Here is a 115,343-nt window from a genome sequence, read left to right on the forward strand (position 1 = left end):
TCGTCAACGGACCCGGCCAAAAGGCATCCATTAAAACCGCTGCCTGATCAGGAATTTCTTTTACAAAAGAATGAATCTGCTCACGATTTGCAATATGCACGATCAACGGGTTATCCCCAGGTCTTCCTTTTGCTTCAAATATTTTCAAGACGGCTTCATCGCTTTCTGCGTTGCCGCCGAGGCCATAAACCGTTTCTGTCGGAAACGCTACTACTTCATTTTGCTTCAATTTTTGTGCAGCTTCGATGATTTGTGGATATGTTTTTAAATTATCCACATTCTTATCCACTGTCCACATTTGTGTTTGCATGTACATCCACCTTTTACTTCTCGCTAAACTAGTATATTTCTATGAAAGTATAAAAGAAGAATTAGACGAACACAAGTTTTTATCCACAAATTGTGTATAATTTTAACGAAACCGTGGATAACTTTGTGGACTAATCCACAATTTACAGAATTATTTTCATAATTGCGGAGTTATCCACAGTTAGAACTTGTTTTAAATGGCTTTTTTCAAGAAGAGAATCCGGAAGCTCTGATTGGTTAACCAGCTCAAAACCAAGGCTGCTGAAAAAGGAAACGGCACTCATCTTGTTAGTAACGAGGTAAAGCTCGTCCAAATCCTGGTTTTTCGCAGTAAGGAATGCTCTTTTAAACAGAAGCATCAAATCTGGCTGGCCAATTTGTGGGGACACGACAAATGAACGGAGCAAGCCTGCTTTATCCACTGGCTCTACCCCAAGGCATGCCTTCAGCTCCCCGTCCCGGTTTTCCATCAGCGAAAAATTTTTGATTGAGTCATTCAAACCTTCAGGGCTAACTCCTGCCTCTTTTAAAAAGGCCTCCAACTTTGGTATATCCTCTTGATTCGCACTTCTGATTTTCCATGTCATATTATTCACCTCAAAAATAAGATTCTACTAAATGAATATGATAGAAGATAAAAAGTAGAACCTAATTCCTGATAGAAAAAGAAAACACGGCAGCCTTCATTAAATGAAAGCTGCCGTGCATCTTTTAGATCCTGGCTTCTAAGCCATATTATTTGTTATTGTTGTTGCGGGCATTGCCGCCTTTTTCACCGATTTCTTCATAGAAGCTCCGGTCATGATTTTCAGAAGTCGCTTCTCCGCCTTTGCGGCCGATCTCCTGATAGAAGTTCTTGTCGTGGCTTTCAGATGTTGATTCGCCACCTTTTTTTCCGATTTCCTGGTAGAATTCGCTGTCATGGCTCTCGGCAGTAGCCTCTCCGCCTTTGCGGCCAATTTCCTGATAGAAATCTTGATCGTGATTGTTGGAAGTTGCTTCGCCGCCTTTACGGCCGATTTCCTGATAGAAATCGCTGCCATGGTTTTGGCTTGTAGCTTCGCCGCCCATGCGTCCTCGTTCTTCACGTGACATCTTATCATTGTTATTGTTTTTAGCCATTTTACTCATCCTCCTTGAAATCTAAGTTTTGATGTTACACTACCTTGAATATCCGGAATCTCCTAACCTAAAACTAGTATCAGGGGAATGTAATATGCTTGTTTGAAAAATGTAATATATTTGGAAATTCAGACAGTCATTTTTCCTTCTTTACCAAGTATTTCTTAAGAGAAGCTAGCTAATGTTTCCTAGCTACTCATAGTGAAAAATTCATAAGTGAGTGATTTAAGTCACTATCCTGCCTGTTTTATATGGTTATAATAAAATTAATTCAATTGAAAACCTTTCTCAAAAAGGGGGAACGGCATGGAAATAAAAACAATATACGAAAAGATCGGCGGAGACGAATCAATCCGCAGGATAGTTGATACTTTCTATCCTAAGGTGTATGAAAATGAGGAGCTCAGCCCTTTGTTCGAAGGTGATATGGATGAAATCAAGCGGAAGCAATGGATGTTCCTCACCCAGCTGACCGGCGGAGGCGCGCTTTACAGCGACGAATTTGGACCTCCTAATATGAGGGTGAGACATATGCTATTCGATATCACACCGGTGCGCGCCCAGGCATGGCTGAAGCTAATGCACGAAACACTTACGGAAACAGGTTTAATCGAAACTGAGGGTGGAAAGGCCCTGTTCGAGCGTTTGAGCCAGATTGCACCCATTATGATTAACAGACAATAAGGAGGAATTTATGATGGAAAAACAGTCATTAACACAATACCAGGAATTTAGCGAGGAACGTTTTACTAAGAGGATTGTCTTCAAAAAAGGGGAAAGCACAGTGTTCCTGTTGAACTTCATGCCAGGCCAGGAGCTGCCAAAGCACACACATCCAGGTACAGAAGTGTTTATTCTTACGATGCAGGGAGAAGGCACTTTTACGATTGACGGTGAAGAAGTGGTGGCAGCTGCGAATGAAACAGTACATGTGAGCGGAACAGAAGAGCTTGCCTATAAAAACACTGGAACAGAGCCAGTCACACTTTATGTGATGCTCAACAAGATTCCAGATGAGAGATTTGCACAGAATATTTAATCGCAGCGTATTAATGGCTAACAACTCGAAAGAAGGTCAATCATGAGCGGAATATCCTCAGTTGGTCGAATTATTCGATAAAGTGGTCGAATTAATTCAAAATGTGGTTGAATTATTTAAAAATCCGCCAGAATAATTTAAAATGTGGTCGAATTATTTTTAAATTCGCCAATAAAACTCAAGTTCCACGCTAAAAACAGCCCCCGCAACCTACGCAGGGGCTATTTTTATCCAAATATTCTATTCCAAATCTCAACGAGGAAGAATGTTACCTCCACTTCTTCTTCTTCGCTGCCTTCATAGACAGTTTTTTTGCCTTTTTTGCTCTTATTCTCCTCTACTTCCTCGTCTTCAGCATCAGCCTTTACATCGCCTTTGTCGTCGTTTTCGTCGAAGCCTTCGCTTGTTGCTTCTCCGTTTGAAAAATCCAGGAAGCATAGTGGCGGGTAGAGGACGCACCACCAGTTTGCGCCTTTTCCTTCACCAATCGTGATGAGGATTGCTTCGTACTCGCCTGCCGGATAAAGTAATTGACCATATAACTTAGTAGGAAACTGGACTTTGTCAAACTCAGTTTTTACAGAATGATTTGAACCTCCTGCTGCGATAACTCTTTCAGCGATTGCCTGGATTTCTGGAAGCTTGGATTTGATGACTTCCCGAGCAGCCTCGATTGAAGTCAGTTCCTGCACCCATTTCGTGATTTCTTTGTTCACTTCGTCGCGGATTTGACGTTTGATATTCTGGTCTTTCTCGAGATCGCTGTCAGCAAGAATCCTTAGGCGGATCGCCTCGTTAGGGATGACCAATGCTTCCTTCGCTGTCACTTCATTTTTTGGTGTATATAAACTTAAAATGGTACCTGCACATAATAAGAGTATGTATAAAATAGCCGCTGATTTTTTCATCATCATCTTTCGCACCGTCCCTTCACTAGTCACAGTGTGGACAGATTGATAGATTCTTAAACTAGTAATTTTGAAAAAAAATTGGACTCCCTTTTTTAGGAGTCCATTTCCGCAAACACCATCCGGTCCTTGCCATTAATATCAAAAACAACTTCTACCTTGGCATGCGGGAAGGTTTTTTCCAGAAGCGCACGTACTGCTTCGCCCTGGCCAGCGCCGATTTCAAAGCCGACCAATGCCTTCTCCTTCAATACCAGTGGAAGTTCCTCCATGAACCGGCGATACAGGTCCAGTCCATCTTCGCCTGCAAAAAGAGCCATATGAGGCTCATGTTCCGTCACGATATCGGACATCCATTCCTGGTCAGCAACCGGGATATATGGCGGGTTCGAGATGACGGCATCAACCTTTTTCCCCTGTAAAATGAGCGGCTGCAGGAGATCTCCATGTAAAAATTCGATTTCCGCGTCAAGTTCGCTTGCATTTTTCCGCGCCACCTCGAGGGCATCGTCAGATAAATCGGTAGCTGTTACCTTCATTTCTGGTTTTTCCAACTTTAAGGTAACCGATATAGCCCCACTCCCGGTGCCGACATCGACAAGGTTAGTTTGACCATTCTCCCCAAAAAGCTTTTCCAGACGCTGAAGCGTTCCATAAACAAGCTCCTCCGTCTCCGGCCGGGGAATCAGCACATGCTCATTCACAAGGAAGCGGCGGCCGTAAAACTCCTCTGAGCCAATGATATATTGAATCGGCTCGCCAGCCGCATGTCTTTTTACAGCAGCCTGAAACTCGGTCCACACTTCCCCATCAAGCTCGTCACGCATCATCGCGAGCATTGACGTTCGGGACAGTCCGGAATAGTGCCGCAGCAAAAGTTCACCGGCGAACTCCTCACGTTTATGTTCTTTTAAAAAAGAAGAAGCCCAATTGAGGGCTTCAAATATTTTCACATTAGTCATTGTTCGCACTCTCAAGTCTTTGAGATTGGTCTTCCATAATTAGCGCTTCGATGATCTCATCCATCTTGCCCTGAAGGATCTGGTCAAGCTTCTGGATTGTCAGGCCGATACGGTGGTCGGTCACGCGGTTTTGCGGGAAGTTGTACGTACGGATCCGCTCGGAGCGATCCCCGGTACCTACAGCTGACTTACGGACCTGGTCATACTCTGCCTGTGCTTCCTGCTGGAACTTGTCATAGACGCGGGCACGAAGTACCTTCATCGCCTTGTCTTTGTTTTTATGCTGAGATTTTTCATCCTGGCATGATACGACGATTCCAGTTGGGATATGCGTCAGACGTACAGCTGACATTGTCGTGTTAACAGACTGTCCGCCGGCGCCGCTCGATGCGAAGGCATCAAAGCGGATGTCTTTGTCATGCAGCTCGATTTCCACTTCTTCTGCTTCCGGAAGACATGCAACCGTCGCTGTTGAAGTATGGATACGTCCGCCTGATTCCGTTTCAGGAACACGCTGTACGCGGTGCGCACCGTTTTCGAACTTCATTTTGGAATAAGCACCATTCCCATTGATCATGAAAATGATTTCCTTGAAGCCGCCTACGCCAGTCGTGCTGGCATCGATGACTTCAGTCTTCCAGCCCTGTGATTCAGCATAACGGCTGTACATCCTGTAAAGGTCACCTGCGAATAGCGCAGCTTCATCGCCGCCTGCAGCGCCGCGGATTTCCATAATAACGTTTTTGTCATCGTTAGGATCTTTAGGGATAAGCAGAAGCTTGATACGAGCTTCAAGCTCCTCAATGCGCGGTTCTAGCTCGGAGATTTCTTCCTTGACCATTTCACGCATGTCAGCATCGAGCTTATCCTCGAGCATCGCTTTCGCATCTGTCAGCTGCTCTTTAACTTCCTTATATTCGCGATAAGCCATGACAGTATCCTGGATGTCAGACTGCTCCTTTGAATACTCGCGGAGCTTTTTGGAATCATTGACAACTTCCGGGTCACTCAATAGCTCATTCAATCTTTCATAACGATCCTCAACTGCTTGAAGACGATCAAACACGGACACTCACCTCTATTTTTATAGCCTTGAAAATTGGATTATAAATTTATTCTTGCCTGTGTATTTCCGCAACAGGTCCGATAGTTCAACATAGCATAACATTCTAATTATAGTATAGGTGACACCCTCAGTCAAAGCCATTGTGAATGGAAAAGCGGAAGCGGTCCTATACATTTATCTTATGTATAACGAAAAAGCTTGAACGCCTTGTACAGGCATCAGAAAAAGCATGCCCTAGTTTCGAGCATGCTGTGGCGCTGCTAAAAAATTATTCAATATCAACATTAATATCGTAGCGCGGCAATGCTTTAGACAGCTTTTCCTGCAATGTCTTTTGGGCATTTTCACGATCTTTTCTGGTTACGCGCCCTTGAAGTTGTGCGGTTACGTTCATTTCGCCGCCGTTAATCCAGATGGAACCCGGTTCATAGCCAGCATCAGAAATGACGTCCTTCGCTTTTTGCACATCCTGTGAAAAACTATGGTGGTTTTCATTATCTGTATTCAGCAAATTCGGATTCTGGTCGGTCATTGTCATGCCGTCATCCTGGTCCCTCGTGAAATTCGGGCCATCTCCTTCGCGAACACCGTCATGATCCCTATTCAGGTCCACGCCAGCCTGGTCTTCATCCTTGTCATAGACTGAATCTGTATTATCCTGGCCACATCCTGAAACCATAACTATCGCAAGCACAAACAACATGAGTAATTTTTTCAAATTATGGCACCTCCCGCTGTTAGGTTGCCCCAAATAGCTGCTGAAATGCATTGAAACAGTATTTGTTGAGCTTCTAAATCAACATTTTTCAAGAAAAATCAGCAACTGGAAAAATTATTCTCTTGCTCAGCCCCTACAATTGCACGTTCAAGAGTAATAATTGACGTTAGGAAGCATTAATTGCACCGTCCATTGTCATAATTGCACCATTACATAACTTAATTGCACTTTCACCCAATATCAGGGAATTTCAACAAAAAATCCCCCCGCACCCGGGAGGATTCATCATTATGTTAAGCTTTCAGTCGTTTTCTCGATCTTAAGCTCGTTTGGTGATTTTGGAACTTCATGATGGTGTCTGCATCGTGGTTCGTACGATTCGGACGCACCAACGAGAATGACTGGATCATCATAAGAGGCTGGCTTGCCGTTGATCAAACGCTGTGTTCGGCTAGATGGCGAACCACACACCGCACACACAGCCTGAAGCTTGGTCACAATTTCTGCAACAGCCATCAACGCAGGCATCTGGCCAAATGGCTCTCCGCGGAAATCCTGGTCAAGTCCGGCAACGATGACGCGGTAGCCGCTGTCTGCAAGATGCTGGATCACCTGCAGGATTTCATTGTCAAAAAATTGCACTTCATCAATGGCAATGACATCAATTTCAGGGTTAATATGCTTGAAAATATCAATAGAGTTGGCAACGGGCTTTGCAGTAACTGCAGTTCCGTTATGTGATACAACCGATTCTTCGCTGTAGCGGTTATCAATCGCAGGCTTGAATACAGCAATTTTTTGCTTGGCAAATTGAGTTCTGCGCACGCGGCGGATCAGTTCTTCGGATTTACCCGAAAACATGCTGCCGCAGATCAATTCGATCCAACCGCTTTGTTTCATAACGTACATGGTCGGCCTCTCCTTCCTCGCGGGACAAAAATTAAATAGTACAAGCGCTTTGGTAAGACCTTAAAAGCGCTGCCCTACAATAAGCTTTTTTCGTATTTTTACGGCTTCTTCATGCCATAAAGGTACGAAAAAAGCCTGGTTAAAAGTTCGACACTTTTTTCAGCTTTTTCCATTATAACAAAAAAAGATGCTGAATCCAGACACATTAATAAAGTTCACAAAAATAAATTTATGTACCCAAAATACAGGCAATTTTTTTAAAAAATGCAAAATAAAAAACAGGCAAGTCACAAAGCTTCTTGCCTGTTTGGTCGTTTCTTATAATACTATTACTGGTTGTTTTTAAGACCGTATTTCTTGTTGAAGCGGTCAACACGTCCGCCAGCTTCAGCAAACTTCTGACGTCCAGTATAGAATGGGTGGCACTCAGAGCAAGTTTCAACGCGAATCTCGTTCTTTACAGAACCAGTTTCGAATTCGTTTCCGCATGCGCAAGTCACCTTAACTGTTTTGTAGTTTGGATGAATTCCTGATTTCATTCTTTTCATCTCCTTCCGCCCTGAATCATATCCGAAACAGAGTTATAATCAACGGTTATACCGTTATTGGAAAAACACACTGCACTCATTATAACAAGTCCATCTGTATATTTCAAGTTAGTTTTTACGACCATAATTTGGAATTAAGAACGCTTGTGATTGCTCTTCATTTCCTCGCCAAGAACAGAGAAGAAGTCTTCATTTGACTTGGACAGTCTTAGCTTGCGCAGGAATTTTTCCGCGAAATCCGGTGAATCTGACATTGATTTGCGGATTGCCCACAGCTTGTCCAGGTGGTCTTTCGGAATAAGAAGTTCTTCTTTACGCGTTCCGGATCTGCGAATGTCAATCGCAGGGAAGATTCTTCTTTCTGCAAGTGAACGGTCAAGGTGAAGTTCCATGTTTCCAGTTCCCTTGAACTCTTCATAGATGACATCATCCATACGTGAGCCTGTATCAACAAGCGCAGTCGCAAGAATCGTCAAGCTTCCGCCTTCTTCGATATTACGGGCAGCACCGAAAAAGCGCTTCGGACGGTGGAATGCCGCAGGGTCAATACCACCAGACAATGTACGTCCGCTTGGCGGGATGACAAGGTTATAGGCACGAGCAAGACGAGTAATGCTGTCCATCAGGATGATGACATCACGCTTGTGCTCAACAAGGCGCATCGCGCGCTCAAGCACAAGCTCAGCAACCTTGATGTGGTTTTCAGGCACTTCATCAAATGTTGAGCTGACAACATCTCCGGCAACGGAACGTTCGATATCTGTTACCTCTTCGGGACGTTCATCGATCAGCAGCACAATCAGTTCTGCTTCAGGATGATTCGTTGTGATGCTGTTGGCGATTTCTTTTAGTAGCATGGTCTTACCAGCCTTTGGCGGTGCGACAATCAAGCCACGCTGACCGAAGCCGACAGGAGCGATAACATCCATGATCCTTGTTGATACATGTTTATGGGTTGTCTCCAGTTTCATCATGCGGTCAGGATATAACGGAGTCAATCCCGGGAAGTGAACCCTTTCCTTCGCCGATTCAGGGTCATCACCATTGACGGCCTCTACCTGGAGCAAACCGAAGTAACGTTCGTTTTCTTTAGGAGGACGGACCTTACCCGATACTTTATCCCCATTCCTTAAATCGAAACGGCGGATCTGCGAAGCCGAGATATAGATATCCTCAGAGCTTGGCGAGTAATTGATTGGGCGCAGGAAACCAAAGCCTTCAGACTGGATGATTTCCAGGACACCTTCCATGAAAAAATAACCCTGTTGTTCCGCACGAGCTTTAAGAATGGCAAAAATAAGTTCTTTTTTCGATAATTTGCTGTAGTAAGAGACTTTATATTCCTTTGCCAGTTCATAAAGCTCTTTTAATTTCATATTTTCTAAGCTTGAAATATTTACTTCCATAATGTCACCACGCCTTAAAATATTTCGATTTCCCCCATAAAAAATGTATTAAGAATATCAGCGTATGGATGGAAAAAGAAGAAATGAGTTTCCTTTGAAGGTTGTAAGAAGGAATTAATGAAGGTATACAACTGATTTGTGTCTGATCTAAATCAACAAGATTATTAAAACAATTTTCATTTTACCCTTAAATAGGAAAAATAATCAATCATTTTATTTATTAGCTCCCTTTACCTACAGAATGCGGTGAAGGGAGCTTGTTTGTAAGGGTTCGCAGTCATTTTTATAAAAAATATGATTATTTCATTACCAGATGCGGCTTTTTCTTCAGGCTGTGCTGTCCTTCAATGAAGCGGACTGTGCCTGATTTTGCACGCATGACGACTGAATGGGTTGAGCCGTAAGAGCCTTTGAACTGGACTCCTTTAAGCAGCTCGCCATCGGTTACGCCTGTTGCAGCGAAAATTGCATCGTCGCCGCGGACGAAATCTTCCATAAGAAGGACTTTATTGACATCGATGCCCATTTTTTTGCAGCGCTCGAGTTCTGCGTCATTTTGAGGAAGCAATCTACCCTGGATTTCGCCGCCGAGGCTTTTCAGAGCTACCGCTGCGATGACACCCTCAGGTGCTCCGCCTGAACCAAACAGGATATCCACGCCGGTAGTATCAAATGCCGTGTTGATTGCGCCGGCTACATCGCCGTCATTGATCAATTTGATCCTTGCACCTGCTTCACGAAGCTGGGCAATGATATGTTCATGGCGAGGACGGTTCAATACCGTAGCCACTACATCTTCAATATCCTTGTTCTTCGCTTTTGCTACAGCCTTCAGATTATCAAGAACGGAAGCATTGATATCGACCATTCCTACAGCTTCAGGACCTACCGCAAGTTTATCCATGTACATGTCCGGTGCGTGAAGCAGGTTACCGTTATCTGCCACAGCAAGGACTGCAAGGGCATTCCAGCCGCCAGATGCGACAATGTTCGTTCCTTCCAAAGGATCGACAGCGACATCCAAACGCGGTCCATAGCCTGTCCCAAGCTTTTCACCGATATACAGCATCGGCGCTTCGTCCATTTCCCCTTCACCGATAACGACTGTACCTTTCATCGGGATGGTGTCAAACACATCTCTCATTGCCGACGTTGCAGCATCGTCAGCTTCGTCTTTTTTACCGCGTCCCATCCAGCGAGCTGAAGCAAGTGCAGCCGCTTCTGTCACGCGAACAAGCTCCATCGTTAAGCTACGTTCCATATGATCATCCCCTAATCATGAAAGGGGCTAATGTCTACCGAAAAGTTATATTCTCAATCCCTTCCTATTCAGTCCTTTGCATAAATCAGCCTTCTCCTCGTTAGCCGATTTATGTATCCGGAACTGCTTAGGAAGCGAGACTTCGATGCTGCCATAGTTTGGCGGCTCGATAGTTAAATGAGTTATACTATTTTACGATTTCGATAAGCATTAGCACCACTATTTGTATTGTACAGCTCTATTGTACTATACTTTTTATGATTTTTTCACTTCTTCTTGCTCTTCAGATGTCATATCTTCACGCCAAATTGTGGCACCTAGTCCATTTAGCTTTTCAACAATATGGCTGTAGCCCCGGTCGATATGGTCGACACCAGTAATTTCGGTGACACCTTCCGCCATCAGTCCAGCAATGACAAGTGCAGCTCCGGCGCGTAGGTCACTAGCCTTTACTTTAGCTCCCTGCAGCTTGACAGGACCGCTGATGATTGCCGATCTGCCTTCGACTTTAATATTGGCATTCATTCTTCTAAGCTCGTCGATATGCTTGAAGCGGGCGCCATAAATCGTATCTGTCACGACACTGGATCCCTCTGCCCTTGTCAGCAGCGCTGTGAATGGCTGCTGCAGATCGGTTGGAAAACCAGGGTAAACAAGCGTCTTAATATCGATTGCTTTATATCGCTCAGTTGGTGCAACATAAATTTGCTCGTCACTTGCTTCAATATGGGCACCCATTTCCTTCAGCTTGGCCACAAGTGACTCAATATGCTGAGGAATGACGTTATCAATTGTTACACCTTCACCAATGGCAGCACCAAGAATCAGGTACGTCCCTGCTTCGATGCGGTCAGGGATGATCGTGTGACGGCAGCCGTGAAGCTCGTCGACGCCATCGATACGGATAACATCTGTACCTGCGCCTTTGATTTTCGCTCCCATATTTGTGAGCAAGGTCGCTACATCAATGATTTCCGGCTCTTTTGCCGCATTTTCTATGATTGTGCGCCCTTTTGCACGGACAGCGGCAAGCATGATGTTGATTGTTGCTCCAACGCTTACGACGTCAAGATAAATCCTGGCCCCGCGAAGCTCATCGGCTCGCAGGTAAATCGCGCCTTGTTCGTTGGTCACGCTTGCGCCAAGCGCTTCGAATCCTTTTATATGCTGGTCGATCGGCCTTGGGCCCAAATGGCAGCCGCCCGGCAGTCCGATGACAGCCTTTTTGAAACGGCCCAGCATTGCTCCCATTAAATAGTATGAAGCTCGCAGCTTTTTCACTTTTCCATTCGGCAAAGGCATGGAAATCATGGAAGACGGATCTACCGTCATTTCATTGTTCGAGAATTCAACAGAACCGCCGATCTCCTCCATTAAGTCCTTGAGCATATGAACGTCGGAAATATCCGGCAAACCTTCAATGGTCACAGGCGATTCAGCTAAAATCGTTGCTGGGATCAAGGCCACTGCGCTGTTTTTCGCACCGCTGACCCGAACAGTCCCTTTTAAAGGATAGCCGCCTGCAATCTTAAGCTTTTCCATTTTTGACTCCCTTCTAAGCCGTGATGTATTAAGGTCAAGCTGGAGTTGCAAACAATTACAGCTAAGACCGATATAGGCTCTACTTAGATTTAAATTACCGAAATCGATAAGGAACATTTTTCCATTAAAAATACTCAGATTCCGGGAGTTTTCTATTCCTTTAGTTTACACGATATTCCCAATTTTAAGTAATAAAATGCAAAAAAGTTTAAATTGGGTAAAACTTCCTAATGGAGATGGTCTCAGTTTTCCGAGACCATCTCTGTGTAAACCAGTTAGGTGATCCGATTTCCACGGAGCATCTGAAATTTTAAAGCCATAATTTAAAATAAATGACTTTTCGAAATCAGTCGTTGATTTCCGTTCCAGGCGCTTCGCTTTCCGCGGGCAGCTCGGGGAGCCTCCTCGGTGCTGACGCACCTGTGGGGTCTCCCCTGACCTGTACATCCCGCAGGAGTCTGCGCGCCTTCCACTCCAATCAACTGGACTTAATTCATTATTTTGCTTTTCCCATTTTAAAAAAAAGGAAAAACTACTGTCCGCGTGATTCCCAGTCTTTTAGGAATGCTTCGATTCCTTTGTCTGTTAGTGGGTGGTTGAACATTTGCTGGATGACTTTGTATGGTACGGTTGCGATGTGTGCTCCTCTTAGTGCTGCGTCTGTTACGTGCTGTGGATGGCGTATGGACGCGGCGATGATTTCTGTGTCGATTCCGTGGATTGTGAAGATTTCGGCAATCGTTGAAATCAGGTCGAGTCCGTTATGGCCGATGTCATCCAAGCGGCCCAGGAATGGGGAAACGTATGTAGCTCCTGCTCTGGCTGCAAGTAAAGCCTGGTTTGCGCTGAAGACCAATGTTACATTCGTCTTGATTCCCTCTTTTGAGAATACTGAAACGGCCTTCAATCCTTCTGGGGTCATCGGAACTTTGATCGTGATGTTTGGAGCGATTGCAGCAAGCTCTTTCCCTTCTTTGATCATGCCTTCTGCATCTAGTGCGATGACTTCCGCGCTGACAGAACCAGGAACTAATTCAGTGATTTCCTTCAAGCGATCTTCAAACTTTACATTCTTCTCTTTTGCTACAAGCGATGGGTTTGTTGTGACACCGGATAAAATCCCAAGAGTGTATGCCTCGCGAATTTCTTCCATATTGGCAGTATCGATAAAAAACTTCATTTGTAAACGCCTCCAGTCGACAAAATTTTCAGTCTGATATAAATGGACAAAAACCGCCTTATTGTAAGGCGGTTTTAATTATAACAAAATTTTAATGCTATTACGCTTTATTAGAAGAACCAAATTCGCGCATTTTGCCGATTACAGTTTCCTTAATCGCGTCGCGAGCTGGTCCTAGGTATTTACGTGGATCATATTCTTCAGGCTTTGCAGCAAGAGTTTCACGAACTGCTTTAGCAGAAGCGATTTGATTTTCAGTGTTAACGTTGATTTTAGCAGTTCCAAACGAGATGGATTTCTGGATATCTTTTGTTGGGATTCCAGTTCCGCCGTGCAATACTAATGGTACGCCAGCAGTCTTGTTGATTTCTTCCATTTCCTTGAAACCAAGGTTTGGTTCGCCTTTGTAAGGGCCGTGTACAGAACCAAGTGCAGGAGCCAGGCAGTCGATGCCAGTGCGCTGAACAAGTTCTTCACACTCTTTAGGGTCAGCATAGATAACGCCATCAGCAACAACGTCATCTTCCTGTCCGCCAACTACTCCCAATTCAGCTTCAACAGAAACACCTTTTGAATGAGCGTATTCTACCACTTTTGAAGTGATTTCAACGTTCTCTTCGAAAGGACCGTGTGAAGCATCAATCATAACAGATGTGAAACCTGCATCGATTGCTTCTTTACACTTATCGAAGCTTGAACCATGGTCTAAGTGAATTGCGACAGGAACTGTTGTTTTGTAGTCCTCCATCAATCCCTCTACCATTTTTACTACTGTTTTGAAGCCGCCCATGTAGCGTGCAGCGCCTTCGGAAACACCAAGGATAACTGGCGATTTTTCAGCTTCTGCAGCCTGAAGGATCGCTTGAGTAAATTCAAGGTTATTTAAGTTAAATTGCCCAACAGCGTAGCCTTCCGCATTCGCTTTTTTCAGCATTTCAGTCATTGAAACTAAAGGCATATTTTTTCCTCCTTCGTTATGATCAATTTTCATTTTGACAATGCTACCATTTTAAAGGTTTTCCTTCTCTGCTTTTGATTATGTACCCGAGATGGCATTCATCAAAACGAATGATCCTGTGGAATTCATAAGTATCATACCAAAAGAAAATCAGAATTACCATTGTTCAAGCCTTGTTTTTGAAAGTGTCATAAAAATGCTATAAAGCAAGCGTTACCAATAATCTCACTAGTCTGTAAACTCCGTTTTTACCCACTTTTTAAAAGGAAATGCCCTCCGAAAATTCGAGAGGACATTTCTATGTAAGCTTTTTTAATTAGGCTGTTTTCGTACCGATTGTTATTAAAATCTTAAAGCCGATTTTAACGTAATATATACCCATTTTGCAGGTCGGTATGAAGTTTGCATGCTCTTTTCTCATATAAAGTGTCAACTTTACGAAGGACTATAGGTAATCAATCCAATTTTGTATTCAATAGCAACAATGTTTGAGAAAAGAGCCTTTAATTAAGAAACGGTTTGCGAATATTTTTTAACTGCTGCGCGGATGTCATCAATATCAAATGGTTTTGCGAAGTGGGTCAGCGCACCCAGATCCATGGCTTCCTGAATCATATCAAGCTCGCCGTAAGCGGTCATGATGATGACGCGGATATCAGGATCGATTACTTTCATTCTTTTTAAAATTTCAATTCCATCCATACCAGGGATCTTCATGTCCAAAAGAACTAGATCTGGTGGATGCTTTTTAACGATATCCAGGGCCTGGACGCCATTTGCAGCTTGATACGTTTGATAACCTTCTTTTTGCAGCACTTCATTAAGTAGAATTCTGATGCCAAACTGGTCGTCTACAATTAGTATTTTTTCTTTCATGCCGCCTCTTCCCCCTAATAAATGTAGTATATTGTTAAATATGCTTATCCAGGAAATGGTTTCGTCTTATCCCCATTTACACAATTCGTTAAAAAGCTTGAAATTCCTCCCATATTTTCAAACTTATTTTTCGACATATGCTTTTTCATTTCCATTGTAGTACTTTATAATCAGTATTGGCAAAAACGGAGGTGCTGTTATGTTAAAAATGTTTTCGACACAGCTGACAGGTTTGTTCAACAGACTTCAGGAAAAAGAAGAATTTTCGATCGAGGACGGAGCGCGGTTGCTTGCACAGGCTTCAGCTGGCGAGGGAACTGTTTATATTTTCGGTACGAAGGAGATGCAGGCTGTAGCCCTTGAAGCGGTTTATGGTGAGGAACCATTGCAATCTGCGGCGATTTTCACAGAGGATGTCGAGCTTGAGGCTGCTGACCGAGTTTTGGTTGTAAGCCGTTTTGCAGATGACGAAGAGGCTGTCGGAGCAGCGCGCGATTTGCAGGAAAAAGGGATTCCATTCGTGGCTATCTCTACGGTTCGCGGTGAAAATGAAGCCGCAGGCCTGAATACTCTGGCTGACGTACACATCGATTTAAGATTGAAAAAAGGACTTCTGCCTGATGAAATGGGCAACAGAGTCGGCTATCCTACTTCCATCGTCGCATTATACATTTACTTCGGCTTGAAATTCACGATTGAGGAAATTTTAGAGGAGTATTAACTGAGGGTTTTGACCCACTGGCTCTATTAAAATTTATATAAACGCAAAAAAGCCGATGATTTTTCACCGGCTTTTTGCTATTTTCCCGCCTATTACTTACTTGACTTGATTGATGCTTCAATAAAGTCCCTGAATAATGGCTGCGGGCGTGTTGGTCTTGATGTGAATTCCGGGTGGAACTGAGATGCAAGGAACCATGGGTGATCTTTAAGCTCGATGATTTCCACCAAACGGCCATCCGGGCTTGTCCCAGAGAAGATGAATCCTTCTTTTTCCATCGCCTGGCGGTATTCATTGTTAAACTCGTAACGATGACGGTGGCGCTCATAGATCAAATCGTCGTTGTAAGCAGCGAAGGCTTTTGTATCTTCACCAAGCTTACATGGATACAGTCCAAGACGTAGAGTTCCGCCTAGATCTTCGATATCCTTCTGTTCTGGAAGAAGGTCGATGATCGGGTATGGCGTGCTTGGCATGATTTCCGCAGAGTGAGCGTCTTTCAAGCCAAGGACGTGGCGTGCAAATTCAACAGATGCAAGCTGCATGCCTAGGCAAATACCAAAGAACGGCACTTTGTTCTCACGAGCGTATTTGGTCGCAAGGATCTTCCCTTCGATACCACGGTCGCCAAAGCCTCCAGGAACAAGGATTCCGTCAGCGTCATTCAGCAACTCAACGACGTTTTCTGCTGTTACTTCCTCAGAGTTGACCCACTTGATTTCGATATCACTGTCAAATGCGTATCCAGCATGCTTCAATGATTCAACTACTGAAATGTAAGCGTCTTGAAGTTCAACATATTTACCAACAAGGGCAATTCTCGTTTTACCTGAAAGATGCGTTACTTTCTCAACTAGCGCATTCCACTCAGTCATGTCCGCTTCGCCACAATCAAGCTTGAAGTGGTCGCATACAAGCTGGTCCATCTTCTGATCCTGCAAGGCAAGAGGGATAGAATATAAAGTATCCGCATCTGCCGCTTCAATTACCGCATCCTTATCGATGTCACAGAAAAGAGCAATCTTGTCTTTCATGTCCTGTGAAATCGGCATTTCGGTACGAAGAACGATGATGTTTGGCTGGATACCAAGACTGCGAAGTTCTTTTACGCTGTGCTGAGTTGGCTTCGTCTTCATTTCACCAGCCGCCTTGATATAAGGAACTAACGTACAGTGGATATACATGACATTGTCACGGCCAACATCGTTCTTGATCTGGCGGATTGCTTCAAGGAAAGGCAATGATTCGATGTCCCCTACTGTACCGCCGATTTCTGTGATGACAACGTCTGCGCCTGTTTCTTTTCCAGCACGGAAAACGCGGTCTTTGATTTCATTCGTGATATGCGGGATAACCTGCACAGTTCCGCCCAAGTAGTCACCGCGGCGTTCTTTTTTCAAGACAGTCGAGTAGATTTTTCCTGTCGTCACGTTTGAGTACTTGTTAAGGTTAATATCGATGAAACGCTCGTAGTGGCCAAGGTCCAGATCCGTTTCAGCACCATCGTCAGTAACGAATACTTCACCATGCTGGTAAGGGCTCATTGTCCCAGGGTCCACGTTGATGTATGGATCGAATTTCTGGATTGTTACGTTCATACCCCTGTTCTTCAGCAATCTTCCAAGAGATGCTGCCGTAATCCCCTTACCTAATGACGAAACTACGCCGCCTGTTACAAAAATATACTTTGCCATTTGTGTAATCCCCCTCATCAAACAGTTTGTACAATATGTACCTGTTTAATTGATTTATTAATAAATTTTTCAACCTTTTCATTCGGCCCGCAAGCCAATTTAACCGGGGGTTTTCAACAATCTGCACAAAATAAAAAAAACGCCCCGCATACATAGTATGGGGAGCGTTTTGTAGCTGTTTTACATAATCGTCCTTTTTTAAGGAGCCCAAAAAGTATTCTACAGCCGGCCCTGGTAAAAGTCAAGCTGTTAATTACAGTTCTTCGTCCTCGTCAGCATCTTCGTCTTCAAGTGGAAGATCTTCTTCTTCGTCTTCTAATAACTCTTCTTCGTCCTCGAAGTCATCAGTGTCTTCAAGATCCTCATCGAAGTCTTCATCATCATCATCATCGTCATCGTCGAGAGCATCATCGTCATCATCTTCATCAAATTCATCGATGTCATCATCGAAGTCAAGATCTTCCTCATCGATTTCATCGAATCCGTCAAGATCGAGGTCATCCTCATCGACAGCCTTCTTGCCTTTCTTCTTCTTAGGCTTGACTGTCGTCACATTATCTTCTTCGATTTGGTCAACAGGATACCAAACGCGCAGTCCCCAGCGGCTTTCACTCTGGGACATGAAACGTCCATCTATGTTTATATCTGTATAGAATTGAACCATTTTTTCGGTTACTACAGCCTCGTCCAATTTAAGAGTCTTCTTGATTTCAGCCATCAGCTCTTGGAACGTGATCGCTTGCTTCTTTTCTTTTAAAATTTCATAGGCAACTTCAATCAGTGACATTTCTTGAAGCTCTTCTTTTGAGTAATGTTTTAAACTCAATTTTCGCACTTCCTTTCTCTATTCCAGGCCTTACCCGGCCTTGCGTCCGAAAACAAGGAAAATATCCCAGAATGCATATTCTACATTATAAACAAATTCTAAACCTTTATGCCAGTTTTATCTGTGCTTTTCTCACCTTTTTTCACTTTCATTATCCGCTTTCCTGCTGCCAGTCCTTTTTCTCTTTTTAAGCTGGGAAAAAGCCAGGAAAAAGAAAACAATCGAAAGAATGAAAAAAGATATTGCCCCAAGCTGACGCTGGTAAAGATAATACATGGCTGCAGCTGCCATAACAGCCCCTGCCGTTAATAACACCGATCTCACAAATTTCACATCCTGAAGTAGGTCGTATGTATTAGCTGATATCTAGATTATATAAGATTATTTGGTAAAAGATATGAAAAATTCTTTAAAAGTTGTTTTTTGAACCAAATGTTATCTTATATTCGTGCTCGCTTCATAGAAGCTGGAGCTATTAATGATTATTAATAGGCTAATGCTAGTTTACGAAAAGAGCATAACAAAATGCAAGATGGCTTATAGTTTTCCTACAAGCCACCTTGCCCAATCTAGATCCTTTGCAAAAAGCTCTAATGCCACGTCCTACCTTTATACACCATCGCTTTTGTTTTTAAACAATACTGCTTTCTTTTTTGTTAAGTTTAATAAGTTGATTTCCACTCCAGGACGCTTCGCTTTCCGCGGGGCGTGCGGTGAGCCTCCTCAGCGCTATAGCGCCTGCGGGGTCTCACCTTCACGCTGCTCCCGCAGGAGTCTCGCACCCTTCCGTTCCAATCAACTTATTTATCAATAATTCCTTTTCAAACCATAATCTTTTTGAAGCAGTCTTAATCTAAAGTTGCTGTTTCCACTATAGCCAATTTTTGACCATTAGCTTTTTTCTTTACATATTCCTGCGGAACTGGCCGCCAACTTCATATAGTGCCCTTGTGATTTGTCCGAGGCTTGCGTATTTAACCGTCTCCATCAATTCAGCGAAGATGTTGCCGCCGCTGACTGCTGCCTCTTTCAGTCGGTCGAGTGCTGCTTCGGATTGATCCTTGTTTTTGCCTTTGAAGGATTCAAGGTTACGGATTTGGGTTTCTTTTTCTTCTTTCGTCGCACGTGCAAGCTCCATCTTGTCGATTTCTTCCTCGGATGGAGGATTTGGATTCAGGTATGTGTTCACACCGATGATCGGCAGCTCTCCTGAATGCTTCTTCATCTCGTAGTACATCGACTCATCCTGGATTTTCCCGCGCTGGTACTGTGTTTCCATTGCACCAAGCACGCCGCCGCGGTCATTGATCCGTTCAAATTCCTGAAGGACTGCTTCCTCTACCAGATCAGTCAATTCTTCAATGATGAAGGCGCCCTGGAGCGGATTTTCGTTTTTCGTCAATCCATGCTCCTTCGTGATGATCATCTGGATGGCCATTGCGCGGCGAACAGATTCTTCCGTCGGCGTTGTGATCGCTTCGTCATAAGCATTTGTATGAAGCGAGTTGCAGTTATCGTGCAATGCCATCAAAGCCTGAAGCGTCGTACGGATGTCGTTGAAGTCGATTTCCTGTGCGTGCAGTGAACGTCCAGATGTCTGGATATGATACTTCAGCTTCTGGCTTCGCTCATTTGCGCCGTACTTGTTCTTCATGACAGTCGCCCAGATACGGCGGGCAACACGACCGATCACGGAATACTCAGGATCGAGGCCGTTTGAGAAGAAGAAGCTCAGGTTTGGCGCAAAATCATCGATGTTCATGCCTCTGCTCAAATAGTATTCAACATACGTGAAGCCATTTGAAAGCGTGAAGGCCAGCTGGGAAATCGGGTTCGCTCCTGCCTCGGCAATATGATAGCCGGAAATCGAAACAGAATAATAGTTTCGAACCTTCTCGTCGATAAAATATTGCTGGATATCGCCCATCATTCTTAGCGCGAATTCAGTAGAGAAGATACAAGTATTCTGTCCCTGGTCTTCTTTTAAGATATCTGCCTGGACAGTTCCGCGTACTGTCTGTAGTGTCATTTCCTTCACTTGTGCAAATTCTTCTTCATTCAGTTTGCGGCCAAGCTCTTGTTCTTTCTTTTCTACCTGCTGTTCAACTGCCGTGTTCATGAACATTGCCAGGATGATTGGTGCCGGTCCGTTGATTGTCATCGACACAGATGTTGATGGATGGCAAAGGTCAAAGCCTGCATACAGCTTTTTCATGTCATCAAGCGAACAAACGCTGACGCCGCTCTCGCCGACCTTACCGTAAATATCTGGACGGTAATCAGGATCCTCACCGTATAATGTAACGGAGTCAAAAGCCGTGCTCAAACGCTTAGCAGTGTCGTCTTTGGACAAGTAATGGAAGCGGCGATTCGTTCGTTCCGGTGTCCCTTCACCAGCAAACTGGCGCTTTGGATCCTCACCTTCGCGCTTGAACGGGAAAACGCCCGCTGTATACGGGAAACTTCCTGGTACGTTCTCAAGGTATACCCAGCGCAAAATCTCGCCGTAATCCTTGTACTTTGGCAATGCCACTTTAGGGATGCTCAAACCTGAAAGACTCTTCGTTCTTAGCTCAGTGACAATTTCCTTATCGCGGATTTTCGTCACGAACTGGTCAGCACTGTACTTTTTCTTCAAGGCTTCCCAGTTTTCGATGATATGTTTCGATTCTGGCGTCAGCTTCTTCTCTACTTCTTCCTTCAGCACCTGAAGAGAAGATAGCACTTCGCTGTTTGTTTCACGTTCTTTAACCACCTCGATTGTTCCTTCCAACTGGAACAATCTGCGCGCGAGGTCTGCCTGCTCCGCAGCAAGCTTATGGTAGCCGCGGACTGTTTCGGAGATCTCACGCAGGTAATAGCGGCGGTCATTCGGGATGATGACATTCTGTTTTTCAACTACTGCATTAGTAGAGAAAGATGTCGTCCAATCCGTCCCTGCTTTTTCATTGATCTTATTGACCAATGCCGCAAATAACGCGTTTGTGCCCGGGTCATTGAACTGGCTGGCGATCGTGCCGTAGACAGGCATTTCGTCCAATTCTTTGTCCCAGAACAGATGGCTGCGCTGATACTGCTTTTGCACCTGGCGCTTTGCATCCTCAGAGCCTTTGCGTTCGAATTTATTGATGACGATCAGGTCTGCATAATCAATCATGTCGATTTTTTCAAGCTGTGACGGCGCTCCGAATTCGCTCGTCATCACATACATCGAAACATCGCACACGTCGGTGATTCCTGCATTGCCCTGTCCAATCCCGCTTGTTTCGACGATGACCAAATCAAAGCCTGCAGCTTTTACAACATCGATCGCATCTTTAATTGCCAGCGATAATTCTGACCTGGATTGTCTTGTCGCAAGGCTGCGCATATAAACGCGCGGAGAGAAAATCGCGTTCATGCGGATGCGGTCGCCGAGAAGTGCGCCGCCTGTTTTCTGTTTAGTAGGGTCGACTGATAAAATCGCTACCCGCTTTTCTGGAATCTCATTGATGAATCTTCTGATCAATTCATCGGTCAATGAGCTTTTTCCCGCTCCCCCTGTACCAGTGATACCGACAACCGGAACGGATTTTGACAACGTCTTTACTTTTTCCATCAGTGTTTCAACAGCAGCTGCTGTTTCTTTTTCCGAACCGACATGCTGCTCGGCAAGCGTGATTAGCTTAGCAACGGCATTCGGGTCTCCAGCCTCAAGCTTTTCGATCTCCTCGACGCCTTCTGGAGTTACGGTTGGGAAATCACATTCCTTGATCATCTGCTCGATCATGCCGTTAAGGCCATATTTTCTGCCGTCTTCTGGAGAAAAAATCCTCGCAATTCCGTATTCATGAAGCTCTTTTATTTCCCGAGGAATGATAACACCGCCGCCACCGCCATAAATGCGGATATGGGAAGCGCCTTTTTCCTTCAGCAAGTCATACATATACTTAAAATATTCAACGTGCCCGCCCTGATAGGAAGAGATCGCAATTCCCTGTGCATCCTCCTGGATCGCGGCATTGACGACCTCCTCAACGGAGCGGTTGTGTCCAAGGTGGATGACCTCGCCACCCATTGCCTGGATAATCCTGCGCATTATATTGATTGAGGCATCATGGCCGTCAAACAAGCTTGAAGCTGTCACAAAGCGAATATGGTTCTTTGGCTTATATGTTTCCTGCATACTCATTTTGTTCCCCCTGTTCCTAATTTCATTTCCGACCCCTTGATCCCCTTAAAAAGCAGTTCGGTCTGAAGCTCTGTATACTCTTCGAGAGTATACAGTTTTTGCAGCGCCCAGCGGCGGAATCCCCACATCTGTCCCTGGACGAAAATATCATGGGCAATGATTTTTACATGTTTTTCATCCAGATCAAGCTCGCCGTTTTCGACGCAGCGCTGGATGACATCCTCAAACATCCCCACCATTTCAATCTCTTTTTTCAGCACGTAAGGAAGGGCATCCTTCGTTAACGACTTTACCTCCTGATACATGACGAGCACTTCGTCCTGAAGGTCATCCATGACCTTGAAGTAATTCGCAATCCCTACCTTCAGGCTCTCAAGCGTTCCCTGATTGGTGTCGAGATTTTCCTGAAGGCGGTCGCGAACCTCGTCATAGATGCTGTCACAGACAAGATAAAGCACATCTTCCTTCGTGCGGATATATTCATAAAGGGTGCCGATGCTAAAGCCTGAAGCCCGGGCAATCTCTCTGGTCGTCGTACGGTGGAAGCCCTTCTGCTTGAAAAGGGTAACGGCTCCTTTAATCATCTGGTCGCGCCTTTTTTTCACAAGTCGCTCATCTTTTACCGACGCCTGCACTTCTCGCTTTTTCATCAACATCTACCCGCCTTGTTATTTCGTCAGCATCCTGGAGATAACAAGACGCTGGATTTCCTGTGTTCCTTCATAGATTTGCGTGATTTTCGCGTCGCGCATGAAGCGTTCAACCGGATAATCCTTCGTGTATCCGTAGCCGCCGAATACCTGTACAGCTTCAGTTGTGACCTTCATCGCTGTGTCACCGGCAAACAATTTCGACATCGCCGACTCCTTGCCGTATGGAAGACCTTCAGACTCAAGCCATGCCGCCTGGTAGGTTAATAGTCTTGAAGCCTCAACAGATGTAGCCATATCAGCCAGTTTGAAGCCAATACCCTGGTTCGCTGCGATTGGCTTGCCAAATTGCTGACGTTCTTTCGCGTAATCGACAGCTGCATCAAGAGCACCCTGTGCGATTCCGACAGCCTGTGCCGCGATTCCATTACGGCCACCATCAAGCGTCATCATTGCGATTTTGAAACCATCGCCGACTTCACCTAGGATATTTTCCTTTGGCACGCGGCAATCTTCAAAAATGATTTCCGTTGTAGGAGATGAACGGATGCCCAGCTTTTTCTCCTTCTTTCCGACAGAGAATCCTGGGAAATTGCTTTCAACGATGAACGCAGTCGTTCCTTTATGCTTGCTAGATGGATCTGTCAACGCGAACACCACATAAACGTCTGCAACGCCTCCGTTTGTTATGAAGATTTTTGAACCGTTCAATACATAATGGTCTCCATCTTCCTTGGCAGTCGTTCTCATCGCACCAGCATCCGAACCGCTTCCTGGCTCAGTCAGGCCGTATGCGCCGATGCTTTTTCCTTCAGCCATTGGACGCAAGTATTTTTGCTTCTGCTCTTCGTTTCCGAACTTGTAGATCGGCCAGCCAGCAAGTGATGTGTGTGCTGACAGCATTACGCCAGTGGACGCACAAACACGGGATAATTCCTCAACCGCGATGCAGTATGCAAGATAGTCGGAGCCAATTCCGCCGTACTCTTCCGGCCATGGAATACCAGTCAGGCCAAGCTCAGCCATCTTGTCAAAAATTTCGCGGTCAAAGCGCTCCTCTTCATCACGCTCTGCAGCTGTCGGAGCCACTTCATTCCTCGCAAAATCACGGACCATTTTTCGGATCATTTCATGTTCTTCGGATAATCGAAAATTCATTTTTGTTTCCTCCGTTACTGTTTAATTGGATTATTTAGTTTGAAGTTACATCCATCTTGTGTGTAGATTGATGATTGGTTTAAAAACCTGGAAACAGATAGTTTTATTGACAGCTTTCCGGCTTCCGATGCCAAACTTGTCACGATTCCGGGTTTTTCTTGACAACTTTTCGGCTTCCACAGCCAAACCTGTCACGATTCCGCGCTTTTCATGACAACTTTTCTGCTTCCTCTGCCCAACCTGTCATGATTCCGGGTTTTTCTTGACAGCTTTTCGGCTTCCACACCCTAACCTGTCACGATTCCAGGCTTGTCTTGACAGCTTTTCTGCTTCCATTGCCTAAGCTGTCATAATTACGAGCTTTTCTTGACAGCTTTTCGGATTTCACTGCCTAACCTGTCACGATTCCGGGCTTTTCTTGACAACTTTTCTGCTTCCACAGCTCAACCTGTCATAATTACGAGCTTTTCTTGACAGCTTTTCTGCGTTCACAGCCAAACCTGTCATGATTCCGGGCTTTTCTTGACAGCTTTTCGGCTTCCACAGCTCAACATGTCATAATTAAAGGGCTTATAACTGCTTGCTAATAACAATCTTCTGAATCTCGCTTGTTCCTTCATAAATCTCGGTTACTTTGGCGTCGCGGAAGTAGCGTTCGACTGGGTATTCTTTTGTATAGCCGTAGCCGCCGAATACCTGGATGGCTTCTGTGGTGACTTCGACTGCTGTGCGTGATGTGAAAAGCTTTGCCATCGAGGCTTCAATTCCGCATTTTTGACCCTCTGAGCGTAACTGAGCAGCGCGATAGATTAATAGTTTTGCAGCTTCGACGGATGTTGCCATGTCTGCCAGCTTGAATCCGACGCCTTGCTGGGCAGCGATTGGCTTGCCGAACTGGACTCTTTCTTTTGCGTAGTCAGTCGCCGCTTCCAATGCAGCTTCTGCAATACCGAGAGCCTGAGCAGCGATGCCGATGCGTCCGGAGTCAAGATTGCTCATGGCGATTTTGAACCCTTCGCCTTCCTGGCCAAGCAAGTTTTCTTCTGGCACCTTCATGTCTTCAAATGTCAGCTGGACTGTGCGTGAGCCGTAAAGTCCCATTTTGTGCTCATCCTTGCCAACGATGAAGCCCGGTGTGTCTTTTTCAACGATAAAAGCGGAAACGCCTTTTGGACCTGCTTCGGGATTAGTAGAAGCGAATACAATATACACGTCTGCTTCGCCGCCGTTCGTGATGAACACCTTCGAGCCGTTCAACACATAGTGTCCATCTTTCTTGACCGCCCTTGTTTTCAGGCCTGCAGCATCAGAGCCGGCACTTGGTTCTGTCAGACAGAATGCGCCGAGGTATTCGCCTGCAGCCAGCTTAGGAACATATTTCTTCTTTTGTTCTTCCGTACCAAAATACAAGATCGGATTCGTTCCGACTGAAGTATGGACAGATAGGATGACGCCAACTGTGGCGCTGACCTTTGATATTTCATGGATCGCGATGATGTAGGAGATGAAATCCATCTCCGATCCGCCATACTTTTCGGGAACCGGTATTCCCATCAGGCCAAGCTCGCCCATCTTCTTTAAAATCTCCCTCGGGAACTCGCCCTCTTCCATTTTTTCAACAAATGGTGCTATTTCGGTTTGTGCGAAATCTCGCACCATTTTGCGCATCATTTCCTGCTCTTCTGTAAATCTCAGATTCATTCTTAACCCTCCCCACGTCCAGACAAAAATTTTTGTAAGGACGGATTCACGAAAAATAATTACTCGTATGTGTAGAAACCGCGGCCTGATTTTTTGCCTAACCAGCCTGCTTTTACGTATTTCCTTAATAGTGGGCAAGGGCGGTATTTGTCATCGCCAAAGCCTTCGTGAAGTGTTTCCATAATGTAGAGGCAAGTATCAAGGCCAATGAAGTCTGCTAGAGTCAGCGGTCCCATTGGGTGGTTCATGCCTAACTTCATAACATCGTCGATCGCTTCCTTGGTTGCTACTCCCTCGTACAAGGTGTAGATTGCTTCATTGATCATCGGCATCAAAATGCGGTTAGAAACGAAGCCAGGGAAGTCGTTCACTTCAACAGGGACTTTTTCCAATGTTTTTGTGATGTCTTCGATTGTTTGATAAACTTCATCTGCAGTCGCCAGACCGCGGATGATTTCGACGAGCTTCATGACCGGCACCGGATTCATGAAGTGCATGCCAATGACTTTTTCCGGACGCTTTGTCGCTGCAGCGATTTCGGTGATCGGTAATGATGATGTATTGGAAGCAAGGATTGCATGTTCAGGTGCAATTTCATCAAGCTGGGCAAAGATTTTTGCCTTGATGTCCATATTTTCAACCGCTGCTTCAATGATAAGGTCTGCATTTTTGGCATCCTGCAGGTCTGAAGAGGCAGTAATTCTTCCGACAATCACATCAAGCTGTTCAGCTGTCATTCGCCCTTTGTCTACCTGACGGCCGAGGTTTTTCTTGATGCCTGAAAGACCACGTTCAACAAATTCTGGCTTCAGGTCATTCAAAAACACATCGTATCCTGCCTGGGCACATACCTGGGCAATACCTGAACCCATTTGTCCTGCACCAATTACCATGATTTTTTTCACACTCATTCTATCTCCTCCTATAAAAATCATCTCAACGGAGGACAATTTTCCATTGCCCTCTCGCCAATTATTCTTATTGCTTCGGTACCTCAATCATCACTGCGTCTCCCTGGCCTCCGCCCGAGCAGATCGCCGCAATGCCGACCCCGCCGCCGCGGCGCTTCAGTTCATGCATCAAAGTAAGGATGATGCGTGCCCCACTTGCTCCGATAGGATGGCCAAGGGCCACCGCACCGCCGTTCACATTGACCTTTTCCGGATCAAGGTTCGCAATGCGTCCACTCGTCAATGCGACTGCAGCAAAGGCTTCGTTGATTTCAAAAAGATCGATTTCTTCCAGCGACTTGCCGGTCTTTTTCAATAACTCATTGATGACAATTCCAGGTGTCTTCGGGAAGTCCTTCGCTTCTGTTGCGATGGCTGCATGCCCAAGGATGACTGCCTGCGGTGTCCTGCCTTCACGCTGTGCTCGCTCTTCGCTCATCAGCACGAGGGCCGCCGCGCCGTCATTGATTCCTGGTGCATTACCTGCAGTAATCGTGCCATCTGAGTTGAAAACTGGACCTAACTTAGCTAGCTTTTCAACTGATGTATCCTTCCTTGGTGCTTCATCATGCTGGACCAAGATTGGGTCGCCCTTTCGCTGCGGCACTTCAACCGGAACGATTTCCTCAGCAAGCTTGCCTGATTCTATCGCTTCAATTGCCTTCTGGTGACTGCGATATGACCACTCATCCTGCTCGTCGCGGCTGATTTCATATTCTTTCGCAACGTCATTTCCGTAAGTGCCCATGTGAACTCCCTTGAAGCTGCAAGTCAGTCCATCATGGATCATCAAATCCTTCACCTGGCCGTCTCCCATTCTGAAGCCCCAGCGTGCTTTCGGAAGAATATATGGTGCGTTGCTCATCGACTCCATTCCGCCGGCAACAATCACTTCCTCGTCTCCAGCGCGAATGATCTGATCTCCAAGCGTCAAGCTGCGCATGCCTGATGCACAAACCTTATTGATTGTTTCCGTTTTTACTTCCCACGGGATTCCAGCTTCTCTTGCAGCCTGGCGTGAAGGGAGCTGTCCCTGGCCTCCCTGCAATACTGTGCCAAGAATGACCTCACCGATTTCTTCTGGCTTTACTTCCGCGCGTGCCATTGCTTCTTTTACGGCGATTCCCCCAAGCTGGCTCGCCGTGAATCCGCTCAAAGCTCCGCCAAGCTTGCCAAATGGTGTTCTAGCTCCTGCTAAAATGACTGTCTTCCCCATTGTCATCTCTCCCTTTCAATCTATTAATTTTGGAAAATGAAAAATAAATTTCAGTCCAGTCTTTTTTGATTGACTGAACGCTCGCTCGAAACTGGTCCTAAAAAATAAGCAAGCAATTGATTCTGTGAGGTTCTAAGGTGGTTTCTTGCTGAAGGTTAATGTAAGCGCTTTATTATATTATTCATTTTACTTTAAAAATAGTAGAAATTGAAACACTTTGCTAAAAATTCTGTCTTATATCGAATTTTTACTGTGAGTCAACTTCTACTATTCATGTTTTAATTATTATTTTTCCCTCTAAATAAGGCTGTTGATTTCCGTTCCAGGCGCTTCGCTTTCCGCGGGTGGCTCGGGGAGCCTCCTCGTCGTTTCACTCCTGCGGGGTCTCCCCTGACCCATGCTCCCGCAGGACATTGATTTAGCTTCCTCGAACCTGCCCACGCACGATGGAAATGCGTTAGCATTTTCGGAGGAGTCTACGCGCCTTCCACTCCAATCAACTGGCTTTAAAAATCAAAATTGCGCTACATCCATGCAAACAAACTCGTTCATAAATGAAAACCACTTAAAACCTTAAGAAACAAGCGGTTTGATTTCACCGAAAACGGATTTTTCAAGTAGTTCTGCTACGTCTAGAGTATCGACGTTTTCTTCTACTTCCTTCGCTTTTGTTCCATCGGAGAGCATTGTCAGGCAGTATGGGCATCCGGAACTGATGACGGATGGATTCACAGCAAGTGCCTGTTCTGTACGGGATACATTGATTCTGTGACCTGTTTCTTCTTCCATCCACATCAAGCCGCCGCCAGCGCCACAGCACATTGCTGTATCACGGTTACGTTCCATTTCCTTCAGATCCACACCTGGGATCGCCTTGAGGATATCACGCGGTGCGTCATATACTTCGTTATAGCGTCCAAGGTAGCAGGAATCATGGAAAGTGATCGTTTCGTTCACTGCATGCTTCGGAACCAGCTTTCCTTCTTTCACTAATTGTGCAAGCAGCTCAGTATGGTGGTAAACCTCGCCCTCAAAGCCGAAATCAGGATATTCGTTCTTAAAGATATTGTATGCGTGAGGGTCAATCGTCACGATCTTCTTCACTTCATTTTTCTCGAATTCTTCGATATTCTTTGTTGCAAGCTCCTGGAATAGGAACTCGTTACCAAGGCGGCGTGGTGTATCGCCGGAGTTCTTCTCCTTGTTTCCAAGAATCGCGAACTTGACTCCTGCTTCGTTCAATAACTTAGCAAACGAAAGGGCGATCTTCTGGCTGCGGTTGTCAAATGAACCCATCGCACCAACCCAGAATAAGTATTCGAATTCTTCGTCTGCCTTTTTCATTTCTTTTACCGTAGGAATGACTACATCATCGCGAAGCTCGCGCCAGTTTTCTTTTTCCTTACGGTTCAAGCCCCAAGGGTTGCCCTGGCGCTCGATATTCGTCATCGCGCGCTGTGCGTCAGCGTCCATCTTACCTTCAGTCAATACAAGATAACGACGGAGGTCGATGATTTTGTCAACGTGTTCGTTCATAACCGGACACTGGTCTTCACAGTTTCGGCAAGTTGTACATGCCCAGATTTCTTCTTCTGTGATGACGTCGCCGATCATGCTTGGGCTGTAAGCAAGGCCTGCTGCAGCTTCATTTGCACCCTGACCTGCTGCTGCCAATGCAATCTGGTTGCCCTTTGTGTTAGAAAAAGCAAATGTCGGAACCCAAGGCTGCTTGGAAGTGACAGCGGCACCGTGAAGCGTCAAATGGTCACGCAGCTTGACGATCAAGTCCATTGGCGACAGCATTTTCCCAGTGCCTGTTGCTGGACACATATTCGTACAGCGTCCGCATTCTACACAAGCATAGAAGTCAATCATCTGCTCGTAATTGAAATCAGTGATTTTACCGGCACCGAATGTTTCCTGTGTTTCATCTTCAAAATCGATCTTTGTAATCTTTCCGGGTGAATCAACCCTTGTTAAATAAACATTGGCTGGACCGGCGATCAAGTGAGCATGCTTGGACTGCGGTACGTATACCAGGAACGCAAGCAAGAACAGCAAATGAATCCACCATGCGATATAGAAAATCGTGATGGCAGCTGCCTGAGGAATTCCGCTGAATGCTGCCGCAATAAGTGATGCGACCGGTTCAGTCCATGTTCCTTCATGGCCGTGCCAGATCATGCTCATACCGTTTCCGAGCAATACAGAAAGCATCAATCCGCCTATGAACAGCAATACGAGCCCGTTCTTGAAGCCGCGCTTCAGACGGACAAGCTTTTCAACATAACGGCGGTAAAAAGCCCATACTACCGCTACAAGAATTGTAAGCGTAACGAGCTCCTGAAAAAACGTGAAACCTGGATATAAAGGGCCTAATGGCAAATGCGAGCCAGGCTTGATTCCTTTCCAGATAAAATCAATTGCCCCAAACTGGACAAGAAGAAATCCATAGAAAAACATAACGTGGATCGCACCGCTTTTCTTGTCCTTCAAAAGCCTTTTCTGGCCAAATACATGGACAAGGATTCTTCTCCAGCGATCCTTGATATCATCATCAAACTCTGATTTCTTGCCGAGCTTGATGTACTCGATTCTCGTCTTTACCACGTATACAAACAAGCTGACAGCGTAAGCGGTTACAAGTAAGAACGCGATAAGATTAATCCATAGCAGACCGTTCATAAAATCATTTACCCCTTTCGATGCTGATTTTTGGACGAAAATTTTTAACCAAACAAATTTTCTGAATATACCTTTAACTACATTATATAATGAATGAGCATTCAGTCAACTCATTTCCTTTCATTTCTGAAAATTGTTTACACTTCCTCTTTTACAGGAACTTAACATATATGAAGCAATTTCGGCAAAAATAAAAGAAATACTTTCAAGGGAGCCGAATTGCTATGAATTTTGGATGGATTTTGATTGCAATAATAGCAGGGCTGGTCCTATGGCTCTACGCAGACTTCACGCTTGGCAGGAAAAAGCATCTGGCAAGTGCCAAAACAAATACGTTGCCAGTCCGGAAAAGCAACCTTGCCATTTTTGCGGAAGGTCCTAAATTGTTCGATGACCTTTTTTCGGAACTAAAAAATGCAAAGCAGCACATTCATATTTTGTTTTACATCGTCCAGGATGATAAAATCAGCCAGGAATTTCTCACTATTTTAAAAGAAAAAGTTAAAGCCGGGGTCGAGGTCCGCCTTATGGTTGATTGGGTGGGCAGCGGGCTAAAGCGCAAAACAATAAACTCGCTGAAGGCTGCTGGAGTGGAGTTCGCCTATTCCCAAATGCCCAAATTGCCTTTCCTGTTTTATTCTTCTCAGGTGCGGAATCACCGGAAGATCACCGTAATTGATGGACAGATCGCTTATCTCGGCGGCTTCAATATCGGCGAAGAATATAACAATCATGATCCGAAACTGTCTCCTTGGCGTGATTACCATCTGAAAATGACGGGTGAAGGAGTCACTGATCTGCAGTCAGAGTTCCTTGAGGATTGGCATGCAGCGGCAAAAGTCAATCTGCTGCAAAACATAGTCTACTTCCCTGCTCTTGAAAAAGGAGCAATTCAGCATCAGATCGTTCCTACTGAAGGCATCCTGCTTGAGGAAATGATGTCTGACCTGATTAGCAATGCAAAGACCTCTATTTTCATCGGGACACCGTACTTCATCCCGAGTAAAAGGGTTTTCAATTTATTAAGGGATGCGATCACAAGAGGTGTATCAGTTACGGTGCTTGTCCCGCTCGTTTCCGACCATGTACTTGTCAAAGAAGCATCACATCCATATCTGAGGACTCTGATCAAAGATGGAGCCGAAATCTACCAGTATTTAAATGGCTTTTACCATGCAAAGGTCCTGCTAGTGGATGATGAGGTTTGTGACGTTGGCACCGCCAATTTCGATAAAAGAAGCATGTTCTTGAATTATGAATTGAACTGCCTGATTTATGATGTTGCTTTTATAAAAAAAGTTAAAAGGATTTTGACAGAAGATATCCTGAACTCAAGGAAGGCTGCATTGGATGATTTCAACCGTGCGCTGCTGAAGGAAAAAGCAGCGAGTACAATATCCTACTTTTTGTAAAAGAACCGGCATCCAGGCATTGAAGGAGTGTACCTATGATTATTCGGTTGGGCTATGTATCCACCGCCATCAGCCTGTGGGATGCATCTCCCTCCAAGGCACTTACATTCGCTCGTTACAGTCAGCTGCCAAAGGAAGAACGGCATGAAAAGTTGCTTTCCGTAACCTACCAGAACCTGGTGAACACAGAAAGAATGATACACTACAATATCGCCCATAATATTCCCTTGTATCGCTTTTCAAGCTCGATTGCGCCGTTGGCAACCCATCCGGAGGTTAAATGGGATTATGTCACTCCGTTTCGGGATAAATGGCTTGAGATAGGCGCATTAGTGAAAAAGCATGGGGTGAGGACGAGTTTTCATCCGAACCAGTTCACCTTGTTCACATCTCCAAGGGAAGAAGTAACTGCAAATGCGATTCTTGATATGGAATACCATTATGGCATGCTGAAAGCAATGGGACTGGAAATGGAAGCAATCATCAATATCCATATTGGCGGAGCATACGGAAACAAAGAAGAAACAATTTTGCGCTTCCATGAAAACTTCGCCAAGCTGCCAGCGTATATCAAAAAAATCACCACGCTTGAAAATGATGATAAAACGTACAATGCAGAAGAAACACTGACAGCATGCTTGAAAGAGGATGTGCCATTCATGTTCGATTATCATCACCATATGGCTAATCTTTGTGAGGGTTCCCTGGAAAAGTTACTTCCCGCCGGCTTCGCAACCTGGGAACGAACTGGCCTGAAGCCTAAAATCCATATCTCCTCCCCTAAATCGGAAAAAGCATATCGATCACATTCGGATTATGTTGACTCAGAATTCATCCTGCCATTGATTGGTATACTGCGCGGCATCGGCCAGGATGTCGATTTCATGATCGAAGCGAAAGAGAAAGACAAAGCAGCGCTCAAGCTGGTTGAGGATTTGGCTAAAATACGGGGAGTTAAACGGATTGGCGGAGCTGTTTTGGAGTGGAAGACATAAAATAGCATGTTTTTTTATGAAAAAAATTTGACTTTATAGCGGGGAACTCATTTTTATAGCGGAAATCTTGATTTTATAGCGGAAAAAACTTTTTATAGCGAGAATTTGAATATTATAGCGAAACTCAACTTTTTATAGCGACTTTCTAATTTTTATAGCGAATTGGAAATTCCGCTTGATTTTTTCCAATTCCAAAAAGAGACCCAACCATCTTCGGCTGGGTCTCACTATTTTCAACTTACATCTTCTCCGGAGCAGATACTCCAATTATTTCAAGTGCATTCTTCAATGTGATCTGCGCAGTTTTGATCAGTGACAGGCGGGCCACTGTTCTTTCTTTATTGTCCAGATCCAATACTTTCTCAGCGTTGTAGAAGCTGTGGAATACGGATGCCAGTTCGAAAATGTAGTTAGAGATTCGATGCGGCATGCGCTTCTGTGCTGCTTCGGCAACGGCCAGCGGGAATTCGCCTAGCTTTTTCAGCAGGTCGATTTCCTTCTCGGACTGGATGTGCTTGAAATCTGCCTCGATGTCAAAAATCAAACCTTGCTCTGCTGCAGAACGCAGGATGCTGTTAATACGAGCATGTGCATACTGTGCGTAGAATACTGGGTTTTCATTGGACTGAGATACGGCCAAATCAAGGTCGAAGTCCATATGAGTGTCCGCGCTTCTCATCGCGAAGAAGTAACGAACTGCATCCAGGCCAACTTCATCAATCAGGTCACGCATTGTGACGGCCTTACCTGTACGCTTGCTCATCTTCATCTTCTCGCCATTCTTGTACAAATGGACGAGCTGGATGATTTCAACTTCAAGTGCATCCCGGCTATAGCCTAACGCCTCGATCGCTGCCTTCATACGAGGGATATAACCGTGGTGGTCCGCTCCCCAGATGTTGATCAGCTTTTCAAAACCGCGCTCAAGCTTGTCCTTATGGTAAGCAATATCCGGCAGTAGGTACGTGTAAGAGCCATCCTGCTTGATCAGCACGCGATCCTTGTCATCGCCAAGCTCTGATGAACGGAACCAAGTCGCGCCGTCCTCTTCATAGATATGGCCATTCGATCGCAGTGCATCAAGTGCCACGTCGATTTTCCCGTTTTGATATAGAGAAGTTTCTGAGTACCAAACATCGAACTTAACACGGAAGTTCTCAAGGTCTTGCTTCAGCTTTTCCATTTCGTATTTCAAGCCGTACTCACGGAAAGCGTCGAAACGTTCCTGATCAGGAACATTCACATACTTATCTCCGTACTCTTCAGCCAGGGTTTTCCCGATCCCGATGATATCCGCACCATGGTAGCCGTCCTCAGGCATCGGCTTGTCCATGCCAAGCGCCTGGAAGTAACGTGCCTCAACAGAAAGAGCCAAATTGTTAATCTGGTTTCCAGCGTCGTTGATGTAGTACTCTCGAGATACATCGTATCCAGCCTTAGCAAGCACATTGCACAGTGAATCACCGACAGCCGCGCCGCGCGCATGGCCAAGGTGAAGGTCGCCAGTCGGGTTGGCAGAAACGAACTCGACCTGGATCTTCTGTCCGTTTCCTACATTCGATGCACCATAATTGTCGCCTGCTTCAATGATTGCCGGAATCAAGTCCGTCAAATAACTGTTATCCATGTAAAAATTGATGAAGCCTGGTCCGGCGATTTCAATTTTCTCGATGGATGCTTTGCTTTTATCGAAGTTCTCGATCAGCTGCTCTGCAATCTGGCGAGGTGCTTTCTTCGCAACGCGCGCAAGCTGCATCGCCATATTCGTGGAGTAATCCCCGTGCGCTTTTTCCTTAGGCGTCTCTAAAATAACGGCCGGAATTTGCGCTTCCTCAGCTAGACCAGCTTTGATGATCGCCTGCTTGATTTCTTCCTTCAGCTTCAATTGAACCTGTTCAACTATATTCATTTGCCTTCCTCCTTATAATTGATCGTCAAATGGTATGTACCTGCAGTCGCGCCCTGTATTGCCATATCGTACAGCAAGTCCACATGGCCCTCCTGCTTTGTCTCGTTAAAATCAGTATCGAGCCGCTTCGTGAGCGCAGAAGTCTCGAGCAGCCCATATTGGGTCTGATAATTACCCGGAGTTTTTTTATTCAGCAGAAAAAGAAGCCTCATCTTGATCGCACCGCTGCGCAAAATCAGCACTTCATCCCCAGATATTTTTACCGTCGTATGGACATCCCCTTCCTCCATCACTTCATCATATTGGAGGTAAGAGCTGTTTGCCTTTTTATAGTATCGGCCAAAAGTGGTCAATTCAAAAGTTTCCTTCTCTTTGCCACTGTAAATCGCCGTTTTTACCGTCACCTTGACAGGAATCTGATCAGCGGGTTTACTAGACACCGTTAACACGCCCTTTTCTTGTCCAGCTTCAGCGCTTTGTCGATTATGACCAAGTCGCCTGTGCTTTTCTATCTTCATTATAACTTTATAAGTATAAATATTCTCCTTTGAAAGTGCAAGGAGCGCAGAGGGAATTGCCATATGAATCAGGAGGGAAATTCAGGTATACAAGTATAGGGTTAGTCCCCCTCTAAACCGGGTATTGATTATCAAAACCTTTTAAGGAGGTGGCATACATGAAAATCGAAGTTAAATGCGAAGTAGAAAACTGCAAATATTGGGCCGAAGGCGATCAATGTGTTGCCGATTCAATCCTTGTAGTAGCGAATACAGGAAAACAAGCACTAAATGAACGCGAAACCATTTGTGATACATTCGAAAAGATGTAATTAAGAGACTGGATAGCGCTGCTGTCCAGTTTTTTCATTCAGAATTGAATTATTCCGCGAAAATTTCAGTTGTTTCCATGAAAAAGTGGTTGGAATCAACGATAATCCATTAATTTTGCGAAATCGATTACTAGTTTTCCATTACAACTTAAAGATTCCGCGAAAATCTTAGTTTATTCCGCGAAAAACCCTTTGGATTCCGCGATATCCCACCTTAATTCCGCGAATTTCAGGCTTAATTCCGCGAACTGGAAATTATCCGCGATTTTTTCCAATTAGAAAAGGAGAAGCAATCTGCTCCTCCTCCAAAAAACCCCTAATTAGAAAAACAGCATTCCTGCCGAAATAACGATACCCGAAACAATCAGTGTCAATACACAGTATCCCATGATATCCTTTGCTTTCAGTCCGGCAATCGCCAGTGCAGGCAATGCCCAGAATGGCTGGATCAGGTTGGTCCACGCGTCGCCCCAGGCAACGGCCATCGCTGTTTTCGGGATGGATACTCCAAGGGTCTGGGCTGCTTCAAGCATGACTGGTGCCTGGACCGCCCACTGTCCTCCACCTGATGGAACGAAGAAGTTGACCAAACCCGCACTCAGGAAGGCGAAGAATGGGAATGTGAATTCATTCGAGATCGATACGAAACCTTCCGACATAACTGCAGCCAGTCCAGATGCTGTCATCATCCCCATGATTCCCGCGTAAAAGGGGAATTGGATGATGATTCCGCTTGCCCCTTTTACCGCGTTCACGACCGCCTCAAGGAAACGCTTTGGCGTGCCATGGAACAGGATACCGAGGAACAAGAACAGGAAGTTGACGATATCAAGATTCAGCTTAAATCCATTTGTAGCAAAATAGTAAAATAGAAACACAAGTCCAAAAATGCCGGTCAACAAGGAAACAATCCTGCTGTTCTCAAGCTTTTCGGCAGGCGTCATTGCTCCCTGCTCGAGGGCGGCAGCCTGTACGTCATTTTCCAGCAATACAGGATCGACCGTCACTGTTTGATCCTTCGACGGCATCATCAGGCGGTTAACAACTGGCAATACGAGAAGCAAGATTAAGATAATGAGTAGATTGAAGCCGGCAAAAATCGTCTGATCTGTCGAGATGATGCCAATCAAATCCTGCGAGAAGTGGCCTTTTGTCGCGATTGTCAGTGGAATTGAACCGGAAATACCGCCATGCCATACGATGAATCCAGCGTAAGCGCTTGCAATTAACAGCCTGTAATCCACGTTCTTAACCTTTTTCGCTAGTTCCTTCGCAAATAACGCTCCAATGACCAACCCAAATCCCCAGTTAATCAAGCTTGCAATCATGGAAACGACAGTGACAATGACGATCGCTTGCCCTGGAGATTTCGCAAGTGAAGCAAGTGCTCCCAGACCCTTTTTAAATACATTGCTGCTCGCCAGCACATGACCTGTAACCAGGACAAGCACCATCTGCATCGAGAACGTCAGCAATCCCCAGAATCCTCCGCCCCAATGCTGAACCATCTGGTACGGACCGCTGTCGGTAAAAATAAGCCCTAATCCAAATACAACAAAAGTTAAGATGATGACAAATAGAAACGGATCAGGCAAATAACGCTGCATGATGCGGTTGAAAAAAGAAACCAACATTTTCATCCTTTTTACCTCCTTTTTATTAGTTACTTACATAATCATTATATCTTCTATACTATTCAGAATTTTCCTTCCTATGAAAGTAACTATTAGTAACAGGTCGTTATTTTTTTGCATAAAGGCGTTTTCGTTAAGATTGTTGTTAAAATCCTAAAGCCGATTTTAACGTAATATATGCCCATTTTGCAGGTCGGTATTTTTCTCATAAGAAGCGTCATCTTTATAAAGGAATATAGGTAGTTCACTCCAATTTTGTATTCAATAGCAACAAAGTTTGAGAAAAGAGCCTACATAAAAAATCGCCCCCTTTTAAAAAGGGAGCGAAAGCGAAAACTAATTTTATTTTACAAAACCAAGCAGCATTTCACGGATGATTTTGCTTGCTGTGTTTGCTGTCATTTCGGATGTATCATAGATTGGCGCGACTTCGACAAGGTCTGCTCCGACTACGTTCACGCCTGAGTTTGCGATTGCATGGATTGATGCAAGCAACTCCTTGGAGGTGATGCCGCCAGCGTCGACTGTTCCTGTTCCAGGTGCATGTGCAGGATCAAGTACATCAATGTCGATCGTCACATATACCGGACGGCCAGCAAGCTTAGGCAATACTTCCTTTAAAGGCTCGAGAACCTCAAACTTGGAAATATGCATGCCCACTTCCTTCGCCCACTGGAATTCTTCTTTCATTCCAGAACGGATTCCGAATGAATAGACATTTTTCGGTCCGATGTGCTCGGCAATCTTGCGGATTGGCGTTGAGTGGGACAATGGCTCGCCTTCATAGTGTTCACGCAGGTCTGTATGGGCGTCAAAGTGGATGATGGCAAGGTCCTCATATTTTTTCGCAACTGCCTTCATGACCGGCCATGATACCAGGTGCTCGCCGCCCATTCCAAGCGGGAATTTCTCTTCCGCCAAAAGCTTGTCCACGTATTCCTCGATCAAATCAAGGCTTTTCTGGGCATTCCCGAATGGCAGCGGAATATCTCCTGCATCGAAATAGTTAAGATCCGCCATCTCGCGATCAAGATAAGGGCTGTACTCTTCAAGGCCGATGGATACCTCACGGATACGGGTTGGGCCAAAACGTGAACCCGGACGGTAGCTGACTGTCCAGTCCATTGGCATACCGTAAAGTACTGCCTTGCTTTCTTCAAAATTAGAATGGCTGCCGATAAACACATTACCTGAATATGCTTCATCAAAACGCATTCCCAACACCTCTTTCAATTTTTTTTTACAGTAAAACGGCCCCCGGATTTACCGGGAAGCCGAATAAAGATTGTGCTAAATTATTTTACAAGATCGCCAACGAATTTAGGTAATACGAAAGCTGCTTTGTGAAGCTCTTTCGTGTAGTACTTTGTTTCGATATCGTGGAAGCGGTCTTCGCTTACTTCAAGCGGGTCATGCTTCTTTGACCCAAGTGTGAATGCCCACATTCCGCTTGGGTATGTTGGGATGTTTGCAATGTAAAGGCGTGTGATCGGGAAGATTTCCTTAACATCCTTCTGTACATTGCGGATAAGGTCAGCCTTGAACCATGGGTTGTCAGACTGGGCAACGAAAATCCCGTCTTCCTTCAACGCTTTTGAGATTCCAGCGTAGAAGCCTTTTGTAAACAGGTTTACTGCCGGTCCAACTGGTTCAGTAGAGTCAACCATGATGACATCGTACTGGTTTTCGCTTTCTGCGATATGCATGAAGCCGTCGCCAACCTGAACATCAACGCGAGGGTCATCTAACTTGCCTGCGATTTCTGGCAGATATTTCTTAGAGTACTCGATGACCTTACCATCGATATCAACAAGAGTCGCCTTTTTCACGCCAGGGTGCTTAAGCACTTCGCGGATCACGCCTCCATCGCCGCCTCCAACAACTAGTACATGCTCAGGATTCGGGTGAGTGAACAACGGAATATGCGCAACCATCTCGTGGTAAACGAACTCATCTTTAACAGAAGTCATAACCATGTCGTCAAGAAGAAGCATATTGCCCCACTCTTCTGTCTCCACCATATCAAGCTTCTGGAATTCTGTCTGTTCTGTATGTAACGTCTTGTTCACTTTCATTGTAATACCAAAGTTCTCTGTCTGTTTTTCTGTAAACCAAAGACCCATTAATATCCTTCCTTTCGGCAAAAAAATTTCCGTTATGATGCGGCGAATTTCAGGCAATGGACTGATGAACTGTCCAAATTTATATAGTGCAAGCATGACGCTCTCATATTATTTTTTATGTTTCCCCAACATCACAAATACAAACATCAGAAAAAGTATAGTTGAATCTAGCAAAAATGCAAGCAAAATTTAATGATCTTTGATTCTATGTTTAAAATCTGGTGTTTTTTTTCATACTGATAATATCTATCTTTTTTAGGAGGAAGCATTATGGAGCTGATGACAGACCAGCGGTTTCGCAAGACGATTAAATATTTGCGTGCTTTGATTTTCTTCGGGCTTGCAGGACTTGCTTTGGCGACTGTACTCTACTTTTCCCTGATTGGGTATGCGAAGCTCCAGGGTCCGCCTCCTCTGGCCGTGCCGCAATCGACTTTGTTTTTCTCGGATGATGGAACGGTGATCGGCGAAAGTCACTCCGGCCAGAAACGCTATTGGGTTGCGCTCAAGGATATATCGCCTCATTTGATTAATGCGACGATTTCTATAGAGGATAAAACCTTTTTTAGCCATAACGGGTTTGATTATAAGCGAATTGCCGGTGCTGCGCTTGCTGACTTGAAGGCGATGGCCAAGGTTCAGGGGGCGAGCACGATCACTCAGCAATATGCAAGGAATCTTTATCTGGAACATGATAAGACTTGGAAACGGAAAGCGACAGAAGCGCTTTACACTTTGCGGCTTGAGATGAATTATTCCAAGGATGAGATCCTCGAAGGCTATCTAAATACGATTTATTATGGCAATGGTGCATACGGCATCCAGGCAGCAAGCCGTTATTATTTTGGCAAGGAGGCGAAGGAATTATCCCTGGCGGAAGCTTCCATGCTGGCGGGAATCCCTAAAGGTCCCAGCATCTACTCGCCTTTCGCTTCCATGGAAAAAGCAAAGCAGCGACAGCGCACCATTTTAAGTACGATGAAGACAAACGGCTATATCACTGAACTTGCCGCGCAAAAAGCGAGCATTGAAAAACTGAAGCTTGTCGGAGAGCATCAGCATTCACGGATTGGAGCGGCTCCTTACTTCCAGGACGCTGTACAGAATGCGCTCAAAAACTCATTGAATTTCGATGACCGGACCATTTCGCTCGGCGGACTGAGAGTTTATACAACTCTTAATCTTGACCAGCAGGAAATCGCCGAAAAATCCATAAGCAAAATGATTGCTTCAGATTCAGAAATCCAGGCAGGCTTCGTGGCGATGAACCCGAAGAATGGGCAAGTGTTGGCGCTTGTCGGTGGCAGGAATTATGAGGAGAGTCCGTTCAACCGTGCTGTGCAGGCTGTCAGGCAGCCAGGTTCGACAATGAAACCGATCCTGTATTATGCGGCACTCGAGAATGGCTTCACCCCATCTTCCACAATGAAAAGCCAGCTGACGACGTTCATGTTCGATGATGGACGTTCAGAATATACGCCGCATAATTTTAACAATAAATATGCGGAAGATGACATTACGATGGCGCAGGCTTTGGCGTTGTCGGATAATGTATACGCCGTGAAAACCCATCTGTTCCTGGGGGAAGAAACTCTCGTTGAAACAGCTAAACGTTTTGGAATCAAGTCGGATATGGACAATGTCCCATCGCTAGCCCTTGGCACCTCCGGGGTCAGGGTAATTGATATGGCCAATGCCTACAGTATTTTAGCGAATGGCGGCAAAAAAGTAGATCCCGTGCTGATCAAGAAGGTCGAAAACCATAAAGGCGAAGTGATTTACGAGTATAAGGCTGAAAAAGAAGAAGTATTGAAGCCGGAACTCGCCTCGGTGATGACCCATATGCTGACAGGCATTTTTGATAAAAAGCTTAATGGCTATTCTTCTGTTACAGGAAGCACGCTGATTAAAAAGATGACTCGGCCGTACGCGGCTAAGTCGGGGACGACCGAAACGGACAGCTGGATGATCGGCTATACCCCTCAGCTCGTTTCGGCTGTTTGGACAGGGTACGATAAAGGCAAGCCCATTGAACTGACAGTGGAGAAATCTTATGCGAAGAATATCTGGCTCGATTTTATGGAAAAAGCACTTGATGATGAGCCTGCTAAAAAATTCAAGGCAGCGAAAGGTACTGTTGCCGTCTATGTTGACCCTGCCAGTGGCAAGCTCGCTTCTGACGGATGTCCGGTAAAAAGACTGACATTATTCGCTGCAGGTACAGAGCCTACTGAATACTGCACCGATCATTTGGATCATGAAGAGCATAAGGAAGAAAAGCCTAGGAAGGAAAAGGAAAAGAAGCCTTGGTACAAGCGGATTTTCGGGTTGTAGAGGATTCTCTATAACATACTTCGTCAACAACAATTATCTCACTATAATAACCTTTTCAAAAGAAAAACCCCGGAAGCAAGCCTCCGGGGTTTTTCTCGTCCTAGCATAAAATGTGTTTTACGCTGATATCAGTTTACTTTTTTTATTGCATTTGAGCAAGCCAGATATTGTCACTTGCTGTTAAATGTCACAATTTAGACAAATTATTAGGAGAATTATCCAAATATATTAATTTGCTAATAAATCGCTCTTCAGCTTGTCTTCAGAACGCTCCCACATTCCTGGATCATGATTTTTCAGGAAATCAGCTAGGATCTGTTTTGATTTTTCATCCATATGGTCCACAATGATATGGCGCTTGATAGACTTATCAAGACGGTTCACATGTTCAGGCAGCAATTTGTAGCCGCGGCGGATTTCGCGGTTGACGGTCATTTCACAAGCTGTGACACCTGCATAATAAGGACCTTCTTCCTTCCTGTCAATCGTCACCCAGACTACCCAATATGGCTTTCCACCAGGCACTTCATTTCGGTCAGGGAGAAACTTGATTCCTTTCTCAACAGCACTGCGCGCGTGCATCGCACCAACTTCTACAGCTGCCTCGCCCGCATCCACGTCAATGATGACCGGCGAAACATTATCAAGTGTGAGAACACCTTTTCCAAAGCCCTTATGTCCGTCCATCGGGTCATTTTTGATAATATTGAAGCCAATATTCTTGCCCTTTTTTTCTTCCATGTTGGAAACCTCCTTAAAATGTATCAGAAAAATAGATTGTATATTCCATCAGTCACAGCCGGAATCAAATAGTAGAAAATTGGCTGGATTGTATATTGGTCAAGGGGCGTGATCACAAGTATCAAGAAAATAATCGATCCATACGCTTCATACTGGGACATTTTTGCCCTGATGTCCGCTGGTGCCAGGTCCTCGATGATTCGGTAACCATCAAGCGGCGGGAACGGCAACAGGTTGAAGACGAACAGCATCGCATTCAGTCCGATAAAGATATTGAGGAAGTCCAGGAAAAACTCTGGAACCCCAGGCGCCAATCCAAGCATCACAAATATGTACCAGATGGCAAATGCCAGGAAGACAAGAATAAGATTGCTTACTGGCCCGGCAACCGACACGAGCACTCCGGCAAGCTTTGGATTTTTGAACATGAAGCGATTGACCGGAACCGGTCTTGCCCAGCCGAATCCAGCGATGAAAATCAAGATAGTACCCAGCGGGTCCAAATGCTTGATCGGATTCAGTGTCAATCGTCCCTGTCTCTGGGCGGTCGGGTCGCCAAACTTATACGCAACCCAGGCGTGCGCGAATTCATGAACCGCGAAAGCAATCATCAATGCGGCAGCCACATACGGAATTTCCTCTAACGAATAGGGTAAGCTCACATTCCATTCCCCTTTTTTGTCTTTTCATTAAAGTATAACTCATTCTTTACTGAATGTGAAAAAGACAATCTTGCACCGAACTTGCGAATTTTCGCGAATTATGAAAAACTCAATTTAGATTAATCTATCAACCATTTCAAGGAGGCAATTCATATGCCATACGTAACAGTAAAAATGATTGAAGGCCGCACAGAGGACCAAAAGAAAGCGCTTGTTGAAAAGGTAACGGACGCTGTCAGCGAAACAACCGGCGCGCCCAAAGAGAAAGTCGTCGTGTTCATCGAGGAAATGACGAAGAACCACTATGGTGTTGCAGGCAAGCGGTTGAGTGACGAGTAGGAACGAACGAAAAGCTCAGATGATTCTGGGCTTTTTTCTTTTATGTGACCCGTTTACTTGTGCCTTCCCTTTTCCAGGCACATGCTTCCCTTTCTTGTGACCGTGATCCTTGATTTCCCCTTTTCACGGGAACATGTTTCTCTTTCTTGTGACCGTGATCCTTGATTTCCCCTTTTCACGGGCACATGTTTCTCTTTCTTGTGACCGTGATCCTCGATTTCCCCTTTTCACGGGAACATGTTTCCCTTTCTTGTGACCGTGGTCAACGATTTCCCCTTTTCACGGGCACATGCTTCCCTTTCTTGTGACCGTGAACCGCCGTTTCCTCTTTTCACGGGCACATGTTTCCCTTTCTTGTGACCGTGGTCAACGATTTCCCCTTTTCACGGGAACATGCTCCCCTTTCTTGTGACCATGAACCGCCGTTTCCTCTTTTCACGGGCATATGTTTCCCTTTCTTGTGACCGTGGTCCTCGATTTCCCCTTTTCACGGGCACATGCTGTATACTGCCTAACTAACCCTTATTCAACTAAACAAAAAACCGAGCACAAAACCCAATAAAAGGTCCCATACTCGATCAATAATAAAAATATTTTTATGCCAACAATTGCTTTGACTTATTTTTCAAGCTCGCAATATACGCATATGCTTCATCAATTTCTTCATCTGTGTACTTCTGGCTCTTTTTTACTGTCTGGATTTTTTCCCGGACTTCAGCTTCTGGCAAGTTATCAAAATACAAAACAGTTGAAACGAGTTCAAGGAATCTTGCATTCTGATCGTTGATGTCGGTGAGGCAGTCACCAAGGCATGGCATTTCGACGCTGTTTTCACCGAGGAATTCCTGGCCTGATTCTGTCAATGTGTAGCGGTACTGGTAGTAGCCGCCTTTCTTTTCCTTCACTTCGTCCAAAAAGCCCATGTTGCAAAGTTCTTCCACCCGCAATGTAAGTTCTTCGGAATATGGTCCGTAAAAATGGAACTGGAAGCGTTCCTGGAACGGGAATTCCATCTTTTTTGCGATATAGATCATTTTCTGCAGCTTTTTCCTGCCGATGACCTCTCCGGAAACTGAAATGGCATGTATGATTTTAGCGTGGTCTTTTAGCAAAACGCGTCAACTCCTGTATCAAATGGTCCCATTGTCTAAGTTCAGCTCAAGAATCTGTACAATCTGTTCAATCTCAGGGCGTGCTTTCTCCTTTTCCAGGAAATCGGAAGGATAATATAGTTTATGGTCTGTCCGTCTTTTACCTGAAATGGCGTCGACAATATCAGACTCTCTCGAAAGCTCGCGAATTTCGCCGTTTTTCTTCAGCAGATGGATCGGAAGGCGTTCTTCCTCTTCACCCGGACGGTAAAAATCGTAAGGCAGGTCTGATGATGAATCGACCACCAGGTAATATTCAGGATCCAGTCCCGCCTGCTCGAATAACATGGAAAGCTTCGCAAGCTTCTTGTATTCCTTGGCAGGGTCGAACTCGACATATTTAAAAAGATTGCGGTTATTGAAGCGGCGGCACAAATCGCTCAGGATTTCGTCCTCTTCTTCCTCCCAACTCTGGAAATAGTAGAGGAACACGGCTTCATCCAACTTTAAATAGTCTTCCAGCGTCATGCGATCTTCAAATATTGAATAAAAATGATGCGGTTTATGTTTAAAGGTGTAGTTTTGCTCGTGAAGGTGTTTGGCACGGTGCAGAATTTTCGTCAGTATGACCTCGGCACTCCTAGTCACTGGATGGAAATAAACCTGCCAGTACATCTGATAGCGGCTCATTATGTAGTCCTCGACAGCATGCATCCCGCTTTGCTTGATCACGACCTGGTCCTCGCGCGGACGCATCACACGCAAAATCCGTTCCATATCAAAATGTCCGTAGCTGACTCCGGTAAAATAGGCATCCCTTTGCAGGTAATCCATCCTGTCAGCATCAATCTGGCTTGAAATCAGGCTGATGACAAGCTTGTTCTCATACGTTTTTTCAATGACCTCAGCGACTTTTTTCGGGAAGTCCGGCGCCACTCTCGATAGCACTTGATTCACTTCTGTATCGCCAAGGATGATTTCCCTGGTAAAATCCTCATGGTCAAGGTCGAATACCTTCTCGAACGAATGCGAGAACGGCCCATGGCCAAGGTCATGAAGCAAGGCCGCGCATAATGATAAAAGGCGCTCCCCTTCGTTCCATTCAGGACGGGACGCAAACGCATTGTCGACAATCCGGCGCGTGATTTCATAGACGCCCAGAGAATGGTTGAACCGGCTGTGTTCAGCTCCGTGGAAGGTTAGGTATGTCGTGCCGAGCTGCTTGATCCTTCTCAGGCGCTGGAACTCCTTCGTTCCGATCAGATCCCAGATCACCCGGTCACGGACATGGACATAGCGGTGTACTGGATCTTTGAAAACTTTTTCTTCAAATAGCTTTTCTTCCGAATATCCCATCGTTCTCCTTCTTCCTGATTAGCTTGTTTTTATTATAGCCTGTTTCGTTCGTCAAATCATCTCGATTTTCTGCAAATTTTTACAAAAATTGCATATACAAATGCAGAAACTTTCCCTATTCCCTTTCATTCCTATATACCCGGAGTTATAAACTAGTTTGCAAGTTTCCCTGGAAAAAAAATCACCTCTAAACGGTTGTTTAAAGGTGATTTATATAGGCTTTTATTAGGAAGCCATTATATTAAAGATAAAAAACTTATTTAAGCTTCTTCTGGACTTTCTCCATAAGCTCTTCTTCTGTCATTGCAGCAACTGGCCGGTTATTGACGAAGGCGAATGTTTTTTTTCTGCCTGGTCCGCAATAAGACTGGCAGCCGATGTCGACAGTCGCTTCAGGATCCAGCTGTTTCAGCTTCGGAATCAATGTTTTAAGGTTTACGGCCTGACAATCGTCGCAAACACGGAATTCGTTTGCCATTTAGGACAACCCTTTCTATAAATACTGTCAAGCGCCAGCGCCAGCCTCTCAAATCACAAGCATTCTCCCTGCAAAAATCAGGAAAGCCTGTACGCCTCCGCTTTTCGTTTTAGACTAAAGGGTATTTTACCTCTTATTCAAGATGAATGCAAGCTGTTGAACAGGTCCATTTGCTTATCTATTTAAATGAAAAACACGTATTTTACGCAAAAAATCTACTATCCTTCCATTTCACGATGTATAAGCTTTCCAATTTCCGGACAAGATTGAGATATAAGTTTTAATAGTTGACCAAAGTAAAAGGGAGTTGAAGGAAATGAAGACACGCCAGGATGCCTGGACGGAAGAAAATGATTTATTGCTAGCTGAAACCGTGCTGCGACATGTAAGAGAAGGCAGCACACAATTGAATGCATTTGAAGAGGTGGGCGACAAGCTCGACCGCACTTCAGCCGCCTGCGGATTCCGCTGGAACGCAGTCGTTAGGCATAACTATGAAAAAGCATTGCAGCTAGCGAAAAAGCAGAGAAAACAGAGACAGAGAATCCTAGGAAAAGACCAAGGCGGCAAGAAGAAACTGCTTTACAATCCACCGGTGCCTACGCTGGATGAAAGTTTGACAGGTTCGCTGCCAGCGGTGGAGCAGGAAGAAGCTCAACCAACCTTTGACCTGTCCATGCTCGAACAGGACGACAAGCAGATTGACGCAGCACTTATGGCTGAAATGCAAGATTTAATGAACAAGAAGCAGGAACAAAAGGACTACTCTACTGAAGCAGCTGCCGAAATGGCCGAAATGCCTGCCCAGGAGAAGAAAACAACTGTAACCCAGACGACACATACACCACCGGTCCGCCACACTGTTCCTCCAACCGGCATGACAATGGGACATGTGATCGCTTACTTGCAAAGCCTAAGTGGTTCATCGCTTCAGGTAGATATTTATAAGAGTGAGAATGAAAGATTGAAGCGTGAAATCAATAGTTTAAGGAAACATAACGAAGAACTGCAAGGAAAAATAAACAGGCTTGAAGAAAATACGAACACGATGCAGGAAGATTACGAAACACTGATGAAAATCATGAACCGCGCCCGAAAGCTCACCCTGTTTGAAGAAGAAGAACGTTCGGCAACAAAGTTCAAGATGGACCGCAACGGCAATCTCGAAAAAGTAGCGGAATAGAAATTTAATTGCTAAATAGATAGATGGTAGATGGAGAACGAGTTATGGCAACAGCCCCCTCTTAAGCTCTTATGAGACTTTTAAATTAGGAACTTGTATATTTCAATTGTGAAAGGTCTCCGAAAAGAGCCTAAAACAAGCCGGAAAACATTGGTTTTCCGGCTTTTATATATTATTCTGGATTGGGCTACTCCCTTGGCTCGAGGAATTTCTCATTCCGCTCAATGACCCGGTTATAGTAGTGATCAAACAATTCAATCTCATAGCCGTCCAGGTAGCCTGATACCAGCTGATCGCTGTTGGCGTTCAGGAATTTTAAAAACCTCAGCATTACATCCTGAATACTCATTTCAACGCCAAATAGTTCGGAAAGCGACGCCATCACTTCTGGCTGGACATCCGGATAGATGAATTTAGTCTGTTCACCTTTTTTAGAAGTGTCATAAAACTCACGGATCAATTCAGCTCTCTTACTTCCACTCCCAGTCACACAAAGATAGATTTGCACGGCGACCCCTTTTTTCAGGCGGCGCTGCGAGATTCCGGCAAATTTTTTCCCGTTAATGCTTAGATCATAGCTTCCCGGACAATAGGACGCAGAAATCTCCCTTGCCTCTATATCTTTATTAAAATCAGCAAACATTTCCTTGATCAATAACCACATAGCATCATAGCCACGGTTGATATCTATCCCCTTTTCCTTCTCAGGTAAAATAAGTGATAGATTCAGGACACCTTCATCGAGCACGACGGCAAGTCCGCCAGAGTTGCGAACAATATATTGGTAGCCCTGCTCCTGAAGATAATTCAGTCCCTCCTGGAGATGGGGCAGCCTTGTATCCTGGATGCCAAGGACGACCGTGTCATGGTGCACCCACGCTCTCGCGGTGGCGGGTGACTGGCCTGTACCGACCGATTCGCATAATGTATCGTCAGTCCCAAACGACTGAAGAGCATGAAAGTGTGCACCAAGCACCGACTGGTCGATCAATCTCCATTTATCCTGACGCAATAAATTGAGCGCCTCATCCATCGTGATTTCCTCTTTTCTTTCTGTATCTTTCCGTTGATATTATAGCATATAGGGGAAAATCGGCCTCATTAAAAAAGCCGATCGAAAAATCCGACCGACTAGAACGCTTTATATTACTTGCTAAGTGCCTGAGCTGCTGTGATCAACGCCAGCTTGTATACATCTTCTTCACTACAGCCGCGGGACAGGTCGTTTACCGGGCGGTTCAAGCCTTGTAAAATTGGGCCAACTGCTTCAAATCCTCCTAGACGCTGAGCGATTTTATAGCCGATATTGCCTGCTTCAAGGCTTGGGAATACAAATACATTCGCATTACCCTGGATCACTGAATCCGGAGCTTTCTTTTCAGCAACAGATGGAACGAATGCCGCGTCGAATTGGAACTCTCCGTCAACAATCAATAACGGGTCACGGAGCTTTGCTTCTTCGACTGCTTTAGAAACTCTTTCAGTTTCAGGTGAAACCGCAGAACCCTTTGTTGAAAAGCTGAGCATTGCCACTCTTGGTTCGACATCGAACATCCTTGCTGTCTTCGCACTTTCAACCGCGATTTCTGCTAGGTCCTGGCTGTCAGGAGCAATGTTGATCGCACAGTCAGCGAAGACATACTTCTCATCTTCACGCACCATAATGAAGACTCCAGACGTCTTGCGCACGCCTTCCTTCGTTTTGATGATCTGCAATGCAGGTCTTACCGTATCCGCAGTGGAGTGCGCTGCGCCACTTACAAGGCCATCTGCTTTGTTTGAGTACACGAGCATTGTTCCGAAGTAATTTTCATCAAGCAAAATTTTGCGTGCTTGCTCTTCCGTCGCTTTTCCTTTACGTCTTTCAACAAATGCAGCCACAAGCTCATCCATCATTGCAAAATTTACGGGATCGTAGATTTCAACCGCTTCAAGTGATACATCCATATCGGCTGCTTTCGCCTGGATCTGTTCAATATTACCCACTAAAATAGGTGTTAATACACCATCTGCAGCCAGTCTGCCAGCCGCTGCTAAAATCCGTTCGTCGAGGCCTTCCGGAAACACGATCCGCAAATTTTGTCCGCTTAATTTGGCTTTTAAGCCTTCAAATAAATCACTCATGCTGACTCCTCCTTTTATCTATACCTCTAGCATACTTTACCAACCTTAAAATTCAAGAATGTTACCGTTTACAACCTTGAAGTCTTTTTATTGTAAATTTTCAAGCATGTTTTCCTGCCCCTTTTACTATTTGCAATCTTTAACAAAATATCCTTTTTCCGCGCAGTATAAACAATCAGGGTTTTATTAGCATGATGAATGGAGAAACTATGATATGATATTGGTATATTGATGATTTTTAGGAGTGATATAAAATGACTGAAGCAGCACAAACTTTAGATGGCTGGTATGCCCTTCATGATTTCCGCACTGTAGATTGGACAACCTGGAAGATGCTTCCAGCTGAAGAGCGCCAGGAGATCACCCAGGAATTCCTTGGTCTTGTTGAAAAATGGAACAAGACACAGGCAGAAAAGCAAGGAAGCCATGCACTATATACGATCGTTGGCCAAAAAGCAGATTTCATGATGATGATCCTGCGTCCAACTATGGAAGAATTGAATGAAATCGAAACAGAATTCAACAAGTCCAAACTTGCTGAATACACAATCCCTGCTCATTCTTATGTTTCTGTTGTCGAGCTGAGCAATTACCTGCCAGCTGGCGAAGATCCATACCAGAACCCGCAAATCCTTGCACGCCTTTACCCAGAGCTTCCAAAGGCAAAGCATGTTTGCTTCTATCCGATGGACAAGCGCCGCCAGGGCGAAGACAACTGGTACATGCTTCCGATGGAAGATCGCCGCAACATGATGCGCAGCCATGGCATGATCGGCCGCCAGTATGCTGGCAAGGTTAAGCAAATCATCACAGGCTCTGTAGGCTTCGACGACTACGAGTGGGGCGTAACCCTGTTTGCGGACGATGTCCTTCAATTCAAGAAGCTTGTATATGAAATGCGCTTTGACGAAGTCAGCGCCCGCTATGGCGAATTTGGTTCATTCTTCGTAGGAAACCTGCTAGAAGAAGACCGTGTAGCAGCATACTTGAACGTATAAAACAAAAAATTGAAACCCCAGGCATTTTGCCTGGGGTTTTTTTGTGTTTTGGCCATGGAACTTCCTATCGAAAAGAGTTTTGTTTTTAAATGTTCGAGTCATAAAATCAAGCTTTCCTCATATGTATTGAATAGTGAGAATTCATTTTACTTGTACCCCAACCTGTAAAGCTCAATTTCACCATTTACATAAATAAAGGTGAATTTGAAGGAAAGGAAAAATACTTTTAAGGAGGCTACACAATGACTCAATACAATAACCCCTATTATAACTACAGAACATATCCACAAATGTACCAGCCGTATAGCGGCAAAGAAGATCAGTCAACTGTTCAAGGGCAGATGGCACAGATGGGACAGATGGGACAAATGGGGCAAGCGGGATACCCACAAGCAACGCCGTTCCCAGCCCAATCGGGTGGGGTCATGCCTGGTGTTTCCATGCCAGGTGGTGCGATGCCTGGTGCAGGGGCAGGTGCCCAGGTCCCTGGAATGCTTCCAATTGAAGCATCCTATATTGAGAATATCCTTCGGTTGAATAAAGGCAAGCTCGCTACCGTCTACGCGACTTTTGAAAACAACACGGAATGGAACGCGAAAATTTTCCAGGGGATCATCGAAGCTGCTGGAAGAGATCACCTGATCCTTAGTGACCCACAAACAGGAAAGCGGATTCTAATGCCGATGATTTACCTTGATTACGTCACATTCGATGAAGAAATCGAGTACGACTATCCATTCGGCGGCGGAGCCGGATTGACTGCTTATCCACCAAGATAATGAAGCTAAAAGGAGCACACCAAAATGGCGTGCTCCTCTTCATCTTTATTGCTTGTAATCCAATTTCCAAACCTGCATTTATTACAAGTACTTCACAGAGGCAATCATCAGCAATACCCAGGCTGCCAGGAAGGCTACACCGCCAAGTGGGGTGATTGCACCAAGGATGCTGATTTTTGTGACACTTAGGACATAGAGGCTGCCGGAGAATAACACAATCCCAATCAGCATCAGCCAGCCGGACCAGGATAGAAGCGCACTGGCCGGAAGCTTTCCTAAAAGAACTCCAATGATTAAAAGTCCAGTTGCATGGAACATCTGGTATGTAACGCCTGTTTTCCAGGTTTCTAAATATTTTGGCTCAACCTTGCCTTCAAGTCCATGTGCACCAAATGCTCCAAGTGCAACTGCCAGGAAAGCATTGATGGCTCCGATCAATATAAATAACTTCATCTCTTTCACCTCATAAAATTAGAAATCGAAGAGCGAGTCTCCGTTTGCGTTATCTTCCATCTCCAGCTTTTTAGGCTGCGGAATCATTTGTGACGGCTGATTTACAGGTATCTGCTGCTGAGGAATGATAGGCTGTGCCGTGACAAATTGCTGTGCCCCCTGTCCTACAGGTGTTGTAACATCTCCGCCCGACGGTTCATCAAGGACGAGCTCACAAAGCGTTTTAATCGAGTGGATTCTTTCCCGCTGGACTGCCTCCGACTCCGCAGATTTTGCCCGCTTTAATTCCTCTTCCATCTTCAGTAATAATTTTTGCAGTGAAATATTCATCGACTCACCTCCACAGGGTGTTATATATGTATATCCTACGAATCCTGTAATAGTTGTACCGTTCCATTCTACAACAATTCACATGTTTTTTCGACTTTCGGGATGGATCCTAACGTAACTTTAATGTAAGTTTCACGTGAAACATGTCGATTATTTCTCATGTAAAAAACTCTGGTTTCCCAGAGTTCTTAACTTTTCATGTTTTCAATCTGCCAGTCAATCTCTTGTTCTCCCTGCTCTTTCAGCAGTTCGTTCACCTTAGAAAAAGGCTTGCTGCCGAAGAAGCCTCTTCTTGCTGACAGCGGACTTGGATGGACAGACATGATGATTTTGTGTTTGTTCTCGTCTATCAACTTTAGCTTACTTTGGGCCGGCTTGCCCCAGAGGATGAATATCACCGGCTTCTCGCGCTCGTTTAACAGGGTAATCACCTTATCGGTAAAATGTTCCCAGCCTTTTCCTCTGTGTGAATTAGCTTCCCCTTCCCTTACTGTAAGGACAGTATTTAAAAGAAGCACACCTTGCTCCGCCCATTTTTTTAAATAACCGTTATCCGGAACTTCATAGCTAAGGTCGGTATTCAGCTCCTTAAAGATGTTTCGAAGCGAAGGCGGAATCTTAACACCAGGTTTTACCGAAAAGCTCAAACCATGTGCCTGTCCATGGCCATGATATGGATCCTGACCGAGAATCACAACTTTTACATCCTCATAATCGGTGAACCTCAAAGCGTTAAAAATATTATCTTTTTCTGGAAAGATTGTCTTGGTTCGATATTCTTCTATTAAAAACTCTCTCAACTCAAGATAGTAGGCTTTTTCAAATTCCTCTGCCAGCAGAGGCTCCCAACCATTATTTAAAAGTGCCATCGTGAACCAGCTCCCTTCATTTCTATCCAACTACCCATTATTTTCAAAATATATGTGAACAATTCCCAGTATGTTTAATAAAGCTTATACCGGTTATATAAATAGTGTAGACGGTGAAAGCTAAAAAAGCTTCCCAAAACTAGTATAGGTAAAAAATTTCAAGGAGGAAGATACTATGTTGAAAGTAGAAGTTGTTGAAAACGGAGTACAAGCTACAGATAAGATCAACTCTTTTGAAGCTGCAGGCTTTGGTAAAGAAAACATTTATATATTCGCACATGATGAGAAGCGCAGTGAGGACTTGACTAAGGCTACTGAAACAGGCGACATGGGATTCAAGGAGCAAGGCTTCTTTGATTCCATCGGAAATATGTTCAAATCCCGCGGAGACGAGCTTCGCAATAAGTTTGAATCCCTTGGCCTTTCAAAGCAAGAGGCTGAGAAGTATGAAATGGAACTGGATAAAGGCCGTCTTGTGCTAGTCGCATCTGACGAAAAGTAATCCACTTTGAATGCACAGTCATAACCGATCCAAAGAGGTCGTTTATATAGAAACCCCCTGCTGATTTGGCAGGGGGTTTGCGTGTGTATAAAATATTTACCCGAAAAACCTCTGATAAATGCTTCGTGCCTGGGCCAGATCCTTCGTTCCATGAATAAGTGCACGACCATCCTGGAAAATAACCATCCTGTTGTCAACCATGTCAACGGATACTAGATATGGATTCCCTTTAACCTGATAGCCTAAATCCCTCATTTTTTCAGCCGTTTCCTGCAAGTTAAGCTGTTGCTGTTTTGGGGGCCTGATTTGAACAGTATCACGTCCGCATAGGACGGTAGTCTTAGTCATGTTCTCAACGTCTAAATAAGGGTATTCAGGATGTTCACCACAGCTTAGGCATCCAGGATCCTTTGCCTTGGACATTTTCATGCTACTGTACTGGTTTCGCCATAAATCAAAGCTGACGAATGAAGTCCGCACCGCATCCCAGTCTTCCACGAGGATTTTCAGTGCTTCCGCTCCCTGATGGGCAATGACCATCTGCACAGCAGGACCGATAATGCCTCCAGTATCACAAGTCATCCCCTGAAGCGGAACTGTTTTTAGCAGACAGTTTAGACATGGCGTTTGACCAGGAATGATCGAAAAACTCATCCCAAAGCTGCCTACACATGCACCGTAGATCCATGGAATCTTGTTTTTCTGTGAAATATCGTTAATAGCCATCCGTGTTTCAAAGTTATCCGTTGCATCAATGATGAGGTCGACTCCATCGACTAGCTGTGCCAATTTTTCAGGAGTAGCGTCAGCGATATGGGCACTGATTTCAACATCAGAGTTAATCGCTCGGAGCCTTTTTTCTGCTGCAGCGGCCTTCGGAAGCTTCTCAGCAACATCATCCTCTGTATACAATTGCTGTCGCTGCAAATTACTCGCTTCAACATAATCACGGTCCACAATCGTCAGTCGGCCAACACCAGCCCTGACCAAAAGTTCAGCATTGCCTGAGCCAAGTGCTCCGGCACCAATCATCAGTACATGCTTGCTGCGGATTTTCTCCTGACCGGTCTTGCCTATTGGAGGAAACAGCGTCTGGCGTGAATATCTTTCTGACATGGGTTTACCCTCCTTGTAAGAAAAGCGCAAGCGCCTTGGTCAGACCCGACAAGCGCTGCCCGCCTATAACGCCACTTCGTGTGGCTGGCGGGTCTGGCACATCCTGTGCTTCAGAGGGCCTGGCAGTGAAGTCGTTCTTTGACTTCATTGACAGGACCGAAGCGTCTCGAGGGGCTAGGCGCTGGAGCTAGACACTAATCAGAGTTTAAAACTTCACTTAGAAAATAAGAAAAGCGCAAACGCCCTGATCCATCGACCATCAAGTCAACGGAACGGGCGCCGCAATCTTCTATGACGGATCAACCGCCAGATACAGGCGGAATGAAGGCGATTGTATCTCCTTCTTTAATGACTTCATCATTGGATGAAAATTCTTCATTGATCGCTGTCATTGAAGTATCGAGCTTTTGAACGCCATACTTTTCAGCAACCATTTCTTTTAACTGGGCAACTGTTTTACCAGCTGCTTCGATTTCGACTGATTCATGGCCTGCTTCGTCTCGTAGATGGGCAAAAAATAAAATTTTATTCATTGAGATCCTTCTCCTCCGGTTTCCCTGTCGGATATGGGACAGTTTCTAGTTGATTGCCGATCCATTCCTGGCCGTCTTCCCAATGCTCTTTTTTCCAGATTGGGACGATTTCCTTGATGCGCTCGATTGCATAGCGATTTGCTTCATATGCATCGTTGCGGTGTGGCGTGGATACAGCAATCACCACGGCGATATCCGTGATGTCAAGTTTGCCGACGCGGTGTGTAATCGCAACCTCAGCACCATTCCAGCGCTCCTGGATTTCCGTGCCGATTTGCTCCAGCTTTTTCACCGCCATCGGTTCGTATGCTTCATATATAAGGTAAAGAGTTTTTTTGCCTTTTGTCAATTCACGGACAGTGCCAATGAAAGTTGTGATTGCCCCCGCTTCACGCTGGACCACTTTATCAATGACGGATTGAACGTTGATTGGATCTTTCGCTATTTCATAATTCATCAATATCACCTCAATAAACTGATCCGGATCAGAATTTAATTTTTGGCTCTGTTGAACTAGGCTGTTGATTTTCGTTCCAGGCGCTTCGCTTTCCGCGGGGAAGAATTAAGAAAAAGCCCAACTGCCGGCTTTTTCAAAAATCAAATTCTTCCTTGCAGTCGGGGAGCCTCCTCGGCGCTTTATGCGCCTGCGGGGTCTCCCCATGACTTGCTCATCCCGCAGGACTTTGATTGAACTTCCTCGAGCATGCCCACGCACGATGGAAATGCGTTAGCATTTTCGGAGGAGTCTACGCGCCTTCCACTACAATCAACAGGGCTTTAAAACAACATTGGGGTTTAACAGAGCCTAATTTTTATGGACACTTTCCTCGGTTTCTCTCTCCGGTTTGTCCGTTAGAGCCTTTCCATTGAAAAGTTCAACCACTCTTTACCTGGTTTCGTCCTTAATGGTATCTCCAAAGTCATGAATATCTTAAAAATAAACCGGCTCTGGGTTCTCGACGACGGCGTAGCCGCCAATTTTGGCTACTTCTGCTTTGAACGCATCAGATTGAATCACGGTTCTTAACCAGATACCCTTTTCGCTTTCGAAAAATGCCTTTGTCATCAGTAAATCGTAGTTTTCATCCGAGACTGGGATGAAGTCGAGTGACATTGCGCGAGCGGCCGGGAAGATTCCGAGGCCTGCTGCGTTGTCATTCCCTTTCACTTCCGCTGCGACGCTCAAATGTGAGAACATCTCACGGTCATAGCCGTTCACATCGTCAGCTGACAAACCTGCTTCTTTTAACAATAAATCGAATAATATACGAGTGCCGGCGCCCTTTTGCCTGTTGGCGTAATCTGCACCCTTTTCGGCAATGTCACTGACGCTCTCAATACCAAGTGGATTGCCTTTTGGAAGCATCCAGCCCTGGGTTCTTTTTAAAAATGGATATAGGACTGCGTCTTGCCCTGCAAGGAATTTCTTTACGTAGGTAACATTATATTCCTTTGTCTCCGGGTCTAGCAAATGAATGCCCGCTACATGGGCTTCCCCTTTTCTGATTGCCATTAAACCGGCCATGCTGCCAACATGGGAAGAAACAATTTTCATGTCGGTCCGCTGCCTTTTGAGCTGGGATGACAGCAGATCAATCGTCAGATCATGGCTGCCGCTGAAGACGATTGCGTTCTTGATCTCTTCGACAGGCCTGTATAGCTCGACCTCGACGATGTCTCCTTGTTCGTATCCCAGTTCTTCCGGCGGTACGACGAGCAGACCATCTGCACGTACAAGTGACATGGTGACGCCCGCCGCGCGTGTCAGCGGATTGGCGACAAATTGTCCATCCACATAGCCGATATTCATTCGGACAAAGTCCTCCGCTCCCATTGTGGAGACGATCCTGCGGCCAAGCTTTACCTCGAGCTTTGGCCTTTCTGGTTCTGGTATTCCTAGATATTTACAAACGAGCGGTCTTACAAACCACTCCATTGCCATGTACGCGGAAACTGGATAGCCCGGTACACCGACGACTACCTTATCTTTGATTTTCCCAAGGATAACTGGCTTACCTGGCCTTGTTGCGACACCATGGGTAAAAACAGTGCCAAGTTCCTCAAGAATATGAACTGTATAATCCTTTGAACCAGCTGATGACCCGGCATTGATAACGACAATATCAGATGTTTCCACGGCTCCCAGCAGTGCTTCCCTGATTTTTTCCGGCTCATCCTTCACGATTGGATGCAGATATGGCTGTCCGCCCCAATCTTCAACATAGTTGCTAAAAACCGTTCCATTGAATTCAATGATCCTGCCCGATGACAGTGAAGAATCCGCGCTGACTAGTTCATTTCCGGTCGGAATGATGGTCACAAGCGGCTTTTTGACGACAGCCACCTCTGTAACCTGCGCCGCAAGGAGTGCCCCGAGGTCAGCTGGACGCAATTGGTGTCCCTGTGTGAACAGCATTTCCTCCTGGACGATATCCTCGCCAATAGGGCGGATATGCTGCCAAGGTGTTGCCGGCTCGATGATTTCGATTGTCTCATCATCAATGACCTGGATGTTCTCCACCATAATCACCGCATTATATTGAGGTGGGATCGCATTCCCGGTATCAACGTATTCGAACTGCTCACCCATTTTCAAATGAAGCGGGCGCTGTTCATGTGCTTCATAAGTATCCTCAGCGTTCACGGCAATCCCGTCCATCGCGGATGCATGATAAAAAGGCATTGAAACATTGGCGAAGACAGGTTCAGCAGTAATTCGGCCCAGGGCGCCGGCAGCCGGGATCCACTCTTTTTCCTGAGGCAGGTCGAACGCGGCCAGCACTTCATTCCTGGCTTGTGCCCTCGGCTTGTCTTCAAGATAAATTTTTCTGTTATAGCGTATTTTATCCATGATGCGGCTCCCCCTATCTCGTCAAAATTACTGGGACGTATTCGCCTTGTGAAATTCCTTCTTTTTCGGAAACAATCTCGACGATTCCATCGCTTTTTACCAAAGTCGTAATTAGGCCTGACTTGCCAATGATCGGCTCGGCCCACCATTCTCCATCCTTCTCCTCAAGTCTTACCCTGATATAATCGGATCTTCCTGGAGAGGATGCAATATTTTTCACAATCCGGGCAAAAATTCGTTCAGGCTTATGCTCTATTTTTTCACCCTTCAGCCTTCTGAAAACTCGTTCGCCAAACAGCTTGAAGATGATCATCGCCGATGCTGGATGACCCGGCAGTCCAATGACCGGCTTTCCGTCTGCGACAGCGAGGATGGTCGGCTTCCCGGGCTTGATGGAAATTCCATGGACAAAGACGCCTGGATCTCCAAGTGATTGGATGACCTCAGTTGTATAGTCCTTCGTGCCGACTGAACTTCCCCCTGATAAAATCAAGCAGTCAGCCTGTTGATACAATTCGCGTGCTCTTTGGGCGAATTCCTGGTAATCATCGCGGGTGATTCCGCCGTATATAATTTCGATATCCCACTCATTGACCAATCCCTTGACGGTCAAATAATTGATATCGCGGATTTGGCCTGTTTCCAGTGTTTTCGTTTCAAAAGGAACAATTTCGTCCCCTGAAGAAAGGTATGCAGCCTTCAGCTTTCGGTAGACTTTAACCTCGGAAACACCAAGTGCCGCCAGTGCTCCAAGCTCCTGTGGCCGCAATCTTGTCCCTTCGGATAATAGGACTTCTCCTGCCTTGATGTCTTCACCTTTTCTGATGACATTCTCGCCTGGTGCGATTTGCTTGTACGTATTCAACAGCCCGCCGATTTCCTCGCAATGCTCGATCATCAGCACGCTGTCACTGCCTGGTGGCAGCATTCCGCCTGTCGGTACGTATATTGCCTCGCCTCTGCCCACTGGCTTGATCGCTTCTTCTCCCATATGGACCTCGCCGGCAACATTCAGGAAGCCTGGCATCGATTCAGATGAACCGTATGTGTCACGGGCGATGACGGCATAGCCATCGACGGTCGACCGGTCAAAACCAGGTACATTCTCACCTGCAGTGACATCCTCTGCCAGGATGTAGTGAAGCGACTCATCAAGAGGACGGATTTCAGTATCCGTGATCTTGCCGATTTTCTCGTCAATTAACGCAAAGGTCTCCTCAACCGTTTTCACTTTGAAAAATTGCATGCTGACTTACATCCTTTCTAGCACCTGAAAACTATTCTCCGGATTCCGCCCATTTCTTTGCATCTTCATATTCCTCAGGATGGTTCATATTGAAAAACACCCGATCAAGGCTGCCCTCGAAATAGAGCTGAAGATCTGCCTCTTCGAGAAAGCGGACATTCAGCTTTTCAAGCATATGCTTGATTCTCAAATTTCCGTCTTCAATGCATTCCTTAGCTTCTCTTGCTACCCGTTTTTGATATGCCGCAAAAAGCGGATGCTGTCTGCCTTCACTGACCGGTACGACTGCATCGTGGTGTTTAAGCGCTTTTACAAGGCTTGAAGCTAGCTCTGAGGATACAAATGGCATGTCACAGGCTACGACGAAATTTTCCTCATAGTCTGATGCCTCGAGTCCCGCATGGATTCCCGCGAGCGGACCAGAACCCGGATACTGGTCTGTTACCATTTTAATATTTAAAAACTGATAGGTTTCAGGATCATTCGTTACTAGAATTATATCATCAAATACGTGCTGTAACTCATCCTTAATTCTCTCAATATTCGTTTTTTCGTGAAATTTCAGGAGAGCCTTGTTCGTTCCCATCCTGCTAGATTTGCCGCCTGATAAAATAATCGCTCCGGCTTTCATCCCACAGCACCTTCTTTTAGTTTGTCTGTTTTGTTTCGCCAGCGGATTTGTATCCATGCTCCTGGGCAACAAAGTCCAGGTGAATGGTGTTCAGATCAAGTATAGCTGGTGTTGGCTTAACAATATATTGTCTTGTATCAATTACTTTCGTATATCCTTTGCATTCTTCACAAATCTGGATTTGTGCCGCCGATTCGCCTTCGATTGTCAGGATCTTCACTGTTTCGTGGTCGTTATTTCCGCAGTGTGAGCAGGCTACGCGCCGGTCATTCCAGTGAGCTGAACAACGCGGGCAGTGCAGGACCTTTTTGCCTTCTCCTTCAAGCTGCGCCAGGCGTACTGGTTCTCCGCATACAGGGCAGCCGGCACCGTGCACGCCGTGATGAATTTCATCCTGAACCTTTGCCGCGGTCAGCTGCAGGTATGGACGAAGAACTGTCTCTGCCACGAATTGAGGAATCCAGCCATCCAGATCATTTTCCTCAGCGAAACTAGCAAAATAAATATAGTTGAAAGCAAATGCTTCATCAATCCATCTCTTTGCTGTCTCTTCATCCAATAGATTTTTTACAGATTCCATCGACGTTTCAATCTCTGGTTGATACTTCGATAAAAGCCCCCCTATATCCTCTATCCACTGTAAGAATAGGGAAATATCAAAGTCAATAGCCGCTAAAGCAGTGACAGGCACTCCCGCCTCCATTGCCGCTTTATCAAGGTTTGGCCGGACACAGTCAGGATCCAGGGAAGTCTTCCATTGCTCCTGCAACTCTATGATATCCTTCTGCAATTTCTGATACTCTTTTGAGACAACGGACTTTTTCATTGCTGTAGCCCCTCTTTCATTCTAATATTCTAAATTTTGAAGGGAATGGAGCCCGGTCAGGGCAGCCATTCCCTCTATTAATGGTTTTACGCGCCTTTTTTCTTGTTCTTGTCTTTATCAAGGTCAGGGAAGTTGCCCTTCTTGACTTCTTCTTCATACCATTCTGTATAGTGATCCTTTGCCCACTCTGCTGGAACCTCACCCGTGATGACACCAGTGTATCCTGGTCTTGAGTTTTTGTGGATGACGCTCAGGTAGATATGGCCGACCACTACTGCAATCGCCAGGCCGAAGCCGACGTTATGAGCTACATACGCCCACTGGACAACTGCTTTCGGGAACAGGTCAGGGAACCACATTGGGAAGCCCGAGCCGATGATCAGGATCGCAGTCAGGATCTGGATGATCGAGTTAATTTTTTCACCCGCGTTGAAGAATGTTTGTTTTACATGCTTGAACTTAAAGCCAAATAGTTCTTTGACGAACTCAGTGAAAAACTGTATATCTCTTTTCTTCCAAGTAACAAGCTCTTTTCCCCAGCGCAGGAAGCCCTTAGGGTCCATGATCAGCCAGATGAACGTCGGCGTAATGAAGGCAATCGCGAAAATCCTGTGGAGCAGGCGCGCTCCTTCTGGTCCGCCCATTACTGGATAAAGCCAGTCAAACCACTCTGTATACATTGGCAAGGCCGTGATATACAGCGCAAAGAATGAAATGGCGTTCACAGCATGTGCAATTACAAAGCCTTTCGAGAATCGCTTTACCTTCACACCTGAATACTGCGTATTACTCATGGCTGCCACCTCCATCCTCTTCATGGCCTTTTCCTTCTTTATTGAATAGCTTGTTGGACACGAATGCACCTACAAGCGCCATGCTTGTTGCTCCAAGCATCATCTTGCCGATTGGCTGTGCGTAGTCCTTCCAGACCACAGCTGACGTTGGAACTTTTGGTTTTTCAGGCAGTCCATAGACAGATGGTTTTTCAGCAAGTACGTAAATCGTATGCGTACCGCCAACTCCTTCTGGGTTGTAAATCATTGCGTTAGGATACTTATCCTTGATTTCGCTCAGGCGCTTTTCAGCCTTCTTGAGCATTTCTTCTTGTGTGCCAAATTCCATAGCGTCTGTGTGGCAAGTCGTTACACAAGCAGGCTGCATGCCTTCTTCAAGACGATCCACGCACATTGTGCATTTCTGTGCCTTCTTGTACTCCTTGCCGTTCTTGTCTTTATATGTTGCCAACTGAACAACATCAAATGGACAGTTCTGAACGCAGTAGCCGCAGCCTACGCATTTATCACTATCAACATTTACAGTTCCGAAGTCAGTATAGTGCATAGCATCTTCAGGACAAACCTTTACGCAAGCCGCATCCGTGCAATGGAAACAGGAGGAATGGCGGAAAAGGTAATCCAGATTGCCTTTAGAATCTTCGTGTTCAATAAATGACAGCACGTTCCATGTGTTCGCTGTCACATTTGCATGTGACTGGACACTGCCCTGGAACTCTTCCGGCTCAGCCGGAAGGTCGTTCCAGTTTTTGCAGGCGACCATACATGCGCGGCAGCCGTCACACTTTGTTACATCGACGTATTTAATATATTCCGCCATTAGTCAGCCCTCCTTATATCACAGAGGAATGCCTTATATTCAGGGATTGTCGTGTTTGCATCCCCAATATGAGGTGTTAAGCGGTTTGCTGTATCCCCTGTTGCGTATCCTTTATAGCCAAAGTGCCAAGGCATGCCGACCTGATGGACCTTCTTGCCGTTCATCATGTGAGGCTTAAATCGTTTTGTCACCATTGCATAGGCTTTGATATCGCCACGGGCAGAGCTGACAATGATCTTATCTTTGTTCTTGATGCCTTTTTCCTTTGCGAGCTCTTCACTCATTTCAATATACATATGGCCTGCCAGTTCAGATAGCCATTCCTGGTTACGTGTCATCGAACCGGACTGCCAGTGCTCAGATACCCTGTAAGTAGTACCGACGATCGGATACTTCTTGCTGTCGCCCTTCAGGTTGAATTCTCCTTCGATGATGACAACTGCAGGGTTGATTTCCTGGCTTGAGAAAGTGTTTTTCACTGGGCTTTCAAACGGCTCGTAGTGTTCAGGGAACGGTCCGTCATTCAGTGTTGGTGCGTAGACTCCTGCGACTCCGCCGTTGATCATGATGAAAGGATTCGTTCCGCCTGGATCAGCTGGTGCAACAGTTGGCTTGAAGTCAGGAATGTCATTTCCAGTCCATTTCTTCTGGCTTTCATCCCACCAGATGACCGCTTTTTTGTCGCTCCATGGCTTTCCGCTTGGATCAGCAGAAGCGCGGTTGTAAAGGATTCGGCGGTTTGCTGGCCATGCATATGCCCAGTTCAGGAAGTTGCCGCCGCCAGTGTCCTTATTGTCACGGTTTTTAGAGCGGTTCTTGCCTTCTTCTGGGTAGAAGCCTGAATAAATCCAGTTTCCAGAGCTTGTAGTACCGTCATCCTTAAGGTCGCCAAAGCCTTTCAAAAGCTGGCCTGTCGTCAGGTCATAGCCATTGATTTCCTTAGCCACAAGGTCGATATCAGGATGGTGTCCTTCTCCATAGTTCCAATACAGTGCATTGATTTGCTTAGCTGCAGCAGAACTTTCATTCTTATAAAGGCCTTTGATATTCTTCACCAGCATATGGATGATTTCCAAATCTGCCAGAGATTCTCCTTTTGGATCAATCGCCTTCCAGCGGTACTGCATCCAGCGGGAAGAGTTGGACACGCTGCCCTCTTTCTCATAGGAGCTTGCTGCCGGCAGAAGGAATACTTCTGTGTCGATCTTGGATGGGTCACTGCCAGCTTCCTCTTGCCAGAAAGCAGATGTTTCGGTTTCCCATAGGTCAACGGCAACCAGCCATTTAAGTTTGGATAGCGCTTCTTTTTCCTTGCCTGCATTCGGGCCTCCGACTACAGGGTTGGTTCCAAATAAGAACGCCCCTTCCAGTTCACCTTTATACATAGCGTTGAACAGATTGATATGGGAGTAGTTCTTGTTTCCTTTTGGAAGGTACTGATATCCAAATTCATTCGCTTTAGTAGCATTCGGGCCGTACCAGGCCTTCAGCATGCTGACAAGGAACTTCGGCTTGTTGCTCCAGTATCCGCCAGAAGGTGTTTCCTTAGTGTTGTAACCTTCTAAAGTTGCATGCTCAGGGATGGCAGTCGGCGCTCCAACATACCCTGGAAGCAGGTGATAAAGTAAAGCAAAGTCAGTGGAACCCTGAACATTGGACTCCCCGCGCATCGCGTTGATTCCGCCGCCAGGCAAGCCGATATTTCCAAGCAGCAACTGGATGATTCCAAAGGCACGGACGTTTTGTGTTCCAACAGTATGCTGAGTAGTACCCATTGCATACATGATTGTTCCGGATTTCCCTATTTTGCTTGTTGAACAGAAAGTCTCACAGACCTTCAGGTAATCTTCTTTAGGTGTTCCGGTTACTGCAATAACTGAGTCAACATCATAGCGTGAAAAATGCTTTCTCATCAATTGGAATACAGAACGCGGATGTGTAAGGGTTTTATCCTTTTTCGGATTGCCCTCTTCATCTGTTTCAAAAGCCCATTTCGTTTTATCATACTTGCGGGTTGCTTCATCATACCCGCTGAATAAACCATCATTAAACTCAAAATCTTTCTTTACAATGAAAGATGCATTTGTATATTCAGCAACATACTCTCTGTGGATCAAGTTATTCTCTAATGCATAGTTGATCATTCCGCCCATGAAAGCAATATCTGTTCCTGAGCGAAGCGAAGCATAGACGTCAGCCTTTGACGATGTCCTCGTGAAACGAGGGTCGACAGAGACAATTTTGCCGCCTTTTTCTTTCGCTTTAGTCAACCATCTAAAAGAGATTGGATGATTCTCGGCAGGATTTCCGCCCATGATCAATGCACAATCGGTATTTTGCAGATCGCTCCAATGGTTTGTCATTGCTCCACGCCCTACTGTAGGTGCCAGACCGGCAACCGTAGAACTGTGTCATATTCGTGCCTGGTGTTCGAGATAGACGACGCCAAGCCCTCTCATCATTTTCGCAAGCAGATATGTCTCTTCATTATCAAGAGCTGCCCCGCCTAAGCTCGCAATGGCTTCGGTTTTATTGACAAACATTCCATTTTCCTTTTCAACGAATGATTTGTCGCGTGTTTCCTTTGTGCGTTTTGCAATTGTTTCATACATCCAGTCCCAGCTTTTCTCTTCCCATTTCTTGCTGCCAGGAGCACGATACAATGGCTTCGTTAAGCGCTTTTCGGATGTGAAAACTTGTCTGATGGTCGTACCTTTACTGCAAAGTGTACCTTCGTTAACTGGGCTATCCGGATCCCCTTCCGTATAAACCACAGTATTGTCTTTTGTGTGTACCAAAATGCCGCATCCTACACCGCAAAATGCGCAAATGGTTGGTGTTACAGTAGCTTTGGCAATCTTGAGTTCTTTTGTTTGTGCGTGGACCTCTTTTTCGTTAAAGCCCAACTCGACAACCGCCAGGGTCGCCGCAGTGGCACCTGACAGCTTCAAGAACTGCCGGCGATTCAGGTTGATTTCAACCATCTCTCTCTCTCCTTCCCATTAGTTGCTTAGAACATCCCTAATCCCACAGGTGGTGTCAATTTAGTACTTGCTGGGCTTCCCCCCTTTCAAGTAAATCCTCAGAGGCAGCCGGCGGGTTTAAATCATCATTAATCCTTTTGGCAGATGTATAGACAGTCGCCATTTTCCCGCGCAAGTAGCCAACGACTTCAATGTTAAGGAATCGGGCTAACTGGATGGCCTGCTTTGTAGCCGCAGTGCGTGAGCCAATGACGGCAAAACCAAACTTTGCAGCTTTTGACAGCATTTCATATGAAACCCTGCCGGTCGTCAAAAGGACGAGTCGGTCAGGCTGCAAACGCTTTCGAATTGCGTGGCCGATAATTTTGTCGACAGCATTATGCCTGCCGATATCTTCCCGGACTTCAATGCTGCCATCCTCAAGGATGATACAGGCACCGTGCATGCCGCCTGTTTCCAGGTATAGCGGCGAATTTTGCGCAAATTCTGCGCGTTTTTTCAACAAGTATGTCAGCGAATAGGTATCATCGGAATTCACTTTATTGAACTTCTTGACGTCTGTCATCGAAAAAAAGGTCACTCCCCGTCCGCAGCCGGCTGTATAATGCTTCTTTTTCGAAAACATCTGCTCAGGATCAAAAGAATTACATAATGCTACATCCAATGTGCCGGTCTTTTCACTGAATTGGACGCTGACAACATCCTCCGGCCCATCAATCAAACCTTCTGAAAAAAGGTAGCCATATACCCAATCTTCCAGATCCTGATTTGTCAGCTGGAATACCGCAATTTCATACCCATTCAGCTTCAGGCTGATTGGATACTCTTCAGGACAGCCTTTCTTGATCATGTTCTTCACCCCTTATCTGGTACTTCATCTCCGGGCTCCGCTGCAACTATCGACTTCTTTCTGACCATCAGTGGTGCGATGGGATTGAAAGACTGTTATGAATCTTGCAAGCTGGTAAAACTCTATATTCGGATCACATCACAAGCCTTATATTAAAAAAACATTCCACTATGCAAAAAGGGTTAAATACCCCTATGCCTTTAATGTACTGGAAATTCCATGGTTGTAACCGTTTCAATTGTTACAATAATATAGATGAAAATTGTCTATTTTTTTAACAAAGTCTGAAATTGAGATTTTTCATTTTCGAAAAATCTTTTAGTGGGTCAATTTTCACATAGTCAACTGTAAATCAATTTATTTTTTCCCTCAGTAACTTTCATCACGTCAATGCCCTAATGCCACAAAATCGTCAAAAGTTAATTTTATCCATACAAGCATCCTTCAAATCAATTCTTTGTCTAATTTTATAGAATTGGTATAATCATAAGAAAGTGATGAAGGTGACATGCCTTGTGCTGATAAGGCAGTCGCCATTCTTATAATGGAGGTAGTATAGATGAGTTTGAAAAAGGTGTTAACAATCGCAGGTTCAGATACAAGCGGCGGCGCTGGAATCCAGGCTGACCTTAAGACTTTTCAGGAGCTAGGCGTTTATGGGATGACTGCTCTGACTACGGTCGTGACTATGGATCCTAAAAATCACTGGCACCATGAAGTATTTCCACAGCCAGTTGAGCTCGTCGAAAAGCAGCTTGAAACGGTTCTTTCCGTTGGAATAGATGCAATGAAAACAGGCATGCTCGGAACGGTTGAGATCATCGAGCTATCTGCGCGAAAAATTGATGAGCATAAATTGGACAGAGTGGTAATCGACCCTGTAATGGTATGTAAAGGGGAAGATGAAGTCTTAATGCCTGAAAACACAGATGCCATGAGAGAATTGTTGCTGCCAAGAGCAACAGTCGTCACACCGAACCTGTTCGAAGCATGGCAGCTGGCACAAACCGGACCAATCCGCACAATCGATGACATGAAGGAAGCAGCGGCGAAAATCCATGATCTAGGCGCGAAGAACGTCATGATCAAGGGTGGAAACAAGCTGAACCACGAAAAAGCTGTAGACCTTCTTTATGATGGAAAAGACTTCACTCTTTTCGAATCAGAAAAAGTCCAAACAAGCTTCACTCACGGTGCAGGCTGCACATTCGCTTCAGCGATTACTGCACAGCTGGCAAAAGGCAAAACAGTACCTGAAGCATTGGAAGTGGCTAAAGGCTTCATCACCGAAGCCATCAAGCACGGCTTCAGGCTGAACGAATACGTAGGCCCAACCGCTCACCTCGCATACAACAAGTACGCAGGCGGCAACCGCGGAGAATAGAAAAGCGCAAGCGCCTTGGTCAGCCCCGACAAGCGCTGGAGGGCCTGACAGTGAAGTCGTTCTTTGACTTCATTGGCAGGACCGAACTCGAAAAGCTTAGGCGACTGCCCAACTCCGACAAGCGCTGGAGGGCCTGACAGTGAAGTCGTTCTTTGACTTCATTGGCAGGACCGAAGCGTCTCGAGGAGTTAGGAGCCGCAGCTAGACAAGCGACTCGAAGGGCTAGGCGCTGGAGCTAGACACTAATCTAAATTAAAAAATTTTACTTTCTTAAAAGGTAACAACAAAACAAAAAGAGGCTGTCGCTAAGCTCATCATTTGAGCTTTTGACAGCCTCTTTTCTGTTACTGAATGATATAAATACTAAATTCATAAATATGTCTGAAAGAACCTTTCTAACAGACACTTTTTTTGAGATTCCTCTATCGTTTGTCCGATAGAGCCCTTCTAATGTACATTTTTCTCGTATTTTCTCTTGCGTTTGTCCGATAGAGCTCGTCTCGGGCCTCAATTTATATGTTCATGCACAGTTTCATGGAATGTACATTTTAAAATACATGCCGAGTTCAATTATTGCAGTGCTACATAGGATTATGGCGCTAGCGCTTTTCTACTTTTTCTATTATATCTTCCGATTAATACGAAGCACCCGATCTGCCATATAACTATGGAAGAACCATTCACCAGAGGCGATCAATACTGACGCAAAAAAGGCTGCGAAAACAATGCCATCACTTTGCTCGAATAACATCATTCCAATTCCCCAAATCACGAAAAATGATAGAGCCAGATCAGATAGAGAAGCGGTAAGATTGCTTGTTTTTGGAAGAATAAACAAGTCACCGGCAAGATAGGAAATCGCTCCAAGCACGAGTGTGATGACGAGAATATCACCGATTCCCGCAAAACTTCCCAATAATAGAAGAAGAACAGCAAATGTCATGATGCCTTTAATTAATAAAGCCTTTACGTGTTTCATAGGCTCCCTCCTTTCTCCTCAATATTTCCATTGTCTTTCCTGATTAAACACTTTCTGTAAGACCAATTTTGATAATCTATTTGAAATTAGAAGTTACTTTATGCATCCATTCAAGCGTACATTTCGCTTTTAGAAGGATTTTTTAGTAATATAGGTATTATTGATTTTTAACATAGAAAGCCATTCATTCGGCTATTATAAACTGAAAAACTTCTAAGCCCAGGAAGGAGGAAAAAAGATGGATCCGGTTATTTTATCAGAAGTCCAGGAAGCCCTGGACCGTTTTAAAGACAAAGAAGTCTATGTCCATTTAGAAACAACAAATGGAGCATACGCATCCCATAACAACGAGTCATTTTTCTCATCAGGGGCGTATATCCGCAATGCGAAGGTGACCTACGAACGCGCGAAGATTACTGGTGAAGGTCCGTATCGGACAGGTTTGAAGATACCTTTTGGCTGGGTGTACGCTGAGGGAATCACACACTTCGAAATTGATGATAAAGGAAGACTGCTGCTTGCCGGCCATGATTTTAACGGAAAGCTTGCCGTCGCCCTTGAAATAAGCGAAACACCGTTCGAATAAGTTATTTGGACTTGGCTGAAAGGAGAGATTTTACGATGGAAAAAGAAAGGCACGTACTTGTCGTTTTTCCTCATCCTGATGATGAGGCATTCGGTGTTTCCGGAACAATCGCCTCCCATGTTAACATGGGAACGCCTGTCACATATGCCTGTTTGACACTTGGACAGATGGGACGGAATATGGGGAATCCCCCGTTCGCAAACCGAGAAACCCTTCCTGCTATACGTAAAAAAGAATTAAAGGACGCCGCTCGCGCGATGGGAATCAATGATTTGCGCATGCTCGGTTTCCGTGACAAGACGGTTGAGTTCGAGGATGAGAACATGCTGACCAATCTCATGTCATCATTAATCACAGAATTGAATCCGTCGCTCGTGATCACCTTCTACCCAGGTTACTCCGTCCACCCGGACCATGAGGCAACAGGAGCCGCAGTGGTGCACGCAGTCGAAAAAATCCCTGCAGCAGACAGGCCGAAGCTCCATTGCGTAGCGTTCTCACGAAACTGTGTCGAAGAGCTTGGCGAGCCGGATATCGTTTATGATATAAGTGCTGTCGCGGACATCAAGCTTGATGCAATCCGTGCACACCGCTCCCAGACTGAGCTGATGCTCGAAGAAATGGCTGATAAACTGAAGGAAAAGGATCAAAAAACGTTGGCGTGGCTCAACAATGAACGCTTCTGGACCTATAAATTCTCATGATAAAATCCACCTTTTGGGTGGATTTTTCATTTACGTTCGTAAACTCCCTCAATCATCAAGCCTTTAACAAACACAACCTTGTCTTCCGGCTCTCCTTTGATCTTCCATACAGATTCTTTGAACCCAAGGAATTTGCTGTTATCTGTCTTTCCAATCAAACGGTCGATTTCAAAGGTTTTCTCGCCATTCACATAATATTTTTGATAGGTCTCATAGCCTCGGTGAAACTCCTTGTCTTTATGGACAATTACTCCGTCTGTTTTATTCATGTATACATCTAAATTCGCATCATAGAAATACAGGCCAACGATCAGCAGAACCGGAACAAGAAACAGCACCATACGCTTCTTTTTAAAAAACAAGAGATCACTTCCCCCATTTTAAAAATTTTCAGTTATCTCTACCTCGTATGATAGCATATAAACATCGAATTAGACATTTGCGTAAAGTGTCGAATATTACTTAATTTCATGAGTGATTACTCACTATACAATAACTCATAATTAAGTTATTCTTAAAGATGAGTGATTACTCACTTTTAAAAAGGATGGTGAAGATTCCATGATTGTTTCAATCAAAAATGTAAGTAAACGCTATGGTAAGCAAGACGTCTTAAAAAATATCAACCTAGAAATTGAAAGCGGCGAAATTTTCGGGTTGCTTGGACCTTCTGGAGCAGGAAAAACGACTCTCGTTCGGCAGCTCGTCGGTCTGGAAACGCCCAGCGAAGGTGAAAATTATCTTTTCGGCGAAAAGATGCCTTCCTTAAAACTTATTGAAAGGATTGGCTACATGGCTCAATCGGACGCACTCTATACCGAATTATCCGCTAAAGAAAATCTTGAATTCTTTGCCTCCTTGTTCGGTCTTAAGGGCACGCATCGAAAAAAACGCATTTTAGAAGTAATGCAGCTTGTCGACTTATCTGAACATCTTAACAAACTGGTAACCAATTATTCTGGCGGTATGAAACGTCGTCTTTCGCTCGCTTCAGCACTGCTTCATGAACCAGAGCTGTTGATTCTCGATGAGCCGACTGTCGGCATCGATCCCGTTCTGCGCCAAAGCATCTGGTCGGGTTTCTATGATTTGAAGGCACAGGGGAAAACATTGATCGTTACAACACATGTCATGGATGAAGCAGAAAAATGCGACAGATTGGGACTGATTCGAGATGGTGTTCTGATTGCAGTCGGCACTCCTGCAGAATTAAAGGAAAAGACGGGTTCTGCCACTGTCGAGGAAGCATTTTTAGCATACGGAGGTGTTCAGCATGAGAATTAGCGCTTTAGTGATCCGGATTATCCGGCAATTCCTGAGGGATAAAAGAACACTGGCAATGATGCTTGTTGCCCCGCTCCTGATCCTGACGATGCTCCACCTTGTTTTTAACGGGGAAAACTATATTCCGAAGGTCGGTTTGGTCGATGTTCCGGACCCGGTGATGGAGAAACTCGATATAGATGACGCAAAAATAACAGAATATGAGTCTGTGAAAGTTGCTGAAGAGGATGCATTGAACCAAGAAATCGATGGGTATGTTGTTTTTGAGGGCCCTATGCTGGATAAAATTGTACTCGAAGGCAGCGACCCGTCTGTCAACGGCGCTGTCATGAAATGGTTCCAGCAGGCAACAAAAAAGCTTTTGCCTTCACAGGGACAATCGGAACTGAACGTCGATTATATCCATGGTTCAGACGATATGAGCCAGTTTGACTATTTCGGACCAGTTTTGCTAGGATTCTTCGCCTTCTTCTTTGTGTTCATCATCTCCGGGATTTCTTTTTTACGAGAAAGAACGAGCGGCACGCTTGAAAAACTGCTCTCGAGCCCGCTGCGGAAATGGGAAATCGTCATCGGCTATGTTCTTGGCTTCGGAATCTTCACGATGCTGCAGGCTACGCTGATTGCCTGGTATGCGATCTATATCCTGGGAATGCTGATGGAAGGTTCCTTTTTCTATGTATTGCTGATCACTTTATTGTTGTCGATGACGGCATTGACGCTCGGCACTCTTTTATCGGCGTTTGCCAATAATGAATTCCAGATGATCCAGTTCATCCCGATCATCATCGTGCCGCAGTTTTTCTTCTCTGGTTTGATCAATCTCGATACGATATCTGATTGGCTGAGCTGGCTTGGACCGATCACACCACTCTATTATGCCGCCGAGGCTTTGCGTGATATTATGGTGAGAGGATATGGATGGGATGCCATCTATGGCAATTTGTTAATGCTGGCCGGGTTTTCGGCTTTATTCATATTACTGAATATACTAGCACTGCGGAAACACCGCGCAGTTTAACCGTAGCGAAAGGAGTAAACGATGACAGATCACGACTTTAAGATTGATGAGTTGATGGCCGGAGAAGAACTGACTGATAAGCAAAAGAAAATCATCATTTCTGCTATTGAATCCTTCGCTGAAAAAGGGTTTTCTGCTACATCAACCAGTGAAATCGCCAAAAAGGCAGGCGTCGCTGAAGGTACGATTTTCAGACACTATAAAACGAAAAAGGATTTGTTGCTGGCAATTGTCGCTCCAGTGATGGCTAAGTTTGTGGCACCTTTTATCATAAAAGATTTGAAGAAGGTCCTGGATCAGGACTATGAGTATGTGGAAGATTTTCTTAAGGCAATGCTTGAAAACCGTCGGGAGTTCCTGATCAAAAACCTCCCGACAGTTAAAATATTGGTGCAGGAAATCCCGTTCCACCCTGAATTGAAGGAGCTTTTCAAGGAGCATATCGCCCTTAAGGTTTATGCCCTGTTCGAGAAGCTTGTTGAGCATTATCAGGAAAAAGGCCAAATCATACAAATTCCTGCCTACAGCGTGTTCCGGATGATATTCTCCTCCATTTTTGGCTATTTGATTGCAAGGTATATGATCATGCCAGAAGCCGAGTGGGATGATGAAGCGGAGACAGAACGTACCATCCAATTCATCATGCATGGATTGGCAGGTCCCAATAATAGCAAAAATTAAACCGGGCGTGGGTGTACTGCACCGAAATTGTTAGACACAAAACTAACAATGGAAGTGCAGTTCACCGTGCCCGGTTTTTTTGTTTGGAACTGGAAAAAATCGTGGATAATTTCCAGTTCGCCAATAAATTTGTGAAAATCGCCAATAAAATCAAATTTTCGCCAATAAAACTGTGAACTCCGCCAATAAAATTGTGAACTCCGCCAATAAAATTAAATTATCGCCAATAACTATATAAGTCATCCTCTTTTGGACCTCCAAAACAAGAAAAGGAGTACCATTTCAGGTACTCCTCCACCATTTTTATCGTAAATCCTGCAGTTTTACGCGATAAAGCTTGTCGTCACCTTCGCTCGGGGTGCCGCGGCCGTCGGTATTGTTGCTGATGAAATACAGATCATCACCTTCCACGATTACATCGCGAATCCGGCCTATTCCAGTGACAACTTCTCTTGTGGTGTTCGCTGCAGGGTCGAATTCGCGCAGCGCGTTGCCTCTCAATGTAGCGACAAATAACTTTCCTTCATGCGCTGCCATTCCTGATGGTGCCCATGTATCGCTTCCAGAGTGAAAAATAGGCGCTTCCATGCCCTGCTTCGTGTCGTCACCAGTTATCTCCGGCCAACCGTAGTTCTTCCCGGCCTGAATCAGATTGATTTCATCCTGTGCGGAGGGTCCGTGTTCACTGGCATAGAGCGTTCCATCCTTCGACCAGGCCAATCCCTGCGGATTGCGGTGTCCATAGCTGTATACGTAGGAACCTGCAAATGGATTATCTGCTGGAACCGAGCCATCAAGATTCAGACGGAGGATTTTGCCGCCAAGCGAACCAAGATCCTGGGCGATCTCTGGATTGGTTGCTGCATCACCTGCCGTTGCGTAAAGCTTACCGTCTGGCCCGATTTTCAGCCTGCCACCGTGATGGAAGCGTCCGCTCGGGATGTTATCGAGCAGCAGCTTGCCTTCCACCCATTCACCATTGTTCAAAGTCAGTTCGACAATCCGATTGAACTGCCCGGTGCCATTCTCATATGTGTAATAGGCAAATGCCTTATTGGACTGTTCGAAGTCAGGAGCGAGCACAAAGCCAAGAAATCCAGCTTCTGCTGCCTGGGATAATTCCTTTTTAAAAGAAACCTTCTGTCGCTCTGTGCTGCCGCGCTCCACTTTTACAATCGAACCCGGGCGTTCGCTCAAGTAAAATGTCTCACCGCTTTTATTGATGGACCACGGGACTTCCAGATTTTCTGCGATCACCTCAAGCTGGTCGGCCTGGGCAACCGCTTCTTTGTCTTCTGGTTTTTGATTCACTTCACCTGCAGGCTTCGTTTCGTCACCGGCGGTTGAACAGCCTGCCATCACCATCAGCATTGCTAGCAACACATACGAGAATCTTTTCATGACAACGTCCTTTCCTATATATAGTCCATTCTAAAATCAGAAGTCCAAATCCACTAAAAATCAGATGACAAAATCCACTCAAAAATCAGATGTCCAGCACCTTCATAATCGCTTTTCCGACGCCGCTTTCTTCATTCGTCAATGTTACTTCGCCGCATAGTTCTTTGATTTCCTGAGCTGCATTGCCCATCGCTACAGGTTTGCCGACTTTTTTAAGCATCGACACATCATTGAAATTGTCACCAAGCGCCATCGTTTCCTCCAGGCTGATTCCTCTTGAAGCTACGAATTTTTCCAGGGCAACTCCCTTTTGAGCGTCGAGGCTTGTGATTTCAATGTTCTCACGCCCGGATGAACTGACCGCAAGCCCTGAAATTTCCTTCAGGCCATCCTTTGCAGCCTCTAGCTTGTCATCATCTAGCGAAAAAGCCAGCAGCTTGTAAATCTCATATTGGTCGTCCTCGAATAATTCGTCATAATGGTCAATCTTCGTAATTAGTCCTTTATGCATTCTCTCCTCAGCAGCCTCAGCGATTTTTTCGATTGGCACTTCAGGATTGGCGGTTGAGAAAATATCAACGATAATCGTGATCGCCATATCCTCATCTTCAGTAAAGGTACCCTTGTTGGTGTAAACCTCGAAATAAACGCCGCTTTCCACAAGCCTTAGTGCTGCCTGGCGGGCTAAAGCCTTGTCCAATGGACTTGAGGCAACAATTTCCCCATCCTCCGAACGAACCTCGGCTCCATTCACACAAATCATCGGGAGCTTAAGGCCCGATTCCTCGAGAACGAATCTTGCTTCCTGGAAGGAACGCCCTGTTGCGACCACGACTTCGACTCCTTTTTCCTTTGCTTTTAAAATCGCTTCGCGATTCTCCGCAGTTATCTGCTGGGTGGCAGTCAATAAAGTCCCATCCATATCTGTCGCTATGCACTTAATCATTTCTTCACCTTCAGTCATTATTTTTCAGTATTAACAATCATGATAGACCTTCAAACTCTCGACAGCAAATAATACGTGTATATACTAATTTTTCAATTATTATGACCAAGAATTATTCCTACATTCAGGACTGAACTAATAATCTATAAATTTAAATATCTTAAAAACTTTCATATTGTCATTCTAAAACTCATATGCTATTATGAATCCGAAGCTGCAATCGTTTGCATATCAAGGTGACATTAAGGGAGAAAAGTACATAACCTCAGTTATATCAGGGTTTTCTCTATTCATGTCCCATATATGTAAGCGTTTTAAAGGTGTTGTGTAAAATCAATATCATCTCATGTTTTATGCAAAAATATGCAAACGCTTTCGGAACGCATGTGGTTGCATGCAAAAAATATAAATATGTGGGGGTATCTCAACAATGAAAGCAAAAAAGCTATTTCCAGCAGTTCTTTCTCTTGGACTTTTGATTGGCGGAGGTCTTGCAGGCTGTTCATCAAGTGATGACAAGACTTCTGGCGAAGGTGGTAAAGACGGCGAGAAAGTAACCGTTGACATTTTCCAATTCAAGGTTGAATTCAAGGATCAGTTCGAAGACATTGCAAATGCTTATGAAGAAGCAAACAAAGATGTTGACATCAATATCACAACAGTCGGCGGTGGCGAAGATTACGGTGCTGCATTGAAATCCAAGTTCGCTTCTGGCAATGAACCTACTATTTATAATGTAGGCGGACCGCAGGACGTTGCAGACTGGGAAGACAAACTTGCTGACCTTTCTGACACAGCAGCTGCAAAAGCAGCTCTTAGCGGTACTCTTGAAGGCGTAACAAAAGACGACAAAGTACTTGGACTTCCATACAACCAGGAAGGCTATGGCTTCATCTATAACAAAGCTATTTTTGAAAAAGCAGGTATCGATCCAAAGAGCATCACTAGCTACAGCGCATTAGAAGAAGCTGTTAAGACGCTAGACAGCAAGAAGAAGGACCTTGGTCTTACATCTGTATTTGCTCTTCCTGCTAAAGAAACTTGGGTAACTGGACTTCACCTTTCAAACGTGTTCCTTGCTCCTGAATTCGACCAGAACGTAATCAACGCATTCGAATCTAAGGAAGTAACATTTGAACACGGTGATGCATTCAAGAAGATTCTTGACCTGCAGAACAAATACTCTGACCAGCCTACTGTAAGCCTTGACTATGCTAAGCAGGTTGAAGAATTGTTCTCTACTGGCAAAGCAGCAATCATCCAGCAAGGTAACTGGGTATCAGGTTCAATCGCTGGAATCGACGAAGAGCTTGCTAACAGCGGCGTAGGAATCCTTCCTATCCCGGTTGAAGGCTACAAAGAAGATTCAATCCCGGTTGGCGTGCCAATGTACTGGGCTGTAAACAGCAACAAGGACGAAAAAGAAGTAGCAGCAGCTAAGGAATTCTTAGACTGGTTATATACTTCTGAAGAAGGTAAAACAGCAGTAATCGAAGATTTCAAATTCATTCCTGCTTATGAAGGATACGACGCTAGCAAGATCTCTGATCCACTTGCAAAAGAAATCTATGAATACTCTTCAGCTGGCAAAACACTGGCTTGGACATTCATGGGTTACCCAACTGGATGGGGACAAGAAAAGCTTGGAATTAACATTCAGAAATATGTGAGCGGCGAAATGACTTGGGACGAATTAGTAGAAGAGTCTTCCAAAGCTTGGGCAGAGGTTCGTAAGTAATAAGTATTAACTAAAGAAGGAAACAGAACAGCTGCGGCTGTTTTGTTTCCTATCTTTTTTCCGTGAAGCTGTTTTCTCTTAGGCTCATTGGATGAAACAAGAGTACTCGTGAAAATCAGCAGACTACATACTTCTGATTTTGAAACGAAATAGATTAACTTCCCCTGATATCACAAAGATAGGAGGATTTACAGATGCGAAACCGGAACCTCTGGTATTGGCTATTCCTGGCTCCAGCCTTACTCGCTCTTGCTGTTGTGGTCATTTTGCCGCTTGCATTCGGTGTGTACTACTCATTTACTGACTGGAACGGGATTAAGACACCTTCATTTGTAGGCTTTGAACATTATAAAGCGCTTTTTGCTGAAGAAGAATTCAGAGATGCACTGTGGTTCACAACAAAGTTCACTGTTGTTTCTGTGTTCCTGATCAATTTCTTCGGTCTTTCACTTGCATTGCTTGTCACGCAAAAATTCAGAACGAATAATATCCTGAGAACGATTTTCTTCATGCCGAACCTGATCGGCGGACTGATCTTAGGTTTCATCTGGCAATTCATTTTCACAAAGGTATTCACGAGCGTCGGTGAACTGATCGGTGTCGAAGCTTTAGAGGGATGGCTGTCTACTGAAACAACCGGCTTCTGGGCAATGGCGATTCTGATGAGCTGGCAGATGGCTGGTTACATCATGGTCATCTATATTTCATTCCTTGAAGGAGTACCGCAGGAATTGCTTGAAGCAGCAGAAATTGACGGAGCGAACAGCTTCCAGCGTTTTTATCACGTCACCTTCCCGCTGGTCATGCCTGCATTCACTGTCAGCTTATTCCTGACACTTTCAAACTCGTTCAAGCTTTACGACCAAAACCTGTCGCTCACTGGCGGCGGACCATACAATTCGACACAGATGGTTGCAATGGAAATATTTAAAACGGCATTTGTCGAAAATGCGATGGCTTTCGCACAGGCAAAGGCGGTCATTTTCTTCCTGATTGTTGCGGTTATTTCGCTTACACAGGTTTACATCAATAAAAAGCGGGAGGTCGAGATGTAATGAAGAAGAAAAAGCAGAGCAGAATCATTCTGGAAATTCTCGGCATCATCCTTGCCCTGATCTGGCTTTCCCCGTTTTACTTGATGATTGTTAACTCTTTCAAGACGAAGCGAGAAATGTTTGAGGATACGTTAAAGCTGCCGGATGTTTTTTCATTTGAGAATTACACAGTTGCTTTCGAACGTTTAGATTTTATTAAAACCTTCTTTAACTCTGTATTGATCACAGTATTGGCTGTGGCCGTCATCATCATTTTTTCATCAATGGCTGCCTATGCCCTATCAAGGCGTGGAGGCAAAACGAGCGGCATCATTTTCATGCTATTTGTAGCGGCAATGCTCATCCCTTTCCAGTCCGTTATGATTCCGCTGGTGACCATTTTTGGTAAGCTTGAAATGTTGAACAGGGGCGGACTGATTTTCATGTACCTTGGTTTTGGGGCAAGCTTGTCGATCTTCCTTTACCACGGAACATTGAGCGGAATCCCGAAATCGCTTGATGAAGCGGCAACGATCGATGGCGCGAACCGATTCCAGATTTTCTGGCATATCATATTCCCAATGCTAAAACCGGTGTCCGTTACAGTGGCAATCCTGAACATCATCTGGATCTGGAATGACTACCTGCTTCCATCCCTCGTCATCAATCAGCAAGGAATGGAAACAATTCCGCTTAAGATGTTCTTCTTCTTTGGGGAATATACTAAACAATGGCATCTTGCACTGGCAGGACTGACGATCGCAATCATTCCAGTCATCATTATTTACTTCTTCCTCCAAAAGCAAATCATCAAGGGAGTTTCAGAAGGCTCGGTAAAATAATCGAACTATAGGAGAGACGACCAATGGCAGTCACAATCAAAGATGTAGCGAAGGCAGCCGGTGTGTCACCTTCAACCGTTTCAAGGGTAATAAAAGATCACCCTCATATCAATGAAGGAACGAAGAAGCGTGTACGGAAGTTGATGAAGGAACTGGGATACCACCCGAACTTCCAGGCAAGAAGCCTGGTGGTAAGGAGTACTGAGACAATCGGTATCGTTATGCCAAATTCGGCTACCCAGGCATTGCAAAATCCGTTTTTCCCCGAGGTTATCAGGGGAATCAGCATGAAAGCCCATGAACATCAATTCGGGGTTTATTTAACGACTGGCATCACGGATGAGGAGATTTTCCAGCAGGTCATTTCGATGGTGCAGGGCCGTAGAGTTGACGGCATTATCCTTTTGTATTCGAAAACGGATGACAAAATTATGAACTACTTGCTGGAGCATAAGTTTCCGTTTACTGTCATAGGCCGCCCGAGCATGAACGCTGAGCGGATCACGTATGTCGATAATGACAATATTTATATTACCAAACAGGTTACTGATTATTTGATCAAGCTGGGACATCGAAAAATTGCATTTATCGGTGTTAATTTAGAGCAAGTTTTTACAATTGACCGGCTAGAAGGTTATAAACAAGCCCTCCGGGAAGCTGACCTTCCATATGACGAAAAATATATTATCCATGAGCAATGCTTAAAATCTGAAGGAAAAGAAGGCATCACGAGGTTCCTATCCGCCCATGAGCCGCCCACTGCCCTGGTAGTGGCAGATGATTTTACCGCCATCGAGCTTATGAGTTATTCCGAGGAACTGAATATCAAGGTGCCTGAAGAGATCTCTATTGTCAGCTTCAATGATGTACCGCTTGCGGAGCATATGAAGCCACAACTGACTTCTGTTAATATCGACATTTTCCAGTTAGGTTTCGAAGCGGCTAACTGTTTAATAGAAATCATCAAAAATCCGGATACATTGCCGAAAAGAATCACAATCCCGGCAAGGATGATTGAACGAAAATCATGCAGTCACATTCATAAGTAAGTCTTGGACAGCGCAAAATGACTAATGTAAAATAACGGGATACATCAGGATCATACAAAGAAATGAGGGTTCACATGAAACACACATGGTGGAAAGAGGCTGTTGCCTATCAGGTATACCCAAGGAGCTTCAAAGATTCCAATGGCGACGGCATCGGCGATTTACAGGGAATGATTTCGAAACTTGATTACTTAAAGGACTTAGGAATCGATGTGATCTGGATTTGTCCGATGTACAAATCTCCTAATGACGATAATGGTTATGATATCAGTGATTATCAGGATATCATGGATGAATTTGGGACGATGGAGGACTTTGACCGGCTGCTTGCTGAAACGCATAAACGCGGCATGAAGCTGATTATTGATCTTGTCATCAACCATTCGAGCGATGAGCACCAATGGTTCATCGAGTCCCGTGAATCCAAAGACAGTCCTAAACGTGACTGGTATATCTGGCGAGATGGCAAGGACGGTGCAGAGCCGAATAACTGGGAAAGCATTTTCGGCGGGTCTGCATGGGAGTATGACGAAAAGACAGGTCAGTACTTCCTTCACATCTTCTCCCGGAAGCAGCCAGATTTGAATTGGGAAAACAAAGAGGTCCGGACTGCGTTATACGATATGATCAACTGGTGGCTTGATAAAGGGATCGATGGTTTCCGCGTCGACGCGATCAGCCACATCAAAAAAGAAGAAGGCTTGAAAGACATGCCTAATCCTGAAGGAGTGCAGTATGTTTCTTCTTTTGACAAGCATATGAATGTAGATGGGATCCAGACATTCCTCGAGGAATTGAAGAATGAGACTTTCTCTAAATATGACATCATGACAGTCGGCGAGGCAAATGGCGTCAGCATCGAGGAAGCCGATCTCTGGGTTGGCGAGGAACAAGGCAAGTTCAATATGGTATTCCAGTTTGAGCACCTAGACCTGTGGGATTCTGAAAAGAAGGCACTCGACCTGGCAAAATTGAAGAAAACTTTTACCCGCTGGCAAAAAGGGCTTGAAGGACATGGTTGGAATGCGCTATTCATTGAAAACCATGATAAAGCCCGGATCGTTTCGACTTGGGGCGATGACAGGGATTACTGGCGCGAAAGTGCAACTGCGCTGGCATCGATGTATTTCTTAATGCAGGGCACGCCTTTCATCTATCAGGGGCAGGAAATCGGCATGACCAATGTCCAGTTCCCTTCGATTGAGGATTATGATGATGTCGCAATCAAGAACCTCTATAAAATCCGCCGTGAAAACGGTGTGCCACATGAAGAAATCATGGATTTCATCTGGGCGACAAGCCGTGACAACTCGCGTACGCCAATGCAATGGAATGACTCAACCAATGCCGGCTTCACAACAGGCACGCCTTGGCTCGGGATGAATCCGAACTACAAAGAGGTCAATGTCGAAAATCAACTTAATGACCCTGACTCCATTCTTCATTTTTATAAAAAAATGATCGAAATGAAGAAGGCAAATAACATTTTCACTTATGGCACATATGATTTAGTTCTGGAAGATCACGAACAAATCTATGCCTATACAAGAACATTGGACGACAAGCAGGCTGTTGTGCTTTCCAACCTATCCAGCGAGCCAGCAGCATTTGAATTCAACGGATTCCCGCTTGAATCAAGCCAATTGCTGCTTAACAACTACAAAGTTGAAGAACAGGGACCGTCATTCACATTGAAGCCATATGAAACTAGAGTGTATTTGAAGTAATATTAAAGGGAGTGCCGGATTTTAAATGGCACTCCCTTTTTTTCTGGTCTGATTTTTTCCAAAATTACTTTCATTCTTTTTCTCCCTGATTAAATAAGGTAATAGTCCTATAAAGAATTCACGCTAAATAGGAGGAATCCTGCTGAAAAAAGTTGAATTTTACAATTAGGGCTGATAGGCGTTTAGCTTGCTTGCTTTAGGAGAATATAACACAGGAAGGAATTGGGGAGAGAAAAGTGTTGGCAAAACAGGGGTAATGCATTAAAATAATTTTTGGCTTATAAATATGTAATTTAAGGGTGAAATCATTTTGGAAAAACCATTGCGTAAAACAAGATCCACCGGGGACTTATTAGCATTCATCATTCCCTCATTAATAGGAATATTTTTCTTTATGTTACCAATCTCCTATAACGGAGAAATAACAATACCTATCGCTGTCCTATCAGGATGGCTGCAGGACTTACTTGGCGGCTCACTGCCTGCGATCATGACTGTGATCATTGTTTTGACTTTGATTGGAACATTATTAATAAAAACGATCAGACCTGAAATACTCAACCGCAATCATTTTCTGAAGGCATTGTTTGATGTTCCAGCTGTCTGGCTGGTTGCCAGGATTTTAGGGGCAATTTTTGCGGTAATGACATTATTTCAATTAGGGCCTGAAGCAGTTTGGTCACCTAACACAGGCGGACTGCTGCTCAACGATCTTTTGCCAATCCTTTTCTCTGTATTTCTTTTTGCAGGATTGTTCCTGCCTTTATTGCTGAACTTCGGCCTTCTTGAATTGTTCGGAACCTTGATGGCCAAGATCATGCGTCCTATTTTCACATTGCCTGGACGTTCTTCAATCGATACTCTCACATCATGGCTTGGTGACGGCACGATTGGTGTTCTCCTAACAAGCAAGCAGTATGAAGAAGGATATTATACTAGACGTGAAGCCGCTGTTATCGGAACTACATTCTCTGTTGTCTCCATCACATTCAGTCTCGTAGTCATTTCCCAGGTTGGTCTGGGCCATATGTTTGTTCCATTTTATTTAACTGTGACACTTGCTGGCGTGGTTGCGGCTATTATCCTTCCAAGAATCCCGCCTCTGTCAAGGAAGCAGGATACGTATTACGTGGAGCAGAACAACGACTACACTGAGGAGAACATTCCTGATGGCTATACACCTTTCTCCTGGGGTATGGCACAGGCTGTCGATAAAGCAAGCAGCAATAAGAGCTTTAAAGATTTCTTCCTTGCCGGTATCCGCAATATCCTTGATATGTGGATGGGTGTTGCGCCAATCGTCATGGCGCTCGGAACACTGGCGCTGATTGTCGCTGAATACACACCAGTATTTCAGTGGCTAGGAATGCCGTTCATTCCGCTGCTTGAACTAATGCAGGTTCCTGAAGCGAAGGCTGCATCAGAGACATTGATCGTCGGCTTTGCGGACATGTTCCTTCCTTCCGTAATCGGTGCTGATATTGCAAGCCCGATGACAAGGTTCATCATTGCGTCTGTTTCCGTCACACAGCTCATCTATATGTCTGAGGTCGGCGGCCTGCTGCTGGGTTCAAAAATCCCTGTCAGCTTCGGGGAATTGTTCATTATCTTCCTGCAGCGTACACTTGTGACATTGCCAATCGTTGTACTGGTTGCGCATATCATTTTTTAAGTGATGAAAATACTCAAAATGAACGTGAATCGATCTTAATACAGCCAAAAAGATGTAAAACAGCGAAAACCGGGTGGCGAAATGCCAGCCGGTTTTTTTATATTTCGGGGATTCCGCGAAAACGGAGTGGAATTCCGCGAAAACGGAGTGGAATTCCGCGAAAATGGAGTGGGATTCCGCGAAAACTCACATTAATTCCGCGAATTTCTACGTTAATTCCGCGAACTGGAAAAAATCAGTGATTTTTTCCAATAAAAAAGAGAAGCAACACGCTTCTCTTTTAAAATACTCACCTGATTTAAAACAGCTTACTTTTTAGCACTGGAAAGATCGAATCTGTCTCAGGTCCATTCCGTAGTAAACCCATCCGCGGCGGCGGCTCCATCTCCAGCCGGCAATCGAATTACGGCCGAGGAAGACTGGATAGAACCAGAAGCTTCTGCCATCGACCAGCCAGACGTATGTGTATCGGAACATACAACGTCTGATTCCGCCTGGGTCTACTGCAAATGCTGTTGCCTGTTCTTGCGGCACGTATGCTGGCGGCGGTGATGATGGTGGTCCTCCACCTTGGCCTCCGCCTGGTGAACCTCCTGGACCTCCAGGAAAGCCACCTGGTCCTCCTGGATACCCACCTCCGGGAATTCCCCCGCCTTGCCCTGGGAATCCTCCGCCCGGAATGCCACCGCCTTGACCGGGAAATCCACCACCAGGTATGCCTCCACCCTGGCCTGGAAATCCGCCTGGTCCCCCAGGGAATGTCCTTAGATCTTCCTGTTGGTAAAAGTCATATTCATCTTCAAATTGCTGATTTGGTCCATATGGGTAGAAGTTATTATAATACAAACTCATATCCCCTCTCTAAAAGTCTTCCTTGTAATGTATGCAATACGCCCAATTCGGTGCTAGTTGGCACTCAGGCTTTCGATTTCTTTTTGAAGCTGGCCGGTGATTTCATCTACCTTTGCAAAATCCATTGCTCCGATATAGATTGATTCCAGCTGGTCGCGCAGTTCTTTTGCCCGCGCCAGTGAGGCAATCGCTTCGTTCATCTTCGCTTTATACCTTCCGCCGACATCCTTGATTTCCGCTTCATATTTTTCATCTGTACCAGGTGTGATTAATTCTGAATACATATCAATGATTTCATCTGTCTCTCTTTCCGGAAAATACTCATGTGGCGCCGTGCTGTCGAATATCGCAAAGTCGAGCTCGCGGACAATGACCATATCCAGGCTGTGCGGATCAAATCCGCAATGATAGACTTCAACGTCATAGCCGCGCGACTTTGCCTCGGCAGCAAGTTTTTTCAGCATGGTGGACTTTCCGGAGCCTGGACGACCTTTGATGAAGTACCTCTTGCCCACTGTTTCAGTTAGATTTGGAACAAAGTCGACTGCCCCAACCGGAGTGGCGGCACCAAGGAATCGGTCGTACACCCGCCCGCTGCCTTCTGTAGATGTACTGTCTCCGAATAACCTCTCAATCAATCTGTTCGTCAGCTCATTCGCTTTTTCAAAATCCATGTTCTCGATATAGATTTTTTCCCACTCGTCATGGATTCTCAACGCTTCGGCAAAAAGGCTGTAGGCAGAATTGAATGCCTCACTGATTTTTTCACTAAGCTGCAGGATGGTTCCCTTGTGCTCCTGAAGCTTTCCGGAATTCCACGCTTCTCCCAGATTGACATACTCCTCTACCGCTCCAGGTGCTTTCGGTTCAATGACGTGCGGCGCAGTTCCGTCAACGATCCCCGCATTCAATTTTGGAATTAACACACCATCGATTGATTTATTGTCTGATGAGCAATACAGGAATTGAACATCATAGCCTTTTTCAAGCCATTCATTGCCGATCTTTTTCATGAGCGATGATTTTCCCGTTCCTGGTCCGCCCTTCAATATGAATAGCCGGGACAAGCCCTGCAAGCTGGAATCATATAAGCTGTAAAAACCGCGGGCCGTGTTGCCGCCTGCAAAGTAGTTCAGGATTTTTCCTGACATAAAATCGCACTCCCTCCAACCGTTCATATAAACGGCAAGTTTTCGCTTCCTCCTTACTATATGCAGGTGATTTGTTCTGGGTGAATGCCCAGACACCATTTCGAATTTGTCTATTTTGAGAACTATTTCCCGGGCAAGTGACGTTCTTCACACCCCATCACAGCGCTTTCACAAATCATTCACAATAAACACAAATATGTGTGCAGTACATCACACTACCGTTTTTTCCAAAAAGTTAGGATGTAAGTGTGAAAGGCTCAATCAGATTTATGGCTGGATTTGACTGCCTTATTTTTGGAGCGAAAAGAGCCTTGGAAAACAATCAAGGGGGGAAAAAAGTGAATAAACCTATCATCCATTTCATCATCAGTGCTCTTCTTGGACTCGGGATTGGTTATATAGCCTTCGATGTCATTCCTGGAAATGACGGCCAGGAACAAGAAGTCACGACTGTCAATGAGTCTTCAAAGTCTGCAGAAACGGCCAAGGAAGAAAAAGAGTCCACTGATACCACTTCCACTGCCGCTGGCGAGGAGAACATCCTTCAAGCGAAAGGCTGCCTTGGCTGCCACTCAGTAGAAGCCTTGAACCTTACTGGCGGAGCAACCGGACCTGATCTTTCCGATGCATTCACCAATGTCGAGGGCAAGCATGGCAAAGCAATCGAAGAATTCCTTAAAGAACCTACCTCAGCAGTCATGTCCGGCGTAATCGGCGGCAACCCGTTGACGGAGGAAGAAATAAATCAAGTTGTAGAAGTGTTGAAAGAAGCTTCTGAAAAATAAACCAAAGGTGGTGCAGTGTTAATGAAAAAATGGGTTCCCGCAGCTTCCGGGCTGCTAGCCGGCTTCATGGCGGCAACTGTATTCTTTGCTGATTTTTCAACAGGACCTAAAGGAACGGCAAGCAATGACACCGCAAACAAGTCAAACGCTGAAAAGGTCTATGTTCCTTATGGCGAGCTAGACGAGTACTACATGCTTTCATCAGGCGGCCATTCAGGCCAGCTATTCGTTTACGGACTGCCTTCCATGAGGAAGATTCGTACCGTGCCGGTGTTCACGCCTGATCCGGCCACTGGATATGGCTTCGACACAAAATCGAAAGAAATGCTTGGCGGCTATACATGGGGAGATTTCCACCACCCGGCCATTTCCGAGACAAATGGCGAATATGATGGCAAATTCGTGTTTGCGAATGACGTAGCCAATAACCGAATCGCGGCGGTTGACTTAAGCACCTTCCATACGGCAGACATCATGGAAATGCCGAACATGGGCGGACCGCACGCAGGGACATTCGTTACACAGAACACGGAATACATTGTCATGCCTACCCGTTTCTCGGTTCCAATTGGAAAAGAGTACGCTCCACTGGATGAATTCGAGGAGAAATATAAAGGCGTCGTTTCCATGGTCACATTCGACCAGGAAAAAAAGGACTTCGATCTGGCATATCAGATCATGCTTCCGCCTTGGTCATATGACCTTTCCGACGCTGGTAAAAAGGTCTCTGGCGACTGGATTGTCATGACAACCTACAACACAGAATTCGCAACGACGAATAACGAAATCAACGCATCGCAGAATGACCGCGACTATATCGTCCTGCTGAACTGGAAAGAGCTTGAGAAAAAAGTGGCAGCTGGTGAGTATGAAGAAGTCAATGGCGCGAAGATGATTGACCCTCGCAAGCACAAGGGTTCGATTTACGCATTACCTGTAGCGAAATCACCGCACGGCGTTGACGTCACTCCGGACGGAACACGCTTCATCGCATCTGGTAAGCTGGCACCATTAATGACTGTATTCTCATTCGAAAAAGCATTTGCAGCGATCAAGGCTGGCGATTTTGAAACTGAAAAATTCGGTATTCCTGTCTTGCCTTATGACAAGGTTGTAGAACGTGAAGTTGATCCTCCTGGAGCATTGGGACCTCTTCACACTCAATTCGATGACAGAGGCAATGCCTACAATACGATGTTCATTTCATCCGAGATCGTCAAATGGAAAATCGATACGGGAGAAATTCTTGACCGTACACCTGTCCACTATTCACCAGGACACTCAACGGCAACTGAAGGTGACACAGCATCTCCGGATGGCAAATGGATTGTGTCGCTGAACAAAATCGCGAAGGACAATTTCCTGTCAGTTGGACCTTCACACCCTGAATCAATGGAACTGATCGATATCTCAGGAGATAAAATGTCCCTGACTTACACGGCTCCGGTCGATCCTGAACCGCACTACGCACAGACGATCCACCGTGACAAGATCAAGACAATCACGATTTACGAGAAAGATGAAAACCGCGAGCACTCCGTTTGGAAACAGGAAGACACACGGATTGAGCGCAAAGGCAATGAAGTCCATGTATATGGTATCGCCATGCGTTCCAAGTTTGTCTTCGACGCAAAAGCGGAGCGTCCAGACGAAATCAAGGTCAAACAGGGCGATAAGGTCACCATCCACCTGACGAATATCGACCTTGACCAGGATATCACCCACGGCTTCGGCATCATGGACCACGACCTGAATTATGAAGTCCAGCCTGGCCAAACAAGCACAATTGAATTTACCGCTGAAAAAGCTGGTACATTCCCAATCTACTGCACAAACTTCTGTTCAGCGCTCCACCAGGAAATGAGCGGCTACATGTTAGTTGAACCGAAATAAACTGGCAAGCTGAATATGGAAAAGGGTATTGAGTTTTCAGCCGATACCCTTTCTCCCTTTTTAAAAAGTTTTAAGTCTAGAAATTTAGCAGCGCCAAAAAATGACGCTTGCAGATTTCTTTTAGGAGATGATTCAGATGGCAAAGAAATTATCTGCTGGTTCTATGGCTAGTCTCATCGGGGCTGCAGCATTGATTTTTGCCTCTATCAAATTCCCCTGGTGGGGGATGAAGTTTTACGCACCGCAATATATGGAAGGGCTGGATATCATTGTTTATCCTAGCAAGCTAGCTGGAGACATCGACATCGTAAACGGCTTGAATCATTATATCGGCATGGCTCCTTTCAGCAATGAAAGCTTTCCAGAACTGCAATACCTGCCTGGCCTGATCATGGGGCTTGCGGCAATCATCATCATCGTCGCTTTAGTGAGAAAGAAAAGCTTGCTATATGTACCACCAGCACTGCTTGTTGTGGGCGGAGCCCTTGGCATTTACGACATGAATCGCTGGCTCACGAAATTTGGTACAGAGCTTGACCCTAAGGCACCAATCGAGCTAGAACCGTTCGTTCCGCCGATTATTGGAGAAAACATCCTTGCGAACTTTGTGACACACAGTTATTTCACAACCGGATCATTCCTGCTTGGAGCAGGCTTCCTGCTTACACTTCTGCCATTCTGGCTGGAGCGCCGCAAATGAACAGGCTAATGATGTTATTTGTTGGGATAGGCGTCTGGATTCTATCCACCCTGCCTGTCTCGGCAGATGTATCCCTGCAGCAGCTGATTGATGAAACTCCAATAAACGGTGAACTGATTCTAGAGAATAAGCAATACGATGGCAATATCGAGATTACGAAACCAATTACGATTATCGGCAAAAAAGCTACAACAATACGTGGCGACGGAAAAGGGAATGTCGTCCTGGTCAAAGCCTCGAATGTCACAATGAAAAACTTAACAATCGAACACGGCAGCCTGAACAGGAGCTCCGATGAGGAATATTCGGGGATCCGCACGATGGGAGAGCACAACCAGTTTATTAATCTAGTTATCCACGATGTTTACCATGGTCTCTATATTAATAGTTCAAAGTACACTCTCGTAAAAAATCTAAAAGTCACCGGGCAAGGCACCGGAAAGCTAGGCAGCCAGGGAAATGGCATTCAGCTTGTGCGCACGTCCAATAATATTATTGAAGATTCCACTATATCCAAAACACGCGACGGCATTTATGTCGAATACGCGGATAAAAACGAAATCCGCAACAATTATGTAAGTGAAACACGGTACGGCCTGCACTATATGTACTCAAACGATAATACTTTTTACCGAAACCGTTTCAATAAAAACACTGGCGGTGCGGCCATCATGCACTCCCAGAATATCGTGTTGAAGGAAAATCAATTTTCCTTTAATCAGGGATCCCGCTCTTTCGGGCTCATCATCCAGACGAGCACCAGCAATACCGTCCTGGACAATGAATTTTACCTGAACCAGCGCGGCATTTACCTGGAGCAGTCCACGCAGAACAAGATTGAGGGAAACAAGTTTTTCCACAATGACATCGGTGTGGAGCTATGGACTACGTCCACTTCCCAGGTATTCACGAAAAACCATTTCAAGCAAAACATTGCCAATGTCCTGACAATTGGCGCGGAATCTTATAATCAATGGAATCTAAACGGGATGGGCAACTACTGGGGCAAAGAGCTTTCTGTCCTCGACCTGGACCAAAACCAGATTGGTGACTCTCCTGTTGAATATAGATCGTCCCTTTACAAACTGGTAGAAGATAATGAACTGGCCTACCTATTTTTGAAAAGCCCGGCCATCAAAATCTATGAAAAAATCAATGAAGTCTTAAGCACCCAGAAAGTGATGGTCGTGGATGAATTCCCGCTGATTGAGAAGGAAAAGGAATCTCCACCATGGATGCTGCTCTTCATTCCGGCACTCGCGATTGCGGGTTGGATTTTTACCAAAAAGAGAAGGAGTCGTTTATCATGAACTACATTTGGAAGGAATGGCTTGAACAGTCACGCGGGAAAGGCCTCTGGCTCGGCCTGGCCATGGTCATGCTGACTTCCATCTTCCTGTTGATGGAAGCACGCTCATATCCAGATGAACTCGGATTTGACGCCTTTCTTCTCTCGCTATACGACATGAATATTTACCTGGTACCAATCTTCGCTCTCTTCATTTCCTCATTTTCAATCTTCCAGGAAAAAGAGCTGAAGACGTCGATGATCCTGCTGACAAAGAAAGAATCGAACCGAAGCCTGTTGCTGAAAAAGACCATTGCGATCCAGACGGTCGTCATCGGCGTGTTTGTCGGCTGGTACTTCATTCTCGCCATCGCGATGAAATGGTTCCTGCAATTCCAGCTAACCAGCTTCATCTATTTTCTCGTAACAGTTGTCGTACTGCTGTTGATTTTCAACCAGCTCGGACTGTTTTTGGGAAACATCACGAACACGAAAATGCAGCTGATCGGCGCAACGATTTTCACATGGTTCCTGTTCGTGTTCCTGATCGACCTGGCGTTCATCCAATACGTTCCTTCTGTTTCCTATGAAAATGTCAAACTGTTTTCGTGGCTCTACTTCCTGGATCCATTGCACACATTACGCTTTTTCCTAGAGACATCGCTCGGATTATTCTCGCTGAACAATATGTCGCGACTGATGGAAAAAATGATCTGGATGGCTCCATGGAAGTTTCTCTTGATTGACCTGGCCTTCTGGATGATCCTGTTCTTCGAGCTCTCCATCCTGTTCCGCAGCAAGGGGGAAAAAGCATGATTGAAATCAAGAACCTGTCAAAATCCTATAAAAACAAGCAAGTCTTGAAAGATATCAATTTGACAATTGAAAAGAATGAATACTGCGCTCTGGTGGGACGGAACGGTGCCGGTAAGTCGACACTGATCCGTTCGATTCTCGGTTTGCAGCCTGTTAAAAAAGGCTCGATTACGCTTGGAGGCTTTCCAAATTCGAAAGGAGACTGGAAGAAAATCGTTTCCTATCTCCCTGAAAAATTCCACCTCTATCCGCATCTGACTGGTGAAGAGAATATGCGCTTTTTCGCATCGCTTGGAACTGAGGAGATTGATGAAAAGAAGATTGAGGAGAAACTGAAGATGGTCTCTTTATGGGAAGACCGGCATAACCAGGTGAAGGGCTACTCCAAGGGGATGCTCCAGCGCCTCGGACTCTGCGTCATGCTCTATTACGATACAGAAGTGCTAATCCTCGATGAGCCAACAAGCGGACTTGATCCGCTCGGCCGCGAGGAAATTTTGCAAATCCTGAAGTCCCTATCCGGTAAAACGATTTTCATGGCATCGCACCATATGGATGAAATCAAGCAAATCTGTAGCCATGTCGCATTCCTGGAAGATGGCAAAATGACAAAATACACCGTCGATGAATTCCTGAATGAACACTTAAAAGGAGCGGATTACAAATGAAAAAATTACTCGCAGGCTTCGTATTATTGATGCTTCTTCTAGCTGGGTGCAGCTCAGGTTCGGATTTTGAAATCAATTTAAAGGAAGCACCTAAGTACAAGGCTGGTGAAAGCTACCCAGTTGTCATTGAAATTATGAAGGATGGCGAGCCGGTGGACGGCCTGGAATTTGTTGCTTTCCTTGAGATGGCGAAAATGGACCATGGCTCAATTGAACTTGATTTTGAGGACAAAGGAAATGGTAACTATGAATCCAGTGTCGAACTACCGATGGCGGGTGAATGGATTGCCAATATCGAAGGAGAAGCCGATGGCTCTGCTTTTGAGCATGTGATTACATTCGAAGTGGAAAAGGAATGATCCAACATGAAACTTAAAACACTTCTGATACTTGTGCTGCTGGTGGCCGGTATGATTCTTGGAGGGTGCCAGCAGGAAAAACAAGAACCTGTGGCTGAGGGAAGTTCAAGTGAGCAAAAACAAGAAGCTGTGGCTGGGGACAGCTCAAGTGAGAAGGACACAGAGGCATCGTCGAATGACGGATTTCAGGCTGATGACAAAGTCGTCACCATCAATGGCAAGGTGCTCAGCTATGAGGATCTGCAATTTTATCAGCTGATGAACAAGGTTGATATCGAATTGAACCGCGCTGTCGATGAAAAGAATCTGCAGGGCGAGGAACTGACGGAAAAAATGGCCTATTGGGATGAGCAGTTAAAGTATCATGATAACTTCAACGTCAATCTATCAAAAATGATGGAGCAGCATACCATGTACCTGCTTGCCAGAGAAAAAGGACTTGGCGTAGAGACTGCTCAGGTTAGCAAGACCGTTGAAGAATTCACAGCCAAAGTCGCACAGAATGAAGTGGCATCACAGCTAGTATCTGGCTTTCCTGCAGATGCGTACGAGAACAGGCTGAGCAACTATTTCACCGAAAAGCTGCTCACATTGCAAATTTACGAAACTCTTAAGGCCGATGTCGTAAAAGAGAAGCCTAATGCTTCCGAAAAAGAAGTCGCTTATGACACTGCCAAGAATTACGAAGAACTATACCAATCCCAAATCGCTAGTTTGGAGATTAAAATTAATGCCGCAGAGCATGAGTAGTTCAGTAATATGGAAAACAGCCTGAGCTCAAGCTAAGGCTGTTTTTTGTTTAAAGGATAGACCTTCGCACAATTATTCTGCTTTTGCTCATGAACCTGTCATAATTCAGGGCTTATCGTGACAGCTTTTCCGCTTTCACTCGCGAACCTGTCACGATTTCAAGGTTTTCTTGACAGCTTTACGGCTTTCACACTCAAACCTGTCACGATTCTGAGGTTTTCTTGACAGCTTTTCGGCTCTCACACCCAAACCTGTCACGATTCCGGCGTTTTCTTGACAGCTTTTCGGCTCTCACACCCAAACCTGTCACGATTCCGAGGTTTTCTTGACAGCTTTACGGCTTTCACACCCAAACCTGTCACGATTCCTGGGTTTTCTTGACAGCTTTACGGCTCTTACACCCAAACCTGTCACGATTCCGAGGTTTTCTTGACAGCTTTACGGCTCTTACACCCAAACCTGTCACGATTCCGAGGTTTTCTTGACAGCTTTACGGCTCTTACACCCAAACCTGTCAGAATCATTATCCTATTAAGAAAAACATCTATACTTTCACCAGTTCTGCATATTTCCCTGCAACGGCACTGATCAATTGGTCTGGTGCCAATTCGACCTGGAAGCCGATTTTCCCTGCACTGACGATGATGGTTTCAAGCTCCTGGGCGCTCTCATCCAAAAATGTCGGATAATCCTTCTTCATGCCAACTGGCGAACAGCCGCCGCGGATGTAGCCGGTGTATTTCTGGATGTCCTTGACAGGAAGCATCTCCACACTCTTTTCCCCAGCTTCCCTCGCAGCCTTTTTCATATCCAGCTCCGCTTCTACTGGGATAACAAAAACATATAAATCCTTGCTGGCGCCTACAACAACCAGCGTTTTGTAGACCTGTGCCGGATCGCGGCCAATTTTACCCGCAACGGCAACACCATCAATCTTGCCATCCTTCGAGTCATAAGTAAGGATTTCATACGGCACCTTCTGCGTATCAAGAATCCTCATTGCGTTCGTTTTAACCTTCGCCATCCTGGTTCCTCCTTGATTGAAGGTATTTAGGATAATTTTACCTTATGGAATGCGTACGATTCAATCCTGGTCTCTTCAGGCTCACCCCTGAAATCCCGAGTTTTCCAGATTCCTCTTTACATTAACAGCTCTTCTGCCAACAGAAATGTACGTTAAGCCAGAAGTCTCCGCCTCGGCTAAGTCATAGCAGTTCCTTCCGTCAAAAATAACCGGTTCGCGCATGAGTAATGGGTAACGTTCTAAATCATATTGAGTGATTTGTGGCCACTCGGTCATGATGAAGACAACATCCGCTCCTTTTATCGCCATATCCACGGAGTCAGCGTAATACAGCCGGCTGCCGAATAACTCCTCGACTTTTCCAACGGCTGCCGGGTCATACACCGAAATGTCAGCCTGTTCTTCAAGCAGCTGGGCGATCAGCTCAATTGCGGGTGCCTCACGGATGTCGTCAGTATGAGGCTTGAACGCCAGTCCCAGCACCGCTACTCTCTTTCCCCGCAGGCTACCTAACATCTTCTTCGCTTTTAAAAAAAGCTGTTGCTTCTGTCTGCTGTTGACCTCAATCACGGAACGCAGTATTTTAAAATCATAGTTATAGTAATCTGTCAGTTTTTCAAGCGCCTTTGTATCCTTCGGGAAACAAGAACCGCCATAGCCAATTCCCGCTTTTAAAAATTGGCTGCCGATTCGCTCATCCATGCCCATTCCTTTTGCGACATCTTCAATATTTGCGCCTGTGTGCTCACAGAGATTAGCTACCTCATTTATGAAACTTATTTTCGTCGCCAAAAAAGCATTGGAAGCATATTTAATGAGCTCCGCACTGCGAATATTTGTCTGTAAAATCGGCCTGCCAAACGGTTCATAAAGCTTTGCCACCTCGCGGCTCGCCTCACAGTCATCCGTGCCAATGACAATCCGGTCTGCATGAAACGTATCAAGAATGCCAGATCCCTCCCGCAAAAATTCAGGATTTGAAACGACTTTCACCTGAATATTGTCCGGAACGCTGTCTTGAAGCATCTGATAAATCCGCTCATTTGTCCCGACCGGTACGGTGCTTTTAATGACAATGACAGTATTCCTGGTTAAGCAGGCTCCGATATCAGCAACCGCTGCTTCTAAATAGCCTAGATTTGCCGATCCATCCTCGTCTTCAGGCGTTCCGACAGCGATGAATATATACTCAGCCTCAGTGCAGGCTGCTCTTGAGTCAGATGTAAATTGAAGTCTTCCCTCATCGATATTCTTTTTCAGCATCTCTTCAAGTCCCGGTTCATAAATCGGGCATCTCCCTTTTGAAAGAGTGCTGATTTTTTGTTCATCTATATCAAAACAGGTCACATTGTAACCAACTTCAGCAAAACAAACTCCCGTGACAAGGCCAACATAGCCTGTCCCGACAACAGTGATTTCCATATTGGCCCTCCAATCATTGATGCTTCCATTTTATCATGCAGACATCACCATCTTATCCAATCCGCTCAATTTGGTTAAAACTTGTCTATCCAAATTTTTAGTGGGTAAAAGGAAAATAGCATGATTTTCACTAAATAAGGAAAAATTAGTTATTATGAAGAATTTTAAGGAGGATTGTTGATGAACGATTATACTTCAAAGCTGCCACGTTTTCCTGAACCCTACTGGCGAAAAACTGCGGAACTGCCAAAATTCTCTAAGCTCCAGGAGGATTTAAGGGTCGATGTCGCTGTTGTTGGCGGCGGGATTACTGGATTGACCTCTGCCTATCTCCTGGCCAAGGCCGGGGTTAAGGTTGCCGTAATTGAAGCCGGTTCAATATTGAACGGCACGACCGGACACACAACCGCAAAGCTGACCGCACAACACGGTGTGGTTTATGATGAGTTGATCAACCATCATGGTGAGGATAAGGCGCGTCTTTACTATCAGGCCAACTATGATGCGGTGCAATTTGTCAAAAACCTTGTAAAAGAGCAGCAGATTGACTGTGATTTTTCGGAAGAGGATGCTTATATCTACACAAATTCCGACAAAGAAATGGAAAAGCTCCTGAAAGAATTCAAGGCTTACGAAAAACTCGGAGTAAACGGCAGCGAGTATGTTTCTGAAGTTCCCCTGCCTGTGGAAGCGAAAGCTGGAATTGTGATGCGTAACCAGGCCCAGTTCCATCCGCTCAAATTTTTAAAGCATCTGGTTGAGCGTTTTACTGAAATGGGAGGACAAATTTTCGAAAATACTACTGCGGTCGATATGGAGGAAGGCTCCGAGCCTGTCGTTACCACCCGCGATGGTCATAAGGTGCACTGCAAACAGATGATTGTCAGCACGCATTATCCTTTCTATGATTTAAAAGGGTTTTATTTTTCACGGATGACCCCGGAAAGATCTTACGTGCTGGCTGTCAAAACTGAAAAAGAATTCCCAGGAGGCATGTTCATTAATGCCGAGCAGCCTACCCGCTCGCTCCGCTATACGGACTGGAACGGTGAAAAAATCGTCCTGTTTGGCGGTGACAGCCATAAAGTCGGCCATAAAACGAATACGCACCAATACTATGAAGCACTTGAGGCATTCGCCCACCAAACATTCGGCGTAAAGGAAATTCCGTTCAGATGGTCGGCTCAGGACCCTGTTCCTTATGATAAAATTCCATTTGTTGGCCAATACTCAACGGCCACAGATAATATTTATGTCGCGACTGGATACCGAAAATGGGGAATGTCCAATGGAATCAATGCTGCGATTATGTTGAGCGATCAGATTTTGAAAAAGGATAACCCGTATGCAGAGGTGTTTGACCCGCAGAGGTTCAAGGCTGACCCAGAACTTAGGAAGATCATCTCTACAAATGCACATATTGCCAAGACACTTGTCAAAGGAAAGCTGGAACGCCCATCTACCCAGGCGACATCGCTTGATAATGATGAGGGTGCAGCTGTAACAATCAACGGCAAGCGTGCCGGCGCCTACCGCGATGAAGACGGCCAGCTGCACGTCGTCGATACAACCTGTACCCATATGGGCTGCGAGCTCGAGTGGAACAACGGCGAACGAACATGGGACTGCCCGTGCCACGGCTCCCGTTTCTCTTATAAAGGAGATGTCATCGAAGGCCCAGCCGAACTGCCGTTGAAGAAAGTCGATTTAGAATAGGAGAAAGCCGCCACTGCAGATTGAGTGGCGGCTTTCATTTTGTCCAACAGAGATTATATTGCTCCCAACATATTGCTTCAAATGGGAATTATATCGCTCTCAACGGGGATTATATCGTTTCCAACAGGAATTATATCGCCCCCAATGGGGATGAAAACCCAACTAACCGGAAATAACCTCTATTACTATCCCTTATCCGCTAAAAGTGTCTTATGAATCCAGATGCTTGCCTGCATTCCGTCTCCCATCGCGATCGTCGTCTGCTCGGAATGGGCAACAACGTCACCAGCAGCCCAGACGTTATCGACATTTGTCATTTTTGTACGCGGGTCGACTAATACATGCTTATTCTTATGAAGGTCGACACCAAGCTGCTGTGCGAGCTGAGACTTCACTTCATTTCCTCCAAAGGCCATGAAGCCACGCTCTGAAGTCAAATTCTCACCATTCGCGAGTACAACTCCCCTGAAATCAGACCCGTCTGCCAGCACTTTTTCAATCGGCCCCTCGACATACTTAATACCCTTATCCTTCATAGCTGCCATTTTTTCCTTATCAACTTCTTTGTTTTCATGGTTCACATACGTAAGTTGATCTGTAAAATAGTTCAGGGTCAGTGCCATGTTCGCGCCTGGATTACCCGATCCCATCACGATGGTATACTTGTCTTTCACTTCATGGCCATCGCAATCCGGACAAATATACACACTGATTCCAAGCGTTGGCATCAGCTCCGGAAAGGGTGGAATCCTGTCCATGACGCCCGTGGCCAGAAGCATGGTCTTCGCCTTGTATGTGTCGCCGCTCTCTGCCTTTACTTCGAATCCATTCTCCACCTTTTGGGCACTTTCAGCCTTGCCAATCACGAATTCAACACCATATTGCGCCGCCTGCTTACGGCCAACTTCTCTTAAGTAAGGTCCGCTTACTCCATCCGGATAGCCAAGGATATTATGGTAGCTCTGGCAAATCGCCGACCGGCCATCGCCTGCATCCAAAACCATCACATTATGATTGTATCGCCCTAGCTGAATCGCCGCCTGGAGCCCGGCAATCCCGCCTCCAACTATAAGGCAATCATACATACCGATCCACCGTCCTTTTAAAAAGTATCATAATTGCATGTTTCCCTTTTTAAAGGTGTGGTAATCGGGTTTATTCAAGGCACTATATTCTTGAGTAATTTTCTCAATATTTTTGCTAACACTAGTTTTGTCGAACACCTTCAAATTACTACTTTGGCACTATGAATTCAGTTATAATAAAAGGGAGGTGGATAATAATGACAAATACAGTCGCGAAAAAACCAAGATTACTACTTTATGTAATTTTAGCCTCTTTGATTCTAGCAACGAATTACATTCTATACCGTACTCCGATATTCGGACCAGTCCCTGAGGGCGCCGTCATCGGTTCCTTGCTTGACCTATTAATCATTTTGCCTCTGTTGACTTACTTCATGATCATTCGCAAAAGATATTCACTAAAGTATATGGGAATCGTCATATTTGCTGGATTTGCCGCAGCCTACTTCATCGTCCCCCAGCAGCATTTATCGGATTACCCCTTCCTGCCCTATCTCTTGATTGTTTCGGAAGGCGCATTCCTGCTGGTTGAACTATATATTGCCTACACCGTCATCACCAGGCTTCCAAAACTGCTTAAAGAGTATAAAACACTGGCCAGCCGAAATTCATTTTTTCTTTTCAACATTCGAAAAGCTGTAGAAACAAGCCTGCCAGATCATACTGCAGCCAGAATCCTTGTCACTGAATTTTCCATGTTCCATTACTCTCTCTTCTCCTGGAAAAAGAAAGTTCAGATCGATCACGGCATGACTTTTACCTATCATAAAAAAACAAGTGTGAATGCTGTCTACATCATGATCATTCATGCCATAGCGATTGAATCGGTTGGACTGCATTACTTCCTGCATAGCTGGAATCCTGTTGTTTCTTATATTTTGCTGATTTTGAACATATACGGCATTCTGTTCATGCTGGCCGAGCTTCAGGCCACACGCCTGACTCCATTTTTGCTAACAGAGGACCATTTATTATTGCAGACAGGATTTTCAAGTTCGATGCACCTGCCTTTAAGCAATATCAAGGAAATCAAACGTTACGACGGGCCGGAAAAATTCAGCAGAAAAGAGCAAAAAGGGCTTTTTGATGCCAGGGTGCCTGATTTAATCCAGGAAAAGCCAATGTTTGAAATCCTGCTATATGAGCCGCAAGATGTCCACTTTATCTATGGATTGAAACGAAAAGTGAACCGGATTGTCCTGAATGTGGACGAACCAGATGTTTTTTACCATGAATTGCAGCGGTCACTCCCTGAGTGATCGCTTTTTTAATGCTGAATATCAATAATCTCTCGCTCAATACGGTTAATCTCTCGATAAAAAGCATTATTCTCTCGATGAATCGAAAAAATCTCTGCATAGAAGTAAGTAATCTCTCACTCAACCCAAATAATCTCCCATTTATCAAAAAAAAGTAAAAACCCAGCCGCACATTCACGACCGGGTTCGAAGCCTATTAAGCGTTGTATACTTCTAACATCTTTTCCAAAGAAAGCTCAGCCGTGCTCGCATAGACGATATCAGCATTCTCGAAGCTTTCCTTTGGCCCCACAGCAACAGCGAACATTCCCGCTGATTTAATCGCCTGTACGCCTGCAGCTGCATCCTCGACACCAATGCATGCTTCTGGCTCAACACCAAGCATTTCAGCTGCGCGAAGGAAAACTTCCGGATGCGGCTTGCCGTTCACAACGGTCTTTGCGTCAACGATGATATCGAACTCAGTTTTCATTCCAAGTGACTCCATCACGGTGAACGCATTCTTGCTTGCAGAAGCCATGCCCAGCTTGAGTCCCTTTGCTTTAATATCCGTAATCAGCTCTTTGATCGCCGGCAAAAGATCAGCTGGTGTGATGTTCTGGATAAGCGTAAGGTAATGATCATTTTTCTTGTCTGCCAATGCATCTTTTTCCTCAGCTGTGAAGTCCCCCGTACGGCCGCCCAACTCAAGGATTTTCTCAAGGGAATCCATCCGGGAAACACCCTTCAGCTCCTCGTTATCCTCGCGGGTAAAAGTAATCCCCAAATCCTCAGCCAGCGCCTGCCAAGCTAAAAAATGATACTCAGCTGTATCGGTAATGACGCCATCAAGATCAAAAATAAACGCTTTTAGTGGTCTTGTCATGGTCAATCTCCTTTCATGATGCGTTCTCATAACTTCACGAATCATATTGTTGTAGTGATATTAGACATTTTGACTTCCTTCATGCTTCAAAATGTCTATTAAACCCTGTTTCTTAGACATTTCAGGTCCATTCACACTTCAAAATGTCTATTAAATCCTGTTTCTTAGACATTTCAGGTCCAACCACACCTCAAAATGTCTATTAAACCGCTAAATGGTGCCGCGCGGCCGCATTATTGAGAGAGACCTTCAGGCTGCCCCAAAGATCTCTCAGTATCTTTATTTTAATTTTACAGTTAGCTCGCCTTCTGCTGGAATTGTGACTTCCTCGCCGTAAAGTTTCATTGCAAGTTCTGGCCCCTGCTGCGTGAGGACGACGTTTTCCTGGTTCACTTCTACCTTGATGTAGTGGTCGCGGTAGATGATGTTGAAGCTGTACTGGTTCCATGCTTTTGGGATGAATGGTGCGAATGATAATGTACCTTCAGCCGTACGCATGCCCGCGAAGCCCTGGACGATACCCAGCCATGCACCTGTCATGCTTGTGATGTGCAGCCCGTCTTCTGTGTCGTTATTGTAGTTATCAAGGTCAAGGCGTGCTGTGCGGTTGTACATTTCGTACGCCTTCTCTTCCATGCCAAGCTCTGCAGCAAGGACTGCGTGGATACTTGGGGACAGTGATGACTCATGAACTGTCATTGGCTCATAGAATTCAAAGTTGCGGCGCTTCTCTTCTTCTGTGAACTCGTGATTGAAGAAGTACAAGCCTTGAAGAACATCTGCCTGTTTAATGAAGCAGCTGCGCAGGATTTTATCCCATGACCAATTCTGGTTGATCGGTCGGTCTTCAGCTGAAAGCTCATCAACAGTCATCAGGTCTTTATCAAGGAATGTATCGTGCTGGACGAATACACCTTTTTCTTCATCGTACGGGAAGTACATTTTCTCAATGATGTCCTGCCATTTCGCAAGCTCATCATCTGAGAATTCAAGGCCTGCGAGGCGTGCATCATGGCCGTTTTTCTTCAAGGATTCGATCACTTCAAGTGTGTAATGAAGTGTCCAGACAGCAATACGATTTGTATACCAGTTGTTATTGACATTGTTTTCGTATTCGTTCGGTCCTGTTACGCCGTGCATCATGTAGACGTTCTTGGCCTTATTAAAATGGACGCGTTCTGCCCAGAAACGGGAGATGCCGGCAAGCACATCGATTCCATATTCATGAAGATAATCTTGATCTCCAGTATAGTTTACATAGTTATAAATCGCGTAAGCAATCGCGCCATTGCGGTGGATCTCTTCGAACGTGATTTCCCACTCATTGTGGCACTCGACTCCTGTAAAAGTAACCATTGGGTAAAGTGCACCGTTAAGTCCCTGCTGCTTCGCGTTGTGGTATGCGCCATCAAGCTGGTTGTGGCGGTAAATTAACAGGTTGCGCGCAACCTCTGACTCTGCAGTAGACAAGTATAATGGAATTGCATACGCTTCTGTATCCCAGTAAGTCGCACCGCCGTACTTTTCACCTGTAAAACCTTTTGGTCCAATGTTCAAACGGGAATCTTCCCCATAATAAGTAGAGAACAGCTGGAACAGGTTGAAACGAATTCCCTGCTGCGCCTCGTCATCGCCTGCGATTTCAACATCAGCGATTTCCCAGCGGCTTAGCCAGCCATTTCTGTGCTCTTCCAACAGCTGATCAAAGCCTTTTTCAACAGAACGGCCTAGGACTTCACGCCCTTTAGAAACAAGCTCGCCAGCTTCATAGTCACGGTCTGTTGTTACAGCAATGTACTTGTAAAGGGTTACAGTTTGTCCCTGCTTAGCCTTAACTTCAATCACATTTTCCACGTATTCTTCTTTTTCACTGACTTCAACTTTAGCTACATTTCCATCGACAACCGTTTGCATAGTTGTCGCAACCTGGAATGTTGGAGTACCGAATGGATTGTCTTTCGTTTTCATTACAAGACTGCCATTATGTTCTGAGGCATCCCTGCTAATTTCGTACCAGAAGTCTTCATCATAGTTTGAGTCTTCGTTGCGAACGTCTCCATCAAGATAAGGAACAAAGGTAACGTTTCCATTATAGTTCTTGGCAGTAACTGAATACTTGATCGCAGCCAGTTCTTTATCAGCAACCGACAGGAATCGGATTGCCTCCACTTCAGTTTCCTTGCCGTTCTGAACGACTGTAAAACGGCGTGTCAAGACACCGTGCTGCATATCAAGTTCACGGTAGTAATTCTTCACTTCTGCTTTGAAAAGGTCAAGTTCCTCTCCGTCAACAAATACTTTTATGCCGATAAAGTTCGTTGAGTTAATGACCTTGCCAAAATAGTGCGGATAGCCATTTTTCCACCATCCTACACGTGTTTTATCTGGAAACCAGACGCCTGCAATATATGAACCGCGATGGAAGTCTCCAGTATATGTTTCTTCAAAGTTTCCGCGCATGCCCATATGGCCATTTCCGAGGCTTGTGATGCTTTCTGCAAGGCGGAAATCTTCTCTATGCAAGTCCGTTTCGACGATCTTCCAGCTATCAATCCCAAATAATCTTTTCATAGCTTTTATCTCCTTTTAGAAGTTGTACAAACGTTTGCACTATTATATCATGAATTTCCGCAAAAATGACAAAACCAAAGGTGATATTTTTGTGTCATCCTGAACTTATTATTATTTTACTATTATAATCCGGTAAAAAACTTTTTCACCTATCTAGTTAGTACATATGTTATAAATTTTCAGAAAACTAATATAATCTAAAAGAACTAAATAAGGAAGGGTGAAACAGTTATGAGCATACGATTTTTCAAGGTTGCTGCGGTCTATTTTGTCATTGCTATTATTCTAGGAATTGTTATGGGGATCGCGCATGACTTCACACTGACCTCGGTGCATGCCCATTTAAATCTGCTTGGCTGGGTATCAATGGCCCTGTTCGGGACGATTTATTATCTTTTTCCTGCAGCAGGGAACAGCAAGCTCGCATCTAAGCATTTCTGGCTGCATAACATCGGGGTGCCCGTCATGCAGGGTGGGATCACATTATCCATGTTGGTAGGGGGAGTCATCTTCACCGTCTTTGCTATCCTTGGGTCACTGGTCATCGTTGTTGGAGGCATTCTGTTCATGGTGAATGTGTTTAGACATGTAAAAGCATAATATTGACCATGAAAGACAGCTGAATAACGGAGAAAAGCTGCGACCAAATGTTTTGGCCGCAGCTTCTTAGGTTATTTCTTTCCTTTTTTCTCTCTTAATTGAACTTCATAGCTGAAGTCTACCGGATTCTTATCATCTGCTGGTGCTGCATAGCTTGTGATCATGTAGTTCTTGCCATCCTTAAATAATTGTCTCAGTTGAAGAGCATCCTCTTCAGTTACATTGAAAGGATCGACCGTCACTACCTTGTAAACTGGCTTTTTGCCAGCAGCCTGTTTTTCATTGAGGAACGTTACTGTGTACTCTACGTACTTCCCTAAAATCTCGTTCATTGACGTGAACGCATCAGTAGATGAACCGTCCTGGCTGAAGCCGATTTCCGGGATTGAAACATTATCAATGAACCAGCCAGAGTCGTTATAGCCCCAGTCAGTCAGGTAACGGAAAGATACAAGTACCTTTTGTCCTGCATATGCGCTTATATCGAAGGTTTCATTTGTCCAACTTTCACTGTGACCAGTAAATCCTGGTACGTTTTCCTTAATTTTTGGATAGCCCTCTTCGACTACTTCGGATGTAGTATTTTCATTCGCAAGGCTTGTCCATGTCTGTCCGCCGTCCTTTGACACCTGGACAACACCAAAATCCCAATGTTCTTCGATATCAAGGTAATGGTCGAAGTTCAATGTAGCGTCAGCAACATTCGATAGATCTGCTTCAAAAATCAATGTATTGTCTGCTTCATCACCTTTGTTGCCCCAAAGAACTTGGTTCGTTCCATCTGTTGGATCGGCTACTGATTTCCATAATGTTGGCAGGAAGTCGACTCCATCAAAGGAAATGCCATCGATTCTATCTTCGAATTCAAGCTCCTTGAAGTCCCCGCCCCAAGCTGGAACGCCGTCTTTTTCAAATTGAAGGGCACCTTCATAATCAACTGTATAGCCACGCTTCGTGCCTTCGTTGTCTACTGCAAGGTCACGGAGCTCAATGCTGTCAAAGTTATAGACACCTTCTCCAGGCTGGTTGCTGTCCAGAGCGAGTGCTGTGATGAAATTCTGATATACCTGTGTGAAGTCTTCTGTATATCCATGCTTGGCAAGAGTTTGGTTAACTCCGTCAATTCCCACTACATCGCTTGTAGCAAGGTCACGGATAAACTCTTTTCCAAATTTGTCATTCATATAAAGTGTGAAAAGATATACCTGTCCGTAATCCGCAATCGTTTCTGGACCCGTTGTTGCTGAACGGTGGTCATCCCAGTTCACAAGTGAATTCTCCGGATGGTCAAGATAGAAGTTGATTGAACGATCATCATGTCCGTATCCGCCAAGATATTCAGAGAATGTAGACATTCCTTCATTGATCCATGTTTCTTCTGCTCCATCATTGTCAGCATGAATCAAGTGCTGCAATTCATGAATTGTTGTTCCAAAGAACGTGCTTTCCAAACGAGTTTCCCAGCTGTTTGTATCGATTGTGATGATATTGCGATCCATGTAGTTTTCTAAAGTCTGCCAGAAGAATCCAGCAACGAAGAATGGATAGTCAGGATTGTGAAAGTTATCATCTTGAACATTATCTACCAACATGACGACTTTATCGCTAGTTTCATAATAGCCTTCAGGCAGACCTACCATGCCCGGAAGAGGTGAATTTGACCCATCATGATGATCAGGTGTACCAAAGAACTCAGTTGCCTTTGGATAAATATTGCTATCGAATTCAGCACGAAGCTTGTCCACCTGTTCCTGGGTCACGACATGCGCAGGTCGTGGATCGCCTTCAGGGAAAGCAAGGTCATTCGCTACCCAGATCTCGACATTTTCTCCCACACTGCGAAGAGTGAATTGTTTAAACTTCAAGTTCCTGTCTAAGAACAATTTCGTTCCACCATCATAAGTAAACGTGCTGTCAGCAGAACCGCTTTCTGAACCCGCTGTTTCATCAAACTGGATGCCCTTCGCCTGTTCCTTGATAGATTGCTCCGCCTTCTTTAAGAAGTCTTCATCTTTTGAAAGCTGGTCAAGACGGCCATCAATGTCCACTCTATCCCCATATCTTTCAATATCCCATTTTGCTGTTGTAGCGGCATCAGCTTCAGGTACAGCTGCTACTGGTGCAACCAGTGAAAGAGCCAATGCTCCTGTTGTCAAGATCGATAGTATTTTCGATTTCATTTTCTTTCTCCCTTCGTCCTACGAAATAACTATAAAAATCTTAACATGCTAAATTTTCAGAAATAAGAGAATATATTACTATATTTAGAATTACTTTTTCTTCCACAAAAGCAAAAAGGGACTTAATAACTAAGTCCTTAGAACTAAATAAGCAAAAAAATCGTCCGCCAAATGTTGTTGGCGGACGATTTTTCATTACGCAAGCTCCTTCTGCTTCGTTTCCGTGCCCCAGAAGAATACTGCTGCAGCACCGATCAGAATGGCTATGCAGAAAATCGTGAAGATGGCAGTGATCGATAGATTTTGCGCTGATAAATACGGGACCATCAGTGGTCCGATTATCCCGCCGATGCGGCCAAAGGATGCAGCCATTCCTGCACCGGATCCGCGGATTGTTGTTGGATATTGTTCTGGTGTATAAGCGTATAACGCTCCCCAGGCACCCAGGTTGAAGAATGACAGCAGGACACCAGCTGTGATCAGCAAAGCAAGCGAGTCTGCCGTTCCAAAGAAATAGGCGCTCAGTGCTGTTCCTATTAAATAGACAACCAGCACAAACTTCCTGCCTGCTCGCTCAATCAGCCATGCTGCGGTGAAATATCCAGGAAGCTGGGCCAGGGTCATGATCAATACGTATTGGAAGCTCTTGATCAAGGTGAAGCCTTTCATGACCATTACGCTCGGCAGCCAGAGGAACATTCCATAATAGGAAAATACCACGCTGAACCATAAAATCCAGAGCATGGCCGTTTTCCTGAAGTGTTCCTTTGACCAGACCTCAGCGATGCTCTCTTTCATCGTCAGCCTTTCTTTTTTCGCGACAGCCAGGTACCTTGGTGAATCAGGAAGATTTATACGAAGATAAAGGGCATACAATGCTGGCAGGGCACTAAGGATCAACGCCATTTGCCAGCCGAATTTCGGGATGACGAAGTAGGAGATCAGTGCTGCGACAAGCCAGCCTGCAGCCCAGAAGCTTTCAAGCAGGACAACGACACGCCCCCGTTTCTCAGCAGGCACACTCTCTGCAACAAGAGTGGACGCTACAGGCAACTCTCCTCCAAGCCCCATTCCAATAAAAAACCTTAGCAATAAAAAGAATGACAAAGTAGTTGCCATTGCGGAAATTCCGCTTCCAACCGAAAATAGCAATAACGTTATGATGAAGACATTTTTCCGGCCAATCCGGTCAGCAAGCAAGCCAAACACAAATGCACCGACAGCCATTCCGATTGAGTTCACACTGCCAATCCAACCCATTTCCTTGCCTGTCAAACCCCAGTCAACCTGCAATGCGGCGATGATAAAGGACAAGATTCCCACATCCATCGCATCGAACATCCAGCCAAGACCCGCAATTCCGAGCAGCTTTTTTTCCGAAATCTCCTGTGTCTTTTTCATATAACCCTCCTAAACCATTGCAACGATACAAATAGTTTCCCTAAAATTGTTAGTTTTAACATGATAATTACGATGCTTCTTTATATTACCACGTGTCTTTACAGGAGTCATGATAAAAGTAGCCCGTAAATAATTTCAAAGAATATGCGGACATTATAACTACATCCCTGAAAAGGTGGAGTGTGTCATGAGAAAAAACAAACTCGTTAAAAAGAACTCCATTCCCTTTCTGCTGCTCGCAGTGGTTCATGTTCTGCTTTTTTTCATATTCGCAAAACGAAGCCGTCAAAAGAATATATGGATCCTCCTGCTCTCCAATATAGGAATGGCATATTTGTTTGAGTACCCGGTTCTTAACCTGTTCAAAGGGTATGCATATAAACCATATATCCTTAAAAAGCGGGCCCATGACCAAATTCTTGGAGCTATTTTTTCCCAGGCGTTATATGTCCCCATTACCGCAACCCTCCTGACACTGTACCAAAAGAATCGGTATTGGAAACTCGGCACCACGCTGATTTATTATGGAATTGAACGATATTTCCTGCGATTAAAAATTTATAAAGCGTATTGGTGGAAGCCTTACTATACGGTCTTTTTCATGAATATCTATTTTTATGTCAGCGACTGGTTTTACAAAGCGCTGAACGCGAAAAAAGAATGGGCCCTGGTAATCGCACACTACCTGTCAACAGAAGTGATAGGGGTTACCTTGCTGTATATATCTGCCGTTGGAAGGAAGGTCAGGTTTGGAAGAGGTGCCTACCACTCATGGCGGGAGCATTTCATCCTTGCACCGCTCTATAGTTTGATTCGGTCCATATTCCTGGTCATAAATTCTTCAAAACATGGACTACTGCCGAGACTGACGATGTTCACGGTTTCCATCTGCACGGATATGCTGCTGGAGCGGACCGGCCTGTTGAAACTGCGGTTGAACAAGCTCTGGAATATCATTTTTCATGCAGTCATGATTTTCACTTCAAGGTTTTTCTATATTAAAATACGCCAACAAAAGTAAAAACCCCCTCTGCAAAGCAAAGGGGGATTCTGATTTAATTCAGTTTTTCAAGGATGACAGTTACCTTGAACAGGTCACCGTCGACTTCAATATCAAGCGAGCCTTCATGCAGGTCAACGATTGATTTGGCGATTGCAAGGCCAAGCCCGGATCCTTCCGTGTGACGGGACTGGTCCCCGCGTTTGAAGCGTTCGAACAGTTCGTTCAGGTCCTCGCCCAATTCATATTTGGTGATGTTTTTAAAAGTGAGCACAACCTGGTTTTGCTCTTCTTTTACCGAAATATAGACCCTCGTATTCTCCAAAGCATATTTGAGAATATTGCCAATCAGGTTATCAAACACCCTCCACAACTTCTGTCCATCAACAAAGGCATACACTGGCTGTTCGGGCTGTGAAACCCTCAGCTGGAGTGATGACTGGCTTAATGCTTCATTATGCTCAGCGAGTGCCTGCTGCAGCAGCTGGTTGAGGTCGACCTTCTCCTTGTGCAGCTCGATGTTGCCGCTCGCCATTTTCGTCGCCTCGAACAAGTCATCAATCAACACCTTCAGGCGCTTGGATTTCCGGTCAAGAATTTCGATGTAGGAATCCCGGTCCTCCTGAGCGAGGTCAGGCGTTTTCAGAAGCTCCGTATAAGTGATGATCGATGTCAGCGGAGTTCTGAGATCGTGGCTTACATTTGTGATCAATTCTGTCTTAAGGCGTTCGCTTTTGGCCTGTTCTTTGTGTGAGACCGTTACAGTTTTCCTGAGTGTATTGATATTGGCGGCGTGTTTGGCAAAAGCCGACTTCCCTTTCACCGGGATGTCCGCACCTAGATTGCCTGCAGCCAGTTCTTCTGTATGCTTCATTACTTTATTCAAGTAGCCGGCTTTCCTCATGATGAAAATGAAAATTGGAAGACTTATCACCCCAAAAGCGAAAGCAGTGACAATTATATCTCCCCCACCCGCTACAAGGACGGCAACAAACAACATACCCATTCCAAACGCAATCCCAAGGATGACTAGGAGCTGAAATCCGATACTCTTGATTAAAAAAGCATTAAGGATTGCGCGATAGCTTTTTACTAAAAGGCTGTTATTCACATCTTCCTTCAGCTTTGGCCAATCATTCCGATAGTCTGACAGGAATTTAATTTGAATCCACCCGAATGCAAGCAATGAAGCTGCAACGACGAGACTGATGATCAGTTCGATCAGCGATGAGAAGATATCAGAATGATAATAGACAAATTGTTCACTGATCAACGTCATGGACAGCAAGAGGAAGGCTCCTGTTAATAAAAGCATCACCGCTCTTAGATCCAGCGGAATCCTTCCATAGAAAGGCTTCAAGTGGTCAAATGAGCCGAACACTGTTGCCGGTTTCCGTTTTGCAAGGAAATAGCTGATGATTAATGCAGCGATGCTGGAGATCAGATATCCAATAAAAAGCAGCTGCCGTTTCTGGTAGTCTTTATAATTACTGATCGCAAAGTGTTTATCAGGTGCTTGTTTCGATAATCCAATTTGGCCGGTAAAATCCTTGTTTTGTTTGCGAAGGATTTCCTCAGCCACATCATTATACGGCATGAAGTTCTCAATATTCCCTGTGTAGGCAATCATGTTTTGTAACGCCGTGTAATCCTGGACAAAATACATTTCCTTTTTATTCATAAAGTCTGAAATGGAATCATTATTTCCGAGGTTAAGATTCGTAAAGACTGCGTCAGTATACCTGTCTTTTATATAATATTTGTAGGCTTGCTCAAGGTTTAGGAATTCATGTCGGTATTCCTCCAGTTTGAGGAAAAATTCGTCGATGCTTTTTTCCTTTTCCTTGATCACTTTAGCCCGGACATGTTCGTCGCTATTGAAATTCTCCGTTATATCCGCAATTTTGGCGTCTCTTTCCTTTTTCAGCGCTTCTTCTACGGCTTTATTGCCAGAATCGACCGCCTCCTGGATTTGATGTTCATATTGCATGCCAATGCTGGACACTTGATCTCCAAGATTCCCGTAACGCATCCGGTGTTCCTCTATGTCTTCTTCGGATACAATAATCTCTTTTTTCATTTCTTCTTTTGTCATTTTATTCAGTTCATAGACATGAAGAAGAGTTACAAAATGGTTCATTTGGCTGGCATAATCTTCAGATTCAAAGTAATCGCCTTGCATGAATTGACTTCCATTTCCCAGAGCCGAAAATAAACCGCTAAGTCCGTAAGTTATGAGAAGCACCCATACGACAAACAAATACTTACTTTTCGATTTTATATCCAATCCCCCACACCACCTTTAAAAATCTTGGATTCTTCGGATCGATCTCTATTTTTTCGCGGATTTTACGGATATGTACCGCTACTGTGTTTTCGGCATTGTAGCTTGGTTCCTTCCATACCCGCTCATATATATCATTAATGGAGAATACTCTGCCGGCATTCGTCATCAGCAGCTCGATGATCTTGTACTCAATAGGTGTCAACTTGACTGGCTCACCATGGGCGGTGACTTCCTTTGAAGCCTGATCCAAAGTCAATCCGTTCAGGTCGATCACTTTCGCTTTCCCTTCATATGTACCGAGCGTGACATATCTCCTGAGCTGGGATTTTACCCGTGCAATCAATTCGAGCGGATTGAATGGCTTCGTTACATAATCATCTGCGCCTACCTGAAGTCCGAGAATTTTATCGGTATCCTCTGCTTTAGCGCTCAAAATGATAATCGGGATATTCTTGTCTTCACGAATTCGGAAGGTAGTCGTAATCCCGTCCTGTCGGGGCATCATCACATCGAGCAGGATCAAATGAACAGGCTGCTCATTCAGCTTCTCGATCGCCTCGATCCCATCCGCCGCCTTGATCACCTTGATCCCTTCATTTTTCAAATAGATCTCTATCGCATCACGAATCTCTTTTTCATCATCAACCACCAGCACATTGTATTGTTCCATTTTTTAAAAACCCCCTTCCCATACAGGCAAGCTTCGATATTGCTTATTCTAGACAGTGAACCTTAATATTCACCGAGTATAAATCTTAAGATTTTCTTAATAATGGTAAAAGTGGTGTGTGAATCTATTATATATTTTTATGCTACTTGATAGAAAAGGTATTTGGGGATGTTTTACTCATAACAATGGAGATTTCCTGCAATGGAAACCGGCTCATGCTCAGGAAGTTGAGCCGGTTGGAGGTAAAAACTAGTTTTCATTGGAAAGACAAGAAGTTTTATGGCTTTTATCATAACTGAATTTTTTTATTGGCGGTTTTCACAACTTTATTGGCGATTTTCAAATTTTATTGGCGAAAATATATATATATTGGCGATTTCACCCTACTTATTGGCGAAAATCAGATTTTATTGGCGAACTGGAAATTTCGGGTGTTTTTTTCCAGTTCCAGCCCCAGTTACTTGGGCAGCGTTTTTTTCAGTCCATACTGCTACTTACGCAGCGTTGCAATCAATCGGTTAGGATTCAGCAGCAAATCCAAACCATCATTGATATTTTCAATCATCAGATCACTTTTCAACAGTGTTGCCGTTGCACAGCCTTCTCTTCCGGTTAAAGCGATCGCAATGTCTGCCGCTTCAAACATAGCTTCATCATTCGCCCCGTTACCCATACAGATCGCTTCATCAAAGCTACTAACAAACTTCCCCTTTTCAGCAGTGTGATCATCAGAGCGAAGAATCTGCACCGATACAGGCAGCGCGCTGCATTGTCTGGCGACGGTTTCATTTGTATCTGCGGTAATGACATGAATGTCCACGTCTTTGCTTAGAAGCATGATTCTTTCAGCCACGCCAGGGATCAACTCACCTTTAAAAGCAATGGTTCCGTTAAAATCCAAAACTAGATGATTGATAATAAATTGCCGTCTGCCCGGGATGTTCAATGCAAGCATGAATATGCCTCCCATTTTTGATAGAATATCGTTATTATACACCTGCTTGGAGGATGTTAGATGGAAAAGAACAATGTGATCCTTTATATCGCGATGAGCCTGGATGGCTATATTGCCAGGCCGGATGGGGCCGTTGACTGGCTCGATGATGTGGAAGGCGATGGCGATAATGGTTACAGTGAATTCTACAGCAAGGTTGGGGCAGTAATAATGGGTCGTAAAACGTACGAAGAGGTTTTAAGACTGACGGATGAATTTCCGTATGCCGGCAAGCCATGTTATGTCTTATCGCGACAGCCTCAGGAAAGCAACTCTCATGTCACGTTTACAGATGAGGAGCTAGAACCCCTGGTTTCGCGTCTAAAGGAACAGTCCGTTGGGTATGTCTGGCTTGTAGGCGGCGGCCAGCTTGTGAAGCAGTTCCTTGAGAAAAAGCTGATTGACGAAATGGAGCTTTATATCATCCCGAAATTGATTGGTGAAGGAATCCCGCTGTTCCCAGAAGGCACACTGCCTGCGAATTTCGAATTAACTGGTACAGAAAGCTATGGACAAATTGCAGCACTAAGATACAAATACAAAACGAATGGCGCTGGATGACTTCCAGCGCCTCATTTTTAAAGGTCTATTTTAACAGAGTCAAGCTTTTCTCCCGAATCAATTGATGGTAGGACTTCGATAAAATCAGAATCAGGTACCATCGGGATTGTGATCCGCCTTTTCTCCGTCACCGTTCCATTCTCGATTTTCTTTTCTAGTTTTCCATCAGAAGTACCGCCAATAATTTGCTTACCCTTATCATCAAAAAGGTCGAGCATCACTCTTTGGCCAGCTTCAGGATAACTCAGTGTATATTCAACGGCTGTCGAAGATTTCCCGGTAATCAGCTTTTCGAATGTGATTTTAAAATCACCAAGCTCCCTTGCCTGCCCTAGCGCTACTGTTTCAAACGGCAGCTGGCTGATCGGCACGTCAAAATTCCATTTCCCCTGTTCGTCTTTCCAGTTGTCATTGATTTCACCGATTCCAATAATGTTGAATGGCAAAGTTGTTTCTGCTGGCAATTCTGCTCTTGGATAGCCTAACTGGATATGTCCTTTGTAGCCGCCCTCAATAGGGAGCAGCTTTACCAGTTCCATCGTTTCTTCGATATTCGGATCTCGGTCGAAAATTTCATAGAATGCATAAATCTCTTCCTTATCACCCTTCACATCACCTTTTACATCAAAGGTGACACCAATCATCGCTCCATCATAATATGCATCCGTAACCGTCACATCTACCCCGTCAAAAGATGCCTTTTCATTCAACTCAGTGATGAGCTGCTGTGAGGCCAGATTTCCTGCAACCTTGTCATGTTCATAAAGCTTCGCCAGGAAAGGAATGTCCGCCATCACCTTCCCCACCGATGGCACCATGAAGCCTGATGCAACGAACAGGACTGCAGCAGCGGCAACTGACGCCCCAATTACTTTGAATCGCGGTTTTTGCTTAGCCTTTATCTTATTCCCTTTGCTGACCCCAGTCTTAATTGCTTTTAAGACATCATCTTCTGGAACCTCGATGTGATTCACCGATTCATGAAACATTTTCTTTTCCATCGTGCTCGCCTCCCAATCTAGTTTTCAATTCCTTCCTGCCGCGCTGCAGATAGGTTTTGACCGTGTTTTCAGGTGCATCCATCGTTCTGGCAATCTCGCTGATTGGCAGGTCATAATAGTAAAACAGGATAATCGCAGTCCGGTGCTGAGCTTTCAATAGAGTAATCGCCTCCATCAAATCGAGATTCTCTGCCACCTTAAGGTCACTGTTTGAAGGCAGGTCAACGAGCTTCTCAATTGGCATTTCTTTTTTTCTTTTTTTCAAAACATCGTACGCACAATGGATTAATATCCTCGTCAGCCATGTTATAAAATACTGCTCATTCTTCAGCTGCCCTATTGCCAGGAAGGCTTTACAGGAGGTTTCCTGGACGATATCAAGGGCATCCTCCCTGTTTCCTGCATATAAATAAGCGGTCCTATATAATCGTTCACTATGTAAAACCAATAGCTCTTCAAACGCCTTTGCATTTCCCTTGATTGCTTTCTTCACAAGCTTTGCTTCCTTCATTTCCTGACCTCCTTTCACTCTTTAGAGCTCAATCAGGCAAAAAAAGTTTCAACTTTTTCGAGATATTTTCCTAGGACTAACGTAATATGTAATTAATGGAATTTTTCCTATATATAAACAGATTCATTTACATTTCTAGTATATCGAACGAGGTGATGTAATGGGCTTTTTCTCTCCTAAGCCTGATTTTCTTATTCCAGAGGACGGAATTGACCGAATTGATACGATTACACTCGGCGGTATCCAGCAGAGTATCCTTATCCAGTCCCACTCACCAAAGAACCCAGTGCTGCTGTTTTTGCACGGCGGCCCTTCCATGCCCCTGCCTGGTGTCTCTTCTAGAGGAAGAAACTACACTGTCGCTACCAACACGAAAGAGCTGGTCAAGCACTTTACCGTTGTCTTTTGGGATCAGCGCGGCACCGGCAAATCCTATCATAAAAATATTCCACAACATACGATGACATTTGAGCAATTGGTATCAGATGCAGCTGAACTGACTGACTTTTTAAGAGAAACGTTTCATCAGGAAAAAATCTTTCTGGCCGCTCACTCATTCGGTACCTTGATCGGCATGTACCTGCTGAAAAAACATCCTGGAAAATTCCATTCCTATGTAGGGGTGTCCCAGATCATCAGCTGGAGTGAAAATGACCGTGAAGGGCTTGAATGGGCAAAAAAAGAGGCAAAACGGCGCGGTGACTTCAAAGCATTGAATGAATTGGAAGCTGTTGGCGATCCACCTTTTACAGAGGGCTATAAACAATGGGGAATCCTGCGCAAATGGCAGATGAAATACAGTACGATGGTCTATAACGATAGCCAAATCAAGCATCCAGGGCTTATGAAGGTGTCACTCGGTATGCTTAGCTCCAGTGATTATCGAGTAGCAGATGTATTCCACTCGTTTTACAGCGGGTTCAAGCTAATCTACACAGACGAATTCATCCGAAATATACCAATGATTGATGTGCAAAAAGATGTGCCATCTGTGGATGTTCCTGTCACCTTCATCCATGGACGGAAGGATGTCCATGTTCATGCCCACTTTGCAGAAGACTATCTTAGCACCCTGAAAACGAACTATGAGAAAAATTTCATTTGGATGAATAAATCGGCACATCTCTTTCACCCTGATGATACGGCATTGATCGAACAACAGCTTATCAATGAATTAAGCCATATTAAAGCAGAGGTTATCAATCTATGAAAACCATTTATAAAAGCCTGGAAGGAAAAGAGCAGATTCTTAACCAATATGAAGAGTATCTTACCCAGTTCGATTCACTTATTGGCAGGGATTATGTCAAGACGAGATTTGGCAGTACACATGTCCTGGTATTGGGGAAGGAAGACGGGAAGCCTCTATTTATTTTCCAGGGTGGCAATTGCATCAATCCCGTCACTCTTTCCTGGTTCAAAGGCTTGCTGGAGGAGTATAAGGTCTATGCGCCTGACACCATCGGGCATCCGGGATACAGTGACGAAACGAGAATATCTGCCTCAGACAGCAGCTTT

The 115,343-nt window shown here is 45.0% G+C and carries 109 protein-coding genes and 1 pseudogene (2 of these 110 cut by a window edge); 39 read left to right on the forward strand and 71 right to left on the reverse strand.

Annotated elements, in window-relative coordinates; translation table 11 throughout:
• From AC0VX7_RS22920 to AC0VX7_RS22930, 3 genes are all read right to left on the reverse strand, one after another.
• Nucleotides 1-310, reverse strand: partial view of an L-threonylcarbamoyladenylate synthase gene (locus tag AC0VX7_RS22920; RefSeq protein ID WP_475426073.1) — the beginning only. 734 nt of this gene lie to the left of the window's left edge; the window shows 310 of its 1,044 coding nt (coding positions 1-310); the start codon lies at nucleotides 308-310; its stop codon lies off the left edge, out of view.
• Between the two features lie 142 nt (nucleotides 311-452).
• Nucleotides 453-896, reverse strand: coding sequence for a GNAT family N-acetyltransferase (locus AC0VX7_RS22925; RefSeq protein WP_475426074.1), 444 nt, complete (start codon nucleotides 894-896; stop codon nucleotides 453-455).
• 148 nt (nucleotides 897-1,044) lie between these two features.
• Nucleotides 1,045-1,431, reverse strand: coding sequence for a KGG domain-containing protein (locus tag AC0VX7_RS22930; protein ID WP_041964623.1), 387 nt, complete (start codon nucleotides 1,429-1,431; stop codon nucleotides 1,045-1,047).
• Between the two features lie 306 nt (nucleotides 1,432-1,737).
• Between AC0VX7_RS22930 and AC0VX7_RS22935 the strand changes: the two genes are divergently transcribed.
• Together AC0VX7_RS22935 and AC0VX7_RS22940 are read left to right on the forward strand one after the other, a co-directional pair.
• A complete protein-coding gene (locus AC0VX7_RS22935; RefSeq protein WP_475426075.1) occupies nucleotides 1,738-2,115 on the forward strand; it encodes a globin domain-containing protein in 378 nt (125 codons plus the stop codon).
• A gap of 10 nt (nucleotides 2,116-2,125) precedes the next feature.
• On the forward strand, nucleotides 2,126-2,470 hold the full coding sequence (locus tag AC0VX7_RS22940; RefSeq protein WP_475426076.1) for a cupin domain-containing protein: 345 nt from the start codon (nucleotides 2,126-2,128) through the stop codon (nucleotides 2,468-2,470).
• A 227-nt stretch (nucleotides 2,471-2,697) separates the two neighbouring features.
• On the opposite strand, the gene spoIIR is transcribed toward AC0VX7_RS22940, so the two are convergent.
• From spoIIR to AC0VX7_RS23000, 12 genes are all read right to left on the reverse strand, one after another.
• Nucleotides 2,698-3,384, reverse strand: a complete 687-nt coding sequence (spoIIR, locus tag AC0VX7_RS22945) for a stage II sporulation protein R (RefSeq protein ID WP_475426077.1) — start codon at nucleotides 3,382-3,384, stop codon at nucleotides 2,698-2,700.
• 89 nt (nucleotides 3,385-3,473) lie between these two features.
• The gene (prmC, locus tag AC0VX7_RS22950) at nucleotides 3,474-4,340 is read right to left on the reverse strand and encodes a peptide chain release factor N(5)-glutamine methyltransferase (RefSeq protein ID WP_475426078.1); all 867 of its coding nucleotides are present in this window, start codon (nucleotides 4,338-4,340) and stop codon (nucleotides 3,474-3,476) included.
• The gene (gene prfA / locus AC0VX7_RS22955) at nucleotides 4,333-5,406 is read right to left on the reverse strand and encodes a peptide chain release factor 1 (RefSeq protein WP_475426079.1); all 1,074 of its coding nucleotides are present in this window, start codon (nucleotides 5,404-5,406) and stop codon (nucleotides 4,333-4,335) included. Before prfA ends, prmC begins: the two co-directional genes overlap by 8 nt.
• 268 nt (nucleotides 5,407-5,674) lie before the next feature.
• Nucleotides 5,675-6,124, reverse strand: coding sequence for a hypothetical protein (locus AC0VX7_RS22960; protein WP_475426080.1), 450 nt, complete (start codon nucleotides 6,122-6,124; stop codon nucleotides 5,675-5,677).
• 288 nt (nucleotides 6,125-6,412) lie between these two features.
• Complete coding sequence (locus AC0VX7_RS22965; RefSeq protein WP_475426081.1) at nucleotides 6,413-7,033, reverse strand: thymidine kinase; 621 nt, start codon at nucleotides 7,031-7,033, stop codon at nucleotides 6,413-6,415.
• A 329-nt stretch (nucleotides 7,034-7,362) separates the two neighbouring features.
• The gene (gene rpmE / locus AC0VX7_RS22970) at nucleotides 7,363-7,572 is read right to left on the reverse strand and encodes a 50S ribosomal protein L31 (protein WP_041964628.1); all 210 of its coding nucleotides are present in this window, start codon (nucleotides 7,570-7,572) and stop codon (nucleotides 7,363-7,365) included.
• A gap of 143 nt (nucleotides 7,573-7,715) precedes the next feature.
• Nucleotides 7,716-8,987, reverse strand: a complete 1,272-nt coding sequence (rho, locus tag AC0VX7_RS22975) for a transcription termination factor Rho (protein ID WP_475426082.1) — start codon at nucleotides 8,985-8,987, stop codon at nucleotides 7,716-7,718.
• Nucleotides 8,988-9,285: 298 nt separating this feature from the next.
• Nucleotides 9,286-10,248: a class II fructose-bisphosphatase gene (glpX, locus tag AC0VX7_RS22980; RefSeq protein ID WP_041964630.1), complete on the reverse strand. Its 963-nt coding sequence runs from the start codon at nucleotides 10,246-10,248 to the stop codon at nucleotides 9,286-9,288.
• 255 nt (nucleotides 10,249-10,503) lie between these two features.
• Nucleotides 10,504-11,790, reverse strand: coding sequence for a UDP-N-acetylglucosamine 1-carboxyvinyltransferase (locus AC0VX7_RS22985; protein WP_041964631.1), 1,287 nt, complete (start codon nucleotides 11,788-11,790; stop codon nucleotides 10,504-10,506).
• Nucleotides 11,791-12,322: 532 nt separating this feature from the next.
• A complete protein-coding gene (fsa, locus tag AC0VX7_RS22990) occupies nucleotides 12,323-12,970 on the reverse strand; it encodes a fructose-6-phosphate aldolase (RefSeq protein ID WP_144479177.1) in 648 nt (215 codons plus the stop codon).
• 100 nt (nucleotides 12,971-13,070) lie between these two features.
• On the reverse strand, nucleotides 13,071-13,928 hold the full coding sequence (locus AC0VX7_RS22995; RefSeq protein WP_214904471.1) for a class II fructose-bisphosphate aldolase: 858 nt from the start codon (nucleotides 13,926-13,928) through the stop codon (nucleotides 13,071-13,073).
• A 507-nt stretch (nucleotides 13,929-14,435) separates the two neighbouring features.
• Nucleotides 14,436-14,804: a response regulator gene (locus AC0VX7_RS23000; protein ID WP_041964634.1), complete on the reverse strand. Its 369-nt coding sequence runs from the start codon at nucleotides 14,802-14,804 to the stop codon at nucleotides 14,436-14,438.
• 199 nt (nucleotides 14,805-15,003) lie between these two features.
• Between AC0VX7_RS23000 and AC0VX7_RS23005 the strand changes: the two genes are divergently transcribed.
• The gene (locus tag AC0VX7_RS23005; RefSeq protein ID WP_475426083.1) at nucleotides 15,004-15,525 is read left to right on the forward strand and encodes a DUF2529 domain-containing protein; all 522 of its coding nucleotides are present in this window, start codon (nucleotides 15,004-15,006) and stop codon (nucleotides 15,523-15,525) included.
• A 92-nt stretch (nucleotides 15,526-15,617) separates the two neighbouring features.
• Here the strand turns inward: AC0VX7_RS23005 and AC0VX7_RS23010 are convergent, their stop codons facing one another.
• From AC0VX7_RS23010 to AC0VX7_RS23055, 10 genes are all read right to left on the reverse strand, one after another.
• Complete coding sequence (locus tag AC0VX7_RS23010) at nucleotides 15,618-17,219, reverse strand: CTP synthase (RefSeq protein ID WP_475426084.1); 1,602 nt, start codon at nucleotides 17,217-17,219, stop codon at nucleotides 15,618-15,620.
• A gap of 253 nt (nucleotides 17,220-17,472) precedes the next feature.
• Nucleotides 17,473-18,045, reverse strand: a complete 573-nt coding sequence (rpoE, locus tag AC0VX7_RS23015; protein WP_475426085.1) for a DNA-directed RNA polymerase subunit delta — start codon at nucleotides 18,043-18,045, stop codon at nucleotides 17,473-17,475.
• A 132-nt stretch (nucleotides 18,046-18,177) separates the two neighbouring features.
• Nucleotides 18,178-18,369: a hypothetical protein gene (locus AC0VX7_RS23020; protein WP_475426086.1), complete on the reverse strand. Its 192-nt coding sequence runs from the start codon at nucleotides 18,367-18,369 to the stop codon at nucleotides 18,178-18,180.
• A gap of 580 nt (nucleotides 18,370-18,949) precedes the next feature.
• Nucleotides 18,950-22,210, reverse strand: coding sequence for a fused isobutyryl-CoA mutase/GTPase IcmF (icmF, locus tag AC0VX7_RS23025; RefSeq protein ID WP_475428231.1), 3,261 nt, complete (start codon nucleotides 22,208-22,210; stop codon nucleotides 18,950-18,952).
• 2 nt (nucleotides 22,211-22,212) lie between these two features.
• Nucleotides 22,213-22,866 (reverse strand): TetR/AcrR family transcriptional regulator, encoded by a 654-nt coding sequence (locus tag AC0VX7_RS23030; protein WP_041964675.1) that lies wholly within the window; start codon nucleotides 22,864-22,866, stop codon nucleotides 22,213-22,215.
• Between the two features lie 18 nt (nucleotides 22,867-22,884).
• Nucleotides 22,885-24,024 (reverse strand): acyl-CoA dehydrogenase, encoded by a 1,140-nt coding sequence (locus AC0VX7_RS23035; RefSeq protein WP_475426087.1) that lies wholly within the window; start codon nucleotides 24,022-24,024, stop codon nucleotides 22,885-22,887.
• 570 nt (nucleotides 24,025-24,594) lie between these two features.
• Nucleotides 24,595-25,725 (reverse strand): acyl-CoA dehydrogenase, encoded by a 1,131-nt coding sequence (locus AC0VX7_RS23040; protein ID WP_475426088.1) that lies wholly within the window; start codon nucleotides 25,723-25,725, stop codon nucleotides 24,595-24,597.
• 59 nt (nucleotides 25,726-25,784) lie between these two features.
• Nucleotides 25,785-26,636, reverse strand: coding sequence for a 3-hydroxybutyryl-CoA dehydrogenase (locus tag AC0VX7_RS23045; RefSeq protein WP_475426089.1), 852 nt, complete (start codon nucleotides 26,634-26,636; stop codon nucleotides 25,785-25,787).
• A gap of 67 nt (nucleotides 26,637-26,703) precedes the next feature.
• Entirely contained in the window at nucleotides 26,704-27,891 is a 1,188-nt protein-coding gene (locus AC0VX7_RS23050) for an acetyl-CoA C-acetyltransferase (RefSeq protein ID WP_475426090.1), read from the reverse strand.
• Between the two features lie 573 nt (nucleotides 27,892-28,464).
• Complete coding sequence (locus AC0VX7_RS23055; protein WP_215032243.1) at nucleotides 28,465-30,576, reverse strand: heterodisulfide reductase-related iron-sulfur binding cluster; 2,112 nt, start codon at nucleotides 30,574-30,576, stop codon at nucleotides 28,465-28,467.
• 224 nt (nucleotides 30,577-30,800) lie between these two features.
• On the opposite strand from AC0VX7_RS23055, the gene cls reads away from it, so the two are divergent.
• Nucleotides 30,801-31,988, forward strand: a complete 1,188-nt coding sequence (gene cls / locus AC0VX7_RS23060) for a cardiolipin synthase (protein WP_475426091.1) — start codon at nucleotides 30,801-30,803, stop codon at nucleotides 31,986-31,988.
• Between the two features lie 35 nt (nucleotides 31,989-32,023).
• Nucleotides 32,024-32,983, forward strand: coding sequence for a UV DNA damage repair endonuclease UvsE (gene uvsE / locus AC0VX7_RS23065; protein ID WP_475426092.1), 960 nt, complete (start codon nucleotides 32,024-32,026; stop codon nucleotides 32,981-32,983).
• 238 nt (nucleotides 32,984-33,221) lie between these two features.
• Here the strand turns inward: uvsE and argS are convergent, their stop codons facing one another.
• The gene (gene argS, locus AC0VX7_RS23070) at nucleotides 33,222-34,892 is read right to left on the reverse strand and encodes an arginine--tRNA ligase (protein ID WP_475426093.1); all 1,671 of its coding nucleotides are present in this window, start codon (nucleotides 34,890-34,892) and stop codon (nucleotides 33,222-33,224) included.
• Nucleotides 34,889-35,332, reverse strand: a complete 444-nt coding sequence (locus AC0VX7_RS23075) for a YwiB family protein (RefSeq protein WP_475426094.1) — start codon at nucleotides 35,330-35,332, stop codon at nucleotides 34,889-34,891. The genes argS and AC0VX7_RS23075 overlap by 4 nt, the downstream gene beginning before the upstream one ends.
• Nucleotides 35,333-35,568: 236 nt before the next feature.
• Here AC0VX7_RS23075 and AC0VX7_RS23080 point away from each other — a divergent pair, with 236 nt between their 5' ends.
• Nucleotides 35,569-35,721, forward strand: a complete 153-nt coding sequence (locus AC0VX7_RS23080; protein ID WP_192471932.1) for a DUF1540 domain-containing protein — start codon at nucleotides 35,569-35,571, stop codon at nucleotides 35,719-35,721.
• A gap of 320 nt (nucleotides 35,722-36,041) precedes the next feature.
• Here the strand turns inward: AC0VX7_RS23080 and AC0VX7_RS23085 are convergent, their stop codons facing one another.
• From AC0VX7_RS23085 to speE, 3 genes are all read right to left on the reverse strand, one after another.
• Nucleotides 36,042-37,361 (reverse strand): short-chain fatty acid transporter, encoded by a 1,320-nt coding sequence (locus AC0VX7_RS23085; protein ID WP_475426095.1) that lies wholly within the window; start codon nucleotides 37,359-37,361, stop codon nucleotides 36,042-36,044.
• A 336-nt stretch (nucleotides 37,362-37,697) separates the two neighbouring features.
• Nucleotides 37,698-38,570: an agmatinase gene (speB, locus tag AC0VX7_RS23090; RefSeq protein WP_475426096.1), complete on the reverse strand. Its 873-nt coding sequence runs from the start codon at nucleotides 38,568-38,570 to the stop codon at nucleotides 37,698-37,700.
• Nucleotides 38,571-38,650: 80 nt separating this feature from the next.
• Nucleotides 38,651-39,478, reverse strand: a complete 828-nt coding sequence (gene speE / locus AC0VX7_RS23095; protein WP_475428232.1) for a spermidine synthase — start codon at nucleotides 39,476-39,478, stop codon at nucleotides 38,651-38,653.
• A 270-nt stretch (nucleotides 39,479-39,748) separates the two neighbouring features.
• Here speE and AC0VX7_RS23100 point away from each other — a divergent pair, with 270 nt between their 5' ends.
• Nucleotides 39,749-41,812: a transglycosylase domain-containing protein gene (locus AC0VX7_RS23100; RefSeq protein WP_475426097.1), complete on the forward strand. Its 2,064-nt coding sequence runs from the start codon at nucleotides 39,749-39,751 to the stop codon at nucleotides 41,810-41,812.
• A gap of 228 nt (nucleotides 41,813-42,040) precedes the next feature.
• On the opposite strand, the gene AC0VX7_RS23105 is transcribed toward AC0VX7_RS23100, so the two are convergent.
• Both AC0VX7_RS23105 and AC0VX7_RS23110 read right to left on the reverse strand, forming a co-directional pair.
• The gene (locus AC0VX7_RS23105; RefSeq protein WP_475426098.1) at nucleotides 42,041-42,553 is read right to left on the reverse strand and encodes a YwhD family protein; all 513 of its coding nucleotides are present in this window, start codon (nucleotides 42,551-42,553) and stop codon (nucleotides 42,041-42,043) included.
• A 23-nt stretch (nucleotides 42,554-42,576) separates the two neighbouring features.
• Nucleotides 42,577-43,164, reverse strand: a complete 588-nt coding sequence (locus tag AC0VX7_RS23110) for a site-2 protease family protein (RefSeq protein ID WP_475428233.1) — start codon at nucleotides 43,162-43,164, stop codon at nucleotides 42,577-42,579.
• A 204-nt stretch (nucleotides 43,165-43,368) separates the two neighbouring features.
• Between AC0VX7_RS23110 and AC0VX7_RS23115 the strand changes: the two genes are divergently transcribed.
• Entirely contained in the window at nucleotides 43,369-43,554 is a 186-nt protein-coding gene (locus tag AC0VX7_RS23115; protein WP_475426099.1) for a 2-hydroxymuconate tautomerase, read from the forward strand.
• Between the two features lie 596 nt (nucleotides 43,555-44,150).
• Here AC0VX7_RS23115 and AC0VX7_RS23120 read toward each other — a convergent pair.
• The 3 genes from AC0VX7_RS23120 to AC0VX7_RS23130 form a co-directional block, all read right to left on the reverse strand.
• Complete coding sequence (locus tag AC0VX7_RS23120) at nucleotides 44,151-44,666, reverse strand: YwgA family protein (RefSeq protein WP_215032263.1); 516 nt, start codon at nucleotides 44,664-44,666, stop codon at nucleotides 44,151-44,153.
• A gap of 18 nt (nucleotides 44,667-44,684) precedes the next feature.
• Nucleotides 44,685-46,001, reverse strand: a complete 1,317-nt coding sequence (locus AC0VX7_RS23125) for an HD domain-containing protein (RefSeq protein WP_475426100.1) — start codon at nucleotides 45,999-46,001, stop codon at nucleotides 44,685-44,687.
• Nucleotides 46,002-46,257: 256 nt separating this feature from the next.
• The gene (locus AC0VX7_RS23130; protein WP_041964659.1) at nucleotides 46,258-46,479 is read right to left on the reverse strand and encodes a YuzB family protein; all 222 of its coding nucleotides are present in this window, start codon (nucleotides 46,477-46,479) and stop codon (nucleotides 46,258-46,260) included.
• A gap of 316 nt (nucleotides 46,480-46,795) precedes the next feature.
• Between AC0VX7_RS23130 and AC0VX7_RS23135 the strand changes: the two genes are divergently transcribed.
• Nucleotides 46,796-47,662, forward strand: coding sequence for an RsfA family transcriptional regulator (locus AC0VX7_RS23135; protein ID WP_475426101.1), 867 nt, complete (start codon nucleotides 46,796-46,798; stop codon nucleotides 47,660-47,662).
• Nucleotides 47,663-47,849: 187 nt separating this feature from the next.
• On the opposite strand, the gene lipL is transcribed toward AC0VX7_RS23135, so the two are convergent.
• Nucleotides 47,850-48,695: an octanoyl-[GcvH]:protein N-octanoyltransferase gene (lipL, locus tag AC0VX7_RS23140; RefSeq protein WP_475426102.1), complete on the reverse strand. Its 846-nt coding sequence runs from the start codon at nucleotides 48,693-48,695 to the stop codon at nucleotides 47,850-47,852.
• A gap of 113 nt (nucleotides 48,696-48,808) precedes the next feature.
• On the reverse strand, nucleotides 48,809-49,786 hold the full coding sequence (gene pta / locus AC0VX7_RS23145) for a phosphate acetyltransferase (protein WP_475426103.1): 978 nt from the start codon (nucleotides 49,784-49,786) through the stop codon (nucleotides 48,809-48,811).
• A gap of 254 nt (nucleotides 49,787-50,040) precedes the next feature.
• Here pta and hemQ point away from each other — a divergent pair, with 254 nt between their 5' ends.
• Both hemQ and gerQ read left to right on the forward strand, forming a co-directional pair.
• Nucleotides 50,041-50,784 carry a hydrogen peroxide-dependent heme synthase gene (gene hemQ, locus AC0VX7_RS23150; protein WP_475426104.1) on the forward strand — a complete coding sequence of 248 codons (744 nt, stop codon included), beginning with the start codon at nucleotides 50,041-50,043 and terminating at the stop codon, nucleotides 50,782-50,784.
• 242 nt (nucleotides 50,785-51,026) lie between these two features.
• Nucleotides 51,027-51,563: a spore coat protein GerQ gene (gene gerQ, locus AC0VX7_RS23155; protein WP_215032277.1), complete on the forward strand. Its 537-nt coding sequence runs from the start codon at nucleotides 51,027-51,029 to the stop codon at nucleotides 51,561-51,563.
• Between the two features lie 81 nt (nucleotides 51,564-51,644).
• On the opposite strand, the gene AC0VX7_RS23160 is transcribed toward gerQ, so the two are convergent.
• The 3 genes from AC0VX7_RS23160 to AC0VX7_RS23170 form a co-directional block, all read right to left on the reverse strand.
• Entirely contained in the window at nucleotides 51,645-52,016 is a 372-nt protein-coding gene (locus tag AC0VX7_RS23160; protein WP_475426105.1) for a DUF423 domain-containing protein, read from the reverse strand.
• Between the two features lie 18 nt (nucleotides 52,017-52,034).
• The gene (locus AC0VX7_RS23165) at nucleotides 52,035-52,346 is read right to left on the reverse strand and encodes a YwdI family protein (protein ID WP_475426106.1); all 312 of its coding nucleotides are present in this window, start codon (nucleotides 52,344-52,346) and stop codon (nucleotides 52,035-52,037) included.
• 188 nt (nucleotides 52,347-52,534) lie between these two features.
• The gene (locus AC0VX7_RS23170) at nucleotides 52,535-53,215 is read right to left on the reverse strand and encodes a uracil-DNA glycosylase (protein WP_475426107.1); all 681 of its coding nucleotides are present in this window, start codon (nucleotides 53,213-53,215) and stop codon (nucleotides 52,535-52,537) included.
• Between the two features lie 175 nt (nucleotides 53,216-53,390).
• Between AC0VX7_RS23170 and AC0VX7_RS23175 the strand changes: the two genes are divergently transcribed.
• Nucleotides 53,391-53,717 (forward strand): YflT domain-containing protein, encoded by a 327-nt coding sequence (locus AC0VX7_RS23175; RefSeq protein WP_475426108.1) that lies wholly within the window; start codon nucleotides 53,391-53,393, stop codon nucleotides 53,715-53,717.
• 96 nt (nucleotides 53,718-53,813) lie between these two features.
• Here the strand turns inward: AC0VX7_RS23175 and AC0VX7_RS23180 are convergent, their stop codons facing one another.
• From AC0VX7_RS23180 to fdhD, 12 genes and pseudogenes are all read right to left on the reverse strand, one after another.
• Nucleotides 53,814-54,833 carry a thiazole biosynthesis adenylyltransferase ThiF gene (locus AC0VX7_RS23180; RefSeq protein ID WP_475426109.1) on the reverse strand — a complete coding sequence of 340 codons (1,020 nt, stop codon included), beginning with the start codon at nucleotides 54,831-54,833 and terminating at the stop codon, nucleotides 53,814-53,816.
• Nucleotides 54,834-55,132: 299 nt separating this feature from the next.
• Entirely contained in the window at nucleotides 55,133-55,366 is a 234-nt protein-coding gene (gene moaD, locus AC0VX7_RS23185) for a molybdopterin converting factor subunit 1 (RefSeq protein WP_215032293.1), read from the reverse strand.
• Nucleotides 55,359-55,823: a molybdenum cofactor biosynthesis protein MoaE gene (locus AC0VX7_RS23190; protein ID WP_041966328.1), complete on the reverse strand. Its 465-nt coding sequence runs from the start codon at nucleotides 55,821-55,823 to the stop codon at nucleotides 55,359-55,361. Before AC0VX7_RS23190 ends, moaD begins: the two co-directional genes overlap by 8 nt.
• A 474-nt stretch (nucleotides 55,824-56,297) precedes the next feature.
• A complete protein-coding gene (locus AC0VX7_RS23195) occupies nucleotides 56,298-58,217 on the reverse strand; it encodes a molybdopterin biosynthesis protein (protein WP_475426110.1) in 1,920 nt (639 codons plus the stop codon).
• 13 nt (nucleotides 58,218-58,230) lie between these two features.
• Nucleotides 58,231-59,463 (reverse strand): molybdopterin molybdotransferase MoeA, encoded by a 1,233-nt coding sequence (locus AC0VX7_RS23200; protein WP_475426111.1) that lies wholly within the window; start codon nucleotides 59,461-59,463, stop codon nucleotides 58,231-58,233.
• A 31-nt stretch (nucleotides 59,464-59,494) separates the two neighbouring features.
• The gene (mobA, locus tag AC0VX7_RS23205) at nucleotides 59,495-60,094 is read right to left on the reverse strand and encodes a molybdenum cofactor guanylyltransferase (RefSeq protein ID WP_475426112.1); all 600 of its coding nucleotides are present in this window, start codon (nucleotides 60,092-60,094) and stop codon (nucleotides 59,495-59,497) included.
• Nucleotides 60,095-60,110: 16 nt separating this feature from the next.
• Nucleotides 60,111-60,920, reverse strand: coding sequence for a formate dehydrogenase accessory protein FdhE (locus AC0VX7_RS23210; protein WP_475426113.1), 810 nt, complete (start codon nucleotides 60,918-60,920; stop codon nucleotides 60,111-60,113).
• Nucleotides 60,921-61,006: 86 nt separating this feature from the next.
• Nucleotides 61,007-61,714: a formate dehydrogenase subunit gamma gene (locus AC0VX7_RS23215; RefSeq protein ID WP_041966323.1), complete on the reverse strand. Its 708-nt coding sequence runs from the start codon at nucleotides 61,712-61,714 to the stop codon at nucleotides 61,007-61,009.
• Nucleotides 61,707-62,534 (reverse strand): 4Fe-4S dicluster domain-containing protein, encoded by an 828-nt coding sequence (locus AC0VX7_RS23220; protein WP_475426114.1) that lies wholly within the window; start codon nucleotides 62,532-62,534, stop codon nucleotides 61,707-61,709. The genes AC0VX7_RS23215 and AC0VX7_RS23220 overlap by 8 nt, the downstream gene beginning before the upstream one ends.
• Nucleotides 62,534-64,933, reverse strand: a pseudogene (gene fdnG / locus AC0VX7_RS23225) (formate dehydrogenase-N subunit alpha); the annotation flags it as partial. The gene AC0VX7_RS23220 and the pseudogene fdnG, both read right to left, overlap by 1 nt.
• A 12-nt stretch (nucleotides 64,934-64,945) precedes the next feature.
• Nucleotides 64,946-65,518, reverse strand: a complete 573-nt coding sequence (locus AC0VX7_RS23230; protein ID WP_475426115.1) for a twin-arginine translocation signal domain-containing protein — start codon at nucleotides 65,516-65,518, stop codon at nucleotides 64,946-64,948.
• Between the two features lie 55 nt (nucleotides 65,519-65,573).
• Nucleotides 65,574-66,368 carry a formate dehydrogenase accessory sulfurtransferase FdhD gene (gene fdhD, locus AC0VX7_RS23235; protein ID WP_475426116.1) on the reverse strand — a complete coding sequence of 265 codons (795 nt, stop codon included), beginning with the start codon at nucleotides 66,366-66,368 and terminating at the stop codon, nucleotides 65,574-65,576.
• Between the two features lie 559 nt (nucleotides 66,369-66,927).
• On the opposite strand from fdhD, the gene pdxK reads away from it, so the two are divergent.
• Nucleotides 66,928-67,752 (forward strand): pyridoxine/pyridoxal/pyridoxamine kinase, encoded by an 825-nt coding sequence (gene pdxK / locus AC0VX7_RS23240; protein WP_475426117.1) that lies wholly within the window; start codon nucleotides 66,928-66,930, stop codon nucleotides 67,750-67,752.
• Nucleotides 67,753-68,374: 622 nt separating this feature from the next.
• Here pdxK and AC0VX7_RS23245 read toward each other — a convergent pair.
• Nucleotides 68,375-68,731, reverse strand: a complete 357-nt coding sequence (locus AC0VX7_RS23245) for a DUF2512 family protein (RefSeq protein ID WP_475426118.1) — start codon at nucleotides 68,729-68,731, stop codon at nucleotides 68,375-68,377.
• 238 nt (nucleotides 68,732-68,969) lie between these two features.
• Here AC0VX7_RS23245 and AC0VX7_RS23250 point away from each other — a divergent pair, with 238 nt between their 5' ends.
• On the forward strand, nucleotides 68,970-69,317 hold the full coding sequence (locus AC0VX7_RS23250) for a YojF family protein (RefSeq protein WP_041966316.1): 348 nt from the start codon (nucleotides 68,970-68,972) through the stop codon (nucleotides 69,315-69,317).
• A 35-nt stretch (nucleotides 69,318-69,352) separates the two neighbouring features.
• Nucleotides 69,353-70,021: a bacillithiol biosynthesis deacetylase BshB2 gene (gene bshB2, locus AC0VX7_RS23255; protein WP_475426119.1), complete on the forward strand. Its 669-nt coding sequence runs from the start codon at nucleotides 69,353-69,355 to the stop codon at nucleotides 70,019-70,021.
• Nucleotides 70,022-70,047: 26 nt separating this feature from the next.
• On the opposite strand, the gene AC0VX7_RS23260 is transcribed toward bshB2, so the two are convergent.
• On the reverse strand, nucleotides 70,048-70,383 hold the full coding sequence (locus AC0VX7_RS23260; protein ID WP_415799112.1) for a hypothetical protein: 336 nt from the start codon (nucleotides 70,381-70,383) through the stop codon (nucleotides 70,048-70,050).
• Between the two features lie 199 nt (nucleotides 70,384-70,582).
• Here AC0VX7_RS23260 and AC0VX7_RS23265 point away from each other — a divergent pair, with 199 nt between their 5' ends.
• The 3 genes from AC0VX7_RS23265 to AC0VX7_RS23275 are packed head-to-tail and all read left to right on the forward strand — an operon-like array spanning nucleotide 70,583 to nucleotide 73,007.
• Nucleotides 70,583-71,305 (forward strand): ABC transporter ATP-binding protein, encoded by a 723-nt coding sequence (locus tag AC0VX7_RS23265; RefSeq protein WP_475426120.1) that lies wholly within the window; start codon nucleotides 70,583-70,585, stop codon nucleotides 71,303-71,305.
• Nucleotides 71,295-72,326, forward strand: coding sequence for an ABC transporter permease (locus AC0VX7_RS23270; RefSeq protein WP_475426121.1), 1,032 nt, complete (start codon nucleotides 71,295-71,297; stop codon nucleotides 72,324-72,326). The genes AC0VX7_RS23265 and AC0VX7_RS23270 overlap by 11 nt, the downstream gene beginning before the upstream one ends.
• Before the next feature lie 21 nt (nucleotides 72,327-72,347).
• Entirely contained in the window at nucleotides 72,348-73,007 is a 660-nt protein-coding gene (locus AC0VX7_RS23275; RefSeq protein ID WP_475426122.1) for a TetR/AcrR family transcriptional regulator, read from the forward strand.
• A gap of 303 nt (nucleotides 73,008-73,310) precedes the next feature.
• Here AC0VX7_RS23275 and AC0VX7_RS23280 read toward each other — a convergent pair whose 3' ends face one another.
• Together AC0VX7_RS23280 and AC0VX7_RS23285 are read right to left on the reverse strand one after the other, a co-directional pair.
• Nucleotides 73,311-74,408 (reverse strand): PQQ-dependent sugar dehydrogenase, encoded by a 1,098-nt coding sequence (locus AC0VX7_RS23280; protein ID WP_475426123.1) that lies wholly within the window; start codon nucleotides 74,406-74,408, stop codon nucleotides 73,311-73,313.
• A gap of 85 nt (nucleotides 74,409-74,493) precedes the next feature.
• Entirely contained in the window at nucleotides 74,494-75,354 is an 861-nt protein-coding gene (locus AC0VX7_RS23285; protein WP_475426124.1) for a Cof-type HAD-IIB family hydrolase, read from the reverse strand.
• A gap of 430 nt (nucleotides 75,355-75,784) precedes the next feature.
• On the opposite strand from AC0VX7_RS23285, the gene AC0VX7_RS23290 reads away from it, so the two are divergent.
• From AC0VX7_RS23290 to AC0VX7_RS23315, 6 genes are all read left to right on the forward strand, one after another.
• Nucleotides 75,785-77,092: an ABC transporter substrate-binding protein gene (locus AC0VX7_RS23290; protein WP_475426125.1), complete on the forward strand. Its 1,308-nt coding sequence runs from the start codon at nucleotides 75,785-75,787 to the stop codon at nucleotides 77,090-77,092.
• A gap of 194 nt (nucleotides 77,093-77,286) precedes the next feature.
• Nucleotides 77,287-78,147, forward strand: coding sequence for a carbohydrate ABC transporter permease (locus AC0VX7_RS23295; protein ID WP_475426126.1), 861 nt, complete (start codon nucleotides 77,287-77,289; stop codon nucleotides 78,145-78,147).
• Nucleotides 78,147-78,968, forward strand: a complete 822-nt coding sequence (locus AC0VX7_RS23300; RefSeq protein ID WP_475426127.1) for a carbohydrate ABC transporter permease — start codon at nucleotides 78,147-78,149, stop codon at nucleotides 78,966-78,968. Before AC0VX7_RS23295 ends, AC0VX7_RS23300 begins: the two co-directional genes overlap by 1 nt.
• 23 nt (nucleotides 78,969-78,991) lie before the next feature.
• Nucleotides 78,992-80,017, forward strand: a complete 1,026-nt coding sequence (locus tag AC0VX7_RS23305; RefSeq protein WP_475426128.1) for a LacI family DNA-binding transcriptional regulator — start codon at nucleotides 78,992-78,994, stop codon at nucleotides 80,015-80,017.
• A 74-nt stretch (nucleotides 80,018-80,091) separates the two neighbouring features.
• Nucleotides 80,092-81,744, forward strand: coding sequence for a glycoside hydrolase family 13 protein (locus tag AC0VX7_RS23310; RefSeq protein ID WP_475426129.1), 1,653 nt, complete (start codon nucleotides 80,092-80,094; stop codon nucleotides 81,742-81,744).
• Between the two features lie 310 nt (nucleotides 81,745-82,054).
• Nucleotides 82,055-83,416 (forward strand): YjiH family protein, encoded by a 1,362-nt coding sequence (locus AC0VX7_RS23315; RefSeq protein ID WP_475426130.1) that lies wholly within the window; start codon nucleotides 82,055-82,057, stop codon nucleotides 83,414-83,416.
• A 315-nt stretch (nucleotides 83,417-83,731) separates the two neighbouring features.
• Here the strand turns inward: AC0VX7_RS23315 and AC0VX7_RS23320 are convergent, their stop codons facing one another.
• Entirely contained in the window at nucleotides 83,732-84,262 is a 531-nt protein-coding gene (locus AC0VX7_RS23320; RefSeq protein WP_475426131.1) for a hypothetical protein, read from the reverse strand.
• Between the two features lie 59 nt (nucleotides 84,263-84,321).
• Nucleotides 84,322-85,419 carry a PRK06851 family protein gene (locus AC0VX7_RS23325; protein ID WP_475426132.1) on the reverse strand — a complete coding sequence of 366 codons (1,098 nt, stop codon included), beginning with the start codon at nucleotides 85,417-85,419 and terminating at the stop codon, nucleotides 84,322-84,324.
• Between the two features lie 338 nt (nucleotides 85,420-85,757).
• Between AC0VX7_RS23325 and AC0VX7_RS23330 the strand changes: the two genes are divergently transcribed.
• The 8 genes from AC0VX7_RS23330 to AC0VX7_RS23365 all read left to right on the forward strand — a co-directional run bounded on the left by AC0VX7_RS23330 (nucleotide 85,758) and on the right by AC0VX7_RS23365 (nucleotide 92,678).
• On the forward strand, nucleotides 85,758-86,204 hold the full coding sequence (locus AC0VX7_RS23330; RefSeq protein ID WP_475426133.1) for a c-type cytochrome: 447 nt from the start codon (nucleotides 85,758-85,760) through the stop codon (nucleotides 86,202-86,204).
• A 21-nt stretch (nucleotides 86,205-86,225) separates the two neighbouring features.
• Nucleotides 86,226-88,097, forward strand: a complete 1,872-nt coding sequence (gene nosZ, locus AC0VX7_RS23335) for a Sec-dependent nitrous-oxide reductase (RefSeq protein ID WP_475426134.1) — start codon at nucleotides 86,226-86,228, stop codon at nucleotides 88,095-88,097.
• 136 nt (nucleotides 88,098-88,233) lie between these two features.
• Nucleotides 88,234-88,797, forward strand: a complete 564-nt coding sequence (locus tag AC0VX7_RS23340; protein ID WP_475426135.1) for a hypothetical protein — start codon at nucleotides 88,234-88,236, stop codon at nucleotides 88,795-88,797.
• Nucleotides 88,794-90,107: a nitrous oxide reductase family maturation protein NosD gene (gene nosD / locus AC0VX7_RS23345; protein WP_475426136.1), complete on the forward strand. Its 1,314-nt coding sequence runs from the start codon at nucleotides 88,794-88,796 to the stop codon at nucleotides 90,105-90,107. Before AC0VX7_RS23340 ends, nosD begins: the two co-directional genes overlap by 4 nt.
• Nucleotides 90,104-90,901: an ABC transporter permease subunit gene (locus tag AC0VX7_RS23350; protein ID WP_475426137.1), complete on the forward strand. Its 798-nt coding sequence runs from the start codon at nucleotides 90,104-90,106 to the stop codon at nucleotides 90,899-90,901. The genes nosD and AC0VX7_RS23350 overlap by 4 nt, the downstream gene beginning before the upstream one ends.
• Nucleotides 90,898-91,569 (forward strand): ABC transporter ATP-binding protein, encoded by a 672-nt coding sequence (locus tag AC0VX7_RS23355; RefSeq protein WP_475426138.1) that lies wholly within the window; start codon nucleotides 90,898-90,900, stop codon nucleotides 91,567-91,569. Before AC0VX7_RS23350 ends, AC0VX7_RS23355 begins: the two co-directional genes overlap by 4 nt.
• On the forward strand, nucleotides 91,566-91,928 hold the full coding sequence (locus AC0VX7_RS23360) for a FixH family protein (RefSeq protein WP_475426139.1): 363 nt from the start codon (nucleotides 91,566-91,568) through the stop codon (nucleotides 91,926-91,928). Before AC0VX7_RS23355 ends, AC0VX7_RS23360 begins: the two co-directional genes overlap by 4 nt.
• A gap of 6 nt (nucleotides 91,929-91,934) precedes the next feature.
• Nucleotides 91,935-92,678: a hypothetical protein gene (locus AC0VX7_RS23365; protein ID WP_475426140.1), complete on the forward strand. Its 744-nt coding sequence runs from the start codon at nucleotides 91,935-91,937 to the stop codon at nucleotides 92,676-92,678.
• Between the two features lie 544 nt (nucleotides 92,679-93,222).
• Here AC0VX7_RS23365 and ybaK read toward each other — a convergent pair.
• Nucleotides 93,223-93,702, reverse strand: a complete 480-nt coding sequence (gene ybaK / locus AC0VX7_RS23370; RefSeq protein WP_475426141.1) for a Cys-tRNA(Pro) deacylase — start codon at nucleotides 93,700-93,702, stop codon at nucleotides 93,223-93,225.
• An 81-nt stretch (nucleotides 93,703-93,783) separates the two neighbouring features.
• Entirely contained in the window at nucleotides 93,784-95,124 is a 1,341-nt protein-coding gene (locus AC0VX7_RS23375; RefSeq protein ID WP_475426142.1) for a UDP-glucose dehydrogenase family protein, read from the reverse strand.
• Nucleotides 95,125-95,304: 180 nt separating this feature from the next.
• On the opposite strand from AC0VX7_RS23375, the gene AC0VX7_RS23380 reads away from it, so the two are divergent.
• Nucleotides 95,305-96,840, forward strand: a complete 1,536-nt coding sequence (locus AC0VX7_RS23380; protein ID WP_475426143.1) for an FAD-dependent oxidoreductase — start codon at nucleotides 95,305-95,307, stop codon at nucleotides 96,838-96,840.
• 185 nt (nucleotides 96,841-97,025) lie between these two features.
• Here the strand turns inward: AC0VX7_RS23380 and AC0VX7_RS23385 are convergent, their stop codons facing one another.
• Nucleotides 97,026-97,925: an NAD(P)/FAD-dependent oxidoreductase gene (locus tag AC0VX7_RS23385; protein WP_475426144.1), complete on the reverse strand. Its 900-nt coding sequence runs from the start codon at nucleotides 97,923-97,925 to the stop codon at nucleotides 97,026-97,028.
• 197 nt (nucleotides 97,926-98,122) lie between these two features.
• Between AC0VX7_RS23385 and AC0VX7_RS23390 the strand changes: the two genes are divergently transcribed.
• Nucleotides 98,123-99,184, forward strand: a complete 1,062-nt coding sequence (locus AC0VX7_RS23390; protein ID WP_475426145.1) for a hypothetical protein — start codon at nucleotides 98,123-98,125, stop codon at nucleotides 99,182-99,184.
• Between the two features lie 196 nt (nucleotides 99,185-99,380).
• Here the strand turns inward: AC0VX7_RS23390 and pgmB are convergent, their stop codons facing one another.
• Both pgmB and AC0VX7_RS23400 read right to left on the reverse strand, forming a co-directional pair.
• On the reverse strand, nucleotides 99,381-100,049 hold the full coding sequence (gene pgmB / locus AC0VX7_RS23395) for a beta-phosphoglucomutase (RefSeq protein ID WP_475426146.1): 669 nt from the start codon (nucleotides 100,047-100,049) through the stop codon (nucleotides 99,381-99,383).
• A gap of 279 nt (nucleotides 100,050-100,328) precedes the next feature.
• Nucleotides 100,329-102,620 (reverse strand): glycoside hydrolase family 65 protein, encoded by a 2,292-nt coding sequence (locus AC0VX7_RS23400; protein WP_475426147.1) that lies wholly within the window; start codon nucleotides 102,618-102,620, stop codon nucleotides 100,329-100,331.
• 231 nt (nucleotides 102,621-102,851) lie between these two features.
• On the opposite strand from AC0VX7_RS23400, the gene AC0VX7_RS23405 reads away from it, so the two are divergent.
• Nucleotides 102,852-103,220, forward strand: coding sequence for a cytochrome-c oxidase (locus AC0VX7_RS23405; protein WP_475426148.1), 369 nt, complete (start codon nucleotides 102,852-102,854; stop codon nucleotides 103,218-103,220).
• 71 nt (nucleotides 103,221-103,291) lie between these two features.
• Here the strand turns inward: AC0VX7_RS23405 and AC0VX7_RS23410 are convergent, their stop codons facing one another.
• From AC0VX7_RS23410 to AC0VX7_RS23420, 3 genes are read right to left on the reverse strand one after another with little or no spacing between them, the layout of a single operon-like run.
• The gene (locus AC0VX7_RS23410; RefSeq protein WP_475426149.1) at nucleotides 103,292-105,400 is read right to left on the reverse strand and encodes a choice-of-anchor J domain-containing protein; all 2,109 of its coding nucleotides are present in this window, start codon (nucleotides 105,398-105,400) and stop codon (nucleotides 103,292-103,294) included.
• 40 nt (nucleotides 105,401-105,440) lie between these two features.
• Entirely contained in the window at nucleotides 105,441-105,596 is a 156-nt protein-coding gene (locus AC0VX7_RS23415; protein WP_475426150.1) for a hypothetical protein, read from the reverse strand.
• Complete coding sequence (locus tag AC0VX7_RS23420) at nucleotides 105,596-106,801, reverse strand: MFS transporter (RefSeq protein WP_475426151.1); 1,206 nt, start codon at nucleotides 106,799-106,801, stop codon at nucleotides 105,596-105,598. The genes AC0VX7_RS23415 and AC0VX7_RS23420 overlap by 1 nt, the downstream gene beginning before the upstream one ends.
• Before the next feature lie 187 nt (nucleotides 106,802-106,988).
• Here AC0VX7_RS23420 and AC0VX7_RS23425 point away from each other — a divergent pair, with 187 nt between their 5' ends.
• Nucleotides 106,989-107,822: a hypothetical protein gene (locus tag AC0VX7_RS23425; protein WP_475426152.1), complete on the forward strand. Its 834-nt coding sequence runs from the start codon at nucleotides 106,989-106,991 to the stop codon at nucleotides 107,820-107,822.
• Between the two features lie 34 nt (nucleotides 107,823-107,856).
• Here AC0VX7_RS23425 and AC0VX7_RS23430 read toward each other — a convergent pair whose 3' ends face one another.
• From AC0VX7_RS23430 to AC0VX7_RS23440, 3 genes are all read right to left on the reverse strand, one after another.
• Nucleotides 107,857-110,088 (reverse strand): sensor histidine kinase, encoded by a 2,232-nt coding sequence (locus tag AC0VX7_RS23430; RefSeq protein ID WP_475426153.1) that lies wholly within the window; start codon nucleotides 110,086-110,088, stop codon nucleotides 107,857-107,859.
• On the reverse strand, nucleotides 110,066-110,758 hold the full coding sequence (locus AC0VX7_RS23435) for a response regulator transcription factor (protein ID WP_215032401.1): 693 nt from the start codon (nucleotides 110,756-110,758) through the stop codon (nucleotides 110,066-110,068). Before AC0VX7_RS23435 ends, AC0VX7_RS23430 begins: the two co-directional genes overlap by 23 nt.
• A 490-nt stretch (nucleotides 110,759-111,248) precedes the next feature.
• Nucleotides 111,249-111,713 (reverse strand): HAD family hydrolase, encoded by a 465-nt coding sequence (locus tag AC0VX7_RS23440; protein ID WP_475426154.1) that lies wholly within the window; start codon nucleotides 111,711-111,713, stop codon nucleotides 111,249-111,251.
• A gap of 60 nt (nucleotides 111,714-111,773) precedes the next feature.
• Here AC0VX7_RS23440 and AC0VX7_RS23445 point away from each other — a divergent pair, with 60 nt between their 5' ends.
• Nucleotides 111,774-112,313 carry a dihydrofolate reductase family protein gene (locus AC0VX7_RS23445; protein ID WP_475426155.1) on the forward strand — a complete coding sequence of 180 codons (540 nt, stop codon included), beginning with the start codon at nucleotides 111,774-111,776 and terminating at the stop codon, nucleotides 112,311-112,313.
• A gap of 17 nt (nucleotides 112,314-112,330) precedes the next feature.
• Here AC0VX7_RS23445 and AC0VX7_RS23450 read toward each other — a convergent pair whose 3' ends face one another.
• Both AC0VX7_RS23450 and AC0VX7_RS23455 read right to left on the reverse strand, forming a co-directional pair.
• Nucleotides 112,331-113,314, reverse strand: a complete 984-nt coding sequence (locus AC0VX7_RS23450) for a DUF4179 domain-containing protein (protein WP_475426156.1) — start codon at nucleotides 113,312-113,314, stop codon at nucleotides 112,331-112,333.
• Nucleotides 113,292-113,825: a sigma-70 family RNA polymerase sigma factor gene (locus AC0VX7_RS23455; protein ID WP_475426157.1), complete on the reverse strand. Its 534-nt coding sequence runs from the start codon at nucleotides 113,823-113,825 to the stop codon at nucleotides 113,292-113,294. Before AC0VX7_RS23455 ends, AC0VX7_RS23450 begins: the two co-directional genes overlap by 23 nt.
• Before the next feature lie 160 nt (nucleotides 113,826-113,985).
• Here AC0VX7_RS23455 and AC0VX7_RS23460 point away from each other — a divergent pair, with 160 nt between their 5' ends.
• Both AC0VX7_RS23460 and AC0VX7_RS23465 read left to right on the forward strand, forming a co-directional pair.
• On the forward strand, nucleotides 113,986-115,035 hold the full coding sequence (locus tag AC0VX7_RS23460) for an alpha/beta hydrolase (RefSeq protein ID WP_475426158.1): 1,050 nt from the start codon (nucleotides 113,986-113,988) through the stop codon (nucleotides 115,033-115,035).
• Nucleotides 115,032-115,343: the beginning of an alpha/beta fold hydrolase gene (locus AC0VX7_RS23465; protein ID WP_475426159.1), read on the forward strand. It continues 561 nt past the right edge of the window; 312 of the gene's 873 nt are visible here — the first part of the coding sequence; the start codon lies at nucleotides 115,032-115,034; the stop codon falls past the right edge of the window. The genes AC0VX7_RS23460 and AC0VX7_RS23465 overlap by 4 nt, the downstream gene beginning before the upstream one ends.

Source organism: Mesobacillus sp. QJM3NY_10 (assembly GCF_056173465.1).

Coding starts and splice junctions, on each gene's coding strand:
- spoIIR (WP_475426077.1), bottom strand. CDS start 3,384: ATGATGATGAAAAAATCAGCGGCTATTTTATACATACTCTTATTATGT.
- AC0VX7_RS23375 (WP_475426142.1), bottom strand. CDS start 95,124: ATGGAAATCACTGTTGTCGGGACAGGCTATGTTGGCCTTGTCACGGGA.
- AC0VX7_RS23270 (WP_475426121.1), top strand. CDS start 71,295: ATGAGAATTAGCGCTTTAGTGATCCGGATTATCCGGCAATTCCTGAGG.
- AC0VX7_RS23445 (WP_475426155.1), top strand. CDS start 111,774: ATGGAAAAGAACAATGTGATCCTTTATATCGCGATGAGCCTGGATGGC.
- AC0VX7_RS23135 (WP_475426101.1), top strand. CDS start 46,796: ATGAAGACACGCCAGGATGCCTGGACGGAAGAAAATGATTTATTGCTA.
- AC0VX7_RS23420 (WP_475426151.1), bottom strand. CDS start 106,801: ATGAAAAAGACACAGGAGATTTCGGAAAAAAAGCTGCTCGGAATTGCG.
- AC0VX7_RS23110 (WP_475428233.1), bottom strand. CDS start 43,164: ATGATTGCTTTCGCGGTTCATGAATTCGCGCACGCCTGGGTTGCGTAT.
- AC0VX7_RS23245 (WP_475426118.1), bottom strand. CDS start 68,731: ATGAAACACGTAAAGGCTTTATTAATTAAAGGCATCATGACATTTGCT.
- AC0VX7_RS23405 (WP_475426148.1), top strand. CDS start 102,852: ATGAGCATACGATTTTTCAAGGTTGCTGCGGTCTATTTTGTCATTGCT.
- ybaK (WP_475426141.1), bottom strand. CDS start 93,702: ATGGCGAAGGTTAAAACGAACGCAATGAGGATTCTTGATACGCAGAAG.
- AC0VX7_RS23460 (WP_475426158.1), top strand. CDS start 113,986: ATGGGCTTTTTCTCTCCTAAGCCTGATTTTCTTATTCCAGAGGACGGA.
- mobA (WP_475426112.1), bottom strand. CDS start 60,094: ATGAAAGCCGGAGCGATTATTTTATCAGGCGGCAAATCTAGCAGGATG.
- AC0VX7_RS23035 (WP_475426087.1), bottom strand. CDS start 24,024: ATGAATTTTCGATTATCCGAAGAACATGAAATGATCCGAAAAATGGTC.
- AC0VX7_RS23325 (WP_475426132.1), bottom strand. CDS start 85,419: ATGTCAGGAAAAATCCTGAACTACTTTGCAGGCGGCAACACGGCCCGC.
- AC0VX7_RS23305 (WP_475426128.1), top strand. CDS start 78,992: ATGGCAGTCACAATCAAAGATGTAGCGAAGGCAGCCGGTGTGTCACCT.
- AC0VX7_RS23350 (WP_475426137.1), top strand. CDS start 90,104: ATGAACTACATTTGGAAGGAATGGCTTGAACAGTCACGCGGGAAAGGC.
- AC0VX7_RS22925 (WP_475426074.1), bottom strand. CDS start 896: ATGACATGGAAAATCAGAAGTGCGAATCAAGAGGATATACCAAAGTTG.
- AC0VX7_RS23105 (WP_475426098.1), bottom strand. CDS start 42,553: ATGGAAGAAAAAAAGGGCAAGAATATTGGCTTCAATATTATCAAAAAT.
- AC0VX7_RS23080 (WP_192471932.1), top strand. CDS start 35,569: ATGAAAATCGAAGTTAAATGCGAAGTAGAAAACTGCAAATATTGGGCC.
- lipL (WP_475426102.1), bottom strand. CDS start 48,695: ATGGATGAGGCGCTCAATTTATTGCGTCAGGATAAATGGAGATTGATC.
- AC0VX7_RS23455 (WP_475426157.1), bottom strand. CDS start 113,825: ATGAAGGAAGCAAAGCTTGTGAAGAAAGCAATCAAGGGAAATGCAAAG.
- AC0VX7_RS23310 (WP_475426129.1), top strand. CDS start 80,092: ATGAAACACACATGGTGGAAAGAGGCTGTTGCCTATCAGGTATACCCA.
- AC0VX7_RS23290 (WP_475426125.1), top strand. CDS start 75,785: ATGAAAGCAAAAAAGCTATTTCCAGCAGTTCTTTCTCTTGGACTTTTG.
- AC0VX7_RS23400 (WP_475426147.1), bottom strand. CDS start 102,620: ATGAAAAGATTATTTGGGATTGATAGCTGGAAGATCGTCGAAACGGAC.
- cls (WP_475426091.1), top strand. CDS start 30,801: ATGAATTTTGGATGGATTTTGATTGCAATAATAGCAGGGCTGGTCCTA.
- AC0VX7_RS23230 (WP_475426115.1), bottom strand. CDS start 65,518: ATGGTTGAAATCAACCTGAATCGCCGGCAGTTCTTGAAGCTGTCAGGT.
- nosZ (WP_475426134.1), top strand. CDS start 86,226: ATGAAAAAATGGGTTCCCGCAGCTTCCGGGCTGCTAGCCGGCTTCATG.
- AC0VX7_RS23030 (WP_041964675.1), bottom strand. CDS start 22,866: ATGAAAAAGCGAGAAGTGCAGGCGTCGGTAAAAGATGAGCGACTTGTG.
- nosD (WP_475426136.1), top strand. CDS start 88,794: ATGAACAGGCTAATGATGTTATTTGTTGGGATAGGCGTCTGGATTCTA.
- AC0VX7_RS22935 (WP_475426075.1), top strand. CDS start 1,738: ATGGAAATAAAAACAATATACGAAAAGATCGGCGGAGACGAATCAATC.
- AC0VX7_RS23005 (WP_475426083.1), top strand. CDS start 15,004: ATGTTAAAAATGTTTTCGACACAGCTGACAGGTTTGTTCAACAGACTT.
- argS (WP_475426093.1), bottom strand. CDS start 34,892: ATGAATATAGTTGAACAGGTTCAATTGAAGCTGAAGGAAGAAATCAAG.
- AC0VX7_RS23190 (WP_041966328.1), bottom strand. CDS start 55,823: ATGAATTATGAAATAGCGAAAGATCCAATCAACGTTCAATCCGTCATT.
- AC0VX7_RS23160 (WP_475426105.1), bottom strand. CDS start 52,016: ATGAAGTTATTTATATTGATCGGAGCCATCAATGCTTTCCTGGCAGTT.
- fdhD (WP_475426116.1), bottom strand. CDS start 66,368: ATGATCAAGAAAGGCTGTCCTGAAGAGTATCCAATCAGCCTGAAGCTG.
- AC0VX7_RS22995 (WP_214904471.1), bottom strand. CDS start 13,928: ATGCCTTTAGTTTCAATGACTGAAATGCTGAAAAAAGCGAATGCGGAA.
- AC0VX7_RS23265 (WP_475426120.1), top strand. CDS start 70,583: ATGATTGTTTCAATCAAAAATGTAAGTAAACGCTATGGTAAGCAAGAC.
- AC0VX7_RS23365 (WP_475426140.1), top strand. CDS start 91,935: ATGAAACTTAAAACACTTCTGATACTTGTGCTGCTGGTGGCCGGTATG.
- AC0VX7_RS23100 (WP_475426097.1), top strand. CDS start 39,749: ATGGAGCTGATGACAGACCAGCGGTTTCGCAAGACGATTAAATATTTG.
- AC0VX7_RS23435 (WP_215032401.1), bottom strand. CDS start 110,758: ATGGAACAATACAATGTGCTGGTGGTTGATGATGAAAAAGAGATTCGT.
- AC0VX7_RS23410 (WP_475426149.1), bottom strand. CDS start 105,400: ATGAAATCGAAAATACTATCGATCTTGACAACAGGAGCATTGGCTCTT.
- AC0VX7_RS23300 (WP_475426127.1), top strand. CDS start 78,147: ATGAAGAAGAAAAAGCAGAGCAGAATCATTCTGGAAATTCTCGGCATC.
- AC0VX7_RS23130 (WP_041964659.1), bottom strand. CDS start 46,479: ATGGCAAACGAATTCCGTGTTTGCGACGATTGTCAGGCCGTAAACCTT.
- AC0VX7_RS23275 (WP_475426122.1), top strand. CDS start 72,348: ATGACAGATCACGACTTTAAGATTGATGAGTTGATGGCCGGAGAAGAA.
- AC0VX7_RS23280 (WP_475426123.1), bottom strand. CDS start 74,408: ATGAAAAGATTCTCGTATGTGTTGCTAGCAATGCTGATGGTGATGGCA.
- icmF (WP_475428231.1), bottom strand. CDS start 22,210: ATGCAGGAAACATATAAGCCAAAGAACCATATTCGCTTTGTGACAGCT.
- AC0VX7_RS22985 (WP_041964631.1), bottom strand. CDS start 11,790: ATGGAAAAGCTTAAGATTGCAGGCGGCTATCCTTTAAAAGGGACTGTT.
- pta (WP_475426103.1), bottom strand. CDS start 49,786: ATGAGTGATTTATTTGAAGGCTTAAAAGCCAAATTAAGCGGACAAAAT.
- bshB2 (WP_475426119.1), top strand. CDS start 69,353: ATGGAAAAAGAAAGGCACGTACTTGTCGTTTTTCCTCATCCTGATGAT.
- AC0VX7_RS22940 (WP_475426076.1), top strand. CDS start 2,126: ATGATGGAAAAACAGTCATTAACACAATACCAGGAATTTAGCGAGGAA.
- rpmE (WP_041964628.1), bottom strand. CDS start 7,572: ATGAAATCAGGAATTCATCCAAACTACAAAACAGTTAAGGTGACTTGC.
- AC0VX7_RS23450 (WP_475426156.1), bottom strand. CDS start 113,314: ATGGAAAAGAAAATGTTTCATGAATCGGTGAATCACATCGAGGTTCCA.
- pdxK (WP_475426117.1), top strand. CDS start 66,928: ATGAGTTTGAAAAAGGTGTTAACAATCGCAGGTTCAGATACAAGCGGC.
- AC0VX7_RS23125 (WP_475426100.1), bottom strand. CDS start 46,001: ATGGGATATTCGGAAGAAAAGCTATTTGAAGAAAAAGTTTTCAAAGAT.
- AC0VX7_RS23000 (WP_041964634.1), bottom strand. CDS start 14,804: ATGAAAGAAAAAATACTAATTGTAGACGACCAGTTTGGCATCAGAATT.
- AC0VX7_RS23285 (WP_475426124.1), bottom strand. CDS start 75,354: ATGATTAAGTGCATAGCGACAGATATGGATGGGACTTTATTGACTGCC.
- AC0VX7_RS23195 (WP_475426110.1), bottom strand. CDS start 58,217: ATGGATAAAATACGCTATAACAGAAAAATTTATCTTGAAGACAAGCCG.
- AC0VX7_RS23210 (WP_475426113.1), bottom strand. CDS start 60,920: ATGAAAAAGTCCGTTGTCTCAAAAGAGTATCAGAAATTGCAGAAGGAT.
- AC0VX7_RS23215 (WP_041966323.1), bottom strand. CDS start 61,714: ATGAGTAATACGCAGTATTCAGGTGTGAAGGTAAAGCGATTCTCGAAA.
- speE (WP_475428232.1), bottom strand. CDS start 39,478: ATGGGTCTTTGGTTTACAGAAAAACAGACAGAGAACTTTGGTATTACA.
- prmC (WP_475426078.1), bottom strand. CDS start 4,340: ATGACTAATGTGAAAATATTTGAAGCCCTCAATTGGGCTTCTTCTTTT.
- AC0VX7_RS22930 (WP_041964623.1), bottom strand. CDS start 1,431: ATGGCTAAAAACAATAACAATGATAAGATGTCACGTGAAGAACGAGGA.
- AC0VX7_RS23085 (WP_475426095.1), bottom strand. CDS start 37,361: ATGAAAATGTTGGTTTCTTTTTTCAACCGCATCATGCAGCGTTATTTG.
- AC0VX7_RS23355 (WP_475426138.1), top strand. CDS start 90,898: ATGATTGAAATCAAGAACCTGTCAAAATCCTATAAAAACAAGCAAGTC.
- gerQ (WP_215032277.1), top strand. CDS start 51,027: ATGACTCAATACAATAACCCCTATTATAACTACAGAACATATCCACAA.
- AC0VX7_RS23200 (WP_475426111.1), bottom strand. CDS start 59,463: ATGCAATTTTTCAAAGTGAAAACGGTTGAGGAGACCTTTGCGTTAATT.
- AC0VX7_RS23425 (WP_475426152.1), top strand. CDS start 106,989: ATGAGAAAAAACAAACTCGTTAAAAAGAACTCCATTCCCTTTCTGCTG.
- AC0VX7_RS23295 (WP_475426126.1), top strand. CDS start 77,287: ATGCGAAACCGGAACCTCTGGTATTGGCTATTCCTGGCTCCAGCCTTA.
- uvsE (WP_475426092.1), top strand. CDS start 32,024: ATGATTATTCGGTTGGGCTATGTATCCACCGCCATCAGCCTGTGGGAT.
- AC0VX7_RS23165 (WP_475426106.1), bottom strand. CDS start 52,346: ATGAATATTTCACTGCAAAAATTATTACTGAAGATGGAAGAGGAATTA.
- AC0VX7_RS23175 (WP_475426108.1), top strand. CDS start 53,391: ATGTTGAAAGTAGAAGTTGTTGAAAACGGAGTACAAGCTACAGATAAG.
- AC0VX7_RS23180 (WP_475426109.1), bottom strand. CDS start 54,833: ATGTCAGAAAGATATTCACGCCAGACGCTGTTTCCTCCAATAGGCAAG.
- AC0VX7_RS23170 (WP_475426107.1), bottom strand. CDS start 53,215: ATGGCACTTTTAAATAATGGTTGGGAGCCTCTGCTGGCAGAGGAATTT.
- AC0VX7_RS23415 (WP_475426150.1), bottom strand. CDS start 105,596: ATGAAAAATCGTCCGCCAACAACATTTGGCGGACGATTTTTTTGCTTA.
- AC0VX7_RS23340 (WP_475426135.1), top strand. CDS start 88,234: ATGGCAAAGAAATTATCTGCTGGTTCTATGGCTAGTCTCATCGGGGCT.
- AC0VX7_RS23055 (WP_215032243.1), bottom strand. CDS start 30,576: ATGAACGGTCTGCTATGGATTAATCTTATCGCGTTCTTACTTGTAACC.
- AC0VX7_RS23045 (WP_475426089.1), bottom strand. CDS start 26,636: ATGAGTGTGAAAAAAATCATGGTAATTGGTGCAGGACAAATGGGTTCA.
- AC0VX7_RS23385 (WP_475426144.1), bottom strand. CDS start 97,925: ATGTATGATTGCCTTATAGTTGGAGGCGGGATTGCCGGGCTCCAGGCG.
- AC0VX7_RS23440 (WP_475426154.1), bottom strand. CDS start 111,713: ATGCTTGCATTGAACATCCCGGGCAGACGGCAATTTATTATCAATCAT.
- AC0VX7_RS23360 (WP_475426139.1), top strand. CDS start 91,566: ATGAAAAAATTACTCGCAGGCTTCGTATTATTGATGCTTCTTCTAGCT.
- AC0VX7_RS23010 (WP_475426084.1), bottom strand. CDS start 17,219: ATGGCAAAGTATATTTTTGTAACAGGCGGCGTAGTTTCGTCATTAGGT.
- AC0VX7_RS23390 (WP_475426145.1), top strand. CDS start 98,123: ATGACAAATACAGTCGCGAAAAAACCAAGATTACTACTTTATGTAATT.
- rho (WP_475426082.1), bottom strand. CDS start 8,987: ATGGAAGTAAATATTTCAAGCTTAGAAAATATGAAATTAAAAGAGCTT.
- AC0VX7_RS23250 (WP_041966316.1), top strand. CDS start 68,970: ATGGATCCGGTTATTTTATCAGAAGTCCAGGAAGCCCTGGACCGTTTT.
- fsa (WP_144479177.1), bottom strand. CDS start 12,970: ATGAAGTTTTTTATCGATACTGCCAATATGGAAGAAATTCGCGAGGCA.
- pgmB (WP_475426146.1), bottom strand. CDS start 100,049: ATGACAAGACCACTAAAAGCGTTTATTTTTGATCTTGATGGCGTCATT.
- speB (WP_475426096.1), bottom strand. CDS start 38,570: ATGCGTTTTGATGAAGCATATTCAGGTAATGTGTTTATCGGCAGCCAT.
- AC0VX7_RS23050 (WP_475426090.1), bottom strand. CDS start 27,891: ATGGGGAAGACAGTCATTTTAGCAGGAGCTAGAACACCATTTGGCAAG.
- hemQ (WP_475426104.1), top strand. CDS start 50,041: ATGACTGAAGCAGCACAAACTTTAGATGGCTGGTATGCCCTTCATGAT.
- glpX (WP_041964630.1), bottom strand. CDS start 10,248: ATGGAACGTAGCTTAACGATGGAGCTTGTTCGCGTGACAGAAGCGGCT.
- AC0VX7_RS23040 (WP_475426088.1), bottom strand. CDS start 25,725: ATGAATCTGAGATTTACAGAAGAGCAGGAAATGATGCGCAAAATGGTG.
- moaD (WP_215032293.1), bottom strand. CDS start 55,366: ATGAATAAAATTTTATTTTTTGCCCATCTACGAGACGAAGCAGGCCAT.
- AC0VX7_RS23115 (WP_475426099.1), top strand. CDS start 43,369: ATGCCATACGTAACAGTAAAAATGATTGAAGGCCGCACAGAGGACCAA.
- AC0VX7_RS22965 (WP_475426081.1), bottom strand. CDS start 7,033: ATGTACGTTATGAAACAAAGCGGTTGGATCGAATTGATCTGCGGCAGC.
- AC0VX7_RS23380 (WP_475426143.1), top strand. CDS start 95,305: ATGAACGATTATACTTCAAAGCTGCCACGTTTTCCTGAACCCTACTGG.
- AC0VX7_RS23220 (WP_475426114.1), bottom strand. CDS start 62,534: ATGGCGGAATATATTAAATACGTCGATGTAACAAAGTGTGACGGCTGC.